Below are 114,502 nucleotides of genomic sequence, written 5' to 3' on the forward strand. Positions count from 1 at the left end.
CACCGCTGAAGTCGTCGCTCAGCAGCGTCTTCCCGTCGGCGTCCGTCACCTTGACGTCGTCGTACGCGGCGCTGGTCGCCCAGGTGGAGAGGCCCACGGCGCCGGTGATCGGCTCCAGGGTCGACGGGGTGGCGGTGGCCTTCGAGGGGACGACGCGGTCGCCGACGTTGCGCATGAAGAGCTTCTGCACCTCGTAGTCGGCCGAACCCCATGACTTCTGGTCGTCGAACCAGATCATGTCGGGCTTCCACTGCACGGTGTCCGTGCGGGCGAACAGCGGGGCGTACGAGGCCAGTTTGACCACGTCCGCGTTGCGTTCGAGGCCCGTCATGTAGGAGGCCTCGGACATGGCGTTGGACCACTGGTTGCCGAGCGAGGCGTACTCACCGAGGAAGACCTTGGGGCCCTGCCGGTCGTAGGAGTCGTAGCGGTCGTTGTTCTGGAAGAACCACTGCGGACTGTTGTAGTAGTGCTCGTCGACCATGTGGACCTTGGCGTCCTTGTTGAGCTTCCACGCCGTGTCGAAGGTCGAACCGCTGTCGTCGGGGCCCGAGTTGGAGATGACCGTGACGTCCGGGTACTTGGCCTCGATGGCGGCGCGGAACTGCTTGAAGCGGGCGAAGAACTCCTCGGGAAGGTTCTCCTCGTTGCCGACCTCGAGGTGCGTGAGGTGGAAGGGCTTCGGGTGGCCCATCTCGGCGCGGAGCTTGCCCCACTTGCTGCTCGTCGGGCCGTTGGCGAACTCGATGAGGTCGAGCGTGTCCTGGATGTGCCGCTTCAGGAGCGCGTCGTCGTCGGTGGCCTTGTTCTGGCCGCAGCCGGTGACGAGAGCCGGGACGACGGGCAGCGGCATCGCGCCGATGTCCTCGGCGAACTGGAAGTACTCGTAGTACCCGAGACCGTAACTCTGGTTGTAGCCCCAGAAGTTGGAGTTGGTGGCGCGCTGCTCGACCGGGCCGACCGTGTCCTTCCACTGGTACGAACGCTTGCGCTCGTAGCCGGAGGCCTCGTCGTACCCCTTCATGGAGCCGGTGTTGACGAGGCAGCCACCGGGGAAGCGAACGAAGCCGGGCTTGAGGTCGGCGACCTTCTGGGCGAGGTCCTTGCGCAGGCCGTTCTTGTGTCCCTTGTAGGTGTCGCGCGGGAACAGCGACACCATGTCGAGCGCGGCGTCCTTGGTGGTGGCGACGGCGAGGCGGCCCGTGGTGGTGTCCTGGCGCGGCGTGAACGTCGCCGTGTACTTCGCCCAGCCGCCGCGCGTCCGTACCTTGCGCGGCGCGGCGAGGGCGCCGTCGGCGTCGCCGAGGGTCACGGTGAGCTCGGATTCGCCGCGTGCCCAGACCGAGAAGTCGTACGTGGCGCCCTTCTTGAGGGTGTAGCCGGTGCCGTAGCCGGAGTTGGTGGCGCTCGAACCGGCGCCCAGGGAGCGGTAGTTGCGGTTGCGGGCGCCCAGCCGCCCGTCGTCGTCGGCGACCTTCGCCGTGCCGCTCGTCTTCCACGCGGTGAGCGGGGTGTACGCGGCGTTGTCGGCGGTGGAGTACTCGAAGGACCTGTTCTGTACGAGCTCGGCGTAGAGCCCACCGTCGGCGGCCCGGTTGATGTCCTCGAAGAAGACGCCGTACATCGTGTCGTCGATGGCCGCGCCCGAGCGGCTCGGGTCGACGGTGACGGAGTAGTCGGTGGCGTCGGCCTTCGTATCGGCCCCGGCAGCCGATGACGGCAGTACGGCCGTGCCCACCAGCAGGGAGCCCACCGCCGCCCCGAGCCCCAGTCTCCAGCCTCTGCGTCGTCCACGCGTCATGCGCACTCCCTCGGATTGTTCGGGATTTCGTACGGCGTCCTAAACTGCGAACGGCAACATAGGAAGCAGCGGTACGCGCGTCAACGGTTCGCGCAGAGGTGAGCGGGAGTGGTGTGCGTGACGAGTGAACTCTGGCCGGTTTCCGACGTGTTGACGTTCCTGGCGGGGCACTGGCGGGTCGAGCGGACGGTACGGGACCTCGCGGCGGACGCGACGGGGACGTTCGCCGGGACGACCGGCTTCACGGCCGAGGGGGACGGCCTGCTGCACTTCGAGTCCGGGACGTTCGAGTGGCACGGGGTCACCCGGCCCGCCGAGCGCACGCTCCGGTACCTGCCGGGCGAGGAGGCCGGCACGGCCGTCGTGCGGTTCGCCGACGGGCGGTTCTTCCATGACCTGGACCTGCGGACCGGCCACCACGTCGCCGACCACCCTTGTTCGGCCGACCTCTACCGGGGCGAGTTCTCCGTGTACGACGCGGAGCGGTGGCGGACCGTGTGGCGCGTAAAGGGGCCCGCCAAGGATCTGCTGCTCACAACGGACTATCGGCGCAAGAGCTTGCTTTAAACGAAGTACAACGCCATCCACTGGTCCGGGTGCTCCAAGGGCTTGAAGCCCACCTCCTCGTACACCCCGTGCGCGTCCTGCGTCGCCAGGAGGATGCGGCGGATGCCCAACGGCTTCAGGTGGTCACGGATCGTCGTCACCATCGCCTTGCCGATGCCCTTGCCGCGTACCGAGCGGTCGACGTACACGTCGCAGAGCCAGGCGAACGTGGCCTCGTCCGTGACCACGCGCGCGTAGGCGACCTGTTCGCCCGAAGCGGCGTCGTACACACCGAAGTTGAGGGAACCGGCGAGCGCCTTGTCCTGCTGGGCGCGCGGGCGGCCCAGTGCCCAGTACGCGTCCTCGGAGAGCCACGCGTGGACGCGGTCCGTGTCGATGCGGGCGGGGTCCGTGGATATCTCGTAGCCGTCGGGCAGTGCGCTGGTCATGCGGGGATCCTCACAGGTCGGACGCGGGTGCGTCGAGGGAATTCGGGGGCAGGAGCTCCGCGCAGGCCGCCTTCAGGCGGCGTACGCCCTCGGTGAGCTCGGCGGTCGTCGCGACGCCCACGAAGCTCAGCCGGATGTGCGGCGCCGGGGGTTCGGCCGAGAAGTACGGGCGGCCCGGGGCGACCGCGACGCCCGCGCGCAGGGCGCCCGCGACCAGCGCCGCCTCGTCGCTGCCCTCCGGCAGGCGCAGCCACAGGTGGTAGCCGCCGGCCGGGATGTGCGTGAGGTCGAGCGCGGGGAGGTCCGCGATGATCGCGGCCGCCAGGATGTCGCGGCGCCCCCGCAACACCCCCGCCAGGGTGCGCAGATGGCGCGGCCAGGCCGGGGAGCCGACGAGTTCGAGCGTGGCCTCCTGGAGGGGCCGCGGGACGAAGAGGTGGTCGACGACCTGGATCGCGCGCAGCCGTTCGAGGACGGGCCCGCGGGCGGCGAGGCAGCCGATGCGCAGGCTCGGCGACGTCGCCTTGGTGAGCGAGCAGACGTGCACGACGACACCGTCGGGGTCGTCGGACGCGAGGGGCCGGGGCAGCGGCCCCGCGTCCTCGTGGACGAGCCGGCGCACGAAGTCGTCCTCGACGATGAACGCCCCGGCCTCCCGCGCGATCCGCAGCACCTCGGGGCGGCGGTCGGCGGAGAGCACCGCCCCCGTCGGGTTCTGGAACAGCGGCTGGCACACGAAGAGCCTGGCGCCGGTCGCCCTGAAGGCCTGCGCGAGGAGTTCGGGTCGCACGCCGTCCCGGTCCACAGGCACCGGCACCGGCCGGAGCCCCGCCGCCCGCGCGATCGCCAACATGCCCGGATACGTGGGCGATTCGACGAGGACGGGGGCGCCGGGCGGCGCGAGTGCGCGCAGCGCGGTGGTGAGCGCCGACTGCCCGCCGAACGTGATCAGTACGTCCGAGGCGGAGATCGCCCCGCCGATGCCGCGCGCGAACCACTCACGCAGTTCGGGCAGGCCGTCGACGGGCGGCTTGGCCCAGGCCCCTGGGCGTCGCCCGGCGCGCGCGAGGGCGGCGGACATGGCGGCGCCCGGTTGCAGGACCGGGTGCAGATAGCCGGTGTTGAGCTCGATGACGCCGGGTGGCGGCGGCGAGAGCGTCACGAGGACGCCCGCCGCGTCGACCGCGCGCGGCACGACCTCCGTCGCGGCGTCGGCGCTCAGCGCGACCTCCTGCCAGGAGGTGTCGCCGACGGGCCCGGCCGAGGCCCGCGCCTCGGCCCGGTAGGCGCCGGCGCCGGGGCGGGTGACGACGAGGCCCTCGGCGGCGAGCTGGGCGAGCGCGCGGGAGACCGTCACCGGACTCACCTTGAAGCGGTCGACGAGGACGCGGCTCGACGGCAGCTTTTCACCTGGCGAGTAGCGGTTCAGCTCGGATCGGAGCTGTTTCGCCAGTTCGCCCACGCTGCTACTCTGTTGCATGAGAGCACAGAATAGCGCTATCGAGCCGGACCGGGTAGCAGTTGCCGAGCGGCCGACCGCCGCGGCCGCCCCACCCGCGCCCGAGGTCCGGCCGGGCAGGCTCGCAGGAACCCTGCTCGCCGCCATCGGCGTCACGTCCTTCTCGCTCACCTTCCCCGCCACGGCCTGGGGCCTCGAGGGCTTCGGCCCCTACTCGCTGATCAGCGTGCGCTGCGCCTTGGCCGCGCTCGTCGCGGGCGCCTGCCTGCTGGCCCTGCGCGTCCGCGTCCCCGAGCAGCGGCACTGGGCGGGCCTCGCCGTCGTCGCCGCCGGAGTGGTGGTCGGCTTCCCGCTGCTCACCACGCTCGCGCTGGAGACGGCGACGACCGCGCACTCCGCGGTGGTGGTCGGCCTGCTGCCGCTGACCACGGCCGTCTTCTCGTCGATACGCACCGGGTCCCGCCCCTCGCGCACGTTCTGGATCGCCGCGTGCGTGGGCGCGGCGGCGGTCATCGCGTTCACGGTGCAGCAGAGCGGCGGCGCCCTCACCCGGGCCGACCTGCTCCTGTTCGGGGCGCTGCTGATCTGCGCGGCGAGTTACACCGAGGGCGGCCGGCTCGCGTCCGTGATGCCGGGCTGGCAGGTCATCGCGTGGGCGCTCGTCCCGTGCCTCCCCCTCGCGGTGGCGGGCGCGGCGATCTCCCTCCCGTACGAGCCGGTGCATCTGACCGGGCACGCCGTGGCCGGGCTGCTGTGGGTGGCGGTCGGCTCGCAGTTCCTCGGCCTGGTCGTCTGGTACAAGGGCATGGCACTGATCGGTATCCCGAAGGCGAGCCAACTCCAGCTCGCGCAGCCGCTGTTGACCCTCGTCTGGTCGGTCGCCCTGCTCGGCGAGGCGCTGCCGGTCGCGGCGCCGCTCACCGCGGCGGCGGTGCTGCTGTGCATCGCGGCCACCCAACGCGCGCGTGGCTGAGGACGGGTCCAACTTCCGTGTGCCGCCGTACACTTGCCGCAACGCAACGGCACGTTGAGGAGGTCACTCCTGATGCGCGCAACCGTAGGGGACCAGCTCCTGGTGCACGGCCGGATCGTCGGGCAGCACGACCGGGTGGCACAGATCATCGAAGTGCTGGGCGCGGACGGCGATCCACCGTTCCGCGTGCGGTTCGCGGACGGCCACGAGGCGATCATGTCGCCGGGCCCGGACGCGGTCGTCCGGCACCCGGCCACAAAGCACTCGGCCACAAAGAAGGCCTGACCCCGGCGTAGGGCCTGTCGGTCAGCTGTAGTGGTCCGCCACCACGCGGGCCATCGCGCCGTTCCTGTCCTGCCCGACCTCCTTGGCCGAGAAGAACACGTGCCCGCGCACCTCCGGGTAGCGGTCCGCCAACGTGAGGTGGCGGGACAGCTCGGCGGGGTCCTGCCAGGCGGCGGGCTGCGCCGGATCGCCCGCCTTGTAGAGCGCCTCGCCTATGTAGAGGCGCACGCCCGTGCCCCGTACGACCCGGGACCACCACGGCACGAGCTTCGCGTAGTCGGCGGCCGCGAAGCCGATGTTCCAGTACACCTGCGGCACCACGTAGTCGATCCACCGCTCGCGCACCCACTTACGGGTGTCCGCGTGCAGGTCGTCGTAGGTCTGCACACCGGCCGTGGTGTCCGAACCCAACGGATCGGTGGCCTTGTTGCGCCACACCCCGAAGGGGCTGATGCCGAACCGGGTCCGCGGCCGGGTCTTCCTGATGCGCGCCGCCATCTCCCGGATCAGCCGGTCGATGTTGTCGCGCCGCCAGGCCGCCCGGTCCGGGAAGCCGCCGCCGTACGTGGCGTAGGCCGCGTCGTCGTCGAAGGTCTGGCCCGCGACGGGATACGGGTAGAAGTAGTCGTCGAAGTGCACGGCGTCCACGGGGTACTTCTCGACCGCGTCCAGCATCGCGTCCACGACGAAGCGGCGGACCTCCGGCAGGCCGGGGTTGTAGTAGAGCTTGCCGCCGTAGGGGACGACCCACTCGGGGTGCAGCCGCGCCGGATGGGTGGGGATCAGCCGACTCGGGTCCGTGTGGTTGGCGATCCGGTACGGATTGCACCAGGCGTGCAGCTCCAGGCCCCGCGCGTGCGCCTCGGCCACCGCCGTGCCCAGCGGGTCCCAGCCGGGGTCCTGCCCCTGCGTTCCGGTGAGGACGGCGGACCACGGCTCGTGATCGGACGGCCACAGGGCGTCGGCCGTTGGCCGGATCTGGAAGATCACGGCGTTGAGCCGGCGGCGAACGGCCGTGTCCAGATGCGCGATCAGTTCGGCGCGCTGCTCGGCGGCGCTCAGCCCCGCCCGCGAGGGCCAGTCCCGGTTCGCCACCGTGGCCAGCCACATGCCCCGCAGCTCCCGCCGCAGCGGCCGCACCGGCCCCGAGGCGGCGGCGTCCGCCGCCGTCGCCGCGGTCAGCGCGAGGACCGCCCCGAGCGTGAACCCGCGCCGCGAAATACGTGAGATACGTCCCATAGGTTCCCCCCAACCTCGTGTGACACGGTGTTGACGGCATGAACAGCCGTTAACCCGGGCTCCACCCCACTCATGTCTACGGGGTAACGTGCGGATCCGGAAGCCCCCGGCGAGACACTGTGCCCCTGGTATCGGTGATCTCCGGACGAAGAGCGAAAGGCACGAGGTGACGGACCCCTTGAGTGACATCCAACGCGTCGGCGTGGTGGGTTGCGGCCAGATGGGCGCCGGAATCGCGGAGGTCTGCGCCCGTGCGGGACTCGACGTGAAGGTGGCCGAGACCACCGGCGAGGCCCTGGAGTACGGGCGCACGCGGCTGCTGAGCTCCCTCTCGAAGGCGGCCTCGCGCGGCAAGATCACCGAGGAGGAGTTGGCCGAGACGCAGGAGCGCCTCACGTTCACCACGGACCTCGGTGAGTTCTCCGACCGCGACCTCGTCATCGAGGCGGTCGTCGAGAACGAGCAGGTGAAGACGGAGATCTTCCAGGTCCTCGACCAGGTCGTGACCCGGTCCGACGCGATCCTCGCGTCGAACACCTCCTCCATCCCGCTGGTGAAGCTGGCCGTGGCGACGTCCCGCCCGGACCACGTGGTCGGCATCCACTTCTTCAACCCGGCGCCGGTGCAGAAGCTCGTCGAGCTGATCCCGGCGCTCACCACGTCCGAGGGCACGATCAGCCGCGCCCAGGTCATGGTGGAGAAGATCCTCGGCAAGCACGCGATCCGCGCCCAGGACCGCTCGGGCTTCGTGGTGAACGCGCTGCTCGTGCCGTATCTGCTCTCCTCCATCCGGATGTTCGAGTCGGGCATCGCGAGCCGCGAGGACATCGACAACGGGATGGAGCTCGGCTGCGCCCACCCGATGGGCCCGCTCAAGCTCTCCGACCTGATCGGCCTCGACACCATCGTCTCCATCGCGGACTCGATGTACGACGAGTACAAGGAGCCGCTGTACGCCGCTCCCCCGCTGCTGCAGCGGATGGTCGACGCCGGTCGGCTCGGCCGCAAGAGCGGTTCGGGCTTCTACACCTACGCCTGACCACGCAGCGTAATCCGCAAGTGGGCCCGGTGTTCTTCGGAGCACCGGGCCCACTGCGTTCGCACGGGGAGTGCGCAACTGACCCGCATATGCCGTTCGCACACGCTCCCGCCGCGTCCACCAGGCGAGTTGACTCCGGTCTGTACATCAGTGAAGACACGACTGATGCCACGATCGAGAAAGGAGCCAACTCGTGACCACCGACCCGGATAATCCCGTGGTCCCGGAAGAACTCGCAGAGTTACGACGGGTTTTCGAGGTTCAACTGACCCGCATCGACGGTCAACTGGCCCTGCACACACACCGCGACGACCAGACCGCCAAGGATCAGGACGATCTCAGTACCCGGCTCAGCGCGCTCGAGAACACTCGCTGGCCGTTGCCCACGGTGGCCGCGCTGACCTCGGTCGGCGCGTTGGCCATCACGGTGTGGCAGGCCCTCGGACACTAGCCCCCGAAGGGTGCTAGCCGAGGTTGTGGTGGTGCAGGAGAAGTAGTGCCGCCGCCATGTTGGCGGCCGGGACCTCTCCGCGAGCGATCATGTCGGGGACGAGTTTGAGCGGGACCCATTCCCTGCGGTCCGACTCGAAATCGTCCTGGGGGTGGCCGATGTACGTTCCCTCGTCGGTCCAGTAGATGTGGTGCCGGGCGTCCGTGAGGCCGTTGGACGGTTCGACGCTCATCAGGTGCCGCAGCGGTCCCGGCCGCCAGCCGGTCTCCTCCTCCAATTCCCTTGCCGCCGCGTACGCGATGTCCTCCCCGTCCTCGACGACACCCGCGGCGAGTTCCCAGCCCCAGCTGTCGGTGATGAAGCGGTGCCGCCACAGCAGGAGCACCTCGTGCGCCTCATTGACGATCGTGGCGACAGCCACGGCGCGCAGGCGTATCACGAAGTGATCGAGGTGCCGGCCGTCCGGCAGAGCGACGTCTGCCAGGTTGACGCTGAACCATCGGTTTGCATACACAGTTTGTTCGTTCTGTTTCGTCCACTGCACGGTTCTGCCACCTTCCGCCGAGTTGCTGGCAATATCGCAGCAGTGGCGTCCGCGGGCTCCCCGCGTAAAGGCTCACAGTGGTACGCGCAGCGCTCCATCGATGAGTTCGGCGGCCTCGGCCGTACCTGCGCATCCGCTGCGCACGAGGTGTTCGCGGACGGCCCTGAGTCTGTCGCGCAAGCGCTGCGACTCCATGCCCCGAGCGGTCTCGGCCATTTCCACGGCGGTGGCCACGGCCTGTTCCGCGTTCCCCTGTCTGAGTTGGATCTGGCTGAGCACCGCGAGCCGGTGCACACGTCCCCGATCGTGCGCCGGAGTGTGCACTGCCTCCTGCGCGTGCTCCTTGGCGGCCGCGTAGTCCCCGAGGCTCAACAGGGCCTCCGCCACCTGTACGTTGACGAATCCCGGCTGCACGTAACCGGTCTCGTCCGGCTCGTGTCCGCGCCGGATGCGATCGGCGGCGGACTCGGCACGCCGGATGCACTCCAGGGCGCTCGTGCCGTCACCGAGGTGTGCGTACGCCTTCGCCTGCATCGCGTACAGATCGGACGCGAGCGCGGGCGTGATGTGCCGCCCCGCGGCACGCAGCGCGGCCTCCGCGAAGGCGACGGCCTGTCGGTAGTCGCGCATGTGCAGCGACTGGTTGACGAGCAGTGCGATGACGTACGCCCCAAGTCCCCTGTCCGCGCTGGCCTTTGCGAGCCGGAGGGCCTGGTGGAAATAGCGCTGCGCGAGCCCGTGCGCGTCGGAGTCGTAGGCGCAGATACCGGCGATGGCCACCAAACCGCCCGTGGCGCGGTGCAGTTGGCGTCCCGTGTCGTCGGTGTAGCTGCCGCGCAGGAGGGGCGCCGCCTCGCTGTTGAGGAAGCCGACGATGCGGCTGCGCGTCGCGATGCCGCCCGCCTTGCGGTACATCTGCTCGTAGTGGGCGCGGGCCGAGCGCATCATCTCCAGGTCGGCGACGCTCACCGGGTGGCGGCCGCCGCGCGAGACGTCGTTGTCCTCGGGCGGGTTCTCCCACTCCCACACCGGCATGACGGCCGGCGTGCCGGTGACCGCGGGCGCGTCCAGGATGTGCCGGCGCTGCTGCTCGTCGGAGCGCCACAGAGCGGTGGCCCGCTCCACGAAGCCGGACAGCGTCGTCACGTGCGCCGTGGCGGGCTCGCAGGAGACGCCGAGGCCGATGTCGTCGAGGGTGACGTGCCGCTGAAGCCGCGCCGCCAGCACCTCGCAGATCAGGTCGGGCACCTGGCCGCGCGGCCGCTGGCCCTTCAGCCAGCGGGCGACCGCCGTGTGTTCGTAGCGGAGGGCGAGGCCGCGCGCCTTGCCCACCTGGTTCACATGTGCCGCGAGTCCCGCATGGGAGATTCCGGCCTCGTCGAGAATCGCGTCGAGCAGGGTGTTGGGCTGCATCGAGAGCCTCCGTTGCCCGCCATTGGCCCGGTGCCGCCAGCCTAGTCGAGGGGTGTTCACACGGGGTGTGATCGGAATGCCCAAGTCCGTGGCGTGTGCGCGCTGTTGTGGCTGGTTGGTACCCGCTTGACTGAACTGCCTCGCAAGAGGCCGGCCGGGCCGTCGGCTCCCCCTCGTACAGCGCGGCGGCCCGAACCCGCGTCGTCCGCCCGTTCGCCTGCCCGACACACTCCGCGACGGGCGGACGACGCGGCCCCCGGCCTCGTACGGTCGTGAACGGCCGGGAGTTCAGAGCACCTTGTGGGCGGTGCACACGACGGGTCCGGCGTGCTGGGCGGGCACCCGGCTCCGGTCGTTGCGCAGCACGAGCAGCGCGGCGTCGTCGCAGATCCGGCCGCCGGCGTGGCACAGGAGCCGGGTGTAGACGGCGTGGATGACGGCCTGGGGCATGATGGGGCCACGGCGCAGGGCCCCGTCGAGCGTGGACCGCAGCGGGAAGAACCGGCCATGGTGATCGCGGGCGTCCTCGATGCCGTCGGTGTGCAGCAGGAGCCCTTCGCCGGGCCTGATCCGCCCGCAGCGCACGGGCGGCAGCTCGGCGGGCAGCGGGAACGGGCCGAGCGGCGGCATCGGATCGCCACCGCTCATCGGCTCCACGCAGCGCACGGCGCCGGGACGCAGCAGATACGGCCACGGGTGACCGCAGTTGAGGGCGTGCACCGCGCCGTCCCGCCGGATCTCCAGGAGCAGCACCGTCACGAACTCCTCCGCGACCGGGTTCTCCGGCTCCCCTCCCCCGGCGGCGGGATGCTCCTCCCGGGCGCGCTGGCGCAGATAGCGGGCGTGCGCGCGCTCCAACCGCCGCAGCAGCGCCCCGAGTTCGTCCTCGTCGTGCGCGGCCTCGCGAAAGCTGCCGAGGACGGCGCCGACGGTGCCGAGCGCCGCGATCCCGTGCCCTCGTACGTCGCCCATGACCACGCGGACGCCGTGGTCGGTGGCGACGACGTCGTACAGGTCGCCGCCGATGCTGGCGCCGCGGTCGGCGGAGAGCTGTCCTGCGGCGAGCGCGAGACCGTCGAGCCGGGACGGCAGCGGGCGCAGCAGCGCGGACTGCGCGGCGTCCGCGACGGCCCGCGCCTCGCTCAACTCCCGCATCAGGGTGTGGCGCACGCGCAATATCAGCCCGGTGCCGACGGCGAAGAAGACGGCGCTGGTTGCGATCCGCGCGCCTAACCCGTCCAACTGCGCGAGCGGGCAGACGAACTTGTACGTCATGGCGACCGCGCCCCACACGGTCGGCAGGCCCAGCATCAACGTGCGCCGGGCACGCCTCGGTTCGAGTCCCGTGGGCGCCTTGGTCTTGATACGGATCATGCCGACGGCCCCCTAGGGTCTGTCGTTTGGATCAGGCCGGGCGACCGCAATGATTCTGTCGACCGTCTGCCCGTTCCGGACCGGATCATCGAGAATCCTCACTCGAATGAGTGAGGGGTGCACCCGGTCTCCCGGATACACCCCTCAGCTGCGGCTGTGCGCGCTGTCACGCGCCGGCGCTGTTACGCGCCGCGCAGCACCGCGCCCGTACGCTCGGCGGCGAGCGCCACCGCGGCGTCGCGGGCGGCCGACGCCTCGTCGGCCTTCAGCGTGCGGTCGCCGGCCCGGAAGCACAGCGCGTAGGCGAGCGACTTCTTGTCGTCGCCGAGCTGCTCCGCGTTCTCGTACACGTCGAACAGGCGGATGGACTCCAGGAGTTCACCGGCGCCCTCGCGCAGCGCCTTCTCGACCTCGGCGGCCGGGACGGTCTTGTCGACGATGAGCGCGACGTCCTGCGTGGCGACGGGGAACGTGGAGATCCGCGGCGCCTCCAGCAGGCCGGTGCCGGCCCGCTCCAGGACGTCGAGGTCCAGCTCCATCGCGCAGGTGCGCTCGGGCAGGCTCAGCGCCTTGACGACGCGCGGGTGCAGCTCACCGGCGTGGCCGACGAGCGTCTCCGTGCCGTCGATGTCGACGTACAGGGCGGCGCAGCGGCCGGGGTGCCACGGCTCGTGCCGGTCGGCGCGGACCGTGAGCTCCGCGTGCGCCTCGCGGGCGAGGGTGCGCGCGGCCTCGATGGCGTCGGCCCAGTCGGCCGGACGGCCCTTGCCCCACCAGCCGGCCTGCTCGCGGGCGCCCGCGAGGACGACGGCGGCACGGCGCGGCTGCTCGGGCAGCGCGGCGTCCAGACCGGCGATCTCCTCGTCGGTCGGGCGGCGGTCGACGGGGAGGCGGACCGGGGCGGTCTCCTCACCGGTCGGCCGGAACACCAGGCCGGTCTCGAAGAGCGCCAGGTCGTGGCTGCCGCGGCCGTCGTTGCGGCGCAGCGCGTTCAGCAGACCCGGCAGCAGCGTCGTACGGAGCGCGGGCTCCTCGTCGTTGAGCGGGTTGATCAGCTTGACGACCTTGCGGCGGGCGTCGTCCGCCTCCAGGCCGAGCTGGTCGAAGACGCCCTCGCCCAGGAACGGGTAGTTGAGCGCCTCGACGTACCCGGCACCGGCCAGCGCGCGGCCGACACGGCGGTGCAGGCGCTGCCGCGCGGTCAGGCCACGGCCCGCCGGGGGCTTCGGCAGCGTGGAGGGCAGGTTCTCGTAGCCCTCCAGGCGGATGACCTCTTCGGCGAGGTCGTTCGGGTCCACGAGGTCGGGGCGCCAGGACGGCACGGTGACCGTCAGGACGTCCTGCCCGTACGCGTCGCAGCCGACCTGCTGGAGGCGGCGCACCACGGTCTCGCGGCCGTACGCCACGCCCGCCACCTTGTCCGGGTGGTCGGCCGGGACGGTGATGGTGTGCGGCCCGGACGGGGCGACGACCTCGGTGACACCCGGCTCGGCCTTGCCGCCCGCGAGCAGCACGAGCAGGTCGACGGCGCGCTGGGCGGCGGCCGAAGCGGCCTCCGGGTCGACGCCGCGCTCGAAGCGCTTGGACGCCTCGGAGGACAGCTTGTGGCGGCGCGCGGTGCGGGCGATGGAGACGGCGTCGAAGTGCGCGGCCTCGATGACGACGTCGGTGGTGCCGGCCGTCTCCTCGTGGTCCGCGATCTCCGTGTTGGCGCCGCCCATCACGCCGGCGAGGCCGATCGGGCCGCGCTCGTCGGTGATGACCAGGTCCTCGGCGTCGAGCTTGCGCTTGGTGCCGTCGAGGGTGGTGAGCTGCTCGCCCTGCTCGGCGCGGCGGACGCCGATCGCGCCCTGTACGAGGGAGCGGTCGTAGGCGTGCAGCGGCTGGCCGAGCTCCATCATCACGTAGTTCGTGACGTCGACGGCGAGCGAGATCGGGCGCATGCCGACCTTCTGCAGACGGCGCTGCAGCCAGATCGGGGAGCGGTAGTCGGGCGAGAGACCGGCGACGGTGCGCGCGGTGAAGCGGTCGCAGCCGAGGCGGTCGGTGATCTGCACCGGGTAACCGTCGGCGTTCGGCGTCGGCACGTCGAGGAGCGCCGGGTCGCGCAGCGGCAGACCGTAGGCGATGGCGGCCTCGCGGGCGACGCCGCGGATGGACAGGCAGTCGCCGCGGTTGGCGGTCACCGCGATGTCCAGCACCTCGTCGACCAGTTCGAGCAGCTCGATGGCGTCGGTGCCGACCTCGTGCTCCGGCGGCAGCACGATGATGCCGTGCGTGCCGTCGTCGCCCATGCCGAGCTCGTCGGTGGAGCAGATCATGCCGTGCGAGGTCTTGCCGTACGTCTTGCGCGCGGCGATCGCGAAGTCGCCGGGCAGCACGGCGCCCGGCAGGACCACGACGACCTTGTCGCCGACGGCGAAGTTCCGGGCGCCGCAGACGATCTCCTGCGGCTCACCGGTGCCGTTGGCCTGACCGACGTCGACGGTGCAGAAGCGGATGGGCTTCTTGAAGCCCTCCAGCTCCTCGATGGTCAGCACCTGACCGACGACGAGGGGGCCCTTGAGGCCTGCGCCGAGCTGCTCGACCGTCTCGACCTCGAGCCCTGCGGAAACGAGCTTGGCCTGCACGTCGCGGCCGGTCTCGGAGGCGGGGAGATCGACGTACTCCCGCAGCCAGGAAAGCGGGATACGCATCAGATCTCCATCCCGAACGGCCGGGTGAAGCGGACGTCACCCTCGACCATGTCTCGCATGTCTTCGACGTTGTGGCGGAACATCAGCATCCGTTCGATGCCGAACCCGAAGGCGAATCCGCTGTACTTCTCGGGGTCCACACCGCAGGCGACGAGCACCTTCGGGTTGACCATGCCGCAGCCGCCCAGCTCGATCCAGCCCTCGGAGGAGCAGGTGCGGCAGGGGCGGTCCGCGTTGCCGACGGACTCGCCGCGGCACACGTAGCAGACCATGTCCATCTCGGCGGACGGCTCGGTGAACGGGAAGAAGTTCGGGCGCAGCCGCGTCTTCATGCCCTGGCCGAAGAGCGCCTGGACCATGTGGTCGAGGGTGCCCTTGAGGTCCGCCATGGTCAGGCCCTCGTCGATGGCGAGGAGCTCGACCTGGTTGAAGACGGGGGTGTGCGTGGCGTCCAGCTCGTCGGAGCGGTACACGCGGCCGGGGCAGATCACGTAGACCGGCGGCTCGCGGTCCAGCATCGAGCGGATCTGCACGGGCGAGGTGTGCGTGCGCAGCACGAGACCGGCCTCGTCCGCACCCCCTGCCTCCTTGGCGCCCTGGACGAAGAAGGTGTCCTGGGTGCCGCGGGCGGGGTGGTCAGGGCCGATGTTGAGCGCGTCGAAGTTGAACCACTCGGCCTCGATCTCCGGGCCCTCGGCGACCTCGTAGCCCATGGCCACGAAGACGTCCTCGATGCGCTCGGAGAGCGTGGTGAGCGGGTGCCGGGCGCCGGCCTGCTCGCGGTCGTGGGGCAGCGTGACGTCCACGGCCTCCTCGACCAGGACGCGCGCGTCGCGCTCGGCCTCCAGCTCGGCCTGGCGGGCGGCGAGGCCCCGGCCGACGGCGGCGCGGGCCTGCCCGACGAGCTTGCCCGCCGCGGCCTTGGCCTGCGGCGGCAGCGCGCCGATCTCGCGGTTGGCGAGCGCCAGCGGCGAGGTGCCGCCGGTGTGCGCGACCTTGGCCTCCTGAAGCGCCTCGAGCGAGTCCGCGGCGGCGAAGGCGGCGAGCGCCTCCCCCTGGACGCGCTCGATCTCTTCCGGTTTCAGTGCCTCGACCTCGACAGGGTCGTACGACTTGTTCGGTGCCGACATCTCTTCCCGTGCTTCCGATTGGCGTGGCTGATGGTCCCGCAGACGCGTTCGACGGCCGTCGAGTGGCGGGGACGCAAACGTGCCAAAGGACGAGTCTAACGGGGGTGAGGTGGGTGACTGCGCCCGTGGTGCCTGGCCGGTCAGCTGGTGAGATAGGCCGGCGTCGCCACGGGCAACGTAAATCGGAACTCGGCGCCGCCACCGGGCGCCCGCCCCACGGTGATCGTCCCGCCGTGGGCTTCGACGATGCCCTTGACGATGTACAGCCCGAGGCCCGTGCCGCCGCGCTTGCTGCCCCGCCAGAAGCGGGTGAAGACGCGGTTCATGGACTCCTCCGGGATGCCGGGGCCCTCGTCGCTCACGGTGACCGACGTGCCGGTGGGCCGGGTTGGCTCGACGTCAATGGTGACGGTTCCCTCGCCATGACGCACGGCGTTTTCCAGCAAGTTGCTCAGGACCTGGTCGACCTTGTCCGGGTCGGCCCACGGGTCGGGCAGCGGATGCTCGACGCGCAGCAGGAACCGGTCGGCCGACTGCCCCGAGGCGACGTGCGCCTGGATGTGCCGGGAGACGGCGGCCGCGATGTCGACGGGCTGACGCCGCAGTTCGAGCCGCCCGGAGTCGATGCGGGAGATGTCGAGCAGCTCGGCGATGAGCCGGGTCACCCGGTTCGCATCGGCGTCGACCGTCTCCAGCATCAGCCGCTTCTGCTCGTCGGTGAATCGCTCCCACTTGGCGAGCAGCGTCGCGGTGAAGCCCTTGACCGAGGTCAGCGGGGAGCGCAGCTCGTGGGCGACGGTGGCGATCAGCTCGGCGTGGCTGCGTTCGGTACGCTGCCGGGCCTCGGTGTCCCGCAGCGACACGACGACGCGGCGCACGGGCCCGGTCGGCCGGGTGCGCACGTAACGCGCGGTGACCAGCACTTCCCGGCCGCCCGGAAGCAGCAGGTTCCGCTCGGGCTGCCCGCCCCGGATGGCGAGGCCGCCGTACGGATCGGTGAGCTGCCACCAGCGCCGGCCCTCGAGGTCCTCCAACGGGAGAACGCGCTCGAGCGGCGCGTCCAGCGCGGTGCCCGCGCGGACCGCGGTGATGCGCTCCGCGGCGGCGTTGAAGCAGATGACGCGGCCGCGCTCGTCCGCGACGACGAGGCCGTCGGGCAGGTCGTCGGGGTGCACGCCGAGCGTCGCGAGTCCGTCGGGACCGGACGCGTCGGGCCCGGTCAGGCCGCGTGAGCCGCTGCCGTTGACGACGCTCATCTCCCGCGCTCCCCCTCCCGGCGGTCGATCCGGAAGAGTCACCCTACTAGCCGGGAGTGACGGAGCGGCACCCTCCGGGGGCACGCTGCGCACGCGCGGAGGCGTACAGGCAAACGGCGGCCGCCGTCGCGAGGTTGAGGCTCTCGGCCTTGCCGTGGATGGGCACGCGCACGACGGCGTCGGCGAGTGCGCGGGTCTCCTCCGGCAGGCCCCAGGCCTCGTTGCCGAACACCCAGGCGGTCGCGGCGCCCATGGTCCCCTGGTCCAGCTCGGCGTCGAGGTCGTCCTCGCCCGCTCCGTCGGCGGCGAGAATCCGGACGCCGGCCTCCTTGAGCCCGGCGACGGCCTCCTCGACGGGTACGCCCACGGCGACGGGCAAGTGGAACAGCGACCCCACGGAGGCACGGACGGCCTTCGGGTTGTAGAGGTCCACGGAGGCGTCGGTCAGCACGACGGCCTCGGCGCCCGCGGCGTCGGCGCACCGGAGCACGGTTCCGGCGTTCCCGGGGTCACGCACGTGCGCGAGGACGGCGACGAGCTTGGGCCGCGCGGCGAGGATCTCCTCGAACGGCGTGTCCAGGAACCGGCACACCCCCACGAGGCCCTGCGGGGTGACGGTGGTGGAGATGTCGGCGATGACGTCCTCTTCGGCGAGGTGCACGCGGGCGCCCGCGTCCCTGGCCTCCCCGACGATGTCGGCGTACCGCTCGGCGGCCTCCACGGTCGCGAACATCTCGACGAGCCCACCGTGCGCGGCACCCTCCCGCACAGCCTGCGGCCCCTCGGCCAGAAACAGCCGCTCCTTCCCCCGGAAGTTCCGCTTGGCGAGACGCCGCGCGGCGCTCACGCGGGGCGACTTGGAAGAGATCAACTCGGGCGTTGCAACCATGCGGGAAACCTTCGGGATGGTGACGGGGTCGGGGCCTGAGCCAGGGGGCGCGGCACCGGGGGCCGGTGGCCCCTTCAGGGGCGCGGGGAACTGCGCAAACCACACGCAAACCGGCAGCCGGCCAACATACGGGACACAGAACGAACGGCCCCGAACAACGTGGGACCCGCAAGCCAACCGGCTTGCGGGTCCCACGTCACATGCAGCTCAGCGGAGCGTTCACGCAGCCTTGGGCGCGTTCACGTCAGCCGGCAGCGCCTTCTGCGCAACCTCGACGAGGGCGGCGAACGCGTTGATGTCGTTCACGGCCAGCTCGGCCAGCATCTTGCGGTCCACCTCGATGTTGGCGGCCTTCAGACCCTGGATGAGGCGGTTGTACGTCATGCCGTTCTGGCGGGCAGCGGCGTTGATGCGCTGGATCCACAGCTGACGGAAGTCGCCCTTGCGCTTCTTGCGGTCGTTGTAGTTGTAGACGAGGGAGTGGGTGACCTGCTCCTTCGCCTTGCGGTACAGGCGCGAACGCTGACCGCGGTAGCCGCTGGCCTGCTCGAGGATCGCCCGACGCTTCTTGTGCGCGTTCACCGCGCGCTTGACGCGTGCCACTGTTAACTCCTTGTAGCGGGGCCGGGGTTGTTGTCACCCGGCCCGAATTCGAATGGGTCCCGGTCTAGCTGACGTACAGGGCGTGCAGACGCCCGTACATCACTTGCCGAGAAGCTTCTTGATCTTCGCGGCGTCGCCCGGGGCCATCTCGGCGTTGCCGGTGAGGCGACGCGTCACGCGGGACGACTTGTGCTCGAGCAGGTGGCGCTTGCCGGCGCGCTCACGCATCACCTTGCCGGAGCCGGTGATCTTGAAGCGCTTGCTGGCACCGCTGTGCGACTTGTTCTTCGGCATGGCGCCGTTCTCTCCTCGTCAGTGGCGCTCCCGGCCGGTCCGTGCTGGGCGCGAACCGGCCGTGATGGAACGTCAGTTGTGTCAGTTGGTATCCGTGACGCACGGGCTGTGCGCCGCACGGATCATGCCTCGGCCGGAGCCTCGGCGGGGGTTTCCGCAGCTGCCTCGACGACGTCCTCGTCGGCCTCGTCGGCCTGGTCCTCGGCAAGGTTCTGCGACTTGCCGGGGTTGGCCTTCGCGTCGGCCTTGCGGGCGGCCTGCGCCTCGCGGGCCTCGGCCATCGCCTCGGTCTTCTTCTTGTGCGGACCGAGAACCATGATCATGTTTCGGCCGTCCTGCTTCGGGTTCGACTCGATGAACCCGAGGTCCTGAACGTCGTTCGCGAGACGCTGCAGCAGCCGGAAGCCGAGCTCCGGACGGGACTGCTCGCGACCACGGAACATGATCGTGATCTTGACCTTGTCGCCCTGCTTGAGGAACCGGACGACGTGACCCTTCTTGGTGTCATAGTCGTGCGGGTCGATCTTCGGCCGGAGCTTCATCTCCTTGATGACCGTGTGCGCCTGGTTCTTGCGCGCCTCACGGGCCTTCATGGCCGACTCGTACTTGAACTTCCCGTAGTCCATGAGCTTGCATACGGGCGGACGGGCGTTCGCCGCCACCTCGACCAGGTCGAGGTCGTACTCCTGAGCAAGCTCAAGGGCCTTGGCAAGCGGAACAATCCCGACCTGCTCGCCGCTTGGACCGACAAGTCGCACTTCGGGAACGCGAATCCGGTCGTTGATGCGGGGCTCGGCGCTGATGGATCCTCCTCGGTAGCACCACACGACGGCCTGGCGGACCGCCGCGTACGTTTGTGACGTAAGTACCAACCGTGCCGAAACACAAAAAATGCCCCGGCCGGTACACAGGCAGGGCTCCAAGAATTACCGGAGCACCACCACGGTGAACCGCGGGGCGCAGACTCGGACGGTTCCGTCGTCCGTACGGAACGACGGTGACCGTCTGACCGGTGACCCACCGCCCTGGTCGGACGGTCAGGTGGGAGATCGGAGCCTCCACTTGTGGGCCGGTCACTTCATCCGCGAGGACGTGTGTCCGGCCGGTCGTTACACAAGGTTAGCAGGACTTGGGGGGTGCGCCCAATCGGGTGCGCGCGACATATCGTGGGGCCCATGAGTGACGCGACCCCCGCAACCGACAACCCCGACTACGACGCGCTGACCCGCGACATCGCCGAGGTTCCCGCCGTAGAAGTCATCGTGACGGTCGCGGTGAACCTGATGAGTGCCGCCGCGGTGAAGCTCGGCCTCACCGAGGAGGGCGACGCCCACAAGGACCTCGACGAGGCGCGGAAGCTGATCCACGCCCTGGCCGGCCTGCTCGACGGCAGTGCGACGGAGATCAGCTCCTTCCATGCCGCTCCCCTGCGTGACGGCCTGAAGTCGCTGCAGCTCGCGTTCCGCGAGGCCTCCGTCGTGCCGGACGAGCCGGGCAAGGGCCCGGGCGAGAAGTACACGGGCGCCGTGTACGGCTGAGCATCAAAGGGCTACGCCCTACATACGTAGGACGTAGCCGAAATCACTGACGTACGTAGAGGGGCTCGCCAGGCGGCGTCGCCTCGGTCGGCAGGAGTGCCAGATCGAGGCCGCGCACCAGGCGGGCCCTCAGTGTTTCGTCGGCGGCGATGCGGCCGGCGAGGGCCTGGGCCGTGGCCTGGACGTCGGCGTTCGCGTCGAGGACCAGGGCCAGGGTGCCGTCCGCCTGGCCGGGGCCCAGGTAGGCGCGGACCACGGCCGGCTCGGCGGCGACCGCCGCGCGCGCCGCATCCCTGACGGCGGGGTCGGCGAGCGGGTCGGCGTCGGTGCGGCCCTCCGCGAGGGCGTACAGGGCCGGGCCCGTCAGCTCGTACGGGACGGGGCCCGCGACGTCGAGGACGACGGTGTCGGCCTTCTCGTGGGCGGCGGCCTGGAGCGCCTGGTGCAGCGGGACGGCCACCGGGCGGGCCTCGGGGTCCCACAGGGCGAGCGACTCGGTCGATGTGAAGGCCGGGAGCGCCTTGCGGCCCGCCGCCTTCAGGGTCGGGACCGCCATGTCCGACGTCTTCTCGCGGCGAAGACCGTTCTCGTCCTCCTCGACCTCGCCGAGCACCGCGACGATGGGGACGAGCAGCCGGGTGTCCTTGAGCGCCGCCAGGACCGGGCCGTGGGCCGTGCGGTCCCGCGACCACGCGGCCAGGGCCTCGGCCAGGTGCGGGTCCGCCGTACCGTCGTCGTCGGAGAAGCCGGGGTCGGGAATGTTCTTGTTCGCCACGTTCACCGAGCCTACCGAGCGGCTAAGGACAGATTCTCAGCGGACCCTGAGCCGCGACTCATGGAGCACACAGGGCGGCGACGGAGCATCGCGGCATGTCCCACCGTTCCGCAGAGCCCCATCCGTCCCGTCGGCGTCCCCGCGTCTACGCCGCCGTCACCTCGGTGGTGCTCGCCGCCGCGATCGCCGGCACTACGGTCTATGCGCAGACGCAGCCGCACACCGCGGCCGCCCTCGTCTCGCACGCCGCTTCGGCGCCGAAGGAGAGTGCAACCGTGGACAGGGACGCCGAGCTGGCCAAGGCGGTCAAGGAGGCCGCTCAGGGGCACGACGGCGAGGTCTCCGTCACCGTCCTGAACGAGACCGACGGGACGAGCGCCTCGTACGCGTCCGGGGACGGGACGTACGACACCGCGAGCATCGTGAAGGTCGACGTCCTCGCCACGCTGCTGCTGCGGGCGCAGGACGAGGGGCGGGCGCTGACCGCGCAGGAGCGGACGTACGCCACCGCGATGATCGAGAGCAGCGACAACGACGCGACGACCGCGCTGTGGAACGAACTGGGCCGGGCCGACGGGCTCGACGCGGCGAACGAGCGGCTCGGGCTCACCGGGACCAGCGGGGGCGACGGGGAGCTGTGGGGGCTCACGCAGACCACCGCCGACGATCAACTCACCCTGCTCAAGCAGGTGTTCGGGGTCGGTGACGATCTCGCCCTGAGCAAGGAATCGCGCTCGTACGTCCAGGAGCTCATGGGGAACGTGGAGAGCGATCAGGCGTGGGGCGTGTCCGCGGCCGGGGGCGGCGACGCCGCGCTGAAGAACGGGTGGCTGCAGCGCAGCACCACGGGACTGTGGGACATCAACAGCATCGGGCAGGTCACCGTGGACGGGCAGCGGTACCTGGTGGCCGTCGTCTCCAACGGCAGCGCCACCAAGGCCGCGGGCATCGATCTCGTCGAGGACGTGGCGAAGGCCGCCGTGCCGGTGGTCAGCGGCGGCGCGTGAGGCGGTGGCCGCGCCACAGGTAGCCGGCCGCGCCGAGCAGCAGCACCCCGACGGTGCCCGCGAGCACGCCCACCCAGGTGGAGAGGGAGCCGGCCGAGTCGTCGTCGGGTCCCGGGCCGAAGTACTTCTCGCCGTACGAGGCCGAGGTCAGGCGCTGCGGCTTCAGCTTCGCGCCGGCGGTGATCGCGGCGGCCGGGTCGACGAGGCCGAAGCCGCGGGAGTCGTCGCGGCCGCCGGAGGGGGGATCGTCGGCCGTGTCCTCCATGAGCTTCTTGATCTGCGCGGGGCTCAGGCCGGGGTGCGCGCCGCGGACCAGGGCGACGGCTCCGGACACGAACGCGGAGGCGGCGCTCGTCCCCCACGCCGAGTAGTACTTGCGGTCGGGGTCGGCCGTGACGATGCCCCGGCCGGGCGCGGCGACGGAGGCGTACCAGCGGCGGGTGGAGAACGAGGCGCGGGTGCCGGTCGAGTCGACGGCCGTGGCGGTGATGACGCCGGGGTACGCGGCCGGGTAGGAGGCGTGGTCGCCCTGCTCGCCGCCGTTGCCCGCGGAGGCGACGACGGAGACGCCCTTCTTCAGCGCGTACTGGACGGCCGCGTCCTCGCTCGCCTCGGGATGGGCGGTGTTCGAGTCGTCGCCGAGGGACAGGTTGATGACGTCGGCGCCGTGGTCGGCGGCCCAGCGGATGCCCTCGGAGAGCGCGTTGCCACGGCTCTCCCTGGCCTTGGCGCGGGACGGGTCGCCGTCCTCCAGGATCACCCGGACCGGCAGGATCTTCGCCTCGGGTGCCACACCCATGACGCCGTCGCCGTCGTCCTTGCCGTGTCCGTGGCCCGCGATGACCCCGGCCATCGCGGTGCCGTGCCGGGCCCAGGGGCGGTCGCCGCGCCCGGCGCCGAAGCCGACGAGGTCCTTGCCGGGCAGCACGCTGCCCTTGAGGTCCGGGTGCTCGTCGTCGACGCCCGTGTCCAGGACGGCGACCGTGACGCCCTTGCCGCGGGTCGTCTCCCAGGCCTCGTCGGTGTGCAGCGCGGTGAGGCCCCACTGCTGGGAGCGGACCGAGTCGGCGTGGGCGGCGGTGGCGGGGAGCAGCGTGAGGAGGGCCGCGGTGCCGATCGCGGCGATCTTGTGCTGACGGTTCATGGCTACTGCTCCGTGTCCCGGTCCGCGGCCTTCTTGACCGTCTTGCGCAGGTCGCGTTCGATCCGGTCGGCGACGCCCTGCGCGTCGTGGCCGAGTCCCGCCTGGGCGGGGGCGCTGGTGGCACCGGACTTCATGGCGTCGGCGGCGGGTTGCGGCTCGCTGACGGTGCGGCCGTCGGCGAAGCCGGAGACCGCGTAGACGACGACGGGGGCGTCGGTCAGGACGTTGATCGCCCAGGACGCGCGCTGGCGGTCGCCGAAGCCGGCGGCGAGGGTGTCCTTGGCGGCGTAGGGCCGGGGCATGAGGTCGTCGCGCCGGTCCAGGCCCTGCTCCGTGAAGCGGGAGCGCAGCGCCTGGGTGGCCTCCGCGTCGGCCTTGGTGAACATCAGGCCGACCGTGGTGACGCTGCTCTGTGTGGCGTCGGTGTAGGTGGCGCGCAGCAGGCGCAGGCAGCCGGCCGGGCGCAGCGCCTTGTGCAGCAGCGGGTCGAAGGCGTTCGCGCAGGTCGCATCGGGGGCGACCGCGATCCGCGTCCAGGTGCGGTCGGCGCGGCCGGGGCCCGCGCCTTCGCCCTTGAGCGTGCGCGGGAACAGCTGGTCGACGGGGACGCCGTGCCAGAGCTGGCCCGCCTCGCGGTACGCGGTCTGCACGGAGGGCGGGCCGCTGTCGTCGCCGGTGAGCAGGGAGCCCGTCGTGGCGCCGCCGATCAGGCCGAGGCCGAGCACGAGGCAGGCCGCGATGGCCGCGGTCCGTGGCTTGAGGCGGCGGCCGACGGGGCGCAGGAGCGTGGTGCTGTCGTCGTAGTGGTCCGGTCGCGCGAACCGCACGAAGGGCCGTCCGGCGGTGTCCGGGTGGGGGGTGAGGTCGACGGCACCGACGGGGCGGCGCGGCGGCTGGGGCGGCGCCGGGGGTATGGGCGGCGGTCCGGGCGTGACAGGCGGCCGTCCAGGCGTGCCGGGCGACGCCACCGGCGCGGGCGGCACGGGGCGCAGCCGGGTGGTGGATTCGACCGGGGTTTCCTTCGGCGCACCGGGAGCCGAGGGAGCGGCGGCAGGCGGGGGCGGCGGGCCGGGAGGCGCGGCGGGCGCGGGCGGCGGACCGGGAACACGCGCGGGCGGCAACGGCGCACCGGAGCCCTTGGCAGGCGGCAACGGCGCACCCGAACTCCGGGCTGGCGGCAGGGGCGCACCCGAACTCCTGGCGGGCGGCAGCGGCGCGCCGGAGCTCTTGGCGGGCTCGGCCGGCGGCGGCCCGTCGGGGAGGCGGGACGAGGGGGCCGGAGGCGGCGGCGTGGCGGACGAGGACGGCGACGACGTGCGGGGCGACGGCGCGGTCGGGTCCGGCTGCGGGGGTGTGGGGGGCAACGGTGGGGCCGTGGGGGGAAGTTGGGTGGAGGGAGGCGGCGTCGTGGGGCGCGGAGGGACGCGTCGGGCTTCCGTACTCATGCCTCCCCCGTCTTCTCAAGCCAACGTGCGCGTCACTCTAACGGGCCCGACCAGGCCAACGCGTACTCCGCACACGGGATCGACCGATCCATCACCATCCGTCCCCCTACCCTGCGGTAATCCTGTCTGGCAGGCTTCGGCCATGACACCGCGCGCCGCCGATCGGGCCCGGTACGACCGGGCCACCGCTCATCTCGACGCCCCACTGGCGATCGTGGACCTGGACGCGTTCGACGCCAACGCCGACGACCTGGTGCGCCGGGCCGCCGGAAAGCCGATCCGCGTCGCCAGCAAGTCCGTGCGCTCCCGCGCCCTGTTGGAACGGGTGCTCGCGAGGCCGGGCTTCGCCGGGATCATGTCGTTCACCCTCGCCGAGTCGCTGTGGCTCGCGCGGTCCGGGTTCGACGACGTGCTCCTCGCCTATCCCTCGGCCGACCGCTCCGGCTTCGCGGAGCTCGCGCACGACCCGAAGCTGGCGGCGGCCGTGACCGTGATGGTCGACGACCCGGCCCAGTTGCGGCTCATCGAGGGCGCGCGGGACGGGGGCCGCGAGGAGATCCGGGTCTGCGTGGAGCTGGACACCTCGTGGCGGGCGCTCGGCGGCCGGGTCCGGGTCGGCGCGCTCAGGTCCCCCCTGCGTACGCCCTCCCAACTCGCCGACCTGGCCCGCGTCGTGACCCGCCGTCCGGGCTTCCGGCTCGCGGGGATCATGGCGTACGAGGGTCATGTGGCGGGCGTGGGGGACTCGCTCGCGGGGCGGCCGGTGCGCTCGCGGGCGATCCGCCTCATGCAGGCCGCGGCCCGCAAGGAGCTGGCGGTGCGGCGGGCGGAAGTGGTGCGTGCGGTGCGGTCCGTGGCCCCCGACCTGGAGTTCGTGAACGGGGGCGGCACGGGGAGCGTGCAGCACACGGCGGCGGAGGCGGCCGTGACCGAGATCGCGGCGGGCTCCGGCCTTTACGTGCCACGGCTCTTCGACAACTACACGTCGTTCACGGGGCGTCCGGCCGCGCTGTTCGCGCAGCCCGTGGTGCGCAGGCCGGGCGTCGGTGTCGTCACCGTGCTCGGCGGCGGCTATCCGGCCTCGGGCGCGGCGGGCGCCGACCGGCTGCCGGTGCCGTATCTGCCGGAGGGGCTGCGCTACGACGCGCAGGAGGGTCCCGGCGAAGTGCAGACGCCGCTGCTCGGCTCTGCCGCCGACGATCTGCTCATCGGGGACAAGGTGTGGTTCCGGCACGCGAAGGCCGGGGAGCTGTGCGAGCGGTTCGAGACGCTGCACCTGGTGTCCGGCGACCGGGTCGTGGAGACGGTGCCGACGTACCGGGGTGAGGGCTACGCGTTCTTGTAGCCCTCACCCACCGACGTAGGCCTCAGAAGATCGAGTCGACCTGGTCGGGGACGACCGAACCGTCGTCCCTGAGCAGCGGCCCGAAGCCGCCCTCCGGCTTGTTGTACCCGGCCGTGGAGCACGGGTACGTACCCGTCTTCTGCGGCAGCGGCTCGATGAACATCGGGTTGGCGACCCAGCGTCCGTCGGCGTTGTCGTAGGCCCGGCACATGATCTCGGGCTTGTTGCGGTTGAGGACGAGGTGCGCGCCGGTCGCGTCGCCGACGAAGGTCACGTCGGTGTCGGCGTCACCGCCGCCGAGCGCGATGCGCTTGTTCCAGCGCTGCTTCTCCCAGGCCGACTTTCCCTTGATGTGGAAGATGTCCTGGTTGATCCAGCACCGCTTGCCGTCGATGTACGGGATGGCCTCGCCCTGGTTCACCCCGACGCCGCCGCAGCCCTCGTTGTACGTGGTGATGCGGCCCTTGCGGTCGAGGATCGAGCGGATCGCGATGGTGTGCTTGCGGTCGATGCCGACGCCCTGCGACCACACCTCGGTCACCGGCTCGGACCCGGCGGACACGATGTAGACGTCGAAGCCGGCCCGCTGGAGCGTACGGATCAGGTCGCGCTGCTGGTCGTAATAGCGCACGTAGCCGGGGATGGTGTGCGTGCCCAGCTTCTGCGTGGAGCCGACGGGCGCGGCGAGGGCCTCGGCGCGGGCCGCGGAGGCGTACGCCTCCAGTTCGGGGACCGTGTGGCCCGCGAACAGCTGCGGCACCCAGGCGTACTGGGGCACGGTGCGGCGGTGGTTCCACTCGCCCGCGAAGGCGGCGGCGCCGCTCATCGTCTTGCCGGACTCACGGATGTTGAAGATCTCGTCCGTGCAGTCGGTGTCGGTGGACGTGGGCAGCGGGGCGCCCACCGGGACGTCCGTGCCGCAGGCGGCGGTGAGCGCCTTGTCGGCGTCGGCGGTCATCCACTTGCTGGTCTTCTTCCAGCTCGCGGGCCGCAGGATCTTGTCGTGCTTGAGCGACCAGGCGATGGTCGCGTCGGTGACGTCGTTCTTGGCGACGGTGTTGTCCCAGTCGAACGCGGCGACGGGACGCGGGCCCTTGTGTCCGCCGCAGATTCCCCGTTCGTCAATCATGCGCTGGAGCTTGGCCCTGTTCTGGCCGTACCAGGGCAACTTCGTCGACAGCTGGGGGCACTTGGCGGCGGAGCCGGCGGGCTGTGCGGACGTGGCGGCGGCCGCAGGAGTGGTCAGGCTCGCGGCCGCCATGAGGGCGGCGGCCGCGACCGAGGTCCACGCGGCAACATGTCTGTTACGCATGTGAGTGGACCGTACACGCGTGAGCGCGTTGCTCACAGGGTTCTCACACCGGTGTCACGTACGCGCCTGAGATCCCGCCGTCGACCAGGAAGTCGGTGGCGTTCACGAATGCCGCGTCGTCACTGGCGAGGAAGGCGACGGCCGCCGCGATCTCCGTCGCCTCCGCGAACCGGCCGACCGGAATGTGCACGAGCCGGCGCGCCGCCCGCTCCGGGTCCTTGGCGAACAGCTCCTGAAGCAGCGGGGTGTTGACCGGCCCTGGGCACAGGGCGTTGACCCGGATGCCCTCACGCGCGAACTGCACGCCCAGCTCGCGGGACATGGCGAGGACGCCGCCCTTGGACGCGGTGTACGAGATCTGCGAGGTGGCGGCGCCCATCCGGGCCACGAACGACGCCGTGTTGATGATGGAGCCCCGGCCCTGGCGCCGCATGTACGGGAGGGCCGCCTTGCAGCACAGGTACACGGAGGTCAGGTTGACCTCCTGGACCCGCTTCCAGGCCTCCAGGCCCGTGTCGAGGATCGAGTCGTCGTCCGGCGGCGAGATGCCCGCGTTGTTGAAGGCGATGTCGACGCTGCCGTAGGTGTCGTACGCGGTCTTGAACAGCGCCTCGACCTGCTCGGTATCGGTGACGTCGACCTGGACGAAGGTCCCGCCGACGTCCTCGGCCGCCTTCTTGCCCGCACTCTCGTCGATGTCTCCGCAGACGACGTGCGCGCCCTCGGAGGCGAGCCGGCGCGCGGTGGCGAGGCCGATGCCGCTGCCGGCGCCGGTGATGACGGCGGTGCGGCCGACGAGGCGGCGGCAGATGATCTCTTCGCTCATAAGCTGTTCAGGCCTCCGTGCTGATGAAGACGTTCTTGGTCTCGGTGAACGCGGCGAGGGCGTCGGGACCGAGTTCACGGCCGAACCCGGACTGCTTGTAGCCGCCGAACGGGGTCGAATAGCGCACGCTGGCATGCGAGTTGACGGACAGGTTCCCGGCGCGGACGGCCCCGGACACCCGCAGGGCGCGGCCCACGTCGCGGGTCCAGATCGAACCGGACAGGCCGTAATCGGTGGCGTTGGCGAGGCGCACGGCGTCCGCCTCGTCCTCGAAGGGGAGGACGACGGCGACCGGGCCGAAGACCTCGTCGACGGCGGCGGGCGCGTCCGGAGCGGTGTCGGTGAGGACGGTGGGCGGGAACCAGAAGCCCGCCCCCTCGGGGCTCGCGCCCCTGATCGCGGACGCGCCCGCCGGAACGTACGAACGCACGCTCGCCAGCTGGGACTTGGAGATGAGCGGGCCCATCTCCGTCTTATCATCGGACGGGTCGCCGACGACGACCGACTCGACGGCTGGGGCGAGCACCTCCAGGTACCGCTCGTATACGGACCGCTGTACGAGGATGCGGGTTCGGGCGCAGCAGTCCTGGCCCGAGTTGTCGAGGAAGGACATGGGGGTGGCGAGGGCGGCGGCCTCGACGTCCGCGTCGGCGAAGACGATGTTCGGGCTCTTGCCGCCGAGTTCGAGGGTCACGCGCTTGACGCGGTCCGCGCACTTGGCCATGACCTGCTTGCCGACGCGGGCCGACCCGGTGAACACGATCTTGGCCACGCCCGGATGCTCGACGAGGGCGTCCCCGGCGACAGGACCCTCCCCCGGGAGCACCTGGAAGAGACCCTCAGGAAGCCCGGCCTCCAGGGCGAGTTCGGCGAGCCGCAGGGCGGTCAGCGGGGTGGTCTCCGCGGGCTTGAGGAGCACCGCGTTGCCCGCCGCGAGGGCCGGGGCCGTGCCCCAGGCGGCGATCGGCATCGGGAAGTTCCACGGCGCGATGACACCGACGACGCCGAGCGGTTCGAGGAGGGTGACGTCGAGGCCGCCCGCCACCGGGATCTGCCGCCCGGTCAGCCGCTCGACGCCCCCGGCCGCGTACTCCAGCAGATCGCGTACGTTGCCGGCCTCCCAGCGGGCGTTGCCGATGAGGTGTCCGGCCTCGCGGACCTCCAACTGGGCGAGTTCTTCGAGGTGTTGGTCGACGGCTGCGGCGAAGCGGCGCAGTAGGCGGGCCCGGTCGGCGGGGGCGACCGCCGCCCAGGCGCGCTGCGCGCCGGTGGCGCGGACGACGGCGGTGTCGACGTCCTCGCGGGTGGCGGACTCGACGGTGGCCACGAGCTCTTCCGTGGCCGGGTTCAGTACGTGCAGCAAGGCGCTCCCTTTCACAGCCTCTCGAATCCCCGACGGAGTTCCCAGTCGGTCACGGCGGCGTCGTACGCGTCGAGCTCGACGCGCGCCATGTTGCGGTAGTGGGCGACGGCCTCGTCGCCGAAGGCGGCCTTGGCGATCGGGCTGTTCTCCCAGAGCTCGGCGGCCTCGCGCAGGGTGGCGGGGACGTGCGCGTAGTCGGCGGTGTAGGCGTTGCCCGCGCAGGCCTCGGGGAGCTCCAGCTTGTTCTCGACCCCGTACAGGCCCGCCGCGACGAGCCCGGCCACCGCGAGATACGGGTTGACGTCCCCGCCGGGGAGCCGGTTCTCGAAGCGGGTGGAGCGGCCGTGGCCGACGACGCGCAGCGCGCAGGTGCGGTTGTCGTGGCCCCAGGCGACGGCGGTCGGCGCGAAGGAACCCGGCTGGAACCGCTTGTAGGAGTTGATGTTCGGCGCGTAGAGCAGGGAGAAGTCGCGCAGCGCGGCGAGCTGCCCGGCGAGGAAGTGCCGCATGAGCTCCGACATGCCGTGCCCGCCGGGCTCCGCCATGACGTTCGTGCCGTCGGCGTCGGCGAGCGACAGGTGGATGTGGCAGGAGTTGCCCTCGCGCTCGTTGTACTTCGCCATGAAGGTGAGCGAGCAGCCCTCCTGCGCGGCGATCTCCTTGGCGCCGGTCTTGTAGATCGCGTGCTGGTCGCAGGTGGTGAGGGCCTCGTCGTAGCGGAAGACGATCTCGTGCTGCCCGGGGTTGCACTCCCCCTTGGCGGACTCGACGGTGAGGCCCGCGCCCGCCATCTCGTTGCGGATGCGGCGCAGCAGCGGCTCGATGCGCCCGGTGCCGAGGACGGAGTAGTCGATGTTGTACTGATTGGCCGGCGTGAGGGCCCGGTAGTTCGCGTCCCAGGCCTGCTCGTAGGTGTCCTTGAAGACGATGAACTCGAGTTCGGTGCCGACCTGGGCGGTGAGCCCAAGATCGGTGAGGCGCTCCAGCTGGCGGCGCAGTATCTGCCGGGGCGCGGCGACGACCGGGGAGCCGTCGTCCCAGGCGAGGTCGGCGGTGAGCATGGCCGTGCCCGCGTTCCACGGGACGCGGCGCAGGGTGGACAGGTCGGGGTGCATGGCGAAGTCGCCGTAGCCGCGGTCCCAGGACGACATCGCGTAGCCGTCGACGGTGTTCATCTCGGTGTCGACGGCGAGCAGGTAGTTGCAGCCCTCCGTGCCGTGCTCGAGGACCTCGTCGAGAAAGAAGCGGGCGGCGAAGCGTTTGCCCTGGAGGCGGCCCTGCATATCGGGGAACGCCAGGACCACGGTGTCGATCTCTCCGCTTCCGACGAGGGCGTGCAGCTCCTCCACGGTCAGCGGGGACGGTCGGTCTGCCACGGGAAGATCCTCCTCAGGTCAACCGGAACCACAACGTAATCGCCGGGCCGCCACCTGGGAAGCAGCCACGGGGCACGCCGAGAGGACACTGCCCCGGTGGCGCTGCCCGCATGCTGAACGCCCCGGTGGCGTGCGTCGTGATCTCGTACGCTCGGGTGCTCGGTACGAACGGCATCGGGGAACGGCATCGGGGAGCGCGACACCATGGTGAGCAGGCCGCTGATCGGCATCAGCACCTACCTGGAGGACAGGGCCAGTTGGGGCATCTGGGAGCTGCCCGCGGCGCTGCTGCCCATCGGCTACCCCCGGCTCGTGCAGCAATCCGGCGGGCTCGCCGCGATGACTCCCCCGGACGACCCGAAGCACGCGCCGTCGGTGGTGGCCCGGCTCGACGGGGTGATCGTGGCGGGCGGCCCCGATGTGGACCCGGTCCGGTACGGCGCGGAGCGCGACCCGCGCACGGGGCCGGCCGCCGGGGAGCGGGACACGTGGGAACTCGCCCTGATCCGGGCCGCGTTGACGTCCGGCACGCCGCTGCTCGGCATCTGCCGCGGCATGCAGCTCCTCAACGTCGCCCTCGGCGGCACGCTCACGCAGCACATCGAGGGCCACGTGAAGGAGATCGGTACCTTCGGCACCCACACCGTCACTCCGCTGCCGGGCACCCGCTACGGCGACCTCGTCCCGGAGCCCACCGAGGTCCCGACCTACCACCACCAGGCGGTCGACCGCCTCGGCAGGGGCCTGGTCGCCTCCGCGCACGCGGACGACGGCACGGTGGAGGCGGTCGAACTCCCCGGCATGTCCTGGGTGATGGGTGTGCAGTGGCACCCCGAGATGGGCGAGGACGCCCGGGTCACGGAAGGTCTGGTACGGGCCGCGGGTACGCCGCACGGCTTCTGAGCCGGGTCTTCAGCCAGGTCAGGGCGGCGTCGCCCTGTACGCGCTGGAAGGGCCGGAGCGTGGGCAGGCCGGGCGGCGCGGGCCGGGCCGCGTGCTCCAGGAAGAACCCGGCGAGCGCGGCGAGCGTCCGGGTGACACCCTCCGGATCGGCCGCGCGCCCCAGCGGATGCCCCGCGAAGACCCCCTCGGGCTCGGGCCCGCCCTGCGCCCGTACGCACGGCAGCATGATCAGCAGGTCGAACCAGGGGGCGGCGCGCATGGCGTGCGGCCAGTCGACGAAGACCACGCCGCCCGGCGTGAGCAGCATGTTGTCGGCCCGCAGATCGGCGTGCGCGAGCGTGTCACCGGACGCGAACGTGCCCCAGGGTGCGGCGAGTTCGGCGAGCCACTCAACATTGCGGACGGCCCACGGATCGAGTCCCGCGTCCGCCGTCCGCCCCTGGTCGAGCAGCACCCGCCAGCCGTTGAAGCCCGCACCGAGCTCGTCACCGACGGCACGCGCGGGGAACGGAGCGGGCGTGAGAACCCGGGCCAGCTCCCCCACAGCGTCCAACACCCTCCCCAACTCCCCCTCCCGCCAAGGAACATGAGGCTGCCGCCCCGCCACATCCTCGAAGGCGAGGGCGACCCAGGTCCCGTCGTCGTACGCACCGAGCAGCCGGGGAGCGGGCACCCCGACCGGCAGCGCGGCAGCGTTCCGCGCCTCCCGCCGATGAAACCGGGGACTGACCGGATTCACGTCAGCACTGACAGCCTTGACGAACGCCCGCCGCCCATCGTCAAGCACGACCCGCACAGCAACCCCGGGCGAAAACCCCCCACCCTGCGTCACAGCTTCCACAACACCGGCCCCGAGCACCTCCTCGACACCACGCCGAACAGGACCGGGGAGCGCACTCCAGGGAGTACGCACACCGGCGGCAGAGGGCACTGACTCCATGCCCCGATGCTCCCCGCCACGGCCCACCCACCGCCACCCGATTCCGCCACCTCCCGCTCAGCGCGGGGCGACCCCATCAAGCGCTCTCGACGGCGAGTGCCCACATCATCAACCGGTCTCGGCGGCGAGTGACCCATCCAATCGGTCTCGGCGGCGAGTGACCCATCCAATCGGTCTCGGCGGCGAGTGACCAAATCAAGCCCCTGCGGCGATTGAGCAGCGGGGTCCGGGGCAGAGCCCCGATCTTTCAAGCCCTGCGGCCATCAAGCAGCGGGGCCCGGGGCAGAGCCCCAAATCAAGCCCCGCTCTTGGACGAGAGCCCGCGAGGTCCGGGGCAGAGCCCCGATCTTTCCAGCCCCGCCGGCGATTGAGGCGCGGGGTCCGGGGCAGAGCCCCGCGACCGCACCCCCGTCGCAGCCCCGCCACACCGCCCGCCACACCCACCCGCCGCCTCACCCAGACCGGGTCAGCGACAGCAGGTCCCGCGCAGGCCCCACCGGACGGTGCCCCGTCGGCCACACCGCCCTCAACTCCCGCCTCAACTCCGCCCCCTCCAACGGAATCTCCACGAGCCGCCGCGCCCCCAACTCCTCCCCCACCGCCAACTCACTCAGCACGGAGGGCCCCGCCCCACTCACCGCCGCCGACTTCACCGCCGTCGTCGACGACAGCTCGATCAACGGCCGCGCCAACCCGCCGAGCGCCGCGTCCAGGACCTGCCGCGTCCCCGACCCCTCCTCCCGCAGAATGAGCGGGGTGACGGCCAGCTCCCCCGCGGCCAGCGGCTTGCGGCGCCGCGCCCACGGATGCCCCGGCGCCGTCACCACGACCAGCCGGTCGTGCGCGATGACCGCCGAGTCGAGCCCCGCAGGGACCGTGCGCCCCTCCACGAACCCGAGGTCCGCCTCACCACCGAGCAGCCGCTCCGCGACCGCCGTCGAGTTCCCGGCCAGCAACGACACCGCCGTGTCGGGCCGCTCGGCGCGCAGCGCGATCAGCCAGCGCGGCAGCAGATACTCGGCGATCGTCATGCTCGCCGCCACCCGCAGCCGCGAATCGCGCCGGTCCCGCAGCGCGGACGCCCCCGCATCGAACTGCTCGGCCGCCTCCACGATGGGCCGGGCCCAGTCCGTGACGAGCGCCCCGCTGTCGGTGAGCCGGGAGCCGCGCGGCGAGCGGTCGACGAGGGCGAGCCCGAGCTGCCGCTCCATCGACCGGATCCGGCTGCTCGCGGCGGGCTGCGTGATGCCGAGGGCACGGGCGGCCGCGCCGAGGCTACCGAGGCGGGCCACCGCGAGGAGCAGCTGCAGCGCGCCGAGTTCGGGCACGCGGTGTGCCAGCCCCGCGTCCGGCGCATGCCCCGTGATCCCTGTGTCCTCCTGGCTCATAAGGCCAGGTTATGCGCTCATAGCGAGGTCATCCCTACTAGGGGCCGTCGACCGGCGTGATCGTAGAACCATGGTCACTGCCGCCCACCCCGCGCCCCGTCCCCTCCCCCTTCCCCTGACCGGCGTCCGCGCCGCCGTCCGGCAGCTCGGCCCGAACTGGTACGCCGCCGTCATGGGCACCGCGATCATCGCCAACGCCGGCGCCACGCTGCCCGTGCGGTTCCCGGGCCTGCGCACCGCCCTCACGGCGGTGTGGGCCCTGTCGTTCGTGCTGCTCCTCGTCCTCCTCGGCGCCCGCGCGCTGCACTGGACGCACCACCGCGACCGGGCCAGGGAACAGCTGCTCGACCCGACGGCCGCACCGTTCTACGGCTGCCTCTCGATGGCGCTCCTCGCGGTGGGCGCGGGCACGATCCTCGTGGGACAGGACTGGATCGGCCTCGAAGCCGCCGTCGCCGTGGACACGGTGCTGTTCACGGCGGGCACCGTCATCGGGCTCGCCGCGGCGGTCACCATCCCGTATCTGATGGTGGTGCGCCATCGCATCGCCGCCGAGGAGGCCTCGCCGGTGTGGCTGCTGCCGGTCGTCGCGCCGATGGTGTCCGCGGCCGTGGGACCTCTGCTGTTGCCGCACCTGCCTGCCGGTCAGGCGCAGCAGACCCTGCTGTTCGCCTGCTACGCCATGTTCGGACTGAGCCTGCTCGCGACCCTGGTCATGCTGCCGGTGATCTTCGCGCGGCTCGTCACGGCGGGCCCGCTGCCGCTGCTGCTGACCCCGACGCTGTTCCTCGTGCTGGGTCCGCTCGGCCAGTCGACGACGGCCGCCAACAAGTTCGCGGACGTCGCGGGCGGCGTGCTCCCCGCCTCGTACGCGCACGGTTTCACCGCGTTCGCCGTCCTGTACGGGGTCCCGGTGATGGGCTTCGCCCTGCTGTGGCTGGCGCTCGCCCTCGCGATGGCCCTGCGGGCGCGCCGCCGGGGCATGGGCTTCGCGATGACGTGGTGGGCGTTCACCTTCCCCGTCGGCACCTGCGTGACCGGCGCGGAGGGCCTGGGCAAGCACACGGGCCTCGCCGTGTTCGACGGCCTCGCGGTCGTCCTCTACGTGGGGTTGGTGGCGGTCTGGGCGGTCGCCGCGGTCCACACGGCACGCGGCCTGCTCAGCGGACGGCTGCTCGCAGCGCCGCGCTGAGCTCCTCCACGGCCTGCGCCAACGACGGCCCGTACCAGGTGAGATGGCGCCCGCCGACCAGCGCGGTCGGCCCCTCGAAGCACTCCGGGCCGTCGTCCGCCGTGAAGCGGTACGGCTCGTCCGGGAGGATCACGACGTCCGGCTTCCGGTCGCGGAGTTCGTCGAGCGCGATGCGCGGATAGCGCTCGGCGTGGCCCGCGTACACGTTGTCGACGCCGAGCCGGGCCAGGAGATCGCCGGCAAAAGTGTCCCGGCCGAGCACCATCCACGGCCGCCGCCAGATCGGCACGACGGCCGTCAACCGGCTCTCGGGCACGGCCAGTTGGCTCCAGGCGGCCTCCGCCTCGTCCAGCCACCGCGGCCGCGCCACCGCCCCGCACGCCCGCAGCAGCCGGTCCAACTCACGTACCGCCTGCGGCAGTTCACGCACCTCGGTGACCAGCACCTCGACGCCCGCCGCACGCAGGTCGGCGAGGTCGCCCGGCCGGTTCTCCTCCTCGTTGGCGACGACCAGATCCGGACGCAGCGCGACGACCGCCCGCACGTCGGGGTTCTTGGTGCCGCCGATCCGGGCCACGTCGAGGTCCGCCGGATGGGTGCACCAGTCGGTCGCTCCGACGAGCACCCCGGGCAGCGTCACGGCGACCGCCTCCGTCAGGGACGGCACAAGCGAGACGACACGCACGGCGGGCCCAGGGTCTGTCGTTTGGATCAGGCCGGGCTCGCGGGGGCCGGCACGCACGCTCGCGGCGTTGTCGTCGGTTGCCGACGCTCCGCGTCGACTCCCTCCTCCGCCTTGCGATCGCACGCACCGGCCCCCGCTCCCTGATCCGGCCTGATCCAAACGACAGACCCTACTTCGGGCCCGGCTCGTCGACCGCGTCGATGTGCTCGGCGACCGCCACGACGACCACCCGCGCGTCCGGCACGGTCGCCCGCCACCGGTGCCGCACGCCACCGGTCAGGTACAGCGTGTCACCGCGGAAGAGCCGGTACGCGCGTCCCTCCGCCTCGACCTCGACCGCGCCCTCCGTCACATGCATCAGCACGTCGTTGCGGAGCTGGAACTCGCGGCCCGGGTCGTGGTCGCCGACGAACTCCTGGGCGTGCATCTGGTGGTGGCCGCGGACCAGGGACCGTACGACGAAGTCCGTGCCGCCCTGGCGGTCGGACACGTCCGTGTCGTCCGCGCGCACCAGGTCCACGGTGTGGGCCGGGTCGGCGGCGGCGAGGAGCTCGACGGCGGTGGTGCCGAGCGCGTCGGCGACCTTCTCCAGGGAGCGGCGGCTGGGCCGCGCCCGCTCGTTCTCGACCTGGCTGAGGAACGGCACCGACAGGCCGCTGCGCTCGGCGACGGCCGAAAGGGTCAGTTCGAGGGAGCGGCGGCGGCGTCGGACGGCCGCGCCCACGCGAAGTGATTCCTTGTGTTCGTCCATGACTTCCGCTCCCTCCTGCCGGTCGCCCTGTGCGTTTCCCTGTTCATGCACCCGGTTCTTCATGCACCCGGTTCTTCACGCGCCCGGTTCTTCATGCGCCCGATTCGTTTGATTGCACCCTACGCATGTTCACCCCGCGGTTTCATGTGAGCGCCGGAAACGCCGTGAGGGGCGGGCTCCCTCTCGGGAACCCGCCCCTCACGATCGGTCACGCCTCAGAAAGTGGTCAGGAAGCGGTCATCCGCTTCTCGACGTCCTGGTGCGTCTCGAGCCACTTGGAGACGGCCGCCTCCTCGTGCCCCTGACCCTGCTTCTTGATCTCGGACTCCAGGCCCGCCAGCTCGCCCTCGCTCATCTTGAAGTTCTTGAACCACTTCGTGAGCTGCGGGTACTTGCTGGGGAACTCCTTGTTGGAGATGGTCCGGATCTTGTCGCCCGGGCCCCAGGCCTTCTTCGTGTCCTTGAGCTTGGTCAGCTTGTAGTCGCTGTACGCCCAGTGCGGGGACCAGAGCACGACCGCGATCGGCTCCTTCTTGGCGTACGCGCGCTTGAGCTGCGCCAGCATCGCCGGCGTGGAGCCGTCGACGACCTTGTACTCCTTGTCCAGGCCGTAGGCCGGGAGCACGTCGTTCTTCAGCAGGCTCATCTCGCCGGTACCGGCCTCGATACCGATGATCTTGCCGTCGAACTTCGACGCCTTGCCCTTGAGGTCCTCGTAGGACTTGATGCCCTTCACGTAGGACGGAACGGAGACCTCGAGGGACGTCGGGCTGTACCAGCTGCCCAGGTCCTTGAGGTTGTTCTTGTTCTTGTCCCAGTAGTTGGACTGCGCGTGCGGGAGCCAGGCGTCGAAGTTGACGTCCAGGTCACCGCTGGCGAGGCCGGTGTAGACCGGGCCGACGTCCATCTGCTTCAGGTTGAGCTTGTAGCCCTTCTTCTCCAGAACGTGCTTCCAGAGGTGCGTGACCGCGACGTCCTCGTCCCAGGGGAACCAGGCCACGTTCACCGGGCGCTTGGCCTCGGCCGGAGCGCCCTGCTTGACCGGGGCGACCTTGTTGACGAAGCCGGGGTTCTTCTTCAGCCACGCCTTGACGGCCTCGGGCTGCTTGCCCTTGCCGACCTTGTTGATCTCGGCCTCAAGACTGGTGAGCTGCTTCTCGCTCATCTTGAAGTTCTTGACCCACTTGTTGACCTCGGGGAACTCCTTGCCGAAGCCCTTGCGAGCCAGCGAGTGCACCCCGTCACCCTTGCCCCAGGCACCCTTCGGGTCCTTGAGCTTGGTGAGCTTGTAGTCGTTGTACGCCCAGTGCGGCGACCACAGCGGCACGACGATCGGCTTCTTCGCCGCGTACGCGCGCTTCAGCTGCGCCAGCATCGCCGGCGTCGAGCTGTCGACGACCTTGTAGTCCTTGTCGAGGCCGTACTCCTTGAGCACCTTGCTCTTGAGCAGCCCCATCTCACCGGCGCTGGCCTCGATGCCGGTGATCTTGCCACCGAACTTGTCAGCCTGGCCCTTCAGGTCCTCCATGGACTTGATGTCCTTCATGTACGAAGGCACCGCCAGTTCGAGGGAGGTGGGCCCGTACCAGGAGCCCAGGTCCTCGAGGTCCTTGCCGTACTTCTTCCAGTACTGGGCGTGCGTCGTCGGCAGCCAGGAGTCGGTCTGGAAGTCGACACTGCCGTCGGCGAGCGAGGTGTAGAGGGGGCCGGCGTCGAACTGCTTGGTCTCGACGTCGAAGCCACGCTGCTCGAGGATCTCCTTCCACAGGAACGTGGAGGCGACGCCCTCGTCCCACGGGATGTAGCCGATGGAGATCTTCTTGCCCTGGCCCACGTTCGTGGACGCGGCGGTCGGAGTGGCCCCACCGCTGTTCTGACCGAACATGCCCATACCGCCCGCGACGAGCGCGAGGACGACGACACCGACCACGGCGACGGCCGGGCGGGGACGGTACGACCAGATCTTCAGGCCCTGCGCGGACCGCAGCTTGTTGAGCGCGCGGCGGCCGAGCGGGGAGACCTGCTGGCCGAGCGAGCTGGTCATGCGGTCCAGGTAGACCGCCAGGATCACGATCGAGATACCGGCCTCGGCACCCAGGCCGACGTTCAGCTGACCGATGGCCTCGTTGACCGCGCCACCGAGACCGCCGGTGCCGACCATGCCCGCGATGGCGGCCATCGACAGGCCCAGCATGATGACCTGGTTGACGCCCGCCATGATCGTCGGGAGAGCGAGCGGCAGCTGCACGCGGAACAGCGTGTTGCTGGGCTTGGTGCCGAACGCGTCGGCGGCCTCGACCAGTTCCTTGTCGACCTGCCGGATGCCCAGCTCGGTCATGCGCACGCCCGGCGGCACCGCGAAGATCAGCGTCGCGACGATACCGGCCGGGGCACCCGAGCCGAAGAACAGAATGGCGGGGATGAGGTAGACCATCGCCGGCAGCGTCTGCATCAGGTCGAGGACCGGACGGAACAGATTGCTGATCCGGTTCGAACGCGCCGCCCAGATACCCAGCGGCACACCGATGATGAGCGCGATGATCGTGGACACCAGGACGAGCGACAGCGTGAGCATCGCGTCGTCCCACAGCTCCAGGTTCTGGATGAACCAGAACCCGATGAAGGTCAGCACACCGCCGAGCGTGCCGCGCAACCAGAACGCGATGACGGCGAAGATGCCCGCGAGCAGCAGCGGCTCGGGCGCCTGAAGCACGTCGCTCAGGCCGTTGTAGACACCGTTGAAGATGCTCTCGAAGAAGCCGAACAGCCAGTCGAGATGGGTCAGCATCCACTGGACGATGCTGTTGACCCAGTCACCAAAGGGGATCCTAGGCACCGGCATTCACCTTCTCCGCCGGCTCGTCGCCCTCGCCACGCTGCGACGGGACGGCGTCCTTCTTGTCCTTCGTGAGGCCGGTGGCCTCACCGTTCGTACCGTTCTCGACGGTCTTCATCGGCTCACCGAGCACGGCCAGCAGCCGCTCGCGCGGCACCACGCCTTGGAGTTCGCCCTCGTCATTGACGACGGCGACGGGTATCTCGCTCGTCGAGCACGGCGTAAAGAGCTCGACGATCGGCGTGTCCTCGTGGATCTTCGCCGGGGCGTCGGCCATGTCGTAGCCGTCTTCCGCGTCGGCCATGATCGCCCGCGAGCTCAGCACACGGGAACGGTCGACGTCCTGCGTGAAGGAGGCCACGTAATCGTTGGCCGGCGTGACGAGAATGTCCTCGGCCGAACCGATCTGGACGATACGACCATCGCGCATCACCGCGATGTTGTCGCCCAGACGCATGGCCTCGTTCAGGTCGTGCGTGATGAAGACGATCGTCTTCTTCAGCGTCTTCTGCAGCTCAAGAAGCTGGTCCTGCATGTCGCGCCGGATCAGCGGGTCGAGCGCACTGAACGACTCGTCCATCAGCAGCAGATCGGCGTCGGTGGCGAGCGCGCGGGCCAGGCCCACACGCTGCTGCATACCGCCGGACAGCTCGTCGGGGAAGGACTTCTCCCACCCCTCAAGACCGGCCAGCCGCAGCGCCTCGATCGCCCGCTCCTCGCGCTCCGCACGCGGAACGCCCTGCACCTCAAGGCCATAGCCCGCGTTCTCCATCACGGAGCGGTGCGGGAACAGCGCGAAGTGCTGGAACACCATGCTGATCTTGCGGGCGCGGACCTCGCGCAGGTCCTTGGGAGCCAGCGTCGTCAGGTCCTGACCGTCGAAGCGCACGTGTCCCGCGGTGGGCTCCAGGAGTCCGTTCAGCATCCGCAGGAGCGTGGACTTACCGGATCCCGACAGACCCATGACGACGAAGATCTGGCCGGACTCCACCGTGAACGACGCGTCGATCACGGCGGCGGTGGTTCCTTCGGAGCGCAGCTCCTCACGGTCTGCACCACTGCGGAGTTTCTCCACAGCCTCATCGGGTCGTCTGCCGAACACCTTGTACAGGTCTTCGGCTTCAAGCCTGGACACATACACCTCTCGGGTCGAAACAACACGGCCCGCCTCCCCCGCCGGCGGGCCGTAGAGCGATACGGATCTGTCCGCTTGACCGGTCGACCTCAATAGTTGAAGTACGTACCGGCACCGCTCCGTGGCTGCGCTTGCCCCCGTTTATCTGAAACAAACGGGGAAGTTACCCAGTTCACAGTGTGTTCACTCACGCTGATCACGTACTTACGGTCGGTGACTGTCAGTGGGGTGCGGCATGATGCGAACGTGACCCAGACGACATCCACGACAGGATCGGCGGACCGGCGCCTGATGCTGCTCGACACCGCATCTCTGTACTTCCGGGCCTACTTCGGGGTGCCGGACTCGGTGAAGGCCCCGGACGGCACCCCGGTGAACGCGGTGCGCGGGCTCCTCGAATTCATCACCCGCCTCGTGCACGACCACCGCCCCACCCATCTGGTGGCGTGCATGGACGCGGACTGGCGCCCCCAGTGGCGCGTCGACCTCATCCCCTCGTACAAGGCGCACCGCGTCGCCGAGGAGACGGCGGCCGGCTCGCCGGATGAGGAGGAGATCCCCGACACCCTCTCCCCGCAGGTCCCGATCATCGAGGCCGTGCTCGACGCGGTGGGCATCGCGCGCGTGGGCGTCGAGGGGTACGAGGCGGACGACGTGATCGGTACGTTCACGGGGCGGGCCGAGGGGCCGGTCGACATCGTCACCGGCGACCGCGACCTCTTCCAGCTGGTCGACGACAAGTTGGAGCGCCGCGTGCTGTACCCGCTGAAGGGCGTCGGCACGCTGCAGGTGACGGACGAGGACCTGCTCCGCGAGAAGTACGGGGTGGACGGATCCGGCTATGCGGACATGGCGCTGCTGCGCGGCGACCCGAGCGACGGACTGCCGGGCGTGCCCGGCATCGGCGAGAAGACGGCGGCGAAGCTGCTCGCGCAGTACGGGGACCTGGCCGGGATCATGGCGGCCGTCGACGACCCGAAGTCGAAGCTGACACCGACGCAGCGCAGGCGGCTCGACGAGGCGCGCCCGTATCTGGCGGTGGCGCCGACGGTGGTGCTCGTCGCCGGCGACGTACCGCTGCCCGAGGTGGACACGGCCCTGCCGCGTGAGCCGCACGATGCCGCGACCCTCGATGAGTTGGCGGCCCGCTGGGGCTTGGGAGGTTCTTTGCAGCGCCTCCTCACCACCCTCTCAGAATGAGGTGTTAGCTTAGGTATACCTAACTAACTGTGAATCCAGGGAGACCGCCCATGGCCGAGCGCCCCGCACGCCCGCCCCGCAAGGCCCGCTCCGCGCAGGTCGTGCGCGCCGAGAGCATCACGCCCCACATGCGACGGGTGGTGCTCGGCGGTGAGGGGCTCGCGGACTTCCCGCAAGAGCTCGAACACACCGACCACTACGTGAAGTTGCTCTTCGCGCCGGCCGGGGTGACCTACGAAGAGCCCTTCGACGTGGCCAGGATCCGCGAGGAGCTGCCCCGCGACCAGTGGCCCGTGACGCGTACGTACACGGTGCGCTACTGGGACCCGAAGACCCTTGAGCTGACGCTCGACTTCGTGGTCCACGGCGACCAGGGCCTGGCCGGGCCCTGGGCCGCGGGCGTCGAAGGGGGCGAGACCATCCACATGATGGGCCCCGGCGGCGCCTACCACCCCGACACCACGGCGGACTGGCACCTCATCGCCGGTGACGAGAGCGCCCTGCCGGCGATCGCCGCCGCCCTCGAAGCGCTGCCCGAGGGCACGCGGGCACACGCCTTCATCGAGGTCGAGGGCCCCGAGGAGGAGCAGAAGATCGACTCGCCCGTCGAGGTCACCTGGCTGCACCGCGCGGGCCGCCCGGTCGGGCAGGCGCTCATCTCCGCGGTGACCGGGCTCGACTTCCCCGAGGGCCGCCCGCACGCGTTCGTGCACGGCGAGGCGGGCTTCGTGAAGGAGCTGCGCCGGCACCTGCGGATCGACCGCGCGATCCCGCGCGAGGACCTGTCGATCTCCGGCTACTGGCGCCTCGGGCACAACGAGGACGGCTGGCAGGCCTCGAAGCGCGACTGGAACGCGCAGGTGGAGGCCGAGCAGGAGGCCTGATCCTGCGCCCCGGCCGCCGTACCCTTTCCCTCTGTGAGAAGACGCAAGCGCCCCGCCCCGCCGCCCTCCCCGCTCCCGCAGCGCGAAGGCATCGACGCCGTCCGCGTGCGGATGCCGGAGGGCGGCCCGGGGCGCACCGTCCGGGACCACCTCGTGCACCGGCTCCCCGCCGAGGACACGGTGATCGACCGGATGATCGCGCAGGGGGCGTTCGTGACCGCGGACGGGCGCCCGGTCACCGCCGACAGCCCTTACGAGGTGGGCGGCACCGTGTGGTTCCACCGGGAGCTCGCGCCCGAGGTCCCCGTGCCGTTCCCCGTCGAGGTCGTGTACCGCGACGAGCACATCGTGGTCGCCGACAAGCCGCACTTCCTCGCCACGACACCGCGCGGCAGCCATGTCACCGAGACCGCGCTCGCCCGGCTCCGCCGCGACCTCGGCATCGAGCGGCTGAGCCCGGCCCACCGCCTCGACCGGCTCACGGCCGGGCTCGTCCTGTTCGTGGTGCGGCCCGAGGAGCGCGGCCACTACCAGACTCTCTTCCGCGACCGCCGGGTCACCAAGGAGTACGAGGCCGTGGCCGCGTACGACCCGGGGGTGGAGCTCCCCGTGACCCTGCGCGGCCGGATCGAGAAGGTGCCCGGCCGGCTCGCCGCGTTCGAGGTGCCGGGCGGTGAGCCGAACGCCGAGAGCCGCATCGAACTCGCCGAGCGCAAGGGGGACATGGCGCTGTACCGCCTCACCCCGCACACCGGCCGCACGCACCAGCTGCGCGTCCATATGAACCGCGTCGGCCTGCCGATCCTCGGCGACCCGCTCTTCCCGGAGGTCGCCGACCGGGCTGCGGACGACGACTTCCGGCGCCCCCTCCAACTCCTCTCCCGGACCCTGGAGTTCACGGACCCGGTGAGCGGCCGCGAGCACCGCTTCGTGAGCCGGAGGGAGCTCACGGCCTGGACCTCGTACGAGGAGTGGGAGCAGGGGCCGGGGCCGGGTTAGGCAACCGGCGCATCCACCGCGCCGACCGGCCAGTTCACCGCTCCGGCCGGTCCGCTCACCGCGCCCACCTGATCACTCGCCGCGCCACCAACGCAGGAAGCGCTGCCAGGCGCCGAGCCTGGCCGGCGTCTGCCGGTGCGGGTGGGCGTGCGGGTGCGACGGCTGCGCGGCCGGGTCGGGAGCAGCCGGCGCGGCGGGCGCGGCCTCGGGCGTCGTCACCGGCGGCATCGCGCCCGACGGCATCGTGGGCGGCAGGCCCGAGGAGATCTTCCAGTCCGGCCGCTGCGAAGGCAGCTTGCCCGGCTGGGACTTCACGTCCTGCGGCGGACGCGGCGTGAAGTCCACCGGCAGCTCCACCAGATGCCGCCCCATGATCGTCGAGACCCACCTCAAATCGCTCTCTGGAATCTCGAGTTCGGCGTCGGGCAGGCGCATCAGGAACGCGTCGACCCCGATCTCCGCAAGGGCGCGCCCGATGTCCTGCCCGGGGCACTCGTGCGGGCCGCCGCCGAACGCGAGGTGCGAGCGGTTGCCCTGCATGTGAGCGCCGGGTTCGGGGCGCACCCTCGGGTCCGCGTTGCCCGGCTGGATGCCGAAGATCAGGCCGTCCCCGGCGCGGATGCGCTGCCCGCCCAGCTCCGTGTCCGCCTTGGCGAAGTAGCCGACGTTGGCGCTGAACGGCGGCTCGTCCCACAGCGACTGCTCGACCGCCTCCGGCACGGTCATCTGCCCGCCGTTGAGTCGCGCGCGGAACCGGGGGTCGGTGAGCACCACGCGCAGCACGTTCACCATGAGGTTGGCCGAACCCTCGTACGTGGCGATGAGGATGAGCCGCAGAGTCTGCGCGACCTCGTCGTCGCTGAGCGCGGAGGGGGAGGTGATGAGGGTGCTGGTGAAGTCCTCCTCGAGCGGCTCGGCGCGACGCCGCACGGCGAGGTCCGTCAGGATCCCCATCAGGTACTCGTTGCACGCGATGGCCGTCTCGCCACCCTTGAGCAGGTCGCGCGTGGCCTGCACGATGCGCTCGCTGTAGGCCTCGGGTGCGCCGAGCAGCTCCAGCATCACCATCATCGGGAGATGCTCGGCGAACTCGCTGACGACCTCGCAGCGGCCGCGCTCGGAGAACCGGTTGATGATCTCCTGCGTGGCCCGGTTGATGGCGCGGCGCAGATCACGGTGCTCGACGGTCTCGACGGCGTCGTTGACCGCGCTGCGCAGCCGCAGATGCTCGGCGCCCTCCTCCATCGCGCACATGGGCTGCCAGGTGAAGACCGGGGCGAGCGGGTGCGTGGGCTTGACGGTGCCGTCCCTGACGGCGGTCCAGTTCCGGGAGTCCCGGTTGAACAGGGCCGTGGTGCTCACCATCTGGAGGTTCTCGCTGTGCCCGAGGACCGTCCACATGGGGACGTCCTCGTGGATGAGCGCCGGGGCGACCGGGCCGTACTCGGCGCGGAGTTTCTCGTAGACACCGGCGAGGTCCGCGTCGGCCTCGGGGCCGTAGAGCCGGCGAAGGCCGTCGGGGCCGAAGGCGTGTGCGGGGCAGCCGGGCGGCGGCGCGAGCGCGGAGTCTCCGGGGGCGTCGAATCCGGCTGGCGACTGCGGGGGTTGGGAGGGTGACGTCACGGGTTCGCTCCGGTCGGTGTGGTCAACAGAATTCGGTCGAGCGGCACTCAGGCGTGGTGCAGCGCCATCTCGTGCAGGATCAGGCGTGGTGCAGCGCCATCTCGTGCAGGAATCGCATCAGCGTGAGCAGCACCTCGCGGCTCGACGCCCTGCGGCGTACGTCGCACTCGACGATGGGGACGTGGGGGTCCAGGTCGAGGGCCTTGCGCAGCTCCTCCGTGGGGTAGCGCGGCCCGTCGGGGAAGGTGTTGTTGGCGATCACGAACGGCACTCCGCGCTCCTCGAGCCGCCCGATCACGTCGAAGCTGACTTCGAGGCGGCGGGTGTCGACGAGCACGACGGCGCCGAGAGCGCCCTCGAACAGGCCGTTCCACAGGAACCAGAACCGCTCCTGCCCCGGCGTGCCGAAGAGGTACAGGACGAGTTCCTCGGTGATGCCGATCCGGCCGAAGTCCATGGCCACGGTCGTGGCGGTCTTGGTCTCCGAACCGTAGTTGTCGTCGACGCCGATGCCCGCCTGCGTCATGGTCTCTTCGGTGGTGAGCGGCCGGATCTCGCTGACGGAGCCGACCATGGTGGTCTTGCCGACGCCGAAGCCGCCCACGATGACGATCTTGACGGCGGACGTGACGGTGTCGGGCAGTCGTTCCTCGGCCCGGGGCCCCGGAATGTGCACGCTCATCGCGGTGTCGCTCCCGGCCGTGCTGTCAGAGCTTCTGTAGTCCATGCATCACCGCTTCGAGAAGGGAACGGTCCGCGACCGCGCCTCGGATCACCGGCGCGCGCGCCTGCACCAGCTCGGCCGCGAGGAGTTCGCCGAGCAGCACGGTGACCACGCTGAACGGCAGTTGGAGGTAGGCCGAGATCTCAGCCGTCGACAGGGGCGTCTTGCACAGGCGGATGACGGAGGCCTGCTCGGGCGGCGAGGCCGGCGGCGGATCGCCGCGTGCCACGATCAGGGACACCAGGTCGAGCGGCGCGCGGTCGCTTCCGTCGGTGCCGCCCGTGATGACGTAGAGACGCTCCGGGTCGGGCTTTCCGTCGCCCTGCTGCGCCCGCCGCTCCCGTTTCGGCGGCGGTTCCCTGAACGGGGGTTCGGGAGGACGGTGCGTCATACGGTCTGGCCGTTGCGCCGTGGCGGGCTCGTCAGATGCGCGCCGATCCGGATGACGAGATCGCGCATCTGGTGGCTGACGAGGCCCGCGTCGACGAACTGGTCGGCGAGCACGGCGAGATACGCGCCCTTGCCCGCGGCCATCAGATAGAAGAAGCCGCCGTCGACCTCGATGATGACCATGTTCATCTTGCCGCTGCTCTCCGGGATCTCCGTGGCGACGGCGGAGGCCAGGGACTGAAGTCCCGCACAGGCGGCGGCGATCCGGTCGGCGGCGTCGGGATCACCGCCGTAGCGGGCGATGCGCAGCCCGTCCGAGGAGAGCACGACCACCTGCTTCACATTGGGCACGCACTCGGCGAGCTCCTTGAGCATCCAGTCGAAATTGGCCCTTTGCTGGATCACTGGTGGTCTCCCTCGTCGACCTGCTGGTTGTACGCGTCGTCATGCGGCTTGGCCGAACCCCCCGGGTCCTGCGCGGTCTCCCCCACCGCGTCGGCCGCCTCGGCCTGGCCCCCCTCGGGCTTCAGTCCGTTCATGAACGCCTCGACCCACAGGCCGGGTTCGGGCTGTTCGGCCCCGCCGTGCTGGTCCGGCTGCCCGGGTGGGGCGGCGGCCGGTGCCGGATTCCCGTACGCCGCCGGGGCGGGCTCCGCCGCGGACGGCGGCATCGAGAGGTCCGGGTTGCGGGGCGTCACGATGATCTGGTCCTCGATGACCTTCGTGTCGTACTTCCTGCGCCGCTGCGGCAGGCCGTTGGGCCGCCATTCCGTGACCACGGGAACGTCGTCCTCCATCGCGGCGACGAGCGGGGCGGAAGGGCGCGGGCCCGTGACGGGACGCGGTCCCGTGGTGGGGCGGCGCGTCTTCTTCAGCCGCGGCTCCTCCTTGACCGGTACGCCCTTGTGGTCGACGCGGGGCACGGCGGAGGCGCCGATGCCGTGGGCGAGGCCCGGGGCGTACTGGGTGCTCATCATGGCGCGCGGCACGACGAGCACCGCGCGCACGCCGCCGTACGCGGACTGGCGCAGCGAGATCTGCATGTCGTACATCGCGCAGAGCCGGCCCACGATCGCGAGACCGAGCCGCGGGTTCTCGCCGAGGTCGTTGAGGTCGTAGCCGGCCTTGGCCTTGTCCAGCATCGCCTCGGTCTTGCGGCGCTGGTCCTCGCTGAGGCTGACGCCGCCGTCCTCGATCTCGATGGCGATGCCGGTCTGCACCTCGACCGCGGTGACGTGCACGCGGGTCGTCGGCGGCGAGTAGCGGGTCGCGTTGTCGAGGAGTTCGGCACAGGCGTGGATGACGGGCTCGACCGAGACGCCCCTGATGGCCACGTCGCAGATGGCGTGCAGGTCGATGCGCGGGTACTCGAGGATGCGCGACATGGCGCCGCGCAGCACGCTGTAGAGCTTGACGGGCTTGGGCCACTGCCGCCCGGGGCGGGCGCCGCCGAGGACGGTGACGGAGTCGGCGAGTCGGCCGATCAGCGCCGTGCCGTGGTCGACGCGCAGCAGGTCGTCGAAGACCTCGGGGTTGCGGCCGTGGTCCTCCTCCATCTCGCGGAGTTCCTCTGCCTGCTTGTGCACGATGGCCTGGACGCGACGGGCGACGGAGACGAAGGCGCGCTGCGCCGCGTCCCGCATCGTGATCTCGTTGTCGATCTCCTTGAGGGCCATGCTCATCAACTCGCGCTCGCCCGGCGTGACATCGCGGAAGGCGGGCTCGGAGTCGCAGGTGTTGCGGACGGCGTCGTGCGGCCTGTCACCGCTCGCCATCCGGTACAGGGCGTGCGGGAAGACCTCCTTGGCCACCCGCATCGTGCGGTGTTCCTGAGCGGCTATATGGGCTTCCAACTCGGCTACGTGCCGGGTGTATTGGGCGCGCTGTGCCCTGTTGACGCGGCCGCGGCGGACCGCTTCGGCGGAGACGGCGAGCACGAGGAGCATGCCGAGCGCGCCGCACAGGGCGACGGCCGCCCGAGCGGGCTCCGCGACCAGGGCGGCGGCCGCTCCGGTGGCGGCCGCCATGACCATGGCGGGCAGCAACAGCACGCGCAGATAGGGGACTTCTCGGCCACCGGGAGGCGATTGAACACTCACCATGTATGCCCTCTGAACGGTCGGGTCTGGGAACGTCGGAGATTCGGGATGGTTCGTCACGCTTCAATTGCGCCGTTTCGGGAAGCTTCGGCGCAGAAGGGAACAAGCGGCCGAATCCATCTCAACTCGGTGCGCTGTGAGCGAGCTTAGTCCGACCGGATCATCGCCGGGTCATATTCAGCAAGGCCCTGAAATCGGCCCCGCGACAGGAATACACTCGCTCCATTTACACGCTCGGTCGCGATTCGCACACGTGGAGCAATGACGTCCGCGCGCGCGAACGCACAGTTCCCCGCGCCCCTGTGAGGGACGCGGGGAACTGTGTGAAGCCCCGTCAGGCCTTGGCCGTCGCGCTAGCCGACGGACGAATAGGCCACGACGCCCCGCCGCACGGCGTCCACGGCCTTTCGCGCGTTGCGCCCCACCGTGGAGCCCTCCGTCGGTGCGGCCGCCGCGATCTGCCCCAGCACGTCGATGACCTGCTTGCACCAGCGCACGAAGTCACCGGCCGGCATCTCGGCCTCCCGCAGCACCTCGTCGAGGCCCTTGCCGGAGGCCCACTGGTACGCGATCCAGGCGAAGCCGAGGTCGGGCTCGCGCTGGCCGACGCCCTCCGCCTGATTGATCCGGAACTCCTCCTCCAGGGCGTCGAGCCGCCCCCAGATCCGCACCATCTCGCCGAGCGCCGCCTTGGCCCTGCCCGCGGGCAGCTTGGGCGCGAGCGCGTCGTCCGCGACCCGCGCCTCGAACACCAACGCCGAGACGCACGCCGCGAGTTCGGCCGGGCTCAGGTCCTCCCAGACGCCGTCCCGCAGGCACTCACTGGCGAGCAGGTCCAGCTCGCCGTAGAGGCGGGCGAGCCGCTTGCCGTGCTCGGTCACCTCGTCGCCGCGCAGATAGTCCATTTCGGTGAGCAGCTTGACGATGCGGTCGAAGGTCCGCGCGATCGTGTTGGTGCGCCCCTCGATCCGCCGCTCCAACTGCCCGGTGTCCCGCTTGAGGCGGTAGTAGCGCTCGGCCCACCGCGCGTGGTCCTCGCGGTCGGAGCAGCCGTGGCACGGATGCGCCCGCAGCTCGGCCCGCAGCCGCGTGATCTCCCGGTCGTCCGCCGCCTGCGAGCGGCCCTTCTTCTTGTGCCGGTCCGGCACGATGTGGCCGGCCTTGGTGCGCAGCGCGGAGGCGAGGTCGCGCCGGGACTGCGGCGAGCGCGGGTTGAACGACTTCGGGATGCGCATCCGATCCAGCGCCTCCACGGGCACCGGGAAGTCGATCGAGGCGAGCCGCTTGACCTGGCGCTCGGCGGTCAGCACCAGCGGTCTCGGCCCGTCGTGGTGCTCGAAGCCGCGATGCCCGTTGGACCGGCCGGCCGGGATGCCCGGGTCGAGCACGAGCGCGAGGCCCGCGAACTTCCCCGTCGGCACGTGGATGACGTCACCGGGCTTCAGCTTCTCGAGCGCGGCCGCCGCCTGCACGCGCCGCTGCGCGGCGCCCTGCTTGGCCAACTCGGTCTCGCGGTCCTTGAGTTCGCGCCGCAGCCGGGCGTACTCATCGAAGTCCCCGAGGTGGCAGGTCATGGACTCCTTGTAGCCCTCGAGCCCCTCCTCGTTCTTCTGCACCTGCCGCGAGATGCCCACGACCGAGCGGTCCGCCTGGAACTGGGCGAAGGAGGTCTCGAGCAGCTCCCTCGACCGGTGGCGGCCGAACTGCTCCACCAGGTTCACCGCCATGTTGTACGACGGCCGGAAGCTCGACTTGAGCGGGTACGTGCGCGTGCCCGCGAGCCCCGCCAGGTACTCGGGGCTGAAGCCGCGCTGCCACAGCACCACGGCGTGGCCCTCGACATCGATACCCCGCCGCCCGGCACGGCCGGTGAGCTGTGTGTACTCGCCGGGCGTGATGTCCGCGTGCTGCTCGCCGTTCCACTTGACGAGCTTCTCCAACACCACCGACCTGGCAGGCATGTTGATGCCGAGCGCGAGCGTCTCCGTCGCGAACACGGCCCTCACCAGGCCGCGCACGAACAGCTCCTCGACGACCTCCTTGAAGGTCGGCAGCATGCCCGCGTGGTGCGCGGCGATGCCGCGCTCGAGGCCTTCGAGCCACTCGAAGTAGCCCAGGACGTGCAGATCCTCGTCGGGAATGGCCGCCGTGCGCTCCTCGACTATCGAACGGACCTCGGCCCGCGCGTCCTCGTCGTTGAGCCTGAGGCCCGCGTACAGGCACTGCTGGACGGCGGCCTCGCAGGCGGCCCGGCTGAAGATGAACGTGATGGCGGGCAGCAGCCCCTCGTTGTCGAGGCGCTCGATGACCTCGGGGCGGCCCGGCGTCCAGATCCGGGAGCGCTGCCTGCGCTCCCGCTCCCTGTCGGCCTCGCGCATGTGCCGGCCGCGCCTGCGGTCCTGGTACGAGGGGCGGCTGGCCTCCATGCGCGCCATCCGCGTCAGGTCGGGGTTGACCGCCTTCTTGCTGCCCTCGCCCTCCTCGAAGAGGTCGTACATCCGGCGCCCGGCGAGCACGTGCTGGAACAGCGGCACGGGCCGGTGCTCGGAGACGATCACCTCGGTGTCGCCGCGCACGGTGTCGAGCCAGTCGCCGAACTCCTCCGCGTTCGACACCGTCGCCGACAGGGAGACGAGTGTCACGGACTCCTGGAGGTGGATGATCACCTCTTCCCAGACGGCGCCACGGAAGCGGTCGGAGAGGTAGTGCACCTCGTCCATGACCACGTAGCCGAGGCCGAGGAGCGACTGCGAACCCGCGTACAGCATGTTGCGCAGCACTTCGGTGGTCATCACGACCACGGGCGCGTCACTGTTCACACTGTTGTCGCCCGTGAGCAGGCCGACCTTGTCCGCGCCGTAGCGCTTCGAGAGGTCCTGGTACTTCTGGTTCGACAGCGCCTTGATGGGTGTCGTGTAGAAACACTTCTTGCCCTGTTGCAGGGCAAGGTGGACGGCGAACTCGCCGACGATCGTCTTGCCGGAGCCGGTGGGCGCCGCGACCAGGACGCCCTTGCCCGCCTCCAGCGCCTGGCACGCCTCGATCTGGAAGGGGTCGAGGCCGAAGTCGTACATCTCGCGGAAGTCCGCGAGCGCGGTGGCCTGCTCGGCGGCCCGCTGACGGGCTGCCGCATACCGCTCGGCCGGGGAGAGGTCCTCTGTCATCGTGCTTTCCAGCCTACCGACGACCACTGACATCGGACGATCATTATCCGGTAAGGCCTCCGGTGAGGATCCGCACCGCCCCCGGCACGCACTGCGCGACCAGCGGCAACGCGCCGACCGGCTCCCCGTCCGCGTATCCCGTGATGCCCTCGGCGGCGAGCTCGACACGCGCGGCCCGGTACACGCTCACCGCCGGGTGGTCGAGGTGGGTCCCCTTGTAGACACGCGGGAACACCTTCAGCAGGGTCGTACGGGAGCAGTCCCCGACCACGGTCACGTCGAACAGCCCGTCACTCATGTCGGCCTCCGCGCAGATCCGCATGCCACCTCCGTACGAGGTCCCGTTGCCGACGGCGATCAGGGTCGCCGCGACCTCGCGTACGGAGCCGTCGTCGAGGGTCAGCTTGAACGGCACGGCCTTGAAGGTGGCCAGTTCCAGCGCGATCGCCAGGTCGTACTTGAAGCGGCCGAGCGGGAGCCGCATCCGGTTGCCGCGGTCGTTGACGCGGGAGTCGAAGCCGGAGGCGAGCACGGTGCCGAACCAGTGGTCACCGATCCGGCCGAGGTCGATCTCGCGGGTCCCCGAGCCCAACAGCCCGTCGGCGACGAGTCTCCCGGCCGTGGCCGGGTCACGTATCGGAAGCCCGAGGGCGCGGGCGAAGTCGTTGCCTGTGCCGACGGCGACGATCCCGAGCGGCGTGTCGGTCCCCGCGACGGCCTGCAGCGCGAGGTTCACGAGGCCGTCCCCGCCGACGGCCACCAGCGCCCCGGTCCCCTCCGCCACCGCTTCACGCGCGCGTGCGAGGGCGTCGTCGGCGTCCTCGCCGACGACGGTGCGCACCTGGAAACCGGCTGCCCGCAAAGCGGAAGCGGCCGGCTGCGCAGCATGTGCGCCCCGGCCGCGTCCCGCGGTGGGATTGACGAAGAGGGTGATCTCACTGCTCACGGGCGGACACTAACAAGTGCCCCGGCCCGAACTGGAGTTACCTCAGGTCACATCGTCGTAACCGTTGACCCGCTCCGGCCGCGACGCCCCGTCGGACGTCGCCTGCTCCGGGAGCGCCCGGCTCGCCGGGACGGACTCGATCTCGCCGATGTCCTCCGGCGTCAGGTCGAGCTCGGAGGCCTCGTCGTCATCGGGCCCCGCGGCCTCGCTCAGCCGCCTGCGCCGGTCGTTGAGGAGCGAGAAGCACACCGCTGCGAAGTAGAGGATCCAGATGGGACCGGCGAGCGCCAGCATCGTCAGCGGGTCCGTGCTCGGCGTCGCGACGGCGGCGAACACCGTGATGCCCATGATCATCGCGCGCCACCAGCCGAGCATCCGCCTGCCGGTGATCGCCCCGATCAGGTTGAGGAAGATGAGCAGCAGCGGCAGCTCGAAGGCGAGGCCGAAGACGAGCACCATGCGCAGCACGAGGTCGAGCAGGTCGTCGAGCGGCAGCAGGTTCTGGGCGTTGCCCGGAGTGAACTCGATGAGGACCTTCGCCGTCGTCGGCAGCACCGAGTAGGCGAAGTAGGCGCCGGCGATGAAGAGCGGGGCACCCGTGCCCACGAACGCGTACGCGTACTTCTTCTCGTGCCGGTGCAGTCCGGGCGCCACGAAGCCCCAGAGCTGGAACAGCCAGACCGGGGAGGCAGCCACGACACCGGCCATCAGCGACACCTTCAGCGCCAGCGTGAAGGGGGTGAGCAGACCATTGAGGGTGATCTGGGCGCAGGGCTTGTCCGACGTGGACCTGGCCAGCTCTGAGAACGACTGCTCACAGCCGACCGAGTCGAGGATCGGCCGGGTGATCAGGTTGATGATGTCGTTGTAGAAGAACGCGGCGACGACGGTGATCGCGACGACGGCCAGGAGCGCCTTCGCGAGCCGGTTGCGGAGCTCACGCAGGTGCTCCGCGAGCGGCATCCGCCCCTCGGGATCCTTCTCCTCTTTGCGGGCAGGCTTGAGCAACCCACGTCCTCATCTCGTGCGGCAGGCCGCCATGGCAGGGGCGGCCTTCGATCAGCTCTTGGTCGTCTGGTTCGTCTGCTCGTTCACAGGACGCGAGCTGTCCACGTCACCGGGGGCCGCCTTGATGGTGCGCTGCGCCGGAGGCGTCGCGGCGTCCTGCGGCGGGTCCGAGGGAGCAGCCGACTTGTCGCCGCCCTCGCTCTTCATGGCCTTGGCCTCGCTCTTGAGGATGCGGGCCGACTTGCCCAGCGAACGCGCCATGTCGGGAAGCTTCTTCGCGCCGAACAGCAGAATGACCACTACGAGGATCAGGATGATCTCGGGTGCACCGAGCCTTCCGAACATATCCGTTTACCTTCTCACTGAGGCGGCAGGGGCGGGGCTGCCGGTACCGATCGGACCTCGGACTGTTGTCCGACCACCGTGCTGGCAGCGATCGTATCCCGTGGGGGTAAACACGAGGCAATGCCCGTGCGTCCTCCCAATTGCGGACCGCGCCTCACTACCGGACCGCCAAAGGGAGCGTACCCGCCGACCCCGACAACGGGACAGGCCGCGGCGATAAAGCGCTTTCCACGCTTCCGCCGAGGACGCCGACGGGGCGTCAGACCACGTCGCCGCCGGCCTTCGCGACACCTACGGCGGCCCGCTCGAGATCCTCCGCCGCGCTGTTGATCCGCTGCGTGGTGTCGGCCACTTGACGGCTGAGGCGCTGCGCCTCGACGAAGACCCGCACCGCGAGGACCGCCAGCACGGCGAGCCCCACGAAACCCACAGCAACCGCCAGCATCGCCCAGAACATGCGCCGAGCCTAGACGGTCTGGTGGAGGCGCAGCGTGCGCACCCCGCCACCGGTGAGGAGTTCGATGATGCGCTCACCGGCGGGCTTGCGCACCGAGGTCTCGCACTCGGGGCAGGTGAACGAGTAGAACGTGGTGCGACTGCTGGCCCCGATCGCCAACCGGATCGCCGAGGCGGCCAGTTCGAAGCGTGCGCGACAGTCGGGGCAGCCGGCCCTGAAGACGACGGGCGCCACGGTGGTCGCCGTGGCGGGCATTTCGGCAATGCCAGTGAAACCGGCCACACCAGTCATGTCACACACCTCACACCATTTGTCCGTTGTGCACCGTACGTCGTGATACGTCGCCGGGGATCCGGGGGCGCGTCCAACTCCCTCACGCCGCCCCGTCGTACGCCACGAGCGCCTCGCGCGCCGCGGCCTGCGCACTGGTCGCCAGCTCGGCGGGCGACACGATGTGCCCGTCCCGGCCGAGCCGCAGCGCGAGCCTGCGCAGCGAGGACGGGTCCGGCGTGCGCAGCGTGATCCGCAGCCCGCCGTCCGGCAACTCCTCGGCGCTGTCGTGCGGGTAGTACTCGGCGACCCAGCGCCCGCCGGGCCCGACCTCGATGACCACCTCGGGGTCCTCGGCCGCGGGCTGCACAAGCCCCTCGGACAGGTCCCGCAGTTCGACCTGCGGCGGCGCCGACGGCTCGTCCAGGACCTTGATCTCGGCGACCCGGTCGAGCCGGAACGTCCGCCGCGCCTCCGACCGACGACACCACGCCTCTACGTAGGTGTGGCCCACGCTCACGAGCCGGATCGGGTCGATCTCCCGCTCGGTGACCTCGTCACGCGCGGGCGAGTAGTAGCGGATCCACAGCCGACGCCGCTCCGAGATCGCCCGGTCGACATCCGCGAAGACGCCGCCCTCCGACTCGAAGGTGACGCTCAGGCGCGCACTCGCACCGGCCACCTCACCGGCCGCGGTCTCCAGCTTCGCGGTCGCCCGCAGCAGTGCGAGACGGTCGCTCTCACGCAGCCCGGGCAGCGTGGCCACCGCGCGAGCGGCCACCAACAGCGCGGTCGCCTCGTCGGCAGCGATCCGCAGCGGCTCGGCGACATCGTCCGGGTTGTGCCACCAGATGCGGTCGCCGTCGGTGTCGATGTCGAGCAGATCGCCGCCGCGGAAGCTCGTCCCGCACAGCGGCAGCACGTCCAGGTCGGAGATCAGCTCGTCCTCGGTGATGCCGAAGGCCCGCGCGACATCCTCCACGCGCGCGCCGGGGCGCTCACGCAGATACGTCACCAGGGACAACATCCGCCGGGTCTGGTCAATGGCGTTGGAAGCCATGCTTGTACGTACTCCCCCTCAGCCCTTGGCCACGGCGCGCAGCCGGTCCACGACATCGGCCCGCAGTTCGGCGGGCTCCAGCACCACCACGTCGGGCCCGAACTCCACCAGCCAGGCGTCGAGCCCGTGCCCGTACGGGATCTCCACCTCGTCCCAGCCGTCGCCGAGCTCACGCACGGAGGCGGCCTTGGAGCGCAGCGGGAAACCGGCACCCGCGCGAAGCTTGATCAGCGCGGAGCGGTCGGCGGTCTCCCCCGCCCAGCTCGCGACGGTCTCCCGCACGGTCACCACATCCGGCACCGGCACCTTGAACTGTCCCGCCCGCGAGCGCACCTTGCCGGTGATCCGCGACAGCCGGAAGACGCGCTCGGCCTGCCGGTCGCGGTCCCAGCCCGCGAGGTACCAGTGACCGCGCCAGCACTCCAGGGCCCACGGCTCGACGTGCCGCTGCCCGGGCCGCGCGGCCGTGGCCTTGCGGTAGTCGAAGACGACGGGGCGCCGGTCGCGGCAGGCCAGCATCAGCGGCTCGAAGGACGCCTCGTGCACCGGGATCCTGGGTTCGAGCGCGCCATGGCTCTCGTACGGGTCCATCTCCTCGGGCATCCCGGCCGCGCGCAGCTTCTGCAGGGCGCCGCTCGCGGCACCGGCGAGGCGGGCCTGCTGCCAGACCTTCGCGGCGAGGCCGAGGGCGGCGGCCTCCTCGGCGTCGAGCGTGACGGGCGGCAGGCGGTTGCTGTCGCGGCCGGCCAGATAGCCGACCTCGCCGTCCAGGTTCTCCACGGTCTCGATGACCAGGCCGAGTTCGCGCAGATCGTCCTTGTCGCGCTCGAACATCCGGTTGAAGGAATCGTCGCTGCCCGCTTCGAGGTAGGCCTCGATGGAGCCACGCAGCTCACGCTTGCTGAGCGGACGCCGCGTCCCGAGCAGACACAGCGCCAGATTCATCAGCCGCTCGGCCTTGGCAATCGCCATCGACGCCCTTTCCTGAAGGTGACTCCCGACGGACGACCGTACCGCTCGGGCGTGTCCTGGCAAAAGCCGAAGGCCCATGCCAGGAGGCATGGGCCTTCGGTTGACCGCTTGCGGTCGGAGTGTGACTGACTCAGACGCCCATCAGGTCACACACGAAGATCAGCGTCTCGCCGGGGGCGATGCGGCCGCCACCGGCGCCACGGTCGCCGTACGCGAGGTGCGCCGGGATGGTCAGCCGACGACGACCGCCGACCTTCATGCCCTGCACGCCCTTGTCCCAGCCCGCGATGACCTGACCGGCACCGAGCTGGAACTCCAGCGGGTTGCCCCGGTTCCAGGAGGCGTCGAACTCCTCGCCGGTGGAGAAGGACACGCCCACGTAGTGGACCTTCACGAAGTCGCCGGCCTTGGCCTCGGCGCCGTCGCCCTCCCAGAGTTCCTCGATCTGGAGGTCCGCCGGTGCGTCACCGATCGGGAAGTCGACCTCGGGCTTGTCGATGTTCACGTGAAGTGCTCCTGCTTGTCGACTGCTCTGCAACCGGGACAGTCTGCCATCTTCTGTGGCTCGGTGCGCTCAGTGCGCGGGCTTGGTGCGCGGGCTTGGTGCGCGGGCTCAGTGCGCGGCGAGGATGTCGACCGTGAAGACCAGCGTCGAGTTGGCCGGCAGCGTCTTGCCCTGCGCCTTCTTGCCGTACGCCTGGTCCGGCGGGATCACCAGGAGCACCCGGTCACCGACGTGCTTGCCGACGAGCCCGTTGTCCCAGCCCTTGATGACCTGACCGCCGCCGATCGGCGTCGTGAACGGCTGGCCGCTCTTCCAGGACGAGTCGAACAGCGCGGCCTTCTTCTTGCCCTCGTTGATCTTCCAGGCGGCACCGCTGTACTGCATGGTGACCGTCTGGCCCTTCTTGACCTCGGCACCCTTGCCCTGGATCAGGACCTTGTCCACCAGGTCCTTCGGCGGGTCGCTCTTCGGGATCGAGATCGTCGCCGGCTCTTCCTTGTCGGCCTGGATCTGCGGCAGGTTCGACGGGATCGAGGCCTGCTTGCCCTCGACCTTCTTCGGGATGACCTTGCCGACGTCCAGGGCGAAGACGAGCGTGTCCGTGCCCTTGATGCCCACCTGCTGGTTGCCCTGGCTGCCGAAGCCCGCGGCCGGCGGCGCCACGACGAGGACCCGGCTGCCCTCCTTCTGCCCGAGCACGGCCTGCGAGAACGCCGGGAGCTGACCCTCGGCGCCGGCGGTCACCATCTGGTCGCCACCGCCCTGCGAGCCGTACGTGGAACCGAGGTCCTTGCCGCCCTTCCAGACCTTGCCGGTGAAGTTCATCGACACCAGGTCGTTCTTCTTCACCGTCGGGCCGTCGCCCTCGGACACGTTGTGCACGACGAACTTGTCGCTCGGGTCACCCTTCGGCAGCGAGATCTTCGCCTGCTTGCCGTACGCGCCCGAGACCTTCGGCATCGGGTTCGCGCTGTCGACCGCCTTCGGTACCGCGGCTGCCTTCGGCGAGGAGGACGACGAGTCCGCCTTGTCCGCCGAATCCTTCTTGCTGTCGTCACTGCCGCAGGCCGTCGCGGTCAGCGCCAGTGCCGGCACGATCAGTAGTGCTGCAAGTCGGCGTCGCACAGTGGTCCTCAAGTCGCTCGAATATGGTCCGGCCACTCTAGGCCTTCGCCCCGACATTCCAAGGGACGGCCAGGGGCCTCGTACGAATGATTCGTACGAGGCCCCTGGCCGGATTGCTCAGCGTGTGCGCATACCTACCGGCGATCACATACCGGCGATCAACTTCTCCACTCGATCGTCCACACTGCGGAACGGGTCCTTGCACAGCACCGTGCGCTGCGCCTGATCGTTCAACTTCAGGTGCACCCAGTCGACCGTGAAGTCACGGCGCTGCTCCTGGGCACGGCGAATGAAGTCGCCGCGCAACCGCGCGCGCGTGGTCTGCGGCGGCACCGACTTGCCCTCGAAGATCTTCAGGTCGTTGCAGATCCGCTTGGCCTGGCCCTTCTTCTCCAGGAGGTAGTAGAGACCGCGCTGCCGGTGGATGTCGTGATACGCGAGGTCTATCTGCGCGACCCTCGGGTGCGACATCGTCATGTTGTGCTTCGCGCGATAGCGCTCGATGAGCTGGTACTTCATGACCCAGTCGATCTCGGTGCCCACCCGGTCCAGGTCCTCGGACTCGATGGCGTCGAGCGTGCGACCCCACAGCTCCAGAACCTGCTCCACGGTGCCGCTGCGGATGCCCCTGCGCTCGCAGAAGTCCACGGCCTTCTCGTAGTACTCGCGCTGCACTTCGAGGGCCGAGGCCTCACGGCCACTGGCGAGCCGCACCTTGCGGCGGCCCGTGATGTCGTGACTCACCTCGCGGATCGCCCGGATCGGGTTCTCCAGGGTGAGGTCGCGCATCACCGTGCCCGCCTCGATCATGCGCAGCACGAGGTCGGTGGCTCCGACCTTCAGCAGCATCGTCGTCTCCGACATGTTCGAGTCGCCGACGATGACGTGCAGACGGCGATAGCGCTCGGCGTCCGCGTGCGGTTCGTCCCTGGTGTTGATGATCGGCCGGGAACGCGTCGTCGCGGAGCTGACGCCCTCCCAGATGTGCTCGGCACGCTGGCTCACGCAGTACACGGCACCGCGCGGAGTCTGCAGCACCTTGCCCGCGCCGCACAGCAACTGCCTTGTGACCAGGAAGGGGATGAGAATGTCCGCGAGCCGCGAGAACTCCCCGTGCCGCGCCACCAAGTAGTTCTCATGGCAGCCGTAGGAGTTACCCGCCGAGTCGGTGTTGTTCTTGAACAGGTATACGTCGCCTGCGATTCCCTCCTCGTGCAGGCGGCGTTCGGCGTCGACGAGCAGGCCTTCCAGAATGCGCTCGCCCGCCTTGTCGTGCGTGACCAACTCGGTCACGTTGTCGCATTCGGGAGTTGCGTATTCCGGATGCGACCCGACATCGAGGTAAAGGCGGGCGCCGTTCCGCAGAAAGACATTGCTGCTGCGGCCCCATGACACGACACGGCGGAAGAGGTACCGCGCCACCTCGTCAGGAGACAGGCGCCGCTGTCCCCTGAACGTACACGTGACGCCGTACTCGTTCTCCAGCCCGAAAATGCGGCGGTCCATGACTGAACATTACGCCCGATCCCCCGAGCTGAAACGGGGTTCGACGGCACGGTTTGGATCATTTTCCGACGAGCGCGCGACACGCCCGGACGTGCGCGGCTCCGCCAGGACCCGAGCCGTTGAAAGCAGTACGACCAGTGCAAGCGTGCCAGTGACGGCCGGAACGGCGAAGCCCCACCGCGTACCGGCCCACTCGACGACCGGGCCCGCCACGGCAGTTCCCACGCTGGAGCCGACCATGAACGTCGTCACGAGCCACGAGAAAGCCTCCGTGACCGTACCCACCGGCGCATGCCGGTCCACGACGATGAACGCGCACGCGATGCACGGCGCCAGGAACACCCCCGCCACCACCATCAGGGCCACCATCGCGACCGGCCCCGGCATCAGGACCAACGGCACGTAGAACAACGCCAGCAGCGCCACCAGCCACCGAAGTCGCCGCTCCGGAGCACCACTCCACTGACGGGCCCCGTAGACACTGCCGCCCACCAGCGCACCCATCCCGATCGCCGCCATCAACCAGCCGTACACGGCATCGCCGCCCCGGACCTCCGCGTACGACATCGCCGCCACGGTGATCGAACCGAGCGCGGTCCCGATGAACAGGAAGGCGACGAGCAGCACCAGCAGCCCCGGCGAACGCAACGCGCCCAGCCAGTGCGCCTCGCGCGGAGCCGAACGCCACGCGCGCGAGGGCTTCGACAGCACCACGGAGAGCGCACCGAGCACACCGATCACGTTGAGCACCACGAGCGCGGCCTGCGCCGACCACAGCGACACGCACAACGTCACCAGCAACGGCCCGACGGTGAACATGACTTCCTGCGCGATCGCGTCCATCGCGTACGCCGTGTGCACCTGCTCCTCGCGCGCCAGCACGCTGGGCCACAGCGCCCGCAGGCCGCCCTCCAGCGGCGGCGTGAACAGTCCGGCCAGGGCCATCGCCGCGTACGCCAACGGCAGCGAGTCCATACCGACGAACGCGAAGACCGTCATGGCGAGCCCCGACAGGACCGCCGCCGACAGCTGCACCTTCGGCTGGCCCCGCAGGTCGACGAGGCGCCCGAGGAGCGGCTGCCCGATCGCGTTCGCCACCCCGTACACCGCCGCGAGCGCGCCCGCCAGGCTGTACGTGCCGCCCTCGGCCCGGATGAACAGCACGACGGCGATCGGGGCCGTCGCGTTCGGCAGCCTGCCCACCAGGGTCCCCGTGAGCAGCCGCATCGCGTGCCGCGCCCTGAGGATCTCCGCATACCCCGCGGCCATCGCCCCGCCCCCGCCCTGAAGTTTTACGTATAACGTCCCGACGTTATACGTACCACGTGCCCGGCGGACAGAGCCACCCGCTAACGTCGGGCACCCTGGACGACACCTACGGAGGCACCAGTGACCAGCGGCCAGGACGGCACCACGACCGCCCGCCCCACCAGCAGAGACGTCGCCCGCGCGGCCGGCGTCTCCCAGGCCGCCGTCTCGCTCGTCATGGGCGGCAAATGGCGCGGCCGAGTCTCCGAGACCACCGCCGAACGCGTCCGCACCACCGCGGAGCACCTCGGCTACCGGCCCAACCTCGCGGCCCGCAACCTCCGCACCGGCCGCACCCGCACCGCCCTCCTCGTCGTCCCCGCACTCACCAACGAGTTCTTCGCCGGGGTCTACACAGGAGCGGCCCGCGTCGCCGTACAACACGACTTCGGCGTCGTCCTCTACCCCTCACCCGACGGCATCGGCCCCGCCCGCGACCCCTTCCCCTCCGCCCGCGCCGCGCTCGACGGCATCCTCGCCTCCTCCATGGCCGCCGACGCCCTCACCGCCCTGCGCGGCGACGACACCCCGCCCATCCCCCTCGTCATGCTCGACAGCGACCCCACGGGCAGCCCCGGCGCCACCACCGTCAACCTCGACCTCGCCGACGGCATCCGGCAGATCACCGACCACCTCATCGCCCACGGCCACCGCAACTTCTTGCACCTCGCCTCCGCCGTCCAGTCCTGGACCTTCGACGTCCGCGCCCGCGAACTCGCCGCCCGCACCGCACAGTTGCCGGACACCACCGTGCGCACCATCCGTTCCGCCCTCACCGTCGAGGACGCCGTCACCGCCACCGAAACGGCGCTGCGCACCTCCGGCCTCGTCGAACCCACCGCCATCGTCTGCGACGACGACAAACTGGCCGCCGGCGCCTACAAAGCCGCCCGCCGCCTGGGCCTGCGCGTCCCCGACGACCTGTCCATCACCGGCTTCGACGACCTCACCCTCGCCACCGCGATCGAACCCGAACTCACCACCGTGCGCCTGCCCGCCGAGGAGGTCGGCGCACACGGCATGCGCGCACTCCTCGCCGTCCTCGACGACCGGGAAGCCGAGACCACCCCGCTCCCGGTCGAACTGATCGTGCGCGGCTCCACGGGACCGGCCGCGCCCCGCCCCTGACACACGTGTGCCCCGGCCGGTTCGACAACCGGCCGGGGCACACGACGCGCTACGGGCTGCTACTTGCCCTCTGAAGGACCCTCGTCGTCGGACACCGCATCCGACTCGGCCTCCGTCGTCGCGGCAGCCCCCTCTGCCGTGAGCAGCCGCTCCAGCTGCCGCCCCACGATCCGCTTGAACTTCCGCTGCTGCGGCCGCGTACGGTCCAGGACCGCCACCTCAAGGCGCTCCGCGGGAATCTCCCGCTCGCCCCCATTGGTGTCCCGGGACAGCGCCGTCACCGCCAGCTTCAACGCCTCCGACAGCGTCATGCCGTCACGGTGCTGCTGATCCAGATAATTGCTGATCTGCTCCGCACTGCCACCGACCGCCACCGAGCCGTGCTCGTCGACGATCGACCCGTCGTGCGGAAGCCGGTAGATCTGGTCGCCCTCGGCCGACTGACCGACCTCGGCGACCACCAACTCCACCTCGTACGGCTTCTCCCCCGCGCTGGAGAAGATCGTGCCCAGCGTCTGCGCATACACATTCGCCAGACCACGAGCCGTCACATCATCACGGTCGTACGTGTAACCGCGCAGATCCGCGTAGCGCACGCCACCGATCCGAAGGTTCTCGTACTCGTTGTACTTACCGGCGGCCGCGAAGCCGATCCGGTCATAGATCTCGCTGAACTTGTGCAGAGCACGGGACGGGTTCTCGCCGACGAACACGATGCCATCGGCGTACTGCAGCACGACAAGGCTGCGACCGCGAGCGATGCCCTTGCGCGCGTACTCCGCGCGGTCGGCCATCGCCTGCTGGGGTGAGACATAGAACGGCGTCGACACCGGCTATCCGTCCCTTTCTGTCAGTGGCTCGATGAGTAGGCAACCAAGAGGGAGTCGGCCGGCTAGAGCAGAGCGGCCCGCGGACCGTCCGGCAGCTCCATACGCCGCTCCAGGATCGACCGGGCGATACCCGAGGACTCGTCGTCCGACAGCCGACGGAAGCCCTCGTCCGAGATCACCGTGACGATCGGGAAGATCCGCCGCGCCATGTCGGGACCACCCGTCGCCGAGTCGTCGTCCGCCGCGTCGTACAGAGCCTGCACGACCAGCGTCGTCGCCTCCTCCTCCGACAGGTCGTCGCGGTAGAGCTTCTTCATCGCCCCACGCGCGAACACCGAACCGGAACCGGTCGCCGCGAAACCGTGCTCCTCGCTGCGGCCACCCGTGACGTCGTACGAGAAGATCCGGCCCCTCTCGCGATCCACGTCGTACCCGGCGAACAGCGGCACGACGGCCAGACCCTGCATGGCCATCCCCAGATTCGACCGGATCATGGTCGACAACCGGTTCGCCTTGCCCTCCAACGACAGCTGCGCACCCTCGACCTTCTCGAAGTGCTCCAGCTCCAACTGGAAGAGCTTCACCATCTCGACGGCCAGACCGGCGGTGCCGGCGATGCCGACGGCCGAGTACTCGTCCGCCGGGAAGACCTTCTCGATGTCGCGCTGCGCGATCACGTTCCCCATCGTGGCCCGCCGGTCACCGGCGAGTACGACGCCGCCGGGGAACGTGGTGGCCACGATGGTCGTGCCGTGCGGGGCCTCGATGACGCCCTGCGTCGGCGGCAACTGCCGGTTGCCCGGCAGGATTTCGGGCTGGTGCTCCGACAGGAAGTCCATGAACGACGACGATCCAGGCGTCAGGAAGGCAGCCGGTAGACGCCCGGTGCTACGAGGGTTGGCTTCCACGCGTTTCCTTCCAAGTAGGCGATGGCCCGACGTGTGGTGTCGGGATCGTCTCCCAACTTGCCGAGGGCCGAATTGCAGTTGAAGCACAGTACGACTCGGACCCTACCCGTCTCGTGGCAGTGATCCACATGTACGGCGAGGACGTTCCGCAAAGGCCGCGCACGGTGTGGGCGCACCGCACCGCACGCGACGCTTCGCCTACTCGCCGCCCTTTTGCACAAAGGACCTCACGAAGTCCTCTGCGTTCTCCTCGAGAACGTCGTCGATCTCGTCCAGAACCGAGTCGACGTCGTCGCTCAGCTTCTCCTGGCGCTCCTTGAGGTCCTCGGTCGACTGTTCGTCGACCTCCTGCTCCTCGACCTCCTCGGTGGAGCGCGTCGCCTTCTGCTGCCCGCCGCCGGTGTCCTTGGTTGCCATGTCCAGCTCACCCCGCTCGGTTCGACATCCACGCCGTGGACGACGTGGTTCGCTCAGGTCGTTCGTGATCAGAACCCTACGCGTCGGCTCTGACATCGGCCCCGCACTTTCCTCAACGTGCGGGACCCACCTCTGTGATTCCCCTGCCACCGACTTTTCAGCCCCGGATCGGTGATTGATCATCGGCGGATCGGGCGCCGGTCACTGCCCGGACAGCACCCGGACCAGATCCTCGGCCGTGCGGCACCTGTCAAGGAGCTCCTTCACGTGGTTCCGCGTTCCGCGAAGGGGTTCCAGGGTGGGGACACGCTGGAGCGAGTCCCGGCCCGGGAGGTCGAAGATGACCGAGTCCCAGGAGGCCGCCGCGACGTCGTCCGCGTACTGCTCGAGGCAGCGTCCGCGGAAGTACGCCCGGGTGTCCTCAGGCGGCTTCGTACGGGCGTTCTCGACCGCCGTCTCGTCCAGGAGACGCTTCATCTTGCCGCGCGCCGCCAGACGGTTGTAGAGCCCCTTCTCGGCGCGTACGTCGGCGTACTGGAGGTCCAGCAGGTGCAGCTTGGCGGCGTCCCATTCGAGGTTGTCGCGGCGCCGGTAGCCCTGCATGAGCTCGAGCTTCGTGACCCAGTCGAGCTCGCCGGACAGGCTCATGGGGTCGGACTCCAGGCGCCCCAGTACGTCCTCCCAGCGGGCCAGGACGTCCTTGGTCTGGTCGTCCGCGTCGGCGCCGAAGCGCTCCTCCACGTACTTCCTGGCGAGTTCGAAGTACTCCATCTGGAGCTGGACCGCGGTGAGTGTGCGGCCACTACGGAGCGTGATCAAATGCTGGAGGGACGAGTCGTGGGAGACCTGGTGGAGGGTGCGGACCGGCTGGTCCACGGCCAGGTCGACCGCGATGAAACCGTCTTCGATCATGGACAGAACGAGTGACGTCGTGCCGAGCTTGAGATAGGTGGAGATCTCCGAGAGGTTGGCGTCGCCGATGATCACGTGCAGGCGGCGGTACTTCTCGGCGTCCGAATGCGGCTCGTCGCGCGTGTTGATGATGGGGCGCTTGAGGGTGGTCTCGAGGCCCACCTCGACCTCGAAGTAGTCCGCGCGCTGGCTGAGCTGGAAGCCGTGCTCGTGGCCGTCCTGGCCGAGGCCGACACGGCCGGCCCCTGTCACGACCTGGCGTGAGACGAAGAACGGGGTCAGGTGGCGCACGATGTCCGAGAAGGGGGTCTCCCGCTTCATCAGGTAGTTCTCGTGCGTCCCGTAGGAGGCGCCCTTGTTGTCGGTGTTGTTCTTGTAGAGGTGGATGGGCTGGGCGCCGGGGAGCTGGGCCGCCCGGTCGGCGGCTTCGGCCATGATGCGCTCGCCGGCCTTGTCCCAGAGCACGGCGTCCCAGGGGTTGGTGACCTCGGGTGAGCTGTATTCGGGGTGTGCGTGGTCTACGTAGAGGCGCGCGCCGTTGGTGAGGATGACGTTGGCCAGACCGATGTCCTCGTCGGTGAGCTGGCTGGAGTCGGCGGCCTCACGGGCGAGGTCGAAGCCTCGGGCGTCGCGCAGCGGGTTCTCTTCCTCGAAGTCCCAGCGGGCCCTGCGGGCCCGGTGCATCGCCGCCGCGTAGGCGTTGACGATCTGGGACGAGGTGAGCATGGCATTGGCGTTGGGGTGGCCGGGGACTGAGATCCCGTATTCCGTCTCGATGCCCATTACTCGCCGTACGGTCATGCGGCCCTCCTTGCCCGGCAGCGCCCTCGGTCGGGGGCGCCGCTCAAGTACCGCTGGTTCTCCGGTGCGTGTGCGGTGCCCGTCCCCGCACTGCGCGACCCGGCGGCATGGAAGAGCCTAGAACGCCTTTGCGCTGGTGGGGAGATCATTTGCGTCATTGGATTCGCTCCGGCTTCGAGCGGGTGGTCGCGTGGTCGGTTCCTGTCGTGTGCCGCGGAGTGCTGCCGCAAAACAGGTCGGCTGCGGGTACCCGGTTGGGGCACCCGCAGCCACCCTGTCTTTTACAGGTACTGACCGGTGTTCGCCACCGTGTCGATGGAGCGTCCGGTGTCCGCGCCCTGCTTTCCGGTGACGAGGGTGCGGATGTAGACGATCCGCTCACCCTTCTTACCGGAGATTCGGGCCCAGTCGTCCGGGTTGGTGGTGTTGGGCAGGTCCTCGTTCTCCTTGAACTCGTCGATGCAAGCCTGCAGGAGGTGGGAGACCCTGAGTCCCTTCTGGTTCTGCTCGAGGAAGGCCTTGATGGCCATCTTCTTGGCGCGGCCGACGATGTTTTCGATCATTGCGCCGGAGTTGAAGTCCTTGAAGTAGAGGACTTCCTTGTCGCCATTTGCGTACGTCACCTCGAGGAAGCGGTTTTCCTCGGTTTCGGCGTACATGTGCTCCACGGCCGTCTGGATCATGGCGTGAACGGTGGCTGCCCGGTCGCTGCTGTGCTCGTCGAGGTCGTCGAGGTGCAGCGGGAGGCGTTGGGTGAGGTACTTGCCGAAGATGTCCTTGGCCGCTTCGGCGTCCGGGCGCTCGATCTTGATCTTCACGTCGAGTCGTCCGGGCCGCAGGATGGCCGGGTCGATCATGTCCTCGCGGTTGGAGGCGCCGATCACGACCACGTTCTGCAGGCCTTCGACGCCGTCGATCTCGGCGAGCAGCTGCGGGACGATGGTGTTCTCCACGTCCGAGCTGACGCCGGAGCCACGGGTGCGGAACAGGGACTCCATCTCGTCGAAGAAGACGATGACGGGCGTGCCCTCGCTGGCCTTCTCACGAGCACGCTGGAAGACGAGGCGGATCTGCCGCTCGGTCTCACCGACGTACTTGTTGAGAAGTTCGGGACCCTTGATGTTGAGGAAGTAGCTCTTGCCCTGGGCCACTCCGGTCACTTCCGCGACCTTCTTGGCGAGGGAGTTTGCCACTGCCTTGGCGATCAGGGTCTTACCGCATCCGGGGGGCCCGTACAGCAGGACGCCCTTGGGCGGCCGCAGTTCGTGCTCCCTGTAGAGGTCCGGGTAGAGGTAGGGGAGCTCGACCGCGTCGCGGATCAGTTCGATCTGGTTGCCCAGGCCGCCGATCTGCTCGTAGCCGATGTCCGGGACCTCTTCGAGGACGAGTTCCTCTACTTCGCTCTTCGGTACGACTTCGTAGACATAGCCGGATCGGGGTTCGAGCAGCAGGGCGTCGCCGGGGCGGATGGTGACGTCCAGCAACGGCTCGGCGAGCCGTACCACCCGTTCCTCGTCGGTGTGCCCGACCACGAGGGCTCGATCGCCGTCCTCGAGGATTTCCTTGAGGGTGACGATGTCGCCGACGCTCTCGAACTCCATGGCCTCGACCACGTTGAGCGCTTCGTTGAGCATGAGTTCCTGGCCGCGCCGAAGCTCTTCGAGTTCGACGCTTGGACTCACGTTCACACGGAGTTTGCGGCCGCCGGTGAAGATGTCGGCGGTGCCGTCCTCGTTTGCCGAGAGGAAAACCCCGAAGCCTGCCGGTGGTTGTGCCAGCCGGTCGACTTCTTCCTTGAGGGCCACGATTTGGTCGCGGGCCTCTCGGAGTGTGCCTGCGAGCCGCTCGTTCTGGGCGGACACGCCGGCCAGGTTGGTCTGCAGTTCGACGATCCGCTCTTCGAGAATCCTCGTGTGCCGCGGAGAGTCGGCGAGCTTGCGCCGCAGGACGGCGATTTCCTGCTCGAGATAGGCAACCTGCCCGGCAGGGTCTTCGGACCCTCGTCCCGGGCGGATGCCGCGGTTGATGTCGTCGTCGTGGGCTGCCACGGTCCTCACCTCCTCCAAGGGGAGCTGGACGCTTCCAGACCCTACCTGGGCGGGTGTCGATTGAAACCCCTAGATCAAAAAGACGATGGGGTGTGTCCGATCTTCACCCTTGCGCTCTCCCTCACGCCAGGGGAATACCCACCCAACAACATCGGAAAGCGGCCGGTTGTAGGGTCGAAGCGTTCAACACCCGTCAGGCTTGGCCCGACTTGCTCCTCTGAAGGAGCTTTTCGGCAGCCGCGACGCAGGAAACGGCAGGAGACATGACCGTGCGGCAAGAGGCCGGATCCGATACCGACAGCGGCGTTCCGCTGGAGGTGTGGATCGACCAGGATCTGTGCACCGGGGACGGGATCTGCGCGCAGTACGCTCCGGAGGTCTTCGAGCTGGACATCGACGGTCTCGCGTATGTGAAGAGCGCGGACGACGAGCTGTTGCAGGACGCGGGTGCGTCAACGCCCGTGCCGCTTCCGCTTTTCACGGATGTGGTGGCGTCGGCGAAGGAGTGTCCGGGCGACTGCATCCATGTGCGCCGGGTTTCGGACAGGGTCGAGATCTACGGCCCTGACGCTGAGTAAAATTCGGTAGCTCTGCGTAAACATGTGGGCCCCGTCCGCCGGTGATCCGGCGGACGGGGCCCCTTGCGTGCGGTGTCAGGCGGCGCGGGCCTCGGAGGGCGTGGAGCGGACGAACGCCCCGCCCTTCCACTGCCACTTGGCCTTCTCGTGGACGTCCGGGCGGTATCGGGGCACGGCGTCCGAGGAGTAACCGTCCAGGTCGGCGAGGACCGATCCGTCCTGTATGGCGAGCATGGTCGCCGAGTAGTTGTCCTTCGGTGTGACGAGCGTGGCGACGACGCGGGGCTTGGCTCCTGCGGGCTGTGTCACGACGTAGATGCCGCTGGGCGGGGTGCCGACGCCGGCGTCGCAGCGGACGACGGCGACCGTCTCCGGGCGTCCGTCGCCGTCCAGGTCCCCGGCGGCCTTCTTGACGACGGCGGTCTTGACGGGCCCGCAGTCGAGCGGGAAGTGCACGGCGGCGGGGTCGGGCGGGGCCACGGCCGCGGGCTTGCTCGCGGGTGACTCCTGGTCGGCCTGGGCCGCGGTGGCGGAATCGGGCTTGAGGAAGCCGGAGACCGCGACGACGGCGGCGAGGGCGGCCGCGGTGGCCAGCCAGTGGATGGGTCGTGTGGTGGTGTGCGCCAGTTCCGGGACGGCGGATTGCTGCACGAGGAGCGTCTCCTGTGAGGGCTGTGCCGGTGGGGGTGGCCAGCATCGTGCCATACGTCACAGTGCGCGGGAACGGTGGGGTCCGTTCTTTCTCTCGGTGATATCTGGTCCTGTTGCTGCCGTTACGCCAACGAACAAGCGCCGCCGCAGAGTTCCCGTGGGTGCGGGGGAACTCAGCGGCGGCGCTGTCGCGTTGTGCGGTTGTACGTTTTCGGTGACTCGGCCCGGTGGCTCAGCGGCCCCGGTTGCCGCCTGCGGCGTTGGGGCCGTCGTAGTCCTCGCCGTAGGCGCCCTTGGCGGGGCGGCGGCGGCGCATGGGCGGCTCGACGCCGTCCGCGAGGCGGCGGGCGGTGAGCAGGAAGCCGGTGTGGCCGATCATCCGGTGGTCGGGGCGGACGGCGAGGCCCTCCACGTGCCAGTTGCGGATCATCGACTCCCAGGAGGTCGGCTCGTTGAAGCAGCCGATCTCGCGGATGGACTCGACGGTGCGGGCGAGCTGCGTGGTGGTGGCCACGTAGCAGCACAGGATGCCGCCGGGGACGAGCGCCTTCTTGACGACGTCCAGGCACTCCCAGGGGGCGAGCATGTCGAGGATGACGCGGTCCACGTCACCGTCGGACAGGTTGTCCTGGAGGTCGCCGACGGTGAGCTGCCAGGCGGGGTGCGGTCCGCCGAAGTAGCGCTCGACGTTGCCCTTGGCGATCTCGGCGAAGTCCTCGCGGCGCTCGTAGGAGTGCAGCATGCCTTGGTCGCCGATGGCCCGCAGCAGGAAGCTGCTGAGCGAGCCGGAGCCCACACCCGCTTCCACGACGCGGGCGCCGGGGAAGATGTCGGCGAAGGCGAGGATCTGCCCCGCGTCCTTGGGGTAGACCACGGCGGCGCCGCGGGGCATGGACAGGACGTAGTCGGGGAGCAGGGGGCGCAGCGCGAGGTAGGCGACGTTTCCGGTGGTGCGGACAACGCTGCCCTCGGGTGCGCCGATCAGCTCGTCGTGCGGGAAGGAACCCTTGTGGGTGTGGAAGTTCTTTCCCTCTTCGAGCGTGAACGTGTAGTGGCGGCCCTTGGGGTCGGTCAGCTGTACCTGGTCCCCGACCGTGAAGGGCCCGCGCCTGCGGGCGGCACCGGTCGGTTCGGACATGTGAACAGCCTACCGGGCTTGGCGGGGGACGCCGACCACACGGCTCGTGCGACGTCTACTGCGACGTCTACGAAGGGCGGGCCATGGCCTTGACGAAGGCGCGTTCCACGTCGGCCGCGGAGAGGACTCCGTAGATGGCGCCGTTCTCCTCGACCACGAGGTATTCGGTGGCGGGGGTCTCGCGGAGGGTGTCGAGGAGTTCTTCGCCGGCGAGTTCGGCGGAGACGCGCATGCCGTCGGTGAGGTCCTGGGCGAGGCCGCTGACGGGGACCCAGGGGCGGCGGTGTTCGGGGATGCCGACGATGGCGGCCTCGCGGACGAGGGAGTGGGGGTCGCCGTCGGCGTCGACGACGACGAGGGCGCGGGCGCCCGCCTCGTTGGCCCGGCGCAGGGCTTCGGAGAGCGGGGTTTCGCTCTCGACGGGGACGGCGCGGCGGGTGAGGGTGCGGGCGCGCAGGTCGGGGAGGTGTTCGCGCAGCCGGGCCATGCGCAGGCTGTTGCCGGCGCCGGTCCAGATGATCGCGGCGAGGATGGCGGCCAGCAGCGCGTCCATGAGGGTGTCCATGCCGCCGGCTTCTTCGGCGCCTTCGCCGAGGGCGCCGGACTGGGTGAGCAGCGGCAGGCCGATGAGGACGGTGACGGCGAGGGCGCGGCCGACCCAGGCGGCGGCGATGGTGCCGCTCATGGGCTTGCCGGTGAGCTTCCAGACGACGGCGCGGAGCATGCGGCCGCCGTCGAGGGGCAGTCCCGGCAGGAGGTTGAACGCGGCGACGATCAGGTTGGAGATCATCAGGCCCGCGAGGAGCACGCCGGGGACGGTGCCGGGTTCGACGACCCGCATCGCCGCGTAGAAGACGCCGGAGAGGACGAGGGAGAGCAGGGGGCCCACGAAGGCGAGCATGAATTCGCGGCCGGGGGTCTCGGACTCCTTCTCGATCTCGGAGACGCCGCCGAAGAACTGCAGCTGGATGCGGCGCACCGGGAGCTTGTAGCGCAGCGCGACGACGGTGTGGGCGAGTTCGTGGATGAGTACGGAGGCGTAGAAGGCGACGGCGAAGAAGAGGGAGACCAGGTAGCGGGCGGCGCCGAGTTCGGGCAGCACGCGGTCGAGTTGGCCGCCGAACACCCAGGTGATCAGCGCCGCCACGAGGAACCAGCTGGGGGCGACGTACACCGGGACGCCGAAGGGGCGGCCCATGAGCAGTCCGCCGCGTGGTTCGGGGCGCTTGGTGGGGCCCTTGATGGCGCCCTTGCGTTTGCCGGAGGCGGCGGTGGCGCGCTCGGGGTGGCGGTCGTAGGGGGGCGCGGGCGGCGTGTCCTGCGACTGGGGCGTGAAGTCCGTGGCCGGGGTGGGGTCGGCCTGCGGGTTGCCAGGAGTCTGCGGAGTGCCGGTGGACTGCGGGGCGTCGGGGGTCTGTTGCGGCGCCGCGCTGTCCGGTTCCGCGTCGGCCTGCTGCTGCGCTGCCGCGCTCTCCGGCTGCCCGGTGACCGCGTCCTGCGGTTCCGTGCCGGTCCCGCGCTCCCCCTGGTCCTGCGGCGTTTCGGGTTCTCCCGGATCCTGGGCCCCACTGGTTGCGCGGGCTTCGGTCGCGTCCGGCTCGACCGCGGCCGGAGGTCGGGGCGACGTCGCCTCCCCGGTGCCGGACTGCGGCTGGCCGCTCTCGTCCACGGTGATCCCTCGGTCCCCTCGTTCGAAGCGTTTCCCGCCGCCCGGCGGGACGTTCTGGCGTCGATGGTATGCGGACAGTGTCGACGGGCCCCCGTCGACTCCCCCGCGCCACGCTACGCAAGACGCGGCCCGCGTGCAGGTGCCTGACTGTCAGTGCGGCCCCGTATCGTCGTACGGCATGGAGACCAGCACGGATCAGGCCCCTGCGCGGCCCGCGGCCGCCCCGCCGGGGTCGCTCTCGCCGTCGCGCGCGAGCGATTTCATGCAGTGCCCGCTGCTGTACCGGTTCCGGGTGATCGACAAGCTGCCGGAGAAGCCGAGCGAGGCGGCGACGCGGGGCACGCTGGTCCATGCCGTCCTGGAGCGGCTCTTCGACGCGCCCGCGGACGAGCGGACGGCGCCGCGGGCCACGGCGCTGATCCCCGGCCAGTGGGAGCGCCTTCGGGAGTCGAAGCCGGAGCTGGCCGAGCTGTTCGCCGACGCCGGCGAGGGCGAGGAGGCCGCGGGCGAGCGGATGGCGCGCTGGCTCGGCGATGTGGAGCGCCTCGTGGAGCGGTGGTTCACGCTGGAGGATCCGACGCGGCTCGAGCCCGTGGAGCGGGAGCTCTTCGTGCAGGCCGAGTTGGAGTCGGGTCTGAAGCTGCGCGGGATCATCGACCGGGTGGACGTGGCGCCGACGGGCGAGGTGCGCATCGTCGACTACAAGACGGGCAAGGCGCCGCGCCCCCAGTACGCGGAGGGCGCGCTGTTCCAGATGAAGTTCTACGCGCTTGTCGTGTGGCGCCTGAAGGGGGTCGTGCCGCGCCGCCTTCAGCTCGTGTATCTGGGCAGTGGGGACGTGGTGACGTACGACCCGGTGGAGGCGGATCTGGAGCGGGTGGAGCAGAAGCTGCTCGCGTTGTGGGAGGCGATCCAGCAGGCGACGGAGACGGGCGACTGGCGGCCGAGGCCCACGAAGCTGTGCGGCTGGTGCGACCACCAGGCGGTGTGCCCGGAGTTCGGCGGCACTCCCCCGCCGTACCCGCTGCAGATCGTCTCGGCGCCCCGGGCCGGGGCGGAGGACCTCCCGCAGGCATAGCAGGGCAGAATGGGCCGCCGGGTCTGTCGAAGGATCAAAGGAGAGTTTCGTGGCCATCCGCGTCCTACTGGTCGATGACCAGCCGCTGCTGCGTACGGGCTTTCGCATGATCCTGGAGGCCGAGCAGGACATCGCGGTGGTCGGCGAGGCCGGGGACGGTCTGCAGGCGCTCGACCAGGTGCGTGCCCTGCAGCCCGATGTGGTCCTGATGGACATCCGGATGCCGCGGATGGACGGTGTGGAGGCGACCCGGCAGATCTCGGGCCCCGGCAAGGACGGCCCGGCGAAGGTCCTGGTGCTGACCACGTTCGATCTCGACGAGTACGTGGTGGAGGCGTTGAAGGCGGGGGCCAGTGGCTTCCTGCTGAAGGACGCGCCCGCGGGCGAGCTGGTGCAGGCGATCCGGGTGGTGGCGGCCGGCGAGGCGATGCTGGCGCCCAGCATCACGCGTCGTCTGCTCGACAAGTACGCGGACCATCTTCCGTCCGGGGACGAGCCGGTCCCGGACACCCTGCACACCCTCACGGAGCGGGAGGTGGAGGTGTTGAAGCTCGTCGCGCGCGGCCTGTCCAACGCCGAGATCGCCGCCGACCTGTTCGTGAGCGAGACGACGGTGAAGACGCACGTCGGCCATGTGCTGACGAAGCTGGGCCTGCGCGACCGGGTGCAGGCGGCCGTGTACGCGTACGAGAGCGGATTGGTCCGCCCCGGCGCGCAGTAGCCAGTACCAGCGAAGGCGGCGGTCACCATCACGGTGACCGCCGCCTTCGTGTGCGTACGGGGCTCAGCCCTTGCTGATCTCCCAGAACCGGAAGACGGTCGACGCGTCGAGGCAGTTCTCCAGGCCGTACACGTCGGACTTGGCGACGGCGTACTGCTTGGCCTGCCAGACCGGCAGGATGGGCAGCTGGTCGGCGACGATGTTCTGCAGCTGCTCGTAGCGCGGGACCGTTCCGGAGCGGTCGCTCTGGGCGCCGGTCTCCGGGATGATCCTGCCGGTGATGGTGCTGTTGTCGTAGCGGTTGTCCAGGACGTTGCCCTTGCCGAAGAACGGCTGGGTGAAGTTGTCCGGGTCCGGGTAGTCGGGCACCCAGCCCTTGACGTAGACGCCGTACTTGCCGGACTTGATGTCCCGCTCGTACTGGGCGAATTCGACGGACTTCACGTCGGCGTCGAACAGGCCGCTCGCGTTGAGCTGCTTGGCGATGGTCTTCAACTCGGCGTCGGTGGCGGGGCCGTAGCGCGCGGGCGTGGACCAGAGCGTGAGCTTGACCGGCGTGTTGACGCCGTCGGCGCGCAGCGCGGCCGCCGCCCTGCTCTTCGAGGGGCGGGCCCCGTACTTGTCGAAGAAGGCGGTGTTGTGGCCGGTGATGCCCGCCGGAATGATCGAGTACAGCGACGTCGCGGTCTGGTCGTACACGTCGTCGATGAGGGCGTCGCGGTCGATGAGGTAGGCCATCGCCTTGCGGACGCCGATCTTGCCCGCGACCGGGTCGTCCATGTTGAAGACGAGGTGCTGGACCTCGGCGCTCGTGCCCTCGATGACGTCCAGGTTCTTGGTGCCGGACTTCTCGATGTCGGCGACGTCCTTGGCGGCGAGACCGCGGTAGGCGAGGTCGAGATTCCCGGCGAGCAGCGACTTCTTCAGGCCCGCCTGGTCACCGTGGAAGAACTTCATGGTGACGCCCTGGTTCTTGACCTTGGCGGTGCCCTCGTACTTGGCGTTGACCGAGAAACCGGCCTGCTTCTTGCCGAAGGAGTCGAGCTTGTAGGGGCCCGAGCCGACGGCCTTGCCGTCGTTACGCAGCTTGTCCGCGGGGTACGCGGTGTGGTCGACGATCGATCCGGCGCCCGAGGCGATCTTGCTGGGGAAGGTCGCGTCGGCGGACTTGAGCCTGAAGGTGACGGTCCTGGCGTCCGGGGTCTCGACCTTGTCCAGCATCGGGAACATGATCGCGGGGCCGGCCTCGTCGTTGATCCGCATCATGCGGTCGAAGGAGAACTTGACGTCCTTCGACGTGAGCGCGTGACCATTGCTGAACTTCAGCCCCTCGCGCAGCGTGCACGTGTAGACCTTGGTCGCACTGTCGCTGAAGTGGCACTCCTTGGCGGCTTCCGGCTGCGGCTCGGTGCCTCCCTTGGGGAAGCTGAGCAGCGACTGGAAGACGTTGTTGAACAGCAGCCACGAGCCGGGGTCGTAGCCGGAGGCCGGGTCGGTGGCCTGGATGTCGTCGGACATTCCCATGACCACGGCGTTGCCGCCGTCGGCGGAGTCGCTCTCGTCAGAGCCACAGCCGGTCAGGAGTGCCGCGGCGAGTCCCGCGCCGAGGGGCATGACCAGCCACTGGTTGCGCATTCTCACGTACGTGCCTTGTCGTCGGTCGAGCGGACGGGCTGGGGCCGGCCGCCAGTGGACCGGCCCCGGGGTGGGCTCAGCCGCTGACGCCGCGGCCCAGCTCCCACAGCTGGAGGATCGAGGAGGCGGACAGCGCCCACTCCACCCCGGTGATGTCGTCGCGGGCGGCGACGTACTGCTTGCCCTGCCACAGCGGGAGGACGGGCACGTCGTCGGCGACGAGGTTCTGGATCTGCTGGATGGGCTTGGACGCGGTGAGCCGGTCGGCCTCGCGGCGCTCGGCCGGGATCAGGTCACCGCGGATGCTGCTGTTGGTGTACGGGGACGCCAGGAAGTTGTCCTTGTCGAGGAACGGCGCGAGGAAGTTGTCGGCGTCCGGGAAGTCGGGGAACCAGCCGAGGCCGTAGACGTCGTACTTCCCCTTGAGCTGGGCGTCGCGGTAGGTGTCCCAGACGTCGCCCTTGATGTCGACGTGGAACAGGCCGCTGGCGTTCAGCTGCTTCTGAAGGACCTCGAACTCCTTCTTGGTGGCCGGCCCGTAGTGGTCGCTCGTGTAGTGCAGCGTGAGCTTGACGGGCGTGCTGATGCCGGCCTGCTGCAGGATCGATGCGGCCTTGGTCCTGCTCGGGTTGCCGTACTTGTTGAAGAACGAGTTCTGGTGGCCCGTGATGCCGCTGGGCACGAGCGAGTACAGCGGCTCGGCGCCGTTGCCGTACACGTCGGAGGCGATCTCGCCGCGGTCCACGAGCTGCGCCATGGCCTGCCGGACGGCCTTGTCCCTGACGGTGGTCGCCTTGGTGTCGAAGCCGAGGTAGCGGATCTCCATGCCGGGCATCTCGACCAGGTTGACGTTCTTGGGCGCGCTGTCGGAGTACTTCTTGATCTGCTCCGGCGACATGGTGCGCGTCATCATGTCGATGTTGCCCTTTTCCAGCGCCTTGCCCATGGCGCCGGCGCTGGTGAAGGAGTCCAGCTCCACCTTGTCGTTCTTCGGCTTCAACTGACCCTTGTAGTTGGGGTTCTTGGTGAAGACGGTCCTGACGACGGCGTCGTTCTTGACGGTGGCCTTCAGGGTGTACGGGCCGGAGCCGTTCACCTCGAAGCCCTTGCGCAGCTTGTTCTTCGGGTACTCGTCGGGGTCGACGATGCCGGCGGAGGGCGTGGCCAGCTTGTACGGGAACGTGGCGTCCGGGGACTTGAGGTGGAAGATGACCTCGCGGTCGCCCTGCGTCTCGATGGTGTCGATCGAGGAGAGCAGACCGTAGGAGCCGCTGTCGCTCTTGATGTTCCTGACGCGGTCGATGGAGTACTTCACATCGGCCGCGGTGATCGGCTTGCCGTCGGCGAACTTGAGGTCCTTGCGCAGCTTGCAGGCGTAGCGCTCGCTGCCGCTGTCGGAGAATATGCAGCTCTGCGCGGCCTCGGGCACGGGTTCGCCGCTGCCGCTGCGCGGCATCGCCATGAGCGTCTGCACGGTCTGGCGCAGCACGTTCCAGGACCCGGTGTCGTAGGCGTACGCCGGGTCGAACGGCGCGGGTACCTTCCCGGAGGCGATGAACCGGTCCGTGGTGCCGACCTTGATCGCATCGCCGCCCGCGTCCCCGCTGTCGGAGCCGCCGCACGCGGCGAGCACGGGGGCAAGCAGGCCGATGACGACCGGCAGCACCAAAGTCTTGCGGTTCATGCTCGAAGTTCTCCAGAGCTGTTGAACCCGCCGGCCCGGCGAAAGGGGTGGGACGCGTGGGCGACGGGAGGGTACGGCGATGTTCTCGCGACGACATTAATGGGCGTGCCGCCACGGTTCGCGGGCGCGGGATCCGACCTTTCATCACGCTGTGGAATCAGGCGTGGACGCACCGAAAACACCTCAGGAGGAAGGTTCGTCGCATGGGGTGGCCAATCGGGACACAAGGGCACCGCCCGCCGCACGGAAAGCGGTCGCGCAGCATGCACCCGGCAAGCTGTCGACCCCCGGGCGAGTGGGAAAGGTCACACACGCAACGAGCCTGTCGTACGCACAGATTCAGCCACCCCGCGGACTTCAGGACGTCATGAGCCCCTGCAGGAAAGGCACGTTGACGTGTTCCAGGGAGCGGACGACGGTGCGCCGGGGCGCGGGCTCGATCGGCGACACGGACGGCACGGCGACGACCTGGCAGCCCGCCGCCTCGGCCGAGGTGACGCCGGTGGCGGTGTCCTCGATGACGGCGCAGCGGGCGGGCTCGGCGCCGAGGCCCGCGGCCGCGAGGAGGTACGGGTCGGGGTGCGGCTTGGTCCGTGAGACCTCGTCACCGGCGATGGTGAGGCGGAAGTTGGCCGGTCCGAGCGAGTCCAGGACGCGGTCGATGATGCGCCGGTGGGAGGCGGAGACGAGCGCCGCCGGCACGTCGTGCGCGGCGAGTTCGGCGAGGAGTCTCGCGGCCCCCGGCATCAGCGGCAGGGAGCTGCTGATGCGCTTCTCGAAGCCGTCGTTGAGCAGCACGGTCAGCTCGGGCAGGGTGATGTCCGCGCCGGTGGCCTCGATGAGGAAGCCGGCGCTGCGGGTCATGGGCCCGCCGACGACGACATGGCGCCAGGAGTCGTGGAGGGCGTGGCCGAGTTCGGCGAAGACGGCCACCTCGGCGTCCCACCAGAATCCCTCGGTGTCGACGAGTGTTCCGTCCATGTCGAGGAGCACGGCCTGAAGCGTGGAGCCTTCGGCCGTTCGGGTACCGAGTGCGGGGACCGTACTGGTCATCCGTACACCTCCATGAGGGACGAAGAGGCCGGTTGCCCCCTTTCGAACACAAGGGCAACCGGCCTGCGCTGGACCGACCAGTGTACGACCGGTCTGGATTACCGCGCGTTGAAGTACTTCGCCTCGGGGTGGTGGATGACGATCGCGTCCGTGGACTGCTCGGGGTGGAGCTGGAACTCCTCGCTGAGCTGGACGCCGATCCGCTCCGGCTCCAGGAGTTCCGCGATCTTCGCGCGGTCCTCCAGGTTCGGGCAGGCGCCGTAGCCGAGGGAGAAGCGGGCGCCCCGGTACTTCAGGGCGAACATGTCCTCCATCTCGGCCGGGTCCTCGCCGGCGAAGCCCAGCTCGGCTCGGGTCCGGGCGTGCCAGTACTCGGCGAGGGCCTCCGCCAACTGCACGGACAGACCGTGCAGTTCGAGGTAGTCGCGGTAGGAGTCGGACGCGAACAGCTTCGCCGTCTCCTCGCCGATCCGCGAGCCGACCGTGACGACCTGGAGGCCGACCACGTCCGTCTCGCCGGACTCCTCCGGGCGGAAGTAGTCCGCGAGACACAGGCGGCGGCCGCGGCGCTGGCGCGGGAAGGTGAACCGGGTCCGCTCGTTGCCCGCGTCGTCCAGGATGATCAGGTCCTCGCCCTTGGACACGCACGGGAAGTAGCCGTGCACGACGGCCGCTTCGAGCATGTTGTCCGTGTGCAGCTTGTCGAGCCAGCCGCGAAGCCGCGGCCTGCCCTCGGACTCCACCAGCTCCTCGTACGAGGGTCCGTCGCCGGTGCGCGCCTGGCGCAGGCCCCACTGGCCCTTGAAGAGGGCGCCCTCGTCGAGCCAGGACGCGTACTCCTTGAGCTGGATGCCCTTGATGACGCGGGTGCCCCGGAACGGCGGCTCGGGGACCGGGTTGTCGACGGCGACGTCGGAGCGCACGGGGCCCTCGTCGGGCGTCTCCTCGACCACCACATCGCGCTTCGGGACACGGCGCTGCTTCAGCTCCGGCAGGGTCGCGCCGGGCACGCCGCGCTTGACCGCGATGAGCGCGTCCATCAGGCGCAGGCCCTCGAACGCGTCGCGGGCGTAGCGGACTTCGCCCTCGTAGATCTCGTGCAGGTCCTGCTCGACGTACGCGCGGGTGAGGGCGGCGCCGCCGAGGATCACCGGGAAGTCGGCGGCCATCTTGCGCTGGTTGAGCTCCTCCAGGTTCTCCTTCATGATCACGGTCGACTTGACCAGGAGACCCGACATGCCGATGACGTCGGCCCGGTGCTCGGCGGCCGCGTCGAGGATCGCGGAGACGGGCTGCTTGATGCCCAGGTTGACCACGTTGTAGCCGTTGTTGGACAGGATGATGTCGACGAGGTTCTTGCCGATGTCATGGACGTCGCCGCGCACGGTGGCGAGCACGATGGTGCCCTTGCCCTCCGAGTCGGACTTCTCCATGTGCGGCTCCAGGTAGGCCACCGCGTTCTTCATGACCTCGGCGGACTGGAGCACGAACGGCAGTTGCATCTGGCCGGATCCGAACAGTTCGCCGACGACCTTCATGCCCTCCAGGAGGGTGTCGTTGACGATGTCCAGGGCGGGCCGGGTCTGCAGTGCGTCTTCGAGGTCGGCCTCCAGGCCGTTCTTCTCGCCGTCGATGATGCGCCGCTGCAGGCGCTCCTCCAGCGGCAGCGCCGCCAGTTCCTCGGCCCTGCCGGCCTTGAGGGACTTCGTGGTGGCGCCCTCGAAGAGCGCCATCAGCTTCTGCAGCGGGTCGTAGCCCTCCGCGCGGCGGTCGTGGATCAGGTCGAGGGCGGTCTGCACCTGCTCCTCGTCGAACCGCGCGATCGGCAGGATCTTGGAGGCGTGCACGATCGCCGAGTCCAGGCCCGCCTTCACGCACTCGTCGAGGAAGACCGAGTTGAGGAGGATGCGGGCGGCCGGGTTGAGGCCGAACGAGATGTTCGACAGACCCAGCGTCGTCTGGACGTCCGGGTGGCGGCGCTTGAGTTCACGGATCGCCTCGATGGTGGCGATGCCGTCTCCCCGGGACTCCTCCTGACCGGTGCAGATCGTGAACGTCAGGCAGTCGATGAGGATGTCGGACTCGAGGATGCCCCAGTTCCCGGTGAGGTCGTCGATCAGCCGCTCGGCGATCTGGACCTTGTGCTCGGGGGTGCGGGCCTGGCCCTCCTCGTCGATGGTCAGCGCGATCAGCGCGGCGCCGTGCTCCTGGGCCAGCTTGGTGACCTTCGCGAAGCGGGACTCGGGGCCGTCCCCGTCCTCGTAGTTCACGGAGTTGATGACCGCGCGGCCACCGAGCTTCTCCAGGCCGGCCCGGATCACCGGGACCTCGGTCGAGTCCAGCACGATCGGCAGCGTCGAGGCGGTGGCGAAGCGGCCGGCCAGCTCCTGCATGTCGGCGACGCCGTCGCGGCCCACGTAGTCGACGCACAGGTCGAGCATGTGCGCGCCCTCGCGGATCTGGTCGCGGGCCATCTCCACGCAGTCGTCCCAGCGGGCCTCGAGCATGGCCTCGCGGAACTTCTTCGAGCCGTTGGCGTTGGTGCGCTCACCGATCGCCATGTACGCGGTGTCCTGACGGAACGGCACCGTCTGGTAGAGCGAGGCGGCGCCCGGCTCGGGCTGCGGGCTGCGGGGCGTCGGCTCGGTGCCGCGGACGCGCTCGACGACCTGGCGCAGGTGCTCGGGCGTCGAGCCGCAGCAGCCGCCGATCAGCTGGAGGCCGAAGTCGCGGACGAACGTCTCGTGGGCGTCGGCCATCTCCGGCGGGGTCAGCGGGAAGTGCGCGCCGTCGCTCGTGAGGACGGGCAGGCCGGCGTTCGGCATGCACATCAGCGGCGTCGTCGAGTGGCGGGCGAGATAGCGCAGGTGCTCGCTCATCTCGGCGGGGCCCGTGGAGCAGTTGAGGCCGATGAGGTCGATGCCGAGCGGTTCGAGGGCGGTGAGCGCGGCGCCGATCTCCGAGCCGAGCAGCATCACGCCGGTCGTCTCGAAGGCGAGCGAGCACACCAGCGGGACCGAGACACCGAGCGCGTCCATCGCCCGACGGGCGCCGATGAGGCTGGACTTCGTCTGCAGCAGGTCCTGCGTGGTCTCGACGATCAGCGCGTCGGCGCCGCCCGCGAGCAGGCCCTCGGCGTTCTTCTGGTAGCCGTCGCGGATCGTGGCGTAGTCGATGTGACCGAGCGAGGGCAGCTTGGTGCCGGGGCCGATGGAGCCGAGCACCCAGCGCTGCCGGCCGTCCTTGGCCGCGAACTCGTCGGCGACCTCGCGGGCGAGGCGGGCGCCCGACTCGGACAGCTCGTGGATGCGGTGGGCGATGTCGTACTCGGTGGCGGCCGTGTGGTTCGCGCCGAAGGTGTTCGTCTCGACGCAGTCCACGCCCACGGCGTAGTACTCCTCGTGCACGGAGCGCACGATGTCGGGCCGGGTCAGGTTGAGGATCTCGTTGCAGCCCTCGAGGTTCTCGAAGTCCTCGAGGGTCGGGTCCTGCGCCTGCAGCATGGTGCCCATCGCTCCGTCGGCCACCACGACGCGGGTGGCGAGGGCTTCTCGGAGGGCGTCCACACGGGCGCGGGGATCGGATGCGGGCGTTGGCAACGAGGCCATGAAAGTTCTCCCAGAGGTGCGACGGCTGTCGGCTTTGCGGCTCCACTCCCGGAGGCGCACCCGGTCAGGGTAACGGGGACGATGGTCCCGTCGCGGGGACGTCCACAAGCCGGAACGGCGTGCGCGTGTCGTGGCCGGAAGCATCCGATGGAAATATTGGCGCACGCCGCGCTCGCCGGAGGTCGGCAACGACCGATACTGTTCAGCATTGCCGAACGTTGCTTGGCGACTCCAGCCAGCGACCTGCCAGCGAGAAGAACCGAGGGAGGAAGGGACTGCGATGGCACGCAACATCCAGTCGCTCGAACGGGCCGCGGCCATGCTCCGGTTGCTCGCGGGCGGCGAGCGGCGGCTCGGCCTCTCGGACATCGCCGCCGCGCTCGGCCTCGCCAAGGGCACGGCACACGGCATCCTGCGCACCTTGCAGGCCGAGGGTTTCGTGGAGCAGGACTCCGCCTCGGGGCGCTACCAGTTGGGCGCCGAGCTGCTGCGCCTGGGCAACAGCTACCTGGACGTGCACGAGCTGCGGGCGCGCGCCCTGGTGTGGACGGACGACCTGGCCCGCTCCAGCGGCGAGGCGGTCTACCTCGGCGTGCTGCACCAGCAGGGCGTGCTGATCGTGCACCACGTCTTCCGGCCCGACGACAGCCGGCAGGTCCTTGAGGTGGGCGCGATGCACCCGCTGCACTCCACGGCCCTGGGCAAGGTGCTCTCCGCGTACGACCCGGTGGCGCACAGCGAGGCCCTGGAGGCCGAGCGCAAGGACTTCACGGCGCGCACGGTGTGCGACTCCGCCGACCTGGAGGCGGTGTTCGATCTCACCCGTGCGCGCGGGTACGCCGCCGACGTCGAGGAGACCTGGGAGGGCGTGGCCTCGGTCGCGGCCCCGATCCACGACCGGCACCGGATGCCGGTGGGCGCGGTGGGCATCACTGGTGCGGTGGAGCGCGTCTGCAAGGACGGTGAGCCGGGGGCGCTGCGCCCCGAGCTGATCGCGGCCGTCCGCGACTGCGCCCGCGCCGTCTCCCGCGATCTGGGCGCCAGCCGCTTCTGAGGCGCGCCGACCGGGGCTCAAGGTGCAGGCCGCACCGATCCGAGTGACCATCGTTGAACGCCCCACCGGCCTGTCGCCCCACAACGGCGGGCCGATCACCGCAGGCGATCAATAACGATCGCGCAATCGATAAAAGATCCCTTGACGAGCCAAGACCCGCAGAGCGAGACTCGCGTCCATCGGTCGGCATTGTCGAACACCTACCGGCAATACGCGTTAGAGTGTGAACAGGCCAGACCGGACCCGACCCTCGCCTGAGGGCTCGGACCACCGGAAAGGGACCCGGGAGGTTCGTTACTCGGGTTTTCCCCTGGACGAAGGACAAAGGAGTCGCGGGTGTCCAGCCACGACATCTTCCTCGGCGAGACCATCGGTACCGCCGTACTCGTTTTGCTCGGCGGTGGCGTGTGCGCCGCCGTCACTTTCAAGCGCTCCAAGGCGTTCAACGCCGGCTGGGTCGCCGTCGCGTTCGGCTGGGGCTTCGCGGTTCTGACCGGTGCCTACATGGTGGGCGGCGTCTCCGGCGCCCACCTCAACCCCGCCGTCACCGTCGGCCTCGCCATCGAGGGCGGCACCAAGTGGAGCGACGTACCGCTCTACCTGGTCTCCCAGCTCTTCGGCGCCATGATCGGCGCGGTGCTGGTCTGGCTGGCCTACTACGGGCAGTTCCACGCCCACCTGACCGACCGCGAGGTTCTCGCCGCGCACAACGGCACGGACGGCGACGAGGGCATGGTCGACCCGAAGGCCGCCCCCGAGGCGGGCCCCGTGCTCGGCGTCTTCTCCACCGGTCCGGAGATCCGGAACCTGGCGCAGAACCTCATGACGGAGATCATCGCCACGGTCGTGCTCGTCCTGGCGATCCTCACGCAGGGCCTCAACGACGACGGCAACGGCCTGGGCGTCCTCGGCGCCCTCATCACCGCGCTCGTCGTGGTGAGCATCGGTCTCTCCCTCGGTGGTCCGACCGGCTACGCCATCAACCCCGTCCGTGACCTCGGCCCGCGCATCGTGCACGCGCTCCTCCCGCTGCCCAACAAGGGTGGCTCGGACTGGTCGTACGCCTGGGTGCCGGTGGTCGGCCCGCTCATCGGCGGTGCCCTCGCCGGCTTCATCTACAAGCTGTTCTGAGCGACGCCGCCGAGACCGACCACTTACGTACGACGAGGAGCACAACGTGACCGACGCACACACCACCGGCCCCTTCATCGCGGCGATCGACCAGGGCACCACGTCCAGCCGCTGCATCGTGTTCGACAAGGACGGCCGGATCGTCTCCGTCGACCAGAAGGAGCACGAGCAGATCTTCCCGAAGCCGGGCTGGGTCGAGCACGACGCGAACGAGATCTGGGCCAACGTCCAGGAGGTCGTCGCCGGGGCCGTCACCAAGGCCGGCATCACCCGCGACGACATCAAGGCCATCGGCATCACCAACCAGCGCGAGACGACGCTGCTCTGGGACAAGAACACCGGTGAGCCCGTCCACAACGCCATCGTCTGGCAGGACACCCGCACCGACGCCCTGTGCAAGGAGCTCGGTCGCAACGTCGGCCAGGACCGCTTCCGCCGCGAGACCGGCCTGCCGCTGGCCTCGTACTTCGCCGGTCCGAAGGCCCGCTGGCTGCTCGACAACGTCGAGGGTCTGCGCGAGCGCGCGGAGCGCGGCGACATCCTCTTCGGCACCATGGACACCTGGGTCATCTGGAACCTGACGGGCGGTGTCAACGGCGGCAAGCACTTCACCGATGTCACCAACGCCTCCCGCACGATGCTGATGAACCTGCACGAGATGGAGTGGGACGAGCGCATCTGTTCCTCCATCGGCGTCCCGATGTCGATGCTCCCGGAGATCCACTCCTCCGCCGAGGTCTACGGCGAGGTCACCGGCGGCAAGCTGGGCGACCTGCTCGGCGGCATCCCGGTCGCCTCGGCGCTCGGCGACCAGCAGGCGGCCCTGTTCGGCCAGACCTGTTTCGCCGAGGGCGAGGCCAAGTCCACGTACGGCACCGGCACCTTCATGCTGATGAACACCGCGGACAAGGCCATCAACTCGTACTCCGGGCTGCTGACCACGGTCGGCTACCAGATCGGCGACCAGAAGCCGGTCTACGCGCTCGAGGGCTCGATCGCCGTCACGGGCTCTCTGGTGCAGTGGATGCGCGACCAGATGGGCCTGATCAAGTCGGCTGCCGAGATCGAGACGCTGGCGTCGTCGGTCGAGGACAACGGTGGCGCTTACTTCGTGCCCGCCTTCTCCGGCCTGTTCGCCCCGTACTGGCGCCCCGACGCCCGCGGTGTGATCACCGGCCTGACCCGGTACGTCACCAAGGCGCACATCGCGCGCGCCGTCCTGGAGGCCACGGCCTGGCAGACCCGTGAGATCAGCGACGCCATGACGAAGGACTCCGGCGTCGAGCTCACGGCCCTCAAGGTCGACGGCGGCATGACCTCCAACAACCTGCTGATGCAGACCCTCTCGGACTTCCTGGACGCGCCGGTGGTGCGCCCGATGGTCGCCGAGACGACCTGCCTCGGCGCCGCCTACGCCGCCGGTCTCGCCGTCGGCTTCTGGTCCAACACCGACGAGCTCCGCGCCAACTGGCGCCGGGCCGCCGAGTGGACCCCCCGCATGGACGCGGACACCCGCGACCGTGAGTACAAGAGCTGGCTCAAGGCCGTGGAACGGTCCATGGGCTGGCTCGAAGACAGCTCTGTCGAGGAGTAAGACCCCACGATGACTACCCAGTCCACCCTGCAGACCGTGCCTGCCCTCGGAACGCACCCGGTCGCCGGTTCCAACCCGAGCCGCGCCGAGACCCGCGAGCAGCTTTCCAAGGCGACGTACGACCTCCTGGTCATCGGCGGCGGCATCCTGGGCATCTCCACTGCCTGGCATGCGGCGCAGTCCGGTCTCAGGGTGGCCCTGGTCGACGCCGGCGACTTCGCCGGCGCCACGTCCTCCGCGTCTTCCAAGCTGCTCCACGGCGGTCTGCGCTACCTGCAGACCGGTGCGGTGAAGCTGGTCGCGGAGAACCACTTCGAGCGGCGTGCGGTGTCCCGCAATGTGGCCCCGCACCTCGCCAACCCCCTGACCTTCTACCTGCCCGTCTACAAGGGCGGCCCGCACGGCGCGGCCAAGCTGGGCGCGGGTGTCTTCGCGTACAGCGCGCTGTCCGCGTTCGGTGATGGTGTGGGGCACCTTCTGAGCCCGTCGAAGGCGCAGCAGGACGTTCCCGAGCTGCGTACGGAGAACCTCAAGGCCGTTGCCGTGTACGGCGACGACCAGATGAACGACGCGCGGATGGCGCTGATGACGGTCCGCGCGGCCGTCGACGCGGGCGCCGTCGTCCTGAACCACTCCGAGGTCACCGGGCTGCGCTTCACGAACGGCCGGGTCACCGGCGCCGAGCTCAAGGACCGTACGAGCGGTGACGAGTTCGGGGTCAACGCCCGCCTGGTGCTGAACGCGACGGGCCCCTGGGTCGACCACCTGCGCAAGATGGAGGACCCGAACTCGGCACCCTCGATCCGGCTGTCGAAGGGTGCTCACCTCGTCCTCAAGCGGACCTCGCCGTGGAAGGCCGCGCTCGCGACCCCCATCGACAAGTACCGCATCACCTTCGCCCTCCCCTGGGAGGACATGCTGCTGCTCGGTACGACCGACGAGGAGTACGAGGGTGACCCGGCGGACGTCTCGGTCAACGAGAAGGACATCGACCAGATCCTCGACGAGGCCGCATTCTCCGTGCGCGACCAGCAGCTGAAGCGGGACCTGATCACGTACTCCTTCGCCGGTCTGCGGGTGCTGCCCGGTGGCCCCGGCGACACGTCGAAGGCCAAGCGCGAGACCGTCGTCTCCGAGGGCAAGGGCGGCATGCTGTCCGTCGCGGGCGGCAAGTGGACGACGTTCCGGCACATCGGCCGCACGGTCATGCAGAAGCTGGAGGCGCTGCCGGGGCACCCGCTCGGTGACGACTTCGAGCGGATCAGCGAGCTGCCGAAGAAGCTGCCGCTCCCCGGTGTCGCCAACCCGCGTGCCGTCGCGCACCGCCTCCTCGTCGACAGCCCGGCGCCCGGTCCGCGGATGGGCGCCGACACCGCCAAGCACCTGGCGACGCACTACGGTTCGCTGTCCTTCGACATCGCCCGGCTCGCCAACGAGAACCCGGAGCTCGCGGAGCGGGTGCACCCGGACGCGCCGGAGATCTGGGCGCAGGTCGTGTACGCGCGTGACCACGAGTGGGCGGAGACCCAGGACGACGTGCTGCGCCGTCGGACGACGCTGACGATCCGCGGCCTGGCCACGGACGACGTACGTGCGAAGGTGCAGGACGTGCTCGACAAGAAGTAGTCCCCGGACAGGCGGAAGGGGCGGCTCCCACGGGGGGTGCCGCCCCTTTCGCTTGCGCGGCGCCGGGGTTGCGGGGCTCTAGCTGTCGTCGTCCGCGTCCAGGATCGAAAACTCCAACTTGCCCAGAAGGCGGGCGAGTTGGCGGCGTTCGGCCGGGGTGATGGCGGCGAGCATGCGCTCCTCGTTGGCCAGGTGGTCGGTGAACACCTCGTCCACCTTGGCGAGTCCGGTGTCGGTGAGCCGGGAGTAGACGACGCGCCGGTCCTCGGCGTCCCGCTCGCGCACTATCAGGCCGTCCTTCTCCAGGCGGTCCATGCGCAGGGTGACCCCGGCGGACGAGACGAGCCCCGAGTCGGCGAGCTGCCCTGCGGTGAGCCGGTACGGCTTGCCCGCACGACGCAGCGCGGTCAGCACGTCGAAGCCGGCGACGGACAGGCCGTGCCGCTCGATCGACGCGTTGAGCTTGGTGTTGTAGCGCAGGAACGAGCGGTGCAGGCGGGCCAGCACCTCCAGCGGTCCTGTGTCGAGCTCGGGCCGCTCCCGCGCCCAGTCCGCCACGATCTGTGTCACGGCGTCGTGCCGCTTCGCCTTCCGCTCGGCCATCCCCGTCCCCTCGCACGTCTCACGGGCGGGCGCGAATTGTTACGCCCCTGAAAATTCTACCCCTGAAGCGATCACGGTAGGGGCGGACGGCACCCCGGCCGTCAGCGGGCCGCGCGGCGGCGCCTGCCGATCAACCCGACCAGTATCACCGCCGCGAGTGCGGCGGCGGCCGGAACGACGGCCTTCTTCAGGAGTACGGGGAGGGCGGCGGCGCCGAGGTCGACGGCCTCCGGTTCGGCGAGGGCCGCCGGTGCGGCGGACTCCATCTGCGGACCGGACATCAACTCCGCGAGACGGTCGGCGAATTGGCCGACGATGCGGTCGCCGACCTCGGTCATGATGCCGCGCCCGAACTGGGCGGGCCTGCCGGTGATGTCGAGGTCGGTGCGGACCCGGACGCGGGTGCCGGCGGGGTCGGCGACGAGTTCCGCCGTGACGGTCGCGGAGGCCGTGCCCGCGCCGCGGGTCTCGCTGCCGCTGAGGCCGAGCCGCATGGTGCGGGTGGCCTCGTCGCGGGCCACGGTGCCCTCGCCCCGGTAACTCATCTGCACCGCGCCGACCTTGACCTTCACGCGGCCGGTGAAGGTGTCGCCGTCGAGGGTGTCGAGGACGGCGCCGGGCATGCAGGGGGCCACGCGGCCGAGGTCGTGGAAGAGCTTCCAGGCGTCGTCGGGCGCGGCCGGGACGGTGAAGGTGTGGTCGAGTTGCATGGCGGGGTTCTTTCTTCCGGTCGTGGGTCAGTGAGTGGCGGCGGGGGCGTCGCGCAGCAGGTCGCGGATGCGGCTGGGCGAGAGCGGGCCGCGGCGGACCACGACGCCGAAGGGACGCAGCGCGTCCTCGACGGCGTTCGCGAGAACGGCCTGCGGAGCGATGGCGCCGCCCTCGCCGAGGCCCTTCACTCCGAGGTCATTCATGGGGCTCGGCGAGTGGATCTCGTCCATGTCGAGGTCGGGGATCTCGGAGGAGGTGGGGACGAGGTAGTCCATGTACGTGCCGGTGCGGGGCTGGCCGTCGGGGCCGTAGATCATCTCCTCGTAGAGGGCGCCGCCGATGCCCTGGGCGATGCCGCCGGTAACCTGGCCCTCGGCGATGAGCGGGTTGACGATGACACCGGCGTCGTGGACGACGACGTACTGGAGGATCTCCAACTCGCCGGTGTGCTCGTCGACTTCGACGACGGCGGCGTGCGCTCCGCTGGCGACGGCGAAGCCTGGCGGGCGGAAGTGGACGGTCTCGCTGAGTTCGGTGCCGTGTCGGCCGTCGGTGGGTTCGGGCGTGCCGGGGAGCGGGGCGCGGCCCGCGAGTTCGGCGAGGGTGAGGGTGGGCCCGTCGGGCGTCCTGGTGGTGAACACGCCGTCGGTGAGGGTGAGTTCGGCGACCGGGACGCCGAGTCGGCGGGCGGCGAGGTCGAGAGCCTTTTCGCGTACGAGTTTGCCGGCCCGGTGGGTCGCGTTGCCTGCGTTGACGAGGGCGCGGCTGGCGATGGTGCCGACACCGAAGGGAGTCTTGTCGGTGTCCCCGCCCACCACGTCGATGATGTCCAGCGGGACGCCGAGCGCGTCGGCGGCGATCTGCGCCATGGAGGTGCGGTGGCCCTGGCCCTGCGAGGGCGCGCCGATGGCGAGTTTGACGCGGCCGCTGGGGGCGATGCCGATGCGCGCGGTCTCGAACGGCCCGAGCCCGGTGGCCTCGATGTACATGGCGTAGCCGACGCCGATGTGCTTGCCGTCGCGCGGTGCACGGCGAGTGGTGTCCACCTTGGCGCGGGCGCGACGCAGTAGTTCGGGGAAGTCACCGGAGTCGTACGACTGGGGGTTTCCGGAGCGGTCGACGAGACCGGTCGTGTACGGCATGTCGTCGGGGCCGATGAGGTTGCGGGCTCTCAACTCGGCCGGTTCGAGCCCGAGTTGTGCGGCGAGCCGATCCATGGCCCGCTCCATCGCGAACACCGTCTCGGGGCGCCCCGCACCCCGGTAGGGCGTGGCGAATGCGGTGTTGGTGAGGACGCCGAGGACGTCGATGTCGACGTTAGGGATCCGGTAGGGGCCGAGGAGGTGGCACAGCGAGTTGTACGGGACGACCAGGCCGGTCATGTTGTACGCGCCGAAGTTGACGGTGATGCGGTCGCGTACGGCGAGGAGTCTGCCGTCGGCGTCAGCGGCGAGTTCGATGCGGTGGATCTGCTCGCGGGCGTGTGAAGCAGCGGTGAGGTTCTCGTTGCGGTCCTCGCGCCAGACGACGGGGCGGCCCAACTTGCCTGCCGCGTAAGGGATCAGCATTTCCTCTACGTAGAGGATGCCCTTCTGGCCGAAGCCGCCGCCGACGTCGGTGGCGATGACGCGGACGGATTCGGCGTCGAGGCCGAGGGTGGTGGCGATGGACTCGCGGACGCGGTGCGGGGTCTGGGTGTTGGACCAGACGGTGAGGCCACCGCTGTAGGGGTCGACGCGGGCGGCGACGGCGCGGGTCTCGATGGGCGAGGCGACGTAGCGGTGGGCCCGGAACTCCTCGCTGATGACGGTGTGCGCGGCGGCGAACGCGGCGTCGGGGTCGCCCACTTGGGTGGCGACGGCCACCGCCGTGTTGTCCGGCAGGTCCTCGTGGAGCAGCGGGGCGCCGTCCGCGAGGGCGCGGTCCGGGTCGACGAGGACGGGCAGCGGCGCGTAGCGGACGTCGACGCGTTCGAGGGCGTCCTCGGCGAGGTAGCGGCTGTCGGCGAAGACGATGGCGACGGGCTCGCCGACGTAGCGGACCTTGTCGGTGGCGAGCAGCGGCATCGGGGTCACGGCGACGCGCGGGGCGAGGAGTTCGGCGAGGCGGGGCGGGGTGCGCAGCTCCTCCTTGTTCAGGAGCGGCGCGAGGTGGGCGACGTCGGTGCCCGTCCACACGGCGAGGACGCCCGGGGCGTCGAGCGCGGCGGCCACGTCGACCGACTCGATGCGGGCGTGGGCGTGCGGGCTGCGCAGGACGGCGGCCTCGGCGGCGCCGGGCAGCTCGATGTCGTCGACGTAGCGGCCGTTGCCGCGCAGCAGGCGGTCGTCCTCGACGCGGGGAACGGGGCGGCCGATCCAGGGGGCGGGCATGCGGGTCACTTCCCTCGCTGTGCGTCGGTGGCGCTGGTGATGGCGGTGGCGGTGGCGGTGTCACTTTCGACCTCGTACGTCTCGTCGAGGGCACGGGACAGCGCGCGGCGGATGTTGCGGTAGCCGGTGCAGCGGCACAGGTGGCCGCTGAGCGCGTCGGCGACCTCGGTGTCGCCCGGCCGCTCGCCCTGTTCGGTCAGGGCCGTCGCCGTCATGAGGAAGCCGGGGGTGCAGAACCCGCACTGCATGCCGTGGCACGCGTGGAAGGCCTCCTGCACCGGGGTGAGCGGCGCGTCCGGCCGGGCCAGGCCCTCGACGGTGCGCAGTTCGGCGCCTTCGCACTGCACGGCGAGCGTGAGGCAGGAGCGGACGGGCGTGCCGTCGACCAGGACGGTGCAGGCGCCGCACACGCCGTGCTCGCAGCCGACGTGCGTGCCGGTGAGGCGCAGCCGGTCGCGCAGGAAGTCGCTGAGCAGCAGCCGGGATTCGACCTGGGCGGTGACGGGTTCACCGTTCACGGTGAGGCGGACCTCGTGCCAGCCGGAGGGTTCGGCGAGCGGCGGCGTCCGTACGGCCTTGGGGGTGACGGGCGTGGGTGTCGTGGCGGTCATCGGGTGCGCTCCCATGCGGTGGTGCAGGCGCGGGCGAGGAGGTGGGCGGCGGCCTCGCGGCGGTACGCGGCCGTGGCGTGGACGTCGCCGGACGGGTCGAGGTGTGCGAGGGCGGCTTCGCGTGCGGCGTCGAGGGCGGCCGGTCCCGCGTCGGTGCCGGTCAGCGCCGCTTCGGCGGCGGGCAGCCGGACCGGGGTGGGGCCGACGCCGCAGAAGACGACGCGGGCGGCGCTCACGGCGGGGCCCGAGCGCTCGAGGTGGACGGCGACGCCGACCGTGGCGAAGTCGCCGTGCCGGCGGGCGAGTTCCTCGAAGGCCCAGCCGCCGCGGCGGGCCGGGAACACGACCTCGGTGAGGAGTTCGTCCGGTTCCACGGCGGTCTGGAAGGTGGCGACGAAGAACTCCTCGGCCGCGACGGTGCGCTCCCCCGCCGGCCCCGCGATGACGAAACGGGCGTCCAACGCCACGGCGGCGGTGGGGAGTTCGGCGGCCGGGTCGTGGTGGACGAGGCTGCCGCAGACGGTGCCGCGGGCCCGGATCTGCGGGTGTCCGATGTGACCGATCGCGGCGGCGAGCAGCGGCCAGCCTTCGCGGAGCCGGGGGTCGGCGGCCGCGGCGGACTGACGGACGGCGGCGCCGATGCGCAGCGCGCCCGACGCGTCGACGGAGAGGTCACCGAGGCCGGGGATGCGCGTGATGTCGACGAGGAGCCCGGGGCGGGCGAGCCGCATGCTCAGCATCGGGATCAGCGACTGGCCGCCGGCCACCACCTTGGGCTCGCGGTCCTCGTCGGCGAGCAGCGCGAGCGCCTCCGGGACGGAGTGCGGCGCGCTGTAGTCGAAGGGTGTGGGTTTCAAGCCGTCTGCCACCAGGCCTCTCGGATCGGTAGAGCGGGTACGGGTGCACCTCAGGCCATGTACCTAAGGCGCCATGCATCCAAGGCCATGCACCTGGAGCCATGTACCTAAGGCCTGAAATGATTGATGCTGAAGTACCTTCTTGGCAAGAGGCAGCGATAGGTCCGTTCAAACCAGTGTTTTCAACGACTACCGTTTTGAACGGTCGTGCAGAAACTTGACCGCCCTCCGACTCGACTACTGTTGCGCCGTGGACGGACAGCACGAGACGCAGGAGAGGCGGCGCGGCCGCTCCCACGACCCCGCGGGGAACCGGAGGGCCGTGCTCGAAGCGGCGCGGCGACTGTTCGCGGCCCACGGGTACCAAGGCGTCGGCATCCGAGCGATCGCCACCGAGGCCGGCGTGACGCCCGGCCTCGTCATGGCGTACTTCGGATCCAAGGACGGGCTCTTCCGCGCCGTCGTCGGCGAGGGGACCGGTGTCACGGCCGCCCTGCTCGACGAGGCGGGCAACGATCCGGCCGGCCTCCCGGGGGCCCTCGCCCACTCCTACCTCGACCGCTGGGACCGCCTCTCCGCCGAGGACCCGCTGGCCGCGCTGATCCGCTCGGCGCTCAACCACCCGCCCAGCGCACAGCAGTTGAGCGAGCTCCTGGAACGGCTGGTGACCGGGCCCCTGCGGGGCGTACTCGGCGAGAGCCCCGAGGCGACGGCCAGGATCGGCATGATCCGCAGCGTCCTGTTCGGCGTCATCATGGAGCGCTACCTGTTCGCGCACGAGCCGGCCCGCTCGGTGCCGACGGCCGACCTGGAGCCGCTGCTCGCGGACGTACTGGCCGCGGCCATCGGCACGCCCGCGGCGGGCGCCGCCGGGCCGACGCGCCCCGAGGACTCCCCCGCCACCGACGCCGACACCCGCGCCTTCGCCGCCCTCACCGACTGCGCCGACCGCTACCGCACCCTGATCGGCCGTGTCGTCAAGCGGCACGGCATCGGCCTCGCCGCCTTCGAGGTGCTCGCCGAGCTGAGCCGCGCCCCGGCCCCGCACCGCCGCACCATGGGCGAGCTCGCGGCGGCGGGCGCGGTCCGGGCCGGCGGGATGACCCAGCACGCGGACCGGCTGGAGCGGGCCGGGCTCATCGAGCGGGAGCGGGACGACCGGGACCGGCGGATCGTGTACCTGCGCCTCAGCGGGGCGGGGCGGGAGCTGGTCGACCGGGTGGCCGAGGAACGTACGGCGGTCGAGCGGGAGCTGCTCGACGGGCTCGGGGTGGACGAGCGGCGCCAACTGCGGGTGCTGCTGGGGGCGTTGGGTGCGACCCTCGCGGACCCGCCGGACCCCGCGTGACATCGGGCGCTCACGCGACGGCGGCGCCGGGGGCACCTGCCTCCGACGCCGCGACACCCCCACCCTCCGTTACGAGTTGAGCTCCTCCAGCGTCTTCCCCTTCGTCTCCACCGCGAACAGGGCGATCACCGCGCCCACCATCGCCACGGCCGCCAACTGCGCGAAGACCAGGCCGAGTCCGCCACCCGAGCCGATGATCGCGCCGACCGTGATCGGGCCGAGGATGACACCGAGCCGGTTCCACAGGCCGCCGAAGGCCGCGCCGGTGGCCCGGTTCCGCGTCGGGTACAGCTCCGGCGAGTAGAGATAGAGGCCCGCGTTGATCGCGTAGACGAAGAACGTCGTGCAGGACGCGAACAGGGCGACCTGGATCCCCGACGTGACCCCGACCAGGGCCAGGATCCCGAGGGTGAGCGCCGTGCCGCCGAGCGCGGCGACCAGGGCGGGGCGGCGGCCGATCCGGTCGATGAGGAGCGCGACCACGAAAGTGCCGACCAGGCCGGTGATGTTGCTGAGCAGCGTGTAGACCAGCGCGGTCGTCAGGTCGAGGCCGAAGTTCTTGGTGTAGAGCGAGGGCAGCCACGTCGAGATGCCGTGGTTGACGTAGTACGCGACGAACCACAGCCCGGACAGGACGGCGGTGCGTCGCAGATAGCGGCCGGTGAACAGGTCCCGCAGCCGGCCGCGCCCGGTCTCCGCCACGGGCGCGGGACCGGGCTCCGGCAGCGGTTCGCCCACGGCCCGCTCGACCTCGCCCTCGATCCGGGCGATGACCTGCTCGGCCTCCTCCAGACGCCCCTGCGAGAGCAGCCACCGCGGCGACTCGGCGACCTGCTTGGGCAGCGCCACGGCGATCAGGACGGGCAGCGCGCCGAGTACGAACATCGCGCGCCAGCCCAGGTTCGGCACGACCCACACCGCGACGAGGCTGGCCGCCGCGAGTCCGGCCGGGAAGATCATTTCGTAGAGCAGGACGAAGCGGCCGCGCTTGTCGGAGCGGGAGATCTCGTTGATGTACGTGGCCGCGACCGGGACGACGCCGCCGATGCCGAGCCCCTGGACGAACCGGAAGAGCGAGAACAGCTCGATCCCGTTGGCCATGGCGACCGCGAGGCTGGCGACGCCGGTGATCGCGACGCCCAGGGCCACCGTGCGCACCCTGCCGATCCGGTCCCCCAGCCACCCGGCGACCAGCGCGCCGAACAGCATGCCGACGGATCCCGTGGTGACCGCGAAGGTCGCCTGCCCCGTGCTCAGGTGCCAGTCCTTGATGAGGACGGGCAGCGCGGAGGCGGCCAGGAGCTGGTCGAAGGCCTCGAAGAACGTCACGGCGCCGATCAGGAAGCGCACCTTGACGTGCCAGCGGGAGTGCGGCAGCCGTTCGAGTCTGGCCGCGATCGAGCCGAGGCCCTGTTTGCCGGATTCTCCGGCTTTACCGGCCACAGTCGTCATGGAGGGGTCCTTCCGCGAGCACGCGAACACGAGGGGATTGCGGCGACAGTAGAAGCCAACTCCTTAGCGGTCAATGGTTAGGCGCTTAGGCATCTGAAGTCATGAGAAGCACGAAGCTTCCGGTGGCAGGGTCTTGCGGGAAAACATTTAAGCGCTTAGCTTTCTAGCACTTCAGCAAGTCAACTCCCGTACGCCGGAGGCTCCGCCGTGTCCCACCACCCCACCGAAATCCTCGTCGCGGGCCAGTGGCGACGCGGCGGCGGCGCTCCGCTGGACACCGTGAACCCCGCCACAGGACAGGTGCTCGCCACGCTGCACACCGCGTCCGCCGAGGACGTCGACGAGGCCGCGCGGGCGGCGGCAGCGGCCGCGGCGGATCCGGCCTGGCGCGAGCTTCTCCCCCACCAGCGGGCCCGGCTCCTGTACCGGATCGCGGAGCTGACCGAGGAGGCCGCCGACGAGCTGGCCGCGACGCAGACCGCCGACACCGGCAAGACCCTCACCGAGACGAAGGCGCTCGCGCTCAGCGCTGCCGGCACCTTCCGGTACCTGGCCGCGACCCTGGAGACCGCCGAGGAGGCGATCACGCCCTCGCGCGGCCCGTACGTCACGATGAGCGTGCACGAGCCGATCGGCGTGGTCGGGGCGATCAACCCGTGGAACTCGCCGGTCGCCAGCGACGCGCAGAAGATCGCGCCCGCCCTGGCCGCAGGGAACGCGGTGCTGCTGAAGCCGGCCGCCTGGACCCCGCTGGTCTCGCTGAAGCTCGGGCGGATCATTACCCGCGCCCTCGCCGAACTCGACCTGCCCACCGCCCTGTTGTCCGTACTCCCGGGCAGCGGACGGGTCGTCGGCGACGCCGTCGTACGGCATCCCCTCGTCGGCCGGATCGGGTTCACGGGCGGCACGGAGACCGGCCGTTCCATCGCCGAGATCGCCGCGCGCAAGCTGATCCCCGCCTCCCTCGAACTGGGCGGCAAGTCGCCGACGATCGTGCGGGCCGACGCGGACGTCGAACAGGCCCTCGCGGGCGTGATGTTCGGGATCTTCTCGTCCAGCGGGCAGTCCTGCATCGCGGGTTCTCGACTGTTCGTCCACGCGTCGCTGTACGAGTCGTTTGTCGATGAACTCGTCTCGCGGGTAGGGAAGTTGCGCGTCGGGCCCGGGACCGATCCCGACACCCAGGTCGGTCCGCTCGTGCACCAGAAGCACCGGGACTCGGTCGCCGACTACGTCGACCTCGCTCGCTCCGAGGGCGCCGAGGTGCTGTGCGGCGGCGCCGCGCCCGAGGGACCCGCGTACGAGAACGGCGCGTACTACCTGCCCACCGTCCTCGCCGGACTGCCGAACGACTCCCGCACCTGCCAGGAGGAGATCTTCGGCCCGGTCCTGGTGGTCCTCCCCTACGACGACGAGGACGACCTCGTCCGCCAGGCCAACGACTCCGTGTACGGCCTGGCCTGCGGGATCTGGACCCGCGACCACCGCGCCGCCTGGAACCTGGCCCGCCGGATCGACGCGGGCACCGTGTGGATCAACACGTACAAGCAGTTCAGCGCGTCCACCCCGTTCAGCGGGATGAAGGACAGCGGCCTCGGCACCGAGAAGGGGCGTGACGCCATCCGCGCCTACCAACGCCAGAAGTCCCTGTACTGGGGCACGTCCGAAGCCCCGCTCCCCTGGGCCAACTGACCACGATCCAGGAGTTCCTGAGATGTCCCACCCCCCGATCGCCCGGCTGCGCGCGCTGCGCTCCGTCGAACTGCTCACCCCCTCCTTCGCCGAGGCCACCGACTTCTACGAGGAGGCCTGGGGCCTGGAGGTCGTCGAGTCCGAGCACAGCGCGAGCTGGCTGCGCGGCACCGGCGAGCAGCACCACGCCCTCCAGCTCACCCGCTCCGACCGCACCGGCCTCGGCCGCCTCGTGTTCGCCGTCGCCACCCCCGCCGAGATCGACGAGGCGGCGCGCCGCCTGGAGGCCCGCGGGATCGTGCCGGTCGCGGGGCCAGGGCCGCTCGACCAGGTCGGCGGCGGCTACGGCCTCCGGTTCCACGACCACGAGGGCCGACTCGTCGAGCTGTCCGCCGAGACCTGGGCCGTCGCGCCGCGCGGGCAGGACACGGCCGTGCCGGTCGGCGTCACGCACACCGTCCTCAACACCCCCGACATCGACGCCGCCGTCGCCTTCTACTGCGACGTCCTCGGCCTGCGCGTGTCCGACTGGTCCGAGCACCAGATGGCGTTCCTGCGCTGCAACGCCGACCACCACTGCATCGCGTTCAACCAGGCCGAGTGGGTGTCCCTCAACCACGTGGCGTACGAGATGAGTTCGGTCGACCACTTCATGCGCGGGCTCGGCCGGCTCCGGCACCACGGGATCGTCCCGAAGTGGGGTCCCGGGCGGCACGGGCCCGGCAACAACACCTTCTCCTACTTCACCGACCCGACCGGGCTCGTCTGCGAGTACACGTCCGAGGTCGCGCAGATCGTCGAGGACCGGTGGATCGCCAAGGTGTGGCGGCGGGTGCCGGAGCTGTCCGATCTGTGGGGCACGGCGGGGGCGCCGTCGAAGGAGATCCGCTGTCACATGGCCGGTTCGCCGGAGTCCCGGGTCATCCCGGCCGGTTCGCCGGAGTCACCGGTCATTCCGGAAGGAGCACAGAAATGAGCACGCTGAAGGTCGGACTCGTCGGCTGGGGCGCCATCGGCCGCGTCGTCGGCACGGCGCTCGCCCAAGGCGACGTCCAGGGAGCCGAGTTGACGTGCATCGTCGACAACCGGCCGCTCGGCGAGGCGGCGCCCGCGCCGCAGGTGACCTTCGACGAGGCCATCGACCTCTGCGACCTGATCGTCGAGGCCGCAGGTCAGGGCGTCGTACGGGAGTGGGGCGAGCACGTCCTCACCTCCGGCACCGATCTGCTCGTGGCCTCGACCGGGGCCCTCACCGACGACGAGCTCGCCAAGCGGCTGCTCGACGCCGGTCCCGGCCGGGTGTACTTCACGGGCGGCGCCGTCGGCGGCCTCGATCTGCTCCAGGCCGTGCGGGCCCTGGGGCCGATCGAGGACGTCCGGCTCACCACCACGAAGCTGCCGTCCACCCTCGAACAGCCTTGGATGGACGAGGAGTTGCTGGGCCGCATGCGCTCGGCGACCGGCCCCGTCGAGGTCATGTCCGGCACGGCGCGCGACGTGCCGGTGAAGTTCCCCAAGTCGACGAACGTGGCCGCCTCGGTCGCCCTCGCCGTCGGCGACCTGGACGCTGTGCGGGTCGAGGTCGTCGCCGATCCGGGGGCCACCCGCACCCGGCACGTCATCGAGGCGTCCGGGGAGCACGGCGCGTACCGCTTCGAGGTCGCGCACCGGCCCGACCCGGGCAACCCGGCGACCAGCCAGGTCGTGCCGTACGCGGTACTGCGGTCGGTGGCCGCGCTCGCCGGGCGCTCGGGGCAGATCCTGTGACCGGCGTACATGTCGAAGAGGCGGGAACCGAAGGTCCGCTGCTGCTGTGCCTGCACGGCATCGGCTCCTCGTCGGCCGCGTTCGCGCCGCAGCTCGAAGGGCTCGCCCCGCACGCCCGGGTCATCGCCTGGGACGCGCCCGGATACGCCAAGTCCCCTGATTCGGACGGCCCGTTGGACCTCGACGGATTCGCGGACGCCGCGGCGGAGCTGATCCGCTCGTACGGCCCGTCGGCACACGTCCTCGGTGTCTCGTGGGGCGGTGTCATCGCGCTGCGGCTCGCGACCCGTCACCCCGACCTCGTCGACTCGCTGATCGTCGCCGACTCCAGCGCGGGCTCCGGCACCGACGAGGCGAAGGCGGCCGGGATGCGGGCGCGCTCCGCGGAGTTGGCGGAGGCCGGGCCGCGCGCGTTCGCCGAGAAGCGCGGGCCGCGCCTCGTCTCGGACCTCGCGCCCACCGAACTCGTCGAGCGGGTCGTCGACACCATGGCCTCCTCCGTGCGACTGCCCGGCTACGGGTACGCCGCCGAGGCCATGGCCGGCGCCGACCTGCGCCCCGAACTGTCCGCCGTCTCCGCGCCCACGCTCGTGATCTGCGGCGACCGCGACAAGGTCACCGGCGTCGAGGCCTCCCAGGTCATCGCCGGCGGCCTGCACAAGACGGCCTACGTGATCGTCAAGGACGCCGGTCACCTCGCCAACCAGGAACAGCCCGAGCGGTTCAACGCCTGGGTCCTGTCCCACCTGCACATCGTCACCCGCTGACGCACCTCGAAAGGCTCACACCATGCCTCTGACCACCACCGAGTACGACAACGGCGGCGACCTCGGCACGTACACCGACTCGCTGATCGCGTCGAAGGAGTCCCGCGTCGCCGACTTCGACACGCTCTCCTTCCAGGAGAAGGCGGGCAAGCAGTACCGCCGCGGCCAGATCCGCTACGTCGGCTCCGGCGCCACCGGCAACCACGAGGGCGACAGCCGCATCCTCCCGTCCGGCGGCTTCACCTTCTCCAACATGCTCCTTCCGCCCGGCGCCGAGGGCCCGGCCCACACGCACCACGACGTGGAGGAGGCCTTCTTCGTCCTGGAGGGCGAGGTACGCGTCGGCGTCCACCGCGGCCCGGACGAGGTCGAGTACCGCACCCTCGGCTACCGCGACATGATCGTGGTGCCCGCCGGTGTGACCCGCTCGCTGAAGAACGAGGGCGACACCGACGCCCTGTTCTGCGTGGTCATCGGCACCCAGAAGCCGCAGGTGCCCTCGTACCCCGAGTACTCGCCGATGCACGGCGTCACCCGTGACTGACTCGCGTGACGCGCGCACGGTCGTCGTGACCGGGGCGGGCCGTGGTCTGGGACTGGCCATGGCCCGCCGGGCCGGCGCGGACGGCTTCCGGGTCGTCCTCGCCGAGCTCGACCCGGAGCGCGGCGCCCGCGCGGCCGAGGAGCTGCGGAGCGAGGGGCACGACGCGCACTTCGCACGCTGCGACGTGGCGGACCCGGCGTCCGTCGAGGAACTCGCCTCGTTCGTACGGGACTTGGGCGGGCTCTACGGGCTCGTCAACAACGCCGCCCTCGCCAACGGCGTCGGCGGCAAGGAGTTCCAGGACATCGACATCGAGGCCTGGGACCGCCTGATGACGGTGAACGCGCGCGGCCCCTGGCTGGTGTCCAAGGCGCTGCACCCGCTGTTCGGCCCGACCGGACGCATCGTCAACATCGCCTCGGACGCCGCCCTTTACGGTTCGCCCCGGCTCGCGCACTACATCACGTCGAAGGGCGCGGTCATCGCCCTCACCCGCGCGATGGCCCGGGAGCTCGGCGAGCGCGGCATCACCGTGAACGCGCTGGCGCCGGGCCTCACCGAATGCGAGGCGACCGAGACGGTCCCGGAGGAGCGGCACGGTCTCTACGCCGCGAACCGGGCGATCTCCCGGCCGCAGCAGCCCGACGACCTGACCGGGTTCGCGTCCTTCCTCCTCTCCGAGGAGTCCCGCTATCTGACCGGACAGGTGATCGCCGTCAACGGCGGATTCACCATGAACTGACCCAACACCCAACTTCCGTACTGGAGAACTGAGTTATGGATCTGGGCCTCGCCGACCGGACCTATGTGGTCACCGGAGGCAGCTCGGGCGTCGGCCTGGCCACGGTCCGCGCCCTCCTCGACGAAGGCGCGAACGTCGCCACCTGCGGGCGCGACGCCGACCGCCTGAAGAAGCTCGGCACCCACGAGCGCCTCTTCACCGCCACCTGCGACGTGCGCGACGCCGACGCCGTACGCGGCTTCGTGGCGGCGTCCGCGCAGGCCTTCGACGGGCGCATCGACGGACTGGTCAACAACGCCGGCCAGTCCCGCATGAAGCGCCTCGACGACACGACCGAGGACGACTGGCGCGACGAGCTGGAGCTGAAGTTCGCGGGCGTGCTGAATCCGCTGCAGGCGGCGCGGGAGTATCTGCGGGCGTCCGAAGCGGCCTCCGTCGTCAACGTCAACGCGGTGCTCGCCAAGCAGCCCGAGCCGCGGCTGATCACGACGAGCGCCGCCCGCGCCGGCATCCTCAACCTCTCCAAGTCCCTTTCCCAGGAGCTGGCTTCGGACGGCATCCGGGTCAACTCGGTCTGCCTCGGGCTCATCGACACCGGGCAGTGGACGCGCCGGCACGCCGCCGCGGACTCCGGGATGTCGTACGAGGACTGGCAGGCGGAACTGGCCGCCGACCGCGGCGTCTCGCTCGGTCGGCTCGGCCGCGCCGAGGAGGTCGCGTACGCGATCGTCGCGCTGCTCTCGCCACGCGCCTCGTACATCACCGGGACCGCCATCGACGTCTGCGGCGGCGTCGGCCGCGGCATCCTCTGAGGAGTTCACATGCAGTACACCACCGGCGGTGACCTCCTCGTCGCCGTCCTGAAGGAACTCGGCGTCGACACGGTCTTCGGCATCGTGTCCGTGCACAACCTGCCGCTGGTCGAGGCTGTCGACCGCGAGCTGCGCTTCGTACCGGTGCGGCACGAGGCGAGCGCCGTGAACGCCGCCGACGCGTACGGCCGGGCCCGCGGGGGCATCGGCTGCGCGCTCACCTCGACCGGGACGGGTGCGGGCAACGCGGCCGGGTCGCTGATCGAGGCGCTCGCCTCCGGCACGTCCGTGCTGCACGTCACCGGCCAGGTCGAGGCCGAATTCCTGGGCAGCGGCCGCGGGTTCATCCACGAGACGAAGAACCAGCTCGGCATGCTCGACGCGGTCTCGGCGTACGCCGCCACCGTCTGCTCCACCGAGGAGGCGGGCACCGTCCTGCGCGCCGCCGCCCGCGCCGCGCTCGCCGCACCCGGCGGCCCGGCGAGCGTGGAGTGGCCGATCGACCTTCAGTACGCGGCGCAGACGGACGCTCCCGAGGACGTCGAGCAGGTCACCACCGCAATCGATGCCACCCAACTTGCCTCCGCAGCAGCTCTGTTGACCTCCGCCGAGCGCCCCCTCATCTGGGCCGGCGGCGGTGCCACCCGCGCCGGCGCCGAACTCACGGCGCTCGTCGAGGCGGCCGGCGCCGGGCTGCTCACCTCCAACTCCGGGCGCGGCGCGGTCCCCGAGGACCACCCGCAGGTCATCGGCAACTTCGCCACCACCCCCGCCGGGCGGGCCCTGCTCGCCGACGCGGACGTTCTGCTGACCATCGGCACGCACTTCCGCTCCAACGAGACCGCCGACTACGGGCTCCAACTCCCCGGCGCCGACCGGCACATCCAGATCGACGTCGATGCCGCCGCCCTCGGCCGTGTCTACCCGGCCGCGCACACCTTGCACGCCGACGCCGTAGACGCCCTGGCCGCCCTGCTCCCGCACGCCCGCCCCGCCGAGCCGTCGTGGACCCAGCGGATCAAGGACGTACGCGCCGAGGTACGTGCCACGCTCCACGACAACATCGGCCCCCAGGCCGCCATCTGCGACGCACTGCGCGCCGTGCTGCCGCGCGACGCCGTCGTCGCCCGCGACGTCACCATCCCGTCCAGCAGCTGGGGCAACCGGCTCCTGGAGATGTACGACCCGCGCTCCAACGTGTTCCCGCGCGGTGGCGGCATCGGACAGGGACTCGGCATGGGCATCGGCGCCGCGCTCGCCGACCCGGAGCGGCCCACCGTCGTCATCGCGGGCGACGGCGGCCTCGCCGTGCACCTCGGCGAGCTGCTCACCGTCGCCCAGGAACGCCCCCGCCTGACCGTCCTGGTCTTCAACGACGGCGGCTACGGCGTGCTGCGCAATATGCAGGACCGCTACAGCGAGCGCCGCTCCGGCGTCGACCTCGCCACCCCGGACTTCGAACTCCTCGCCCGCGCCTGCGGGTTGCCGTACCTCCGGATCGCCGACGCCGAGCACGCGCGCCCGGTGATCGAGCAGGCCGTCGGCGCCGAGGGGCCGACGCTCGTCGAGGTCGACCTCGCCTCGCTCGGCCCGATGAAGAACCCGTTCACCCCGCCCGTGAAGATCCCCGGCGCGTAAGGAGACCACCATGACCGACGACCGTCTCCTGGACCTGCTGGTCCGGCGGATGACCTGGGAGGCCGACGGCGTCCTGTCCGTCGAGCTGACCCGGCCCGCCGACCAGCTCGGCAAGCCGCTGCCCGCCTGGGCGCCGGGCGCGCACCTCGACGTGCACGTCGGCGGGCAGATCCGCCAGTACAGCCTGTGCGGCGACCCGTCCGACTGCGGCACGTACCGCATCGGTGTGCTCAACGAGCCGTCCTCGCGCGGTGGTTCGCGCCACGTGCACACCAAGCTGCGCCCCGGCCAGCAGGTCACCGTGTCCGAGCCGCGCAACCACTTCGTACTGGAGGACGCCCCCGCGTACGTGTTCATCGCCGGCGGCATCGGTGTCACGCCGATCCTCGCGATGGCACGGGAGGCGTCCCGACGCGGCGCCGACTGGCGCATGGTGTACGGCGGCCGGGGGCGCGCCTCGATGGCGTTCACCGAGGAACTGGCAGCACTTGGCGGTGACTTGACCCTCGTACCGCAGGACGAGCAGGGGCACATCGACCTGGACGCGACGCTCGCCGGGCTGCCCGAAGGGGCCCTCGTCTACTCCTGCGGGCCCGAGCCGCTGCTCGCCGCCGTCGGGGAGCGCTGCCCCGGCGACCGACTGCGCCTCGAAAGGTTCTCCGCACCCGTCGCCGAACGGTCCGAGGACGACGGCCAGTTCGAGGTCGAGTGCCGCACCTCGGGGCAGACCCTCACCGTCGGCGCCGACACCTCGATCCTGGAGGCCGCCGAGACCGCGGGCATCGATGTCACCAGCTCGTGCCGCGACGGCATCTGCGGCTCCTGCGAGACCCGCGTCATCGAAGGCGCCCCCGAACACCGCGACTTCCTCCTGTCGGAAGCCGAGCACGCCGCGAGCGCCTCGATGATGATCTGCGTCTCGCGCTGCGCGGCCGGCTCCCGCCTCGTACTGGACCTGTAAGCCCCTCCTGAACCTCCTGAACCTCCTGAACCTCCTGAAGACGTAGGAGACACCCATGAGCAGCACCACCGAGACCACCACCGACTGGCCGTACCTGGAGGTCCACCAGTCCCGCGACCACGAGCCGAGCCCCTACGAGTTCAAGCTGGCGGCGACGCTCGAAGAGGTCTTCACGAAGGTCGGCCACGAACTCACCGACGTCGTGAGCGGGCTGAACGCCCGTCAGGTCCACGCCCCCGACGGGGCGCCGTGGACCGAGGAATCCTTCCGCGCCGAGATGCACCGACTGGGAGCGTGACACACCCATGGCTCTGACCGCCGACAAGATCTACGCGACCGGCCTGCGCAACCAGTGGCACCCCGTCGTCCCCTCCTCCTTCGTCGCGCCCGGCGCGATGCGCAAGGTCACCGTCCTCGGCGAGCAGTGGCTGCTGTTCCGCCGCTCCGACGGCACCCTGAGCATGCTCGCCGACCGCTGTCCGCACCGCGGCGCCCCGCTCTCCCTCGGGAAACACCTGGGCGACCGGGTGGCCTGCTGGTACCACGGCATCGAGATCGAGACCGACGGCACCGTCTCCTCCGTGCCCGGCCTGCCCGGCTGCAACCTGGAGGGCAAGAAGCTCGTCACGTCGCTTCCCGTGCGCGAGGTGTCCGGCGCCGTCCTCGCCTACTTCGGCGACGAACAGCACCCGGAACCGGCCGAGTTGACGCTCCCCGAGCCGCTGACCGACCCCGACACCGACGCGATCCTCTGCTACGCGGAGTGGAACGTGCCGTGGCGCTACGGCGTCGAGAACCTGCTCGACCCGATGCACGGCCAGTTCCTGCACCACGACTCACACACCATGTTCGACGGTGACACCACCGCCAAGTTCCGCATCCGGGAGACCGACCGCGGCTACTTCTTCGAGAAGACCGACCAGCGGGGGGTGAACTTCGACTGGGTCGAGCTGTGCCGTACGGGCGTGGACTGGGTCGACCTGTCGATCCCCTACCCGCCGTCCGCCGGCCCCGGCGGCCCGTTCGGCATCGTCGGCATGGTGCGCCCGGTCGACGAGGGGCGCTGCGCCGTCTTCTTCTGGCGCTACCGCAAGGTCCAGGGCTGGCAGCGCGACACCTGGCGCTTCCTCTACAAGACGCTCATCGAGAAGCGGCACTGGGAGGTCCTGGAGCAGGACCGGGAGATGCTGGAGGCCATGCCGGCCGACGCCGACCAGCAGGAGAACCTGTACCAACACGACCTCGGCGTGGTCCGCCTCCGCCGCATGTACCGCGGCGAGGCCGAGAAGCAGACCGCGGGCGCATGAGCACACGGGCCCGCTGGGCGGGTGTCCTCAGCCTGCTGGTCATCGTCCTGATCAGCTACGTGGACCGCGTGAACGTCTCCGTCCTCATCACGGACAAGGCGTTCACCGACCACTTCGGCATCACCGGCGACCCGACGGCGCAGGGCGCCCTGTCGACCGTGTTCCTCGTCGGGTACGGCATCGCGGCGTTCGTCCTCACCCCGTTCTACGAGACGTCGCTCGGGGTGCGCCGCGGCCTCGTCATCAGCGTCACCCTGTGGTCGCTGATGACGCTGCTTTCGCCGTACGCGCTCGGCGCGCTCACGCTGACCGCGCTGCGGGCCCTGCTCGGCGCCGCCGAAGGTCCGCTGTTCTCGCTCAAGACGATGTACGTGCGCGAGCACTTCGCGCCGCACGAGGCGGGCCGCCCGAACGCGGTCAGCTCGATGGGGGTGTCCCTCGGCACGGCCGCGGGCCTCCCCCTGATCACGTACCTCGTCTACCGCTTCGACTGGCACACCTCGTTCCTCGCCCTCGCGGCGCTGAACGCGGTGATCGGCCTGCCGCTGATTCTGCTGTGCGTACGAGGACGTGGCGTGCGCGGCGCCGAGCGGCCGGGCTTCGGGGCCACCCTGAAGGGCGCGCTACGCATGCCGCGCCTGGCGCCCATCCTGGTCATCGAGATCGCCACGCTCGCGTATCTGTGGGGGTCGAGCGCCTGGCTGCCCTCGTATCTGCTGCACGAGCGGCACTTCTCCCTCTCCGCGATGGGGATCGTCTCCGCCCTGCCGTTCCTGATGTCGCTGGTGTCCGGGTTCCTGGGCGGGCTGCTGCTCGACCGGCTGCCGCGGCGGCTGCTCGCGCTGCCGTTCGTGGTGGGCTCGACCGGCACCGCCGTGTGTGTGCTGCTCGTCGCGGGCGCGGACAGCGACGGGGCCGCGGCCACCGGCCTGATTCTGGCCGGCGCCTTCTGGGGCCTTCAGGGCCCGGCCATCCCCACCCTCGTCCAGCACTGCGCGCCCGCACACTTCGTCGGCAGCGCCTACGGGGTCGTGAACGGGGTCCGGCAACCTCGTGTCGGCGTTCATGCCCACCCTCATGGGCGTGGCCATCGCGGCGAGCGGCGGCCACGGCTTCGGCGCCGGATTCACCCTGCTCGCCGGGGCCCAGGCGCTGACCCTGGTGTGCGGGGCATGGCTGCTGGTCAGGCCGATCCGCGAGGCACCGGCCGCCGAACCCGACGCGGCGCGGCTCGCGCGGACCTGACGACTGCCCCACGGTGGAGTGGACCACTCCGCCGTGGGGCAGTGTTGGGGGCAGTCCGCGCCCACAAGGGGGCTGCGGAGGGCCCCCGCCGACGCCGTAAGGTGGGCAGGTACGCGAGGGCACGTCGGAAGGAGGCACTGGGTGATCGAGCTCGAGGGGGTTCCCGAGCTGGTCGACCCGGTCATGGTGGCCGCGTTCGAGGGCTGGAACGATGCCGGCGACGCCGCCTCCACCGCGGTCGCGCATCTCGACAAGGAGTGGAAGGGCGAGGTGTTCGCGGCGCTGGACGCCGAGGACTACTACGACTTCCAGGTCAACCGCCCGACCGTGTTCGTCGACGCCGGCGTGCGAAAGATCACATGGCCGACGACGCGGCTCTCGGTGATCCGTATCGGCGGGGACAAGCCGCGCGACCTGGTTTTGGTCCGGGGCATCGAGCCGTCCATGCGCTGGCGCTCGTTCTGCAACGAGCTGCTCGGCTTCGCGCACGAGCTGGGCGTCGAACTCGTCGTCGTCCTCGGCGCGCTGCTCGGCGACACCCCGCACACCAGGCCCGTTCCGGTCAGCGGTGTCACGTCGGACGCGGACCTGGCCTCGCGGATGAACCTGGAGGAGACCAAGTACGAGGGTCCGACGGGCATCGTCGGCATCCTCCAGGAGGCCTGCACGCACGCGGGCGTTCCCGCGGTCTCGCTGTGGGCGGCCGTTCCGCACTACGTGTCGCAGCCGCCGAACCCGAAGGCGACGCTGGCCCTCCTGAACCGTCTGGAGGACCTGATCGACCTGCGCATCCCGCTGGGCGACCTGGCCGAGGACGCGCGGGCCTGGCAGTTGGGCGTGGACCAGCTGGCGGCCGAGGACAGCGAGGTCGCCGAGTACGTGCAGTCCCTTGAGGAGGCCCGCGACACCGCGGAGCTGCCCGAGGCCTCCGGCGAGGCCATCGCCCGCGAGTTCGAGCGCTACTTGCAGCGCCGCGATCCGGACGCCGGTCCTGGCGGTCACGCGACGGACGGCGGCGACGGCTCCTCGCACCTGCGCGACAACCCGAGCGGCCGGACCAGGCCGCCGAAGCCGCCGCGCCCGGAGGGCGACGACGGCGACGAGTAGCCGCAGCACGAAGTGACCGGAGGGCGGGGCGCCGAGCGCCCCGCCCTCCGTCGTGCCCGCACCCGCACCCGCGCCCGCGCCCCGAATCTGGCCGGTTTGCGGCGTGACAGTTGTTTCCGGCCGAATTGATGGCAGTTGCAGGGGGTTCCCCATTCAACTTGTTTTCAAACGCAGTTGGTCGGCAGGGGGGTGGACGGGCGGGCGTCGGCGTAGCAGGGTGAGCCCCGACAAGCCGCAAGGAAACACACGGCACAAGCAGACCCGTACGACCTGATGTGGCGAGGGGAGCTGTGGACCGATGACCGACCAGCACGCAAGCCCGGCGCAGGGGCCGGGAGCGGCCGGGCCGGGGCCGGAGGGATCCGGTTTCACCTATCGCGGGGCGGAAGAGGAACTGATCGTTGTGGCGCGCCCGGAGGCCCGCCTGCGCGTTCAGACCGACGGTGTGCGCTCCGCGGCGGGCGCCGACGTATCGGCGCTGAACATGTTCCTCGGAGACGAACAACTCGCTCTTGAACCGCTGTTCGGCAGCGAGGAGCGGGTACAGGAAGTCGGCGAGGCACCCGCGGCCGACGTACCGGACCTGGCGCTGTTCTACCGGGTGCGCGGCGGGGCCGAGCGGGCGCAGGAGCTGCGGTCGCGGATCGCGGCGCTCCCGGAGATCGACACGGCGTACGTGAAGCCCGGCGCGGTGCCGGCGGCGCGCGCGTCGTCCCCGGAGAACTTCGACGAGGCGCGGCGGCAGAAGGAGAAGACGGCCGCGACGCCCGACTACACGGGCCGCCAGGGCTACTTGGGCCCCGCGCCCGCCGGCATCGACGCGCAGTGGGCGTGGCGGCGGCTCGGCGGCAGCGGCGAGGGCGTCACCGTCATCGATGTCGAGGGCGCCTGGCAGTTGGGGCACGAGGACCTGTCGGCGAAGCTCGCCGGCATCGTGGTCGGCACGCCGATCTCGGACGTGGCCTGGCGCAATCACGGCACCGCGGTCCTCGGCGTGATCGGCGGCGACCGCAACGATCGCGGCATCACCGGCATCGTGCCGGAGGCCGTGACGGCGGCCGCGTCCTTCCAGGGCGTGGGCACGGCGGCGGCGATCCACGCGGCGGCCGACCGGCTGAGCCCCGGCGACGTCATCCTCATCGAACTGCACCGCCCGGGGCCGCGGTTCGACTTCGAACCGCGAGACGACCAGCGCGGCTACATCGCCCTGGAGTGGTGGCCCGACGACTTCGCGGCCATCAAGTACGCGACGGCGAAGGGCATCGTGGTCGTGGGCGCGGCGGGCAACGGGTCCGAGTCCCTCGACGACGCCGTGTACGAGCGGCGGCCCGACGAGTTCCCGACGTGGTGGCACAACCCGTTCAACCCGTCGAACCGCTCCTCGGACGCGGTCCTCGTCGGCGCGGGCGCCCCGCCACCCGGCACCCACGGCCGCGACCACGGCCCGGACCGCTCGCGCCTCTCGTTCTCCAACTACGGCGCCCGCGTGGACGCCCAGGGCTGGGGCCGCGAGGTCACCACCACCGGTGGCTCCTGGAACAAGCCCGGCGATCTTCAGGGCGGCACCGAGGAGATCGCCTGGTACACCGACACCTTCTCAGGCACCTCGTCCGCCTCCCCGGTGGTCGTCGGCGCGCTGACCGCCCTCCAAGGAATGCTCAAGGCAGGCGGTCAGCGCCCGATGATCTCGCAGCGGGCGCGCGAGGTACTCCGGGCGACCGGCTCACCACAGCAGGACGCCCCCGGCCGGCCCGCTTCGCAGCGGATCGGCAACCGGCCCGACATCAAGGGAGCGGTCACCAACCTGCTTCCCTCGACGGTCGGTTCGGGCCAGGCCGAGCGGTACTGGGACGAGCTGATCCCGTATCCGCCCGAACTCCCGCCCCGGCTACGCCTGTTCGTGGCGGGCTCCTGGCGCAATCTGAACAATCCGTCCCCCGAGACCCGCCAGGCGGTGCACACCGCCTTCGCAGGGGGACGGCCCGACGTACGTGTGTGGTTCTCGGACGACGAGGTCGTCGGCCTGGTCGTCACGGGCTGAGAGGCAACGCAACCAACCATTGATGGAAGGTGGCACCCGCATGAGCATCACCCCCCAAATGGGCCAGCAGGGTCAGCAGTTCCCGAGCACCTCGCCCTACCAGCAGCAACAGCACGGCATGGGCCAGCAGTCGTACGGTCAGCAGCAGCCGGGCATGAGCGGTCAGGGCCAGGGTGGTCAGGGCCAGGAGCAGCTCGTCCAGCAGCTCCAGCAGCAGCTCCAGCAGCTCGGCCAGCAGCAGCCGTACCAGCAACTGCTCCAGCAGCTCGGCGGGCAGCAGCAACAGCAGCCCTTCGGCCAGCAGATGCAGCAGGGCCAGCAGCAGTACGGGCAACAGCAGTACGGTCAGCAGCAGGACCAGCAGGCACAGCAGATCGAGCAGCAGGTGCAACAGCATCTGCAGCAGGTCCAGCAGGCCGCGCACCAGCAGGCCCAGCAGCAGATCGAGCAGCAGGCACTCGCCTCCGGCGTGGCGAACGGCTACATCGACATCGTGCAGCCGCTCCCGGGTCAGCCGCGGCAGATCTTCCTGCGCATCAACAACCAGTTCCGGGTCCTCAACAACCCGACCCCGCAGGCCCACGACGAGGTCCAGGAGGCCTTCGCGTTCGGCCACCAGGTCGTCGGCATCTGGGACACGGGCACGCCGCTCGTCCTGCGCAGCGTGCGCGTCCAGCGCATCTGACGGGAAGGTGAAAGGCACACACGAAAAGGGGCGCCTCCCCGTGCACAGGGAGGCGCCCTCTTGGTTGTTGTCGGGTGGGACTACAGCGCCACGCCCAGCAGGGCGTCCACGGCACGCGATACGACGCCGGGGGCGCCCTCGTCCGTGCCACCACCGGCCGCCTGGGCCTCGGCCCAGCGGTCGACGGCGATCAGCGCGGTGGGTGCGTCCAGGTCGTCGGCGAGCGCCTCGCGGATCTCCTCGACGAGCGCCTCGGCGGACGGGCCGTCGGGGCGGGAGACGGCGGCGCGCCAGCGGTCGAGACGGGCCACCGCGTCGGCGAGCACCTGGTCCGTCCACTCCCAGTCGGAGCGGTAGTGGTGGTCGAGGAGCGCGAGCCGGATGGCGGCGGGGTCGACACCCTCGCGGCGCAGCGCGGAGACGAACACCAGGTTGCCCTTGGACTTGGACATCTTCTCGCCGTCGAGCGCGACCATGCCGGCGTGCACGTACGCCTTGGCCATCGGGAACTCGCCGGTGAGCGCCTGGGCGTGCGAGGCACCCATCTCGTGGTGCGGGAAGGCCAGGTCGGAGCCGCCGCCCTGGACGTCGAAGCCCATGCCAAGGTGGTCGAGGGCGATGGCGACACACTCGATGTGCCAGCCGGGGCGCCCCTGGCCGAGCGAGCCGCCGTCCCAGCTGGGCTCGCCCTCGCGGGCGGCCATCCACAGCATCGGGTCGAGCGGGTTCTTCTTGCCCGGACGGTCCGGGTCGCCCCCGCGCTCGGCGGAGAGCAGCCGCATCGCTGCGGCGTCGAGGTTCGAGACGGACCCGAAGTGCGGGTCGGCGTCCACGGAGAAGTAGGTGTCGCCCTCGAGCTCGTAGGCGGCACCGGAGTCACGCAGTCGTTCGACGAGCGGCACGATGCCGGGTATCGCCTCGACGGCGCCTATGTAGTGCTGCGGCGGCAGCATCCGCAGGGCGGTCATGTCCTCACGGAAGAGGGCGGTCTCGCGCTCGGCGAGGCCGTCCCACTCGATGCCGTCACGCACGGCCCGCTCCAGCAGAGGATCGTCGACGTCCGTCACGTTCTGGACGTAGTGAACCTGCCGCTTGGTGTCGAGCCACACGCGCTGCACGAGGTCGAACGCGTTGTAGGTCGCCGCGTGACCCATGTGGGTCGCGTCGTACGGCGTGATGCCGCAGACGTAGATACGGGCGACGGGACCGGGGTCAAGGGTGACGAGCCCACCGGTCGCGGTGTCGTGGATCCGGAGGTCGCGGCCCTTGCCGGGCAGGGCGGGGACCTCAGAAGCGGGCCAGGCATGCATGCATCGAGCGTAACCGGACGCTGCTTCCACATACGAACCGGACCAGGCGTAATGGCCGAACTCGCCCTCTTGCGTGATCATGCCGGGCGCGCTAGGAGCGGCGATTTTCAGACGGGCGGCCAGGGAATCGCGGGCCAGTCCCCGCCCGGCTCCCGGTGCCGACCGGTCTTGAGGAGGTCCGCGACCCGCTCCCGTACGGCTTCCAGCTCGGCCGGCGTGATCAGCTCACCGAGCCGCTCAGCGAGCCGCTCGCCCGCCCCCAAGGACGCCCGCAGCGCCTCCAGGGCCCCGGTCGCCTCCTCGGTCAGCGGCTCCCCCGCCCAGCCCCACAGCAGCGTGCGCAGCTTGTCCTCGGCGTTGAACGTCACACCGTGATCGATGCCGAACAGGTGGCCTTCGGCGTCGACGAGCAGATGCCCGCCCTTGCGGTCACCGTTGTTGATCACCGCGTCGAGCACCGAGAGCCGCCGCAGACGGGTGTCGTCGGCGTGCACCAGCAGCGCCGTGCGGCCCTCTCCGACCTCGGCGAACCCGATGGCCTTCCAGCCCTCCCCCGGCTCCTCACCGTCGACGAGGGCGAGCAGCCCGTCGCCCTCGTCCACCTCTTCCGGGGTGTCGATCCACAGCTGGACCATGCCCTCGCCGTACGGCCCGTCGCGCAGCACCGTCGGCGGCACGAGGCCCCAGCCGAGCGCCTCGGAGACCTCGTACGCGGCGACCTCGCGCCGCGCCAGGTTCCCGTCGGGGAAGTCCCACAGCGGGCGCTCGCCGCGTACCGGCTTGTAGACGCAGGTGGCCTCGCGGCCCTCGTGGGTGACGGTGCACACCAGCACCGCGTTCGACGCCTCGCGGATCTGTCCCTCGACGTTCAGCTCACCGAAGGTGAGCAGGTCCCGGTCGCTCACGCGTCCCGCCGGTATCCGTTCTGGCGCGGACATACGTGTCCCTCCGGGTCGAGCGGCAGGCTGCACAGCGGGCACGGCGGGCGGCCCGCGTTCACGACGTCCAGGGCCCGCTTGGCGAAGGCGCGGGCCTGGTTCCCTGTGAGGCGGACGCGGAGCATCGGCGGGCCGTTCTCCTCGTCCTGGAGAAGCTGCTCCTCGGCCTCCGCCAGGTCCTCCTCGGACTCGGCGTCCAGCTCGACGAGGGCCTGCGCCTCGACGATCATGCGCTGTTCGTCGCCGTCCCACGCGAGCGCCATCGTGCCGACGCGGAACTCCTCCTCAACGGGCGCCTCCAGCGGCGCGGTGTCGGAGATCTCGCTGGGGGCCACGGCGGGCACCGGGGCGTTGCCCCCGGTGCGCCGCACGACCTCGTCGAGCAGTTCGTCCATGCGCTCGGCGAGCGCGGCCACCTGGGTCTTCTCCAGGGCCACGCTGGTGACCCGGGGTCCTGCCGTGGCCTGCAGAAAGAAGGTTCGGCGCCCGGGGAGCCCGACCGTACCGGCCACAAACCGCTCCGGAGGGTCGTAGAGGAACACCTGACGGGACACGTCCTGATCTCCATGGGATCGAAATCGACTGGCTGGAACCGGTCAGGGCCGACCGGGTCGACCGTGCTGACGGCTGCTTCACCCTACTGCGGCCGACGATCACGGTGCGCCCGCGCCGCCCCCGACCGGTGCGTCCGGCTCCCCCGGCTCCTCGCGCGGTGCCAGGGACGCGAAGTCCCCGGTGTCTCCGAGGCGTACGAGAAAGGGGCGCAGCCGTGTGTAACGGATCGCCGTGATGGAACACGGCTCTACGGAGATGCGCTGAAAGAGGTCCAGATGCAGCCCGATGGCGTCCGCGACAAGGGACTTGATGATGTCGCCGTGCGAACACATCACATAGGCGGCGTCCTCGCCGTGCTCGCGCTCCACGCGCGCGTTCCACTCACGTACCGCCTCAGCGGCCCGGTGCTGCATCTGCCGCATCGACTCCCCGCCGGGGAACGCGGCGGCCGTCGGGTGCTGCTGCACGACCTGCATCAGCGGCTCGTCGGACAGCTCGGCGAGCTTGCGGCCGGACCAGTCCCCGTAGTCGCACTCGCCGATGCGGTCCTCGGTGCGCAGGGTCAGTTCCGGCCGCGCGGCGAGCAGCGGCGCGACGGTCTCCCGGCAGCGCTGCAGCGGGCTGGCGACGATCTCGGCGAGGGGCAGGTCCGCAAGCCGCTCGGGCAGCCGCGCGGCCTGCGCGGCGCCGCGCTCGTCGAGCGCCACACCGGGCGTCCACCCGGCGAGCACTCCCGCGGTATTGGCGGTGGAACGTCCGTGCCGGACAAGGATCAGCGTGGGCATGTGCCCCACCCTAGGCATACGACGACGTGCGGCAGTGCCGGGTACTGGGAAGAATTCACTTCGTGATCGTCGACTGCGCCATCTACCGGGACGGGCGTCGCACGGAGCGGCCCGCCGACTTCTCCGACGCCCTCGACGAGGCGCGCTCGACGGGCGACGCGTTCGTGTGGATCGGGCTGCACGAGGCGACCGAGGACGAGTTCGACCGGGTCAGCCAGGAGTTCGGCCTCCACCCGCTGGCCGTGGAGGACGCCCTGAAGGCGCACCAGCGGCCCAAGCTGGAGATCTACGACGACTCCCTGTTCGTGGTCCTCAAGCCGGTCGTGTACGAGCCGAAGAGCGACAAGGTGTCCTCGGGCGAGCTGATGCTGTTCCTGGGCGACTCGTTCGTGGTGACCGTG

At 70.4% G+C, this 114,502-nt stretch carries 105 protein-coding genes and 1 pseudogene (2 of these 106 cut by a window edge); 39 read left to right on the top strand and 67 right to left on the bottom strand.

Features of this window, described 5'->3' with window-relative positions; genetic code table 11:
* Positions 1-1,801 carry the 5' portion of an alpha-L-arabinofuranosidase C-terminal domain-containing protein gene (locus OHA73_RS10685; protein ID WP_327654922.1) on the bottom strand. The gene continues 698 nt to the left of window position 1, outside the view, so only the first 1,801 of its 2,499 coding nucleotides appear in the window; it begins with the start codon at positions 1,799-1,801; the stop codon falls past the left edge of the window.
* 117 nt (positions 1,802-1,918) lie between these two features.
* Between OHA73_RS10685 and OHA73_RS10690 the strand changes: the two genes are divergently transcribed.
* Entirely contained in the window at positions 1,919-2,368 is a 450-nt protein-coding gene (locus OHA73_RS10690; RefSeq protein ID WP_327654923.1) for a DUF6314 family protein, read from the top strand.
* Here the strand turns inward: OHA73_RS10690 and OHA73_RS10695 are convergent.
* Both OHA73_RS10695 and OHA73_RS10700 read right to left on the bottom strand, forming a co-directional pair.
* Entirely contained in the window at positions 2,365-2,796 is a 432-nt protein-coding gene (locus OHA73_RS10695; protein ID WP_267071081.1) for a GNAT family N-acetyltransferase, read from the bottom strand. The two genes, OHA73_RS10690 and OHA73_RS10695, sit on opposite strands and share 4 nt — an antisense overlap.
* A gap of 10 nt (positions 2,797-2,806) precedes the next feature.
* A complete protein-coding gene (locus OHA73_RS10700) occupies positions 2,807-4,276 on the bottom strand; it encodes an aminotransferase-like domain-containing protein (protein WP_266721614.1) in 1,470 nt (489 codons plus the stop codon).
* Between OHA73_RS10700 and OHA73_RS10705 the strand changes: the two genes are divergently transcribed.
* Together OHA73_RS10705 and OHA73_RS10710 are read left to right on the top strand one after the other, a co-directional pair.
* Positions 4,275-5,228 (top strand): DMT family transporter, encoded by a 954-nt coding sequence (locus OHA73_RS10705; protein ID WP_327654924.1) that lies wholly within the window; start codon positions 4,275-4,277, stop codon positions 5,226-5,228. The genes OHA73_RS10700 and OHA73_RS10705 overlap by 2 nt on opposite strands.
* A gap of 72 nt (positions 5,229-5,300) precedes the next feature.
* Positions 5,301-5,513: a DUF1918 domain-containing protein gene (locus OHA73_RS10710; RefSeq protein ID WP_266721610.1), complete on the top strand. Its 213-nt coding sequence runs from the start codon at positions 5,301-5,303 to the stop codon at positions 5,511-5,513.
* Positions 5,514-5,534: 21 nt separating this feature from the next.
* On the opposite strand, the gene OHA73_RS10715 is transcribed toward OHA73_RS10710, so the two are convergent.
* Positions 5,535-6,743, bottom strand: coding sequence for a glycoside hydrolase family 10 protein (locus OHA73_RS10715; protein ID WP_443063206.1), 1,209 nt, complete (start codon positions 6,741-6,743; stop codon positions 5,535-5,537).
* Between the two features lie 187 nt (positions 6,744-6,930).
* On the opposite strand from OHA73_RS10715, the gene OHA73_RS10720 reads away from it, so the two are divergent.
* Both OHA73_RS10720 and OHA73_RS10725 read left to right on the top strand, forming a co-directional pair.
* Entirely contained in the window at positions 6,931-7,791 is an 861-nt protein-coding gene (locus OHA73_RS10720) for a 3-hydroxybutyryl-CoA dehydrogenase (RefSeq protein ID WP_266721606.1), read from the top strand.
* Positions 7,792-7,984: 193 nt separating this feature from the next.
* Entirely contained in the window at positions 7,985-8,242 is a 258-nt protein-coding gene (locus OHA73_RS10725) for a hypothetical protein (RefSeq protein WP_266721604.1), read from the top strand.
* Between the two features lie 13 nt (positions 8,243-8,255).
* On the opposite strand, the gene OHA73_RS10730 is transcribed toward OHA73_RS10725, so the two are convergent.
* The 10 genes from OHA73_RS10730 to infC all read right to left on the bottom strand — a co-directional run bounded on the left by OHA73_RS10730 (position 8,256) and on the right by infC (position 19,268).
* On the bottom strand, positions 8,256-8,786 hold the full coding sequence (locus OHA73_RS10730) for an NUDIX hydrolase (protein ID WP_267071077.1): 531 nt from the start codon (positions 8,784-8,786) through the stop codon (positions 8,256-8,258).
* Positions 8,787-8,858: 72 nt separating this feature from the next.
* Positions 8,859-10,199 carry a transcriptional regulator gene (locus OHA73_RS10735; protein ID WP_266721600.1) on the bottom strand — a complete coding sequence of 447 codons (1,341 nt, stop codon included), beginning with the start codon at positions 10,197-10,199 and terminating at the stop codon, positions 8,859-8,861.
* Between the two features lie 288 nt (positions 10,200-10,487).
* Positions 10,488-11,573 carry a PP2C family protein-serine/threonine phosphatase gene (locus tag OHA73_RS10740; protein WP_443063057.1) on the bottom strand — a complete coding sequence of 362 codons (1,086 nt, stop codon included), beginning with the start codon at positions 11,571-11,573 and terminating at the stop codon, positions 10,488-10,490.
* Between the two features lie 182 nt (positions 11,574-11,755).
* A complete protein-coding gene (gene pheT, locus OHA73_RS10745) occupies positions 11,756-14,269 on the bottom strand; it encodes a phenylalanine--tRNA ligase subunit beta (protein ID WP_327654926.1) in 2,514 nt (837 codons plus the stop codon).
* Entirely contained in the window at positions 14,269-15,399 is a 1,131-nt protein-coding gene (gene pheS / locus OHA73_RS10750) for a phenylalanine--tRNA ligase subunit alpha (protein WP_266721595.1), read from the bottom strand. The genes pheT and pheS overlap by 1 nt, the downstream gene beginning before the upstream one ends.
* Before the next feature lie 140 nt (positions 15,400-15,539).
* A complete protein-coding gene (locus OHA73_RS10755; RefSeq protein ID WP_266721593.1) occupies positions 15,540-16,655 on the bottom strand; it encodes a sensor histidine kinase in 1,116 nt (371 codons plus the stop codon).
* A 46-nt stretch (positions 16,656-16,701) separates the two neighbouring features.
* A complete protein-coding gene (locus OHA73_RS10760) occupies positions 16,702-17,544 on the bottom strand; it encodes a TrmH family RNA methyltransferase (RefSeq protein ID WP_266721591.1) in 843 nt (280 codons plus the stop codon).
* A 219-nt stretch (positions 17,545-17,763) separates the two neighbouring features.
* Complete coding sequence (gene rplT / locus OHA73_RS10765; RefSeq protein ID WP_266721589.1) at positions 17,764-18,147, bottom strand: 50S ribosomal protein L20; 384 nt, start codon at positions 18,145-18,147, stop codon at positions 17,764-17,766.
* A 99-nt stretch (positions 18,148-18,246) separates the two neighbouring features.
* On the bottom strand, positions 18,247-18,441 hold the full coding sequence (gene rpmI / locus OHA73_RS10770; RefSeq protein ID WP_266721587.1) for a 50S ribosomal protein L35: 195 nt from the start codon (positions 18,439-18,441) through the stop codon (positions 18,247-18,249).
* Between the two features lie 122 nt (positions 18,442-18,563).
* Complete coding sequence (infC, locus tag OHA73_RS10775) at positions 18,564-19,268, bottom strand: translation initiation factor IF-3 (RefSeq protein WP_266721585.1); 705 nt, start codon at positions 19,266-19,268, stop codon at positions 18,564-18,566.
* 348 nt (positions 19,269-19,616) lie between these two features.
* On the opposite strand from infC, the gene OHA73_RS10780 reads away from it, so the two are divergent.
* Complete coding sequence (locus OHA73_RS10780; RefSeq protein WP_266721583.1) at positions 19,617-19,979, top strand: DUF1844 domain-containing protein; 363 nt, start codon at positions 19,617-19,619, stop codon at positions 19,977-19,979.
* A 43-nt stretch (positions 19,980-20,022) separates the two neighbouring features.
* Here OHA73_RS10780 and OHA73_RS10785 read toward each other — a convergent pair whose 3' ends face one another.
* On the bottom strand, positions 20,023-20,754 hold the full coding sequence (locus OHA73_RS10785) for an SseB family protein (RefSeq protein WP_327654927.1): 732 nt from the start codon (positions 20,752-20,754) through the stop codon (positions 20,023-20,025).
* 95 nt (positions 20,755-20,849) lie between these two features.
* On the opposite strand from OHA73_RS10785, the gene OHA73_RS10790 reads away from it, so the two are divergent.
* Positions 20,850-21,761: a serine hydrolase gene (locus OHA73_RS10790; RefSeq protein WP_327654928.1), complete on the top strand. Its 912-nt coding sequence runs from the start codon at positions 20,850-20,852 to the stop codon at positions 21,759-21,761.
* Here OHA73_RS10790 and mycP read toward each other — a convergent pair.
* Together mycP and OHA73_RS10800 are read right to left on the bottom strand one after the other, a co-directional pair.
* Positions 21,745-22,905, bottom strand: a complete 1,161-nt coding sequence (gene mycP, locus OHA73_RS10795) for a type VII secretion-associated serine protease mycosin (RefSeq protein ID WP_266721577.1) — start codon at positions 22,903-22,905, stop codon at positions 21,745-21,747. The two genes, OHA73_RS10790 and mycP, sit on opposite strands and share 17 nt — an antisense overlap.
* Before the next feature lie 2 nt (positions 22,906-22,907).
* Entirely contained in the window at positions 22,908-23,732 is an 825-nt protein-coding gene (locus OHA73_RS10800) for a hypothetical protein (RefSeq protein WP_327654929.1), read from the bottom strand.
* A 760-nt stretch (positions 23,733-24,492) separates the two neighbouring features.
* Between OHA73_RS10800 and OHA73_RS10805 the strand changes: the two genes are divergently transcribed.
* On the top strand, positions 24,493-25,695 hold the full coding sequence (locus tag OHA73_RS10805; RefSeq protein ID WP_267071071.1) for an amino acid deaminase/aldolase: 1,203 nt from the start codon (positions 24,493-24,495) through the stop codon (positions 25,693-25,695).
* A gap of 22 nt (positions 25,696-25,717) precedes the next feature.
* Here the strand turns inward: OHA73_RS10805 and OHA73_RS10810 are convergent, their stop codons facing one another.
* The 4 genes from OHA73_RS10810 to OHA73_RS10825 are packed head-to-tail and all read right to left on the bottom strand — an operon-like array spanning position 25,718 to position 30,572.
* On the bottom strand, positions 25,718-27,007 hold the full coding sequence (locus tag OHA73_RS10810; RefSeq protein ID WP_266721571.1) for a haloacid dehalogenase-like hydrolase: 1,290 nt from the start codon (positions 27,005-27,007) through the stop codon (positions 25,718-25,720).
* Between the two features lie 43 nt (positions 27,008-27,050).
* Positions 27,051-27,833, bottom strand: a complete 783-nt coding sequence (locus OHA73_RS10815) for a 3-oxoacyl-ACP reductase (protein WP_327654930.1) — start codon at positions 27,831-27,833, stop codon at positions 27,051-27,053.
* Positions 27,834-27,840: 7 nt separating this feature from the next.
* On the bottom strand, positions 27,841-29,196 hold the full coding sequence (locus OHA73_RS10820) for an aldehyde dehydrogenase family protein (protein ID WP_327654931.1): 1,356 nt from the start codon (positions 29,194-29,196) through the stop codon (positions 27,841-27,843).
* 11 nt (positions 29,197-29,207) lie between these two features.
* The gene (locus OHA73_RS10825) at positions 29,208-30,572 is read right to left on the bottom strand and encodes a glutamine synthetase family protein (RefSeq protein WP_327654932.1); all 1,365 of its coding nucleotides are present in this window, start codon (positions 30,570-30,572) and stop codon (positions 29,208-29,210) included.
* Positions 30,573-30,776: 204 nt separating this feature from the next.
* Here OHA73_RS10825 and OHA73_RS10830 point away from each other — a divergent pair, with 204 nt between their 5' ends.
* Positions 30,777-31,475, top strand: a complete 699-nt coding sequence (locus OHA73_RS10830) for a gamma-glutamyl-gamma-aminobutyrate hydrolase family protein (RefSeq protein ID WP_266721563.1) — start codon at positions 30,777-30,779, stop codon at positions 31,473-31,475.
* Here the strand turns inward: OHA73_RS10830 and OHA73_RS10835 are convergent.
* Positions 31,429-32,415, bottom strand: coding sequence for an aminoglycoside phosphotransferase family protein (locus OHA73_RS10835; RefSeq protein ID WP_327654933.1), 987 nt, complete (start codon positions 32,413-32,415; stop codon positions 31,429-31,431). The two genes, OHA73_RS10830 and OHA73_RS10835, sit on opposite strands and share 47 nt — an antisense overlap.
* A gap of 452 nt (positions 32,416-32,867) precedes the next feature.
* Entirely contained in the window at positions 32,868-33,803 is a 936-nt protein-coding gene (locus OHA73_RS10840; RefSeq protein WP_266721559.1) for a LysR family transcriptional regulator, read from the bottom strand.
* 70 nt (positions 33,804-33,873) lie between these two features.
* On the opposite strand from OHA73_RS10840, the gene OHA73_RS10845 reads away from it, so the two are divergent.
* Positions 33,874-34,995, top strand: coding sequence for a TDT family transporter (locus OHA73_RS10845; protein ID WP_327654934.1), 1,122 nt, complete (start codon positions 33,874-33,876; stop codon positions 34,993-34,995).
* On the opposite strand, the gene OHA73_RS10850 is transcribed toward OHA73_RS10845, so the two are convergent.
* From OHA73_RS10850 to OHA73_RS10865, 4 genes are all read right to left on the bottom strand, one after another.
* Complete coding sequence (locus OHA73_RS10850; protein ID WP_327654935.1) at positions 34,964-35,680, bottom strand: helical backbone metal receptor; 717 nt, start codon at positions 35,678-35,680, stop codon at positions 34,964-34,966. The genes OHA73_RS10845 and OHA73_RS10850 overlap by 32 nt on opposite strands.
* Before the next feature lie 169 nt (positions 35,681-35,849).
* Positions 35,850-36,431, bottom strand: coding sequence for a helix-turn-helix domain-containing protein (locus tag OHA73_RS10855; RefSeq protein ID WP_266721536.1), 582 nt, complete (start codon positions 36,429-36,431; stop codon positions 35,850-35,852).
* A gap of 226 nt (positions 36,432-36,657) precedes the next feature.
* Positions 36,658-39,267: an ABC transporter permease/substrate binding protein gene (locus OHA73_RS10860; RefSeq protein ID WP_266721535.1), complete on the bottom strand. Its 2,610-nt coding sequence runs from the start codon at positions 39,265-39,267 to the stop codon at positions 36,658-36,660.
* Complete coding sequence (locus tag OHA73_RS10865; RefSeq protein WP_327654936.1) at positions 39,260-40,402, bottom strand: quaternary amine ABC transporter ATP-binding protein; 1,143 nt, start codon at positions 40,400-40,402, stop codon at positions 39,260-39,262. The genes OHA73_RS10860 and OHA73_RS10865 overlap by 8 nt, the downstream gene beginning before the upstream one ends.
* 291 nt (positions 40,403-40,693) lie before the next feature.
* Here OHA73_RS10865 and OHA73_RS10870 point away from each other — a divergent pair, with 291 nt between their 5' ends.
* Genes OHA73_RS10870 through OHA73_RS10880 form a run of 3 tightly spaced genes read left to right on the top strand, consistent with a single transcriptional unit; the run spans position 40,694 to position 43,485 of the window.
* The gene (locus OHA73_RS10870) at positions 40,694-41,602 is read left to right on the top strand and encodes a 5'-3' exonuclease (RefSeq protein WP_266725597.1); all 909 of its coding nucleotides are present in this window, start codon (positions 40,694-40,696) and stop codon (positions 41,600-41,602) included.
* A 50-nt stretch (positions 41,603-41,652) separates the two neighbouring features.
* On the top strand, positions 41,653-42,486 hold the full coding sequence (locus OHA73_RS10875; protein WP_266721531.1) for a siderophore-interacting protein: 834 nt from the start codon (positions 41,653-41,655) through the stop codon (positions 42,484-42,486).
* Positions 42,487-42,519: 33 nt separating this feature from the next.
* Entirely contained in the window at positions 42,520-43,485 is a 966-nt protein-coding gene (locus OHA73_RS10880) for a pseudouridine synthase (protein ID WP_327654937.1), read from the top strand.
* 72 nt (positions 43,486-43,557) lie between these two features.
* Here OHA73_RS10880 and OHA73_RS10885 read toward each other — a convergent pair whose 3' ends face one another.
* From OHA73_RS10885 to OHA73_RS10965, 17 genes are all read right to left on the bottom strand, one after another.
* Positions 43,558-45,108, bottom strand: coding sequence for a cytochrome P450 (locus tag OHA73_RS10885; protein ID WP_266721527.1), 1,551 nt, complete (start codon positions 45,106-45,108; stop codon positions 43,558-43,560).
* Positions 45,109-45,187: 79 nt separating this feature from the next.
* A complete protein-coding gene (locus tag OHA73_RS10890) occupies positions 45,188-45,835 on the bottom strand; it encodes a GTP-binding protein (protein ID WP_267071060.1) in 648 nt (215 codons plus the stop codon).
* Complete coding sequence (locus tag OHA73_RS10895; RefSeq protein WP_266721523.1) at positions 45,816-46,223, bottom strand: DUF742 domain-containing protein; 408 nt, start codon at positions 46,221-46,223, stop codon at positions 45,816-45,818. Before OHA73_RS10895 ends, OHA73_RS10890 begins: the two co-directional genes overlap by 20 nt.
* Entirely contained in the window at positions 46,220-46,627 is a 408-nt protein-coding gene (locus OHA73_RS10900; RefSeq protein ID WP_266721521.1) for a roadblock/LC7 domain-containing protein, read from the bottom strand. The genes OHA73_RS10895 and OHA73_RS10900 overlap by 4 nt, the downstream gene beginning before the upstream one ends.
* A complete protein-coding gene (locus OHA73_RS10905; protein WP_266721519.1) occupies positions 46,624-48,324 on the bottom strand; it encodes an ATP-binding protein in 1,701 nt (566 codons plus the stop codon). The genes OHA73_RS10900 and OHA73_RS10905 overlap by 4 nt, the downstream gene beginning before the upstream one ends.
* A 350-nt stretch (positions 48,325-48,674) precedes the next feature.
* Positions 48,675-51,485, bottom strand: a complete 2,811-nt coding sequence (locus OHA73_RS10910) for a DEAD/DEAH box helicase (protein ID WP_443063058.1) — start codon at positions 51,483-51,485, stop codon at positions 48,675-48,677.
* A 43-nt stretch (positions 51,486-51,528) separates the two neighbouring features.
* A complete protein-coding gene (locus OHA73_RS10915; RefSeq protein WP_327654938.1) occupies positions 51,529-52,431 on the bottom strand; it encodes a diacylglycerol kinase in 903 nt (300 codons plus the stop codon).
* Positions 52,432-52,473: 42 nt separating this feature from the next.
* On the bottom strand, positions 52,474-53,439 hold the full coding sequence (gene tatC / locus OHA73_RS10920) for a twin-arginine translocase subunit TatC (protein WP_266721514.1): 966 nt from the start codon (positions 53,437-53,439) through the stop codon (positions 52,474-52,476).
* Between the two features lie 51 nt (positions 53,440-53,490).
* The gene (tatA, locus tag OHA73_RS10925; protein ID WP_327654939.1) at positions 53,491-53,784 is read right to left on the bottom strand and encodes a Sec-independent protein translocase subunit TatA; all 294 of its coding nucleotides are present in this window, start codon (positions 53,782-53,784) and stop codon (positions 53,491-53,493) included.
* Positions 53,785-54,043: 259 nt separating this feature from the next.
* On the bottom strand, positions 54,044-54,241 hold the full coding sequence (locus tag OHA73_RS10930; RefSeq protein WP_266721511.1) for a hypothetical protein: 198 nt from the start codon (positions 54,239-54,241) through the stop codon (positions 54,044-54,046).
* A 9-nt stretch (positions 54,242-54,250) separates the two neighbouring features.
* Complete coding sequence (locus OHA73_RS10935) at positions 54,251-54,496, bottom strand: hypothetical protein (RefSeq protein WP_266721510.1); 246 nt, start codon at positions 54,494-54,496, stop codon at positions 54,251-54,253.
* 118 nt (positions 54,497-54,614) lie between these two features.
* Positions 54,615-55,571 carry a helix-turn-helix transcriptional regulator gene (locus tag OHA73_RS10940; RefSeq protein ID WP_266721509.1) on the bottom strand — a complete coding sequence of 319 codons (957 nt, stop codon included), beginning with the start codon at positions 55,569-55,571 and terminating at the stop codon, positions 54,615-54,617.
* Between the two features lie 18 nt (positions 55,572-55,589).
* Positions 55,590-56,543: a helix-turn-helix transcriptional regulator gene (locus OHA73_RS10945; protein ID WP_266721508.1), complete on the bottom strand. Its 954-nt coding sequence runs from the start codon at positions 56,541-56,543 to the stop codon at positions 55,590-55,592.
* A gap of 130 nt (positions 56,544-56,673) precedes the next feature.
* Positions 56,674-57,048, bottom strand: coding sequence for an FKBP-type peptidyl-prolyl cis-trans isomerase (locus tag OHA73_RS10950; protein ID WP_266721507.1), 375 nt, complete (start codon positions 57,046-57,048; stop codon positions 56,674-56,676).
* A 108-nt stretch (positions 57,049-57,156) separates the two neighbouring features.
* Positions 57,157-58,173, bottom strand: a complete 1,017-nt coding sequence (locus tag OHA73_RS10955) for an FKBP-type peptidyl-prolyl cis-trans isomerase (protein ID WP_266721506.1) — start codon at positions 58,171-58,173, stop codon at positions 57,157-57,159.
* Positions 58,174-58,317: 144 nt separating this feature from the next.
* Positions 58,318-59,679 (bottom strand): Pup--protein ligase, encoded by a 1,362-nt coding sequence (pafA, locus tag OHA73_RS10960; RefSeq protein ID WP_266721505.1) that lies wholly within the window; start codon positions 59,677-59,679, stop codon positions 58,318-58,320.
* 9 nt (positions 59,680-59,688) lie between these two features.
* Complete coding sequence (locus OHA73_RS10965; RefSeq protein ID WP_327654940.1) at positions 59,689-60,948, bottom strand: MFS transporter; 1,260 nt, start codon at positions 60,946-60,948, stop codon at positions 59,689-59,691.
* 120 nt (positions 60,949-61,068) lie between these two features.
* On the opposite strand from OHA73_RS10965, the gene OHA73_RS10970 reads away from it, so the two are divergent.
* Positions 61,069-62,115, top strand: a complete 1,047-nt coding sequence (locus tag OHA73_RS10970) for a LacI family DNA-binding transcriptional regulator (protein WP_266721503.1) — start codon at positions 61,069-61,071, stop codon at positions 62,113-62,115.
* Positions 62,116-62,174: 59 nt separating this feature from the next.
* Here the strand turns inward: OHA73_RS10970 and prcA are convergent, their stop codons facing one another.
* The 6 genes from prcA to arc all read right to left on the bottom strand — a co-directional run bounded on the left by prcA (position 62,175) and on the right by arc (position 68,031).
* Positions 62,175-62,945: a proteasome subunit alpha gene (prcA, locus tag OHA73_RS10975; protein WP_266721501.1), complete on the bottom strand. Its 771-nt coding sequence runs from the start codon at positions 62,943-62,945 to the stop codon at positions 62,175-62,177.
* A 62-nt stretch (positions 62,946-63,007) separates the two neighbouring features.
* Positions 63,008-63,853: a proteasome subunit beta gene (gene prcB, locus OHA73_RS10980; protein ID WP_267071052.1), complete on the bottom strand. Its 846-nt coding sequence runs from the start codon at positions 63,851-63,853 to the stop codon at positions 63,008-63,010.
* Positions 63,805-64,029 carry an endonuclease domain-containing protein gene (locus tag OHA73_RS10985; protein ID WP_443063059.1) on the bottom strand — a complete coding sequence of 75 codons (225 nt, stop codon included), beginning with the start codon at positions 64,027-64,029 and terminating at the stop codon, positions 63,805-63,807. The genes prcB and OHA73_RS10985 overlap by 49 nt, the downstream gene beginning before the upstream one ends.
* A 22-nt stretch (positions 64,030-64,051) precedes the next feature.
* The gene (locus OHA73_RS10990) at positions 64,052-64,270 is read right to left on the bottom strand and encodes a ubiquitin-like protein Pup (protein ID WP_266721499.1); all 219 of its coding nucleotides are present in this window, start codon (positions 64,268-64,270) and stop codon (positions 64,052-64,054) included.
* Positions 64,271-64,471: 201 nt separating this feature from the next.
* Entirely contained in the window at positions 64,472-65,983 is a 1,512-nt protein-coding gene (gene dop, locus OHA73_RS10995) for a depupylase/deamidase Dop (RefSeq protein ID WP_267071051.1), read from the bottom strand.
* Positions 65,984-66,264: 281 nt separating this feature from the next.
* Entirely contained in the window at positions 66,265-68,031 is a 1,767-nt protein-coding gene (gene arc, locus OHA73_RS11000) for a proteasome ATPase (protein WP_266721495.1), read from the bottom strand.
* A gap of 263 nt (positions 68,032-68,294) precedes the next feature.
* Here arc and OHA73_RS11005 point away from each other — a divergent pair, with 263 nt between their 5' ends.
* Entirely contained in the window at positions 68,295-68,609 is a 315-nt protein-coding gene (locus OHA73_RS11005; protein ID WP_267071050.1) for a ferredoxin, read from the top strand.
* A gap of 75 nt (positions 68,610-68,684) precedes the next feature.
* Here the strand turns inward: OHA73_RS11005 and OHA73_RS11010 are convergent, their stop codons facing one another.
* The 3 genes from OHA73_RS11010 to OHA73_RS11020 all read right to left on the bottom strand — a co-directional run bounded on the left by OHA73_RS11010 (position 68,685) and on the right by OHA73_RS11020 (position 72,067).
* Entirely contained in the window at positions 68,685-69,260 is a 576-nt protein-coding gene (locus OHA73_RS11010) for a hypothetical protein (RefSeq protein ID WP_266721491.1), read from the bottom strand.
* 232 nt (positions 69,261-69,492) lie between these two features.
* Complete coding sequence (locus OHA73_RS11015) at positions 69,493-70,398, bottom strand: tRNA (adenine-N1)-methyltransferase (protein ID WP_266721490.1); 906 nt, start codon at positions 70,396-70,398, stop codon at positions 69,493-69,495.
* A 67-nt stretch (positions 70,399-70,465) separates the two neighbouring features.
* Positions 70,466-72,067: a site-2 protease family protein gene (locus OHA73_RS11020; protein ID WP_327654941.1), complete on the bottom strand. Its 1,602-nt coding sequence runs from the start codon at positions 72,065-72,067 to the stop codon at positions 70,466-70,468.
* A 178-nt stretch (positions 72,068-72,245) separates the two neighbouring features.
* On the opposite strand from OHA73_RS11020, the gene OHA73_RS11025 reads away from it, so the two are divergent.
* Entirely contained in the window at positions 72,246-73,145 is a 900-nt protein-coding gene (locus OHA73_RS11025) for a RecB family exonuclease (protein WP_267071048.1), read from the top strand.
* A 49-nt stretch (positions 73,146-73,194) separates the two neighbouring features.
* Positions 73,195-73,866, top strand: a complete 672-nt coding sequence (locus OHA73_RS11030; protein WP_266721484.1) for a response regulator — start codon at positions 73,195-73,197, stop codon at positions 73,864-73,866.
* Between the two features lie 63 nt (positions 73,867-73,929).
* Here OHA73_RS11030 and OHA73_RS11035 read toward each other — a convergent pair whose 3' ends face one another.
* The 4 genes from OHA73_RS11035 to metH all read right to left on the bottom strand — a co-directional run bounded on the left by OHA73_RS11035 (position 73,930) and on the right by metH (position 81,846).
* On the bottom strand, positions 73,930-75,507 hold the full coding sequence (locus tag OHA73_RS11035) for an ABC transporter substrate-binding protein (protein WP_327654942.1): 1,578 nt from the start codon (positions 75,505-75,507) through the stop codon (positions 73,930-73,932).
* Between the two features lie 70 nt (positions 75,508-75,577).
* On the bottom strand, positions 75,578-77,185 hold the full coding sequence (locus OHA73_RS11040; RefSeq protein WP_266721481.1) for an ABC transporter substrate-binding protein: 1,608 nt from the start codon (positions 77,183-77,185) through the stop codon (positions 75,578-75,580).
* Between the two features lie 357 nt (positions 77,186-77,542).
* The gene (locus tag OHA73_RS11045; RefSeq protein WP_266721479.1) at positions 77,543-78,238 is read right to left on the bottom strand and encodes an HAD family hydrolase; all 696 of its coding nucleotides are present in this window, start codon (positions 78,236-78,238) and stop codon (positions 77,543-77,545) included.
* 98 nt (positions 78,239-78,336) lie between these two features.
* A complete protein-coding gene (gene metH / locus OHA73_RS11050) occupies positions 78,337-81,846 on the bottom strand; it encodes a methionine synthase (protein WP_327654943.1) in 3,510 nt (1,169 codons plus the stop codon).
* A gap of 280 nt (positions 81,847-82,126) precedes the next feature.
* Here metH and OHA73_RS11055 point away from each other — a divergent pair, with 280 nt between their 5' ends.
* From OHA73_RS11055 to OHA73_RS11070, 4 genes are all read left to right on the top strand, one after another.
* Positions 82,127-82,900 carry an IclR family transcriptional regulator gene (locus tag OHA73_RS11055; protein WP_327654944.1) on the top strand — a complete coding sequence of 258 codons (774 nt, stop codon included), beginning with the start codon at positions 82,127-82,129 and terminating at the stop codon, positions 82,898-82,900.
* A gap of 336 nt (positions 82,901-83,236) precedes the next feature.
* Complete coding sequence (locus OHA73_RS11060) at positions 83,237-84,031, top strand: MIP/aquaporin family protein (RefSeq protein WP_266721473.1); 795 nt, start codon at positions 83,237-83,239, stop codon at positions 84,029-84,031.
* A 46-nt stretch (positions 84,032-84,077) separates the two neighbouring features.
* Positions 84,078-85,625, top strand: coding sequence for a glycerol kinase GlpK (glpK, locus tag OHA73_RS11065; protein ID WP_267071044.1), 1,548 nt, complete (start codon positions 84,078-84,080; stop codon positions 85,623-85,625).
* A gap of 9 nt (positions 85,626-85,634) precedes the next feature.
* Positions 85,635-87,251 (top strand): glycerol-3-phosphate dehydrogenase/oxidase, encoded by a 1,617-nt coding sequence (locus tag OHA73_RS11070; protein WP_266721470.1) that lies wholly within the window; start codon positions 85,635-85,637, stop codon positions 87,249-87,251.
* A gap of 78 nt (positions 87,252-87,329) precedes the next feature.
* Here the strand turns inward: OHA73_RS11070 and OHA73_RS11075 are convergent, their stop codons facing one another.
* The 5 genes from OHA73_RS11075 to OHA73_RS11095 form a co-directional block, all read right to left on the bottom strand.
* Complete coding sequence (locus tag OHA73_RS11075) at positions 87,330-87,854, bottom strand: MarR family winged helix-turn-helix transcriptional regulator (RefSeq protein WP_266721468.1); 525 nt, start codon at positions 87,852-87,854, stop codon at positions 87,330-87,332.
* Between the two features lie 101 nt (positions 87,855-87,955).
* Complete coding sequence (locus tag OHA73_RS11080; protein ID WP_327654945.1) at positions 87,956-88,564, bottom strand: SRPBCC family protein; 609 nt, start codon at positions 88,562-88,564, stop codon at positions 87,956-87,958.
* 27 nt (positions 88,565-88,591) lie between these two features.
* Positions 88,592-90,937 (bottom strand): xanthine dehydrogenase family protein molybdopterin-binding subunit, encoded by a 2,346-nt coding sequence (locus OHA73_RS11085; RefSeq protein ID WP_327654946.1) that lies wholly within the window; start codon positions 90,935-90,937, stop codon positions 88,592-88,594.
* A 5-nt stretch (positions 90,938-90,942) separates the two neighbouring features.
* A complete protein-coding gene (locus tag OHA73_RS11090) occupies positions 90,943-91,548 on the bottom strand; it encodes a (2Fe-2S)-binding protein (protein ID WP_327654947.1) in 606 nt (201 codons plus the stop codon).
* Positions 91,545-92,405 (bottom strand): FAD binding domain-containing protein, encoded by an 861-nt coding sequence (locus tag OHA73_RS11095; protein WP_327654948.1) that lies wholly within the window; start codon positions 92,403-92,405, stop codon positions 91,545-91,547. The genes OHA73_RS11090 and OHA73_RS11095 overlap by 4 nt, the downstream gene beginning before the upstream one ends.
* 250 nt (positions 92,406-92,655) lie before the next feature.
* On the opposite strand from OHA73_RS11095, the gene OHA73_RS11100 reads away from it, so the two are divergent.
* Positions 92,656-93,753, top strand: a complete 1,098-nt coding sequence (locus OHA73_RS11100) for a TetR/AcrR family transcriptional regulator (RefSeq protein ID WP_327654949.1) — start codon at positions 92,656-92,658, stop codon at positions 93,751-93,753.
* Between the two features lie 69 nt (positions 93,754-93,822).
* On the opposite strand, the gene OHA73_RS11105 is transcribed toward OHA73_RS11100, so the two are convergent.
* Positions 93,823-95,205, bottom strand: coding sequence for an MFS transporter (locus OHA73_RS11105; RefSeq protein WP_266721458.1), 1,383 nt, complete (start codon positions 95,203-95,205; stop codon positions 93,823-93,825).
* Between the two features lie 207 nt (positions 95,206-95,412).
* Between OHA73_RS11105 and OHA73_RS11110 the strand changes: the two genes are divergently transcribed.
* The 16 genes and pseudogenes from OHA73_RS11110 (at position 95,413) to OHA73_RS11185 (ending at position 110,513) form a co-directional block, all read left to right on the top strand.
* Complete coding sequence (locus OHA73_RS11110; protein WP_327654950.1) at positions 95,413-96,897, top strand: aldehyde dehydrogenase; 1,485 nt, start codon at positions 95,413-95,415, stop codon at positions 96,895-96,897.
* A 22-nt stretch (positions 96,898-96,919) separates the two neighbouring features.
* On the top strand, positions 96,920-97,873 hold the full coding sequence (locus tag OHA73_RS11115; RefSeq protein ID WP_327654951.1) for a VOC family protein: 954 nt from the start codon (positions 96,920-96,922) through the stop codon (positions 97,871-97,873).
* A complete protein-coding gene (locus OHA73_RS11120) occupies positions 97,870-98,664 on the top strand; it encodes an aspartate dehydrogenase domain-containing protein (RefSeq protein WP_266721452.1) in 795 nt (264 codons plus the stop codon). The genes OHA73_RS11115 and OHA73_RS11120 overlap by 4 nt, the downstream gene beginning before the upstream one ends.
* On the top strand, positions 98,661-99,431 hold the full coding sequence (locus OHA73_RS11125; protein WP_327654952.1) for an alpha/beta fold hydrolase: 771 nt from the start codon (positions 98,661-98,663) through the stop codon (positions 99,429-99,431). Before OHA73_RS11120 ends, OHA73_RS11125 begins: the two co-directional genes overlap by 4 nt.
* Before the next feature lie 22 nt (positions 99,432-99,453).
* Positions 99,454-99,975, top strand: a complete 522-nt coding sequence (locus OHA73_RS11130; protein WP_266721449.1) for a cupin domain-containing protein — start codon at positions 99,454-99,456, stop codon at positions 99,973-99,975.
* Complete coding sequence (locus OHA73_RS11135; RefSeq protein ID WP_266721447.1) at positions 99,968-100,717, top strand: SDR family oxidoreductase; 750 nt, start codon at positions 99,968-99,970, stop codon at positions 100,715-100,717. Before OHA73_RS11130 ends, OHA73_RS11135 begins: the two co-directional genes overlap by 8 nt.
* Positions 100,718-100,752: 35 nt before the next feature.
* On the top strand, positions 100,753-101,529 hold the full coding sequence (locus tag OHA73_RS11140; protein ID WP_266721445.1) for an SDR family oxidoreductase: 777 nt from the start codon (positions 100,753-100,755) through the stop codon (positions 101,527-101,529).
* Between the two features lie 9 nt (positions 101,530-101,538).
* Positions 101,539-103,167 carry a thiamine pyrophosphate-binding protein gene (locus OHA73_RS11145; protein ID WP_327654953.1) on the top strand — a complete coding sequence of 543 codons (1,629 nt, stop codon included), beginning with the start codon at positions 101,539-101,541 and terminating at the stop codon, positions 103,165-103,167.
* Positions 103,168-103,177: 10 nt separating this feature from the next.
* Complete coding sequence (locus OHA73_RS11150; protein WP_327654954.1) at positions 103,178-104,128, top strand: PDR/VanB family oxidoreductase; 951 nt, start codon at positions 103,178-103,180, stop codon at positions 104,126-104,128.
* A 55-nt stretch (positions 104,129-104,183) separates the two neighbouring features.
* Entirely contained in the window at positions 104,184-104,426 is a 243-nt protein-coding gene (locus tag OHA73_RS11155; RefSeq protein ID WP_266721439.1) for a recombinase-like helix-turn-helix domain-containing protein, read from the top strand.
* A gap of 7 nt (positions 104,427-104,433) precedes the next feature.
* Complete coding sequence (locus OHA73_RS11160) at positions 104,434-105,435, top strand: aromatic ring-hydroxylating dioxygenase subunit alpha (RefSeq protein ID WP_327654955.1); 1,002 nt, start codon at positions 104,434-104,436, stop codon at positions 105,433-105,435.
* Positions 105,432-106,421, top strand: a pseudogene (locus OHA73_RS11165) (MFS transporter); the annotation flags it as partial. The gene OHA73_RS11160 and the pseudogene OHA73_RS11165, both read left to right, overlap by 4 nt.
* 79 nt (positions 106,422-106,500) lie before the next feature.
* Positions 106,501-106,680 carry a hypothetical protein gene (locus tag OHA73_RS11170; protein WP_327654956.1) on the top strand — a complete coding sequence of 60 codons (180 nt, stop codon included), beginning with the start codon at positions 106,501-106,503 and terminating at the stop codon, positions 106,678-106,680.
* 141 nt (positions 106,681-106,821) lie between these two features.
* Positions 106,822-107,787 (top strand): PAC2 family protein, encoded by a 966-nt coding sequence (locus OHA73_RS11175; protein ID WP_327654957.1) that lies wholly within the window; start codon positions 106,822-106,824, stop codon positions 107,785-107,787.
* A gap of 298 nt (positions 107,788-108,085) precedes the next feature.
* Positions 108,086-109,828, top strand: a complete 1,743-nt coding sequence (locus tag OHA73_RS11180; RefSeq protein ID WP_267071031.1) for a S8 family peptidase — start codon at positions 108,086-108,088, stop codon at positions 109,826-109,828.
* 40 nt (positions 109,829-109,868) lie between these two features.
* The gene (locus OHA73_RS11185) at positions 109,869-110,513 is read left to right on the top strand and encodes a hypothetical protein (protein ID WP_327654958.1); all 645 of its coding nucleotides are present in this window, start codon (positions 109,869-109,871) and stop codon (positions 110,511-110,513) included.
* Between the two features lie 80 nt (positions 110,514-110,593).
* On the opposite strand, the gene mshC is transcribed toward OHA73_RS11185, so the two are convergent.
* From mshC to OHA73_RS11205, 4 genes are all read right to left on the bottom strand, one after another.
* The gene (mshC, locus tag OHA73_RS11190; protein ID WP_267071030.1) at positions 110,594-111,823 is read right to left on the bottom strand and encodes a cysteine--1-D-myo-inosityl 2-amino-2-deoxy-alpha-D-glucopyranoside ligase; all 1,230 of its coding nucleotides are present in this window, start codon (positions 111,821-111,823) and stop codon (positions 110,594-110,596) included.
* Between the two features lie 107 nt (positions 111,824-111,930).
* On the bottom strand, positions 111,931-112,761 hold the full coding sequence (locus OHA73_RS11195) for an SCO1664 family protein (RefSeq protein WP_267071029.1): 831 nt from the start codon (positions 112,759-112,761) through the stop codon (positions 111,931-111,933).
* Positions 112,725-113,315: a DUF3090 domain-containing protein gene (locus OHA73_RS11200; RefSeq protein ID WP_266721426.1), complete on the bottom strand. Its 591-nt coding sequence runs from the start codon at positions 113,313-113,315 to the stop codon at positions 112,725-112,727. Before OHA73_RS11200 ends, OHA73_RS11195 begins: the two co-directional genes overlap by 37 nt.
* A 99-nt stretch (positions 113,316-113,414) precedes the next feature.
* On the bottom strand, positions 113,415-114,101 hold the full coding sequence (locus tag OHA73_RS11205; RefSeq protein WP_266721424.1) for a histidine phosphatase family protein: 687 nt from the start codon (positions 114,099-114,101) through the stop codon (positions 113,415-113,417).
* A gap of 62 nt (positions 114,102-114,163) precedes the next feature.
* Between OHA73_RS11205 and corA the strand changes: the two genes are divergently transcribed.
* Positions 114,164-114,502, top strand: partial view of a magnesium/cobalt transporter CorA gene (gene corA, locus OHA73_RS11210; protein WP_267071027.1) — the beginning only. The gene runs 663 nt beyond the window's last position; the window shows 339 of its 1,002 coding nt (coding positions 1-339); its start codon is at positions 114,164-114,166; its stop codon lies beyond the right edge, outside the window.

Source organism: Streptomyces sp. NBC_00483 (assembly GCF_036013745.1).
GTDB lineage: Bacteria > Actinomycetota > Actinomycetes > Streptomycetales > Streptomycetaceae > Streptomyces.

What these genes read in the sequence shown, in the direction of transcription:
- OHA73_RS10845 (WP_327654934.1), top strand. Translation starts at nt 33,874, where the DNA reads ATGGTCACTGCCGCCCACCCCGCGCCCCGTCCCCTCCCCCTTCCCCTG.
- OHA73_RS11105 (WP_266721458.1), bottom strand. Translation starts at nt 95,205, where the DNA reads ATGACGACTGTGGCCGGTAAAGCCGGAGAATCCGGCAAACAGGGCCTC.
- OHA73_RS10705 (WP_327654924.1), top strand. Translation starts at nt 4,275, where the DNA reads ATGAGAGCACAGAATAGCGCTATCGAGCCGGACCGGGTAGCAGTTGCC.
- mshC (WP_267071030.1), bottom strand. Translation starts at nt 111,823, where the DNA reads ATGCATGCCTGGCCCGCTTCTGAGGTCCCCGCCCTGCCCGGCAAGGGC.
- OHA73_RS10890 (WP_267071060.1), bottom strand. Translation starts at nt 45,835, where the DNA reads ATGGACTACAGAAGCTCTGACAGCACGGCCGGGAGCGACACCGCGATG.
- rpmI (WP_266721587.1), bottom strand. Translation starts at nt 18,441, where the DNA reads ATGCCGAAGAACAAGTCGCACAGCGGTGCCAGCAAGCGCTTCAAGATC.
- OHA73_RS10905 (WP_266721519.1), bottom strand. Translation starts at nt 48,324, where the DNA reads ATGGTGAGTGTTCAATCGCCTCCCGGTGGCCGAGAAGTCCCCTATCTG.
- OHA73_RS11115 (WP_327654951.1), top strand. Translation starts at nt 96,920, where the DNA reads ATGTCCCACCCCCCGATCGCCCGGCTGCGCGCGCTGCGCTCCGTCGAA.
- mycP (WP_266721577.1), bottom strand. Translation starts at nt 22,905, where the DNA reads ATGAACCGTCAGCACAAGATCGCCGCGATCGGCACCGCGGCCCTCCTC.
- OHA73_RS11205 (WP_266721424.1), bottom strand. Translation starts at nt 114,101, where the DNA reads ATGCCCACGCTGATCCTTGTCCGGCACGGACGTTCCACCGCCAATACC.
- OHA73_RS10910 (WP_443063058.1), bottom strand. Translation starts at nt 51,485, where the DNA reads ATGACAGAGGACCTCTCCCCGGCCGAGCGGTATGCGGCAGCCCGTCAG.
- OHA73_RS10830 (WP_266721563.1), top strand. Translation starts at nt 30,777, where the DNA reads ATGGTGAGCAGGCCGCTGATCGGCATCAGCACCTACCTGGAGGACAGG.
- OHA73_RS11085 (WP_327654946.1), bottom strand. Translation starts at nt 90,937, where the DNA reads ATGCCCGCCCCCTGGATCGGCCGCCCCGTTCCCCGCGTCGAGGACGAC.
- OHA73_RS11075 (WP_266721468.1), bottom strand. Translation starts at nt 87,854, where the DNA reads ATGGCCGAGCGGAAGGCGAAGCGGCACGACGCCGTGACACAGATCGTG.
- OHA73_RS11195 (WP_267071029.1), bottom strand. Translation starts at nt 112,761, where the DNA reads ATGTCCGCGCCAGAACGGATACCGGCGGGACGCGTGAGCGACCGGGAC.
- OHA73_RS11180 (WP_267071031.1), top strand. Translation starts at nt 108,086, where the DNA reads ATGACCGACCAGCACGCAAGCCCGGCGCAGGGGCCGGGAGCGGCCGGG.
- OHA73_RS10760 (WP_266721591.1), bottom strand. Translation starts at nt 17,544, where the DNA reads ATGGTTGCAACGCCCGAGTTGATCTCTTCCAAGTCGCCCCGCGTGAGC.
- OHA73_RS10700 (WP_266721614.1), bottom strand. Translation starts at nt 4,276, where the DNA reads ATGCAACAGAGTAGCAGCGTGGGCGAACTGGCGAAACAGCTCCGATCC.
- metH (WP_327654943.1), bottom strand. Translation starts at nt 81,846, where the DNA reads ATGGCCTCGTTGCCAACGCCCGCATCCGATCCCCGCGCCCGTGTGGAC.
- OHA73_RS10990 (WP_266721499.1), bottom strand. Translation starts at nt 64,270, where the DNA reads ATGGCAACCAAGGACACCGGCGGCGGGCAGCAGAAGGCGACGCGCTCC.
- OHA73_RS11055 (WP_327654944.1), top strand. Translation starts at nt 82,127, where the DNA reads ATGGCACGCAACATCCAGTCGCTCGAACGGGCCGCGGCCATGCTCCGG.
- dop (WP_267071051.1), bottom strand. Translation starts at nt 65,983, where the DNA reads ATGACCGTACGGCGAGTAATGGGCATCGAGACGGAATACGGGATCTCA.
- OHA73_RS10755 (WP_266721593.1), bottom strand. Translation starts at nt 16,655, where the DNA reads ATGAGCGTCGTCAACGGCAGCGGCTCACGCGGCCTGACCGGGCCCGAC.
- pafA (WP_266721505.1), bottom strand. Translation starts at nt 59,679, where the DNA reads ATGGACCGCCGCATTTTCGGGCTGGAGAACGAGTACGGCGTCACGTGT.
- pheT (WP_327654926.1), bottom strand. Translation starts at nt 14,269, where the DNA reads ATGCGTATCCCGCTTTCCTGGCTGCGGGAGTACGTCGATCTCCCCGCC.
- OHA73_RS11140 (WP_266721445.1), top strand. Translation starts at nt 100,753, where the DNA reads ATGGATCTGGGCCTCGCCGACCGGACCTATGTGGTCACCGGAGGCAGC.
- OHA73_RS11185 (WP_327654958.1), top strand. Translation starts at nt 109,869, where the DNA reads ATGAGCATCACCCCCCAAATGGGCCAGCAGGGTCAGCAGTTCCCGAGC.
- OHA73_RS10695 (WP_267071081.1), bottom strand. Translation starts at nt 2,796, where the DNA reads ATGACCAGCGCACTGCCCGACGGCTACGAGATATCCACGGACCCCGCC.
- OHA73_RS10965 (WP_327654940.1), bottom strand. Translation starts at nt 60,948, where the DNA reads ATGGCCGCGGGGTATGCGGAGATCCTCAGGGCGCGGCACGCGATGCGG.
- OHA73_RS11025 (WP_267071048.1), top strand. Translation starts at nt 72,246, where the DNA reads ATGGAGACCAGCACGGATCAGGCCCCTGCGCGGCCCGCGGCCGCCCCG.
- OHA73_RS11070 (WP_266721470.1), top strand. Translation starts at nt 85,635, where the DNA reads ATGACTACCCAGTCCACCCTGCAGACCGTGCCTGCCCTCGGAACGCAC.
- OHA73_RS11145 (WP_327654953.1), top strand. Translation starts at nt 101,539, where the DNA reads ATGCAGTACACCACCGGCGGTGACCTCCTCGTCGCCGTCCTGAAGGAA.
- OHA73_RS11040 (WP_266721481.1), bottom strand. Translation starts at nt 77,185, where the DNA reads ATGAACCGCAAGACTTTGGTGCTGCCGGTCGTCATCGGCCTGCTTGCC.
- OHA73_RS10870 (WP_266725597.1), top strand. Translation starts at nt 40,694, where the DNA reads ATGCTGCTCGACACCGCATCTCTGTACTTCCGGGCCTACTTCGGGGTG.
- OHA73_RS11160 (WP_327654955.1), top strand. Translation starts at nt 104,434, where the DNA reads ATGGCTCTGACCGCCGACAAGATCTACGCGACCGGCCTGCGCAACCAG.
- OHA73_RS10710 (WP_266721610.1), top strand. Translation starts at nt 5,301, where the DNA reads ATGCGCGCAACCGTAGGGGACCAGCTCCTGGTGCACGGCCGGATCGTC.
- OHA73_RS11120 (WP_266721452.1), top strand. Translation starts at nt 97,870, where the DNA reads ATGAGCACGCTGAAGGTCGGACTCGTCGGCTGGGGCGCCATCGGCCGC.
- OHA73_RS11015 (WP_266721490.1), bottom strand. Translation starts at nt 70,398, where the DNA reads ATGTCCGAACCGACCGGTGCCGCCCGCAGGCGCGGGCCCTTCACGGTC.
- OHA73_RS10935 (WP_266721510.1), bottom strand. Translation starts at nt 54,496, where the DNA reads ATGCCCGCCACGGCGACCACCGTGGCGCCCGTCGTCTTCAGGGCCGGC.
- OHA73_RS10930 (WP_266721511.1), bottom strand. Translation starts at nt 54,241, where the DNA reads ATGTTCTGGGCGATGCTGGCGGTTGCTGTGGGTTTCGTGGGGCTCGCC.
- OHA73_RS10840 (WP_266721559.1), bottom strand. Translation starts at nt 33,803, where the DNA reads ATGAGCCAGGAGGACACAGGGATCACGGGGCATGCGCCGGACGCGGGG.
- OHA73_RS10810 (WP_266721571.1), bottom strand. Translation starts at nt 27,007, where the DNA reads ATGCGTAACAGACATGTTGCCGCGTGGACCTCGGTCGCGGCCGCCGCC.
- OHA73_RS10835 (WP_327654933.1), bottom strand. Translation starts at nt 32,415, where the DNA reads ATGGAGTCAGTGCCCTCTGCCGCCGGTGTGCGTACTCCCTGGAGTGCG.
- OHA73_RS10780 (WP_266721583.1), top strand. Translation starts at nt 19,617, where the DNA reads ATGAGTGACGCGACCCCCGCAACCGACAACCCCGACTACGACGCGCTG.
- OHA73_RS11150 (WP_327654954.1), top strand. Translation starts at nt 103,178, where the DNA reads ATGACCGACGACCGTCTCCTGGACCTGCTGGTCCGGCGGATGACCTGG.
- OHA73_RS10940 (WP_266721509.1), bottom strand. Translation starts at nt 55,571, where the DNA reads ATGGCTTCCAACGCCATTGACCAGACCCGGCGGATGTTGTCCCTGGTG.
- OHA73_RS11130 (WP_266721449.1), top strand. Translation starts at nt 99,454, where the DNA reads ATGCCTCTGACCACCACCGAGTACGACAACGGCGGCGACCTCGGCACG.
- OHA73_RS11045 (WP_266721479.1), bottom strand. Translation starts at nt 78,238, where the DNA reads ATGACCAGTACGGTCCCCGCACTCGGTACCCGAACGGCCGAAGGCTCC.
- OHA73_RS11005 (WP_267071050.1), top strand. Translation starts at nt 68,295, where the DNA reads ATGACCGTGCGGCAAGAGGCCGGATCCGATACCGACAGCGGCGTTCCG.
- OHA73_RS11080 (WP_327654945.1), bottom strand. Translation starts at nt 88,564, where the DNA reads ATGCAACTCGACCACACCTTCACCGTCCCGGCCGCGCCCGACGACGCC.
- OHA73_RS11170 (WP_327654956.1), top strand. Translation starts at nt 106,501, where the DNA reads ATGCCCACCCTCATGGGCGTGGCCATCGCGGCGAGCGGCGGCCACGGC.
- OHA73_RS10805 (WP_267071071.1), top strand. Translation starts at nt 24,493, where the DNA reads ATGACACCGCGCGCCGCCGATCGGGCCCGGTACGACCGGGCCACCGCT.
- tatA (WP_327654939.1), bottom strand. Translation starts at nt 53,784, where the DNA reads ATGTTCGGAAGGCTCGGTGCACCCGAGATCATCCTGATCCTCGTAGTG.
- OHA73_RS10855 (WP_266721536.1), bottom strand. Translation starts at nt 36,431, where the DNA reads ATGGACGAACACAAGGAATCACTTCGCGTGGGCGCGGCCGTCCGACGC.
- OHA73_RS11090 (WP_327654947.1), bottom strand. Translation starts at nt 91,548, where the DNA reads ATGACCGCCACGACACCCACGCCCGTCACCCCCAAGGCCGTACGGACG.
- OHA73_RS10895 (WP_266721523.1), bottom strand. Translation starts at nt 46,223, where the DNA reads ATGACGCACCGTCCTCCCGAACCCCCGTTCAGGGAACCGCCGCCGAAA.
- OHA73_RS10735 (WP_266721600.1), bottom strand. Translation starts at nt 10,199, where the DNA reads ATGCAGCCCAACACCCTGCTCGACGCGATTCTCGACGAGGCCGGAATC.
- pheS (WP_266721595.1), bottom strand. Translation starts at nt 15,399, where the DNA reads ATGTCGGCACCGAACAAGTCGTACGACCCTGTCGAGGTCGAGGCACTG.
- OHA73_RS10945 (WP_266721508.1), bottom strand. Translation starts at nt 56,543, where the DNA reads ATGGCGATTGCCAAGGCCGAGCGGCTGATGAATCTGGCGCTGTGTCTG.
- OHA73_RS10815 (WP_327654930.1), bottom strand. Translation starts at nt 27,833, where the DNA reads ATGAGCGAAGAGATCATCTGCCGCCGCCTCGTCGGCCGCACCGCCGTC.
- OHA73_RS10790 (WP_327654928.1), top strand. Translation starts at nt 20,850, where the DNA reads ATGTCCCACCGTTCCGCAGAGCCCCATCCGTCCCGTCGGCGTCCCCGC.
- OHA73_RS10740 (WP_443063057.1), bottom strand. Translation starts at nt 11,573, where the DNA reads ATGATCCGTATCAAGACCAAGGCGCCCACGGGACTCGAACCGAGGCGT.
- OHA73_RS10875 (WP_266721531.1), top strand. Translation starts at nt 41,653, where the DNA reads ATGGCCGAGCGCCCCGCACGCCCGCCCCGCAAGGCCCGCTCCGCGCAG.
- OHA73_RS11155 (WP_266721439.1), top strand. Translation starts at nt 104,184, where the DNA reads ATGAGCAGCACCACCGAGACCACCACCGACTGGCCGTACCTGGAGGTC.